Genomic DNA, 113,598 nt, shown 5'->3' with positions numbered 1-113,598 from the left:
AGGCGTAGACCTGGATCCCGTCGCGGTGCGCGGTGACCACGGTGTTGCCGGTCACGACCCAGGAGTTGCCGAGGATCACGAGCGGCGAGAGGTGGTCGGCGCCCATTCCGGAGCTGTCGACCGAGTTGTCCACGATCCAGCCGTCGAAGGTGCCGGCCTTCGCCTCGATGGCCTCGGAGGTCGTATTGGTGATCGTGTTCCCGCTGATCATGTTGCGGTTCGACGCGTCGGGGAGACACTCGCTGTAGGTGCAGCGGTTCTCCTCGGCCGTCCCGACGTAGATCCCCTCGCCGAAGAGCGGTCGGACCCGCCCCGTCCGGTCGATCACGTTCCCGGAGACGACGCTGTCGGTCGTCGTCGAGCGGAGGTGGATGCCCTCGTCGCCGATGTTCTGGATTTTAAGATGTGAGACGACGACGTGGTCGCTGCCGACCACCATCACGCCCTTGGTCGAGTTGCGGACGGTGAAGCCGACCAGCTTGACGTGACTGACCGACGAGACGAGCAGCGCGCGCGCCTCGGAAGTCGAGCCCGGGTCGAGCACCGCATCGCGGCCGCCGCAGATCCAGACGGGCGCTGCCGCCGTCCCCGACTTCGAGACGGTGAAGGAGTCCGTGTAGACGCCCGCGGCTAGTCGGATGACCGTGCCCGGCTTCGCCGCGCTCAGCGCCGCTTTCAGCTGGGCGCCGGTCGTCACCGTCACCGTCGCCGCCGGGCAGTCGGCAAGCGCCGGGCTCTCGATCACCGGCATCGCCGGCGCCGTCAGCGACGCGGTCGGTGTGCCAGGCGACTCGTTCCCGCTGGTGTCCACCGCGATCACCTTGTACTTGAAGCGCCCGCTCGGAGTGAGACCCGCGTCGTAGTAGCTGGTCCCTGTCACCAGGGCGCTCTGCACCGGCGTCCAGGTGGTGCTCGTCGTCGGCGTCCGCAGCAGGCGGTAGCCGGCGACGTCGGAGTCCCTGCTCGCGGTCCAGCTGATCCGCGCGCCGGTGCCCTCGGGGCCGACGACGAGGCCGGTGGCCGCGGCCGGCGCCGTGACGTCGGGGACGACGAACGCGTCGAGGGTGATGTTGCGGCCGATCGCCTCGTCGCTCTTCGTCCCCGTGCGCACCACCCGGATCGTATGCACGGCGTCGCGGAGGCCCGCCACCCGGTAGACGGTCTGCTGATAGAGCGTGGTCGAGGAGTAGAGGTCGACGGAGGCGACCTTCTTCCCGTCCAGGAAGACCTCGGCGATCCCCGAGGACGAGTTCTTCCGCGCGATCCACGAGACCCCGGTGCCGGTGAAGGAGAGCTCCGCGTACCCCGCGGTCGTCAGCTGCGAGTAGCTGCCCGCGCTGTCCACGGGTGACGTGGCGATGCCCCAGGTGCCGGACAGCGTCACGGCGGAGGAGTCGTTCTCGTAGGTGCCCGGGGGGACCGCGTTCTGCGGCATGGTCACCGAGGCGCTCGCGCTGCGCGCGGACGCGTTCCCCGCCCAGTCGACGGCGACGACCTGGTAGCTGTAAGCGGCGCCGGGCTGCAATCCGTCGTCGAGGTGGTCGGTCCCCGCGACGCCCGCGGTCGGGGTGAGCAGGGTCCAGGTCGACGAGCCGGAGGGGGCGCGGTAGACCCGGTACCCCGTCACGTCCTTCTCGGGGCTCGCGGTCCAGCTGATCCGGGCGCCCGTCCCCTCCACGGCAGCGGCGACGCCCGTCGGGGTCGAGGGCGCGGTGACATCGGCCACGACGAGGGAGTCGAGGGTGATGTTGCGGCCGATCGCGCTGACGTTCTTGGTGCCGGTGCGGACGATCCGCAGCGTGTGCGCGGTGTCGGCGAGTCCGTCGATCCGATAGACGGTCTGCCGGTACTGGGTGGAGGCGGAGTAGAGGTCGACGGTGTCGACGGAGCGGCCGTCGAGGAGCACCTCCGCGATGCCCGACGACGAGTTGCGCCGCGCCGTCCAGCTGATGCCGGTGCCCTCGAAGGACAGCTCGGCGTAGCCCGCGGTGGTCAGCTGGGCGTAGCTGCCGCCGCTGTCCATCGTCGAGGAGACGGTGGTCCAGGTGCCGGTCGTGGTGATCGCGGAGGATCCGTTCTCGTACAGGCCGGGCGGGACGGCACGGAGCGCCATCGTCGTGCTCGTGGTCGCGGTGCGCGCGGAGGTGTTCCCCGACGCGTCGAACGCGGTCAGCTGGTACGAGTAGGTCACTCCCGGCTGCAGATCGCTGTCGACGTGACTGGTTCCGCTGACGCCGTCCGCAGGGCTGATCCGCGCGAAGGTCGAATCCGTGGCGCGGTAGACCTCGTAGCCCGCGACGTCCGGCTCCGGGCTCGCCGTCCAGCTGATCCGCGCACCGGTGCCCTCCTGCGTCGCGGTGAGGTCCGTCGGCGGCGACGGCGCCGTGATGTCGGGCACGACGAACGCGTCGAGGGTGATGTTGCGTCCGCTCGCCGCCTCGCTCTTGGTCCCCGTGCGCACCACGCGGAGGGTGTGCGTCGTGTCGGTCAGTCCGTCGACCCGGTACGCGGTCTGCCGGTACTGCGTGGACGCCGAGTACAGGTCGACCGTCGCCACGGAGACGCCGTCGAGCAGCACCTCGGCGATGCCGGACGAGGCGTTCTTCCTGGCGACCCAGGAGACGCCCGTCCCGGTGAAGGAGAGCTCCGCGTAGCCCGCGGCGCCGAGCTGCGAGTAGGAGCCGCCGCTGTCCATCGACGAGGAGACCACGGTCCAGGGACCGGAGCGGGTGACGGCGGCGGAGTCGTTCTCCCAGGTGCCGGGGAGGACGGCGGCGATCGCGGTCGTCACCGCGGCGGAGGCGCTCCGCACCGAGGTGTTCCCCGAGCCGTCGAAGGCGACGACCTGGTAGCGGTAGCCGGTGCCCGGCTGCAGCGACTCGTCGAGGAGGCCGAGCTCGGTCGTGCCGGCGGCGGGCGTGATCTCCGTCCAGGCAGCGTCGGCGTCGACCGCTCGGTAGACGCGGTAGCCGACGGTGTCCGCGTCGGCGCTCGCGGACCAGGAGACGCGCGCTCCTGTCGATTCGGGGACCGCGGAGACGTCGGCGGGAGTCGCCGGCGCGGTGATGTCGGGGATCACGAAGGAGTCGAGGGTGATGTTCCGGCCGATGGCGCTGTCGTTCTTCGCGCCGGTGCGCACGACTCGGAGCGTGTGCACGCCGTCCGCGAGCCCGTCGACCCGGTAGACCACCTGCCGGTACGCGGTCGTCCCCGCGTAGAGGTCGACGGTGGCGACCGTCGTCCCGTCCAGGAGCACGTCCGCGGTTCCGGAGGACTGGTTCTTCCGGGCGATCCAGGAGACGCCGGTGCCGGTGAAGGAGATCTCGGCGTACCCGGCGGCACCCAGCTGCGAGTAGGAGCCGCCGCTGTCCATCGACGACGCGACGGCGCTCCACCCGCCCGAGAGAGTGACGGCGGCGGAGTCGTTCTCGTACGTCCCCGGCGCGACGGCGTTAAGTGGCAGAACTACCGAAGCGACACCGCTACGAGGCGATACGTTGCCGGCCGCGTCGACCGCAGCCACCTGATACGAATAGCCGCCCCCGGGCGCCAGTCCCTCGTCGAGCAGATCGGTTCCACTCACCCCGCCGTCGTCGGTCAATCGCGACCACTCGGTGCTGCCACTCGCCGCGCGGAACACCTGGTAGCCCGTGACGTCGCTCTCGGGGGCCGCTGTCCAACCGACCCGTGCGCCCGTTCCCTCCGCCGTCGCAGTGACGCTCGTCGGCGCGGATGGCGGAGTGATGTCCGAGACAATGAGGGAGTCGAGCGTGATGTTCCGGCCGATGGCGCTGTCGTTCTTGGTGCCGGTGCGCACGATGCTGAGGGTGTGCTCGCCGTCCGCGAGGCCGTCGACGCTGTAGACGGTCTGCCGGTACTGGGTGGTCGCCGAGTAGAGATCGACGGTGGTGACCTTCGCGCCGTCGAGGTAGACGTCCGCGAATCCGGAGGACTGGTTCTTCCGCGCGATCCAGGCGATGCCGGTCGCCGCGAAGGTGATCTCGGCCGCCCCGGCCGTCGAGAGCTGCGCATAGGTCCCGCCGCTGTCCATCGTCGAGGCGACCGTGTTCCAGGTGCCTGTCAGCGTTAAGGCGGGGGAGTCGTTCTCGTAGGTTCCCGGGGTCGCACTGGAGACCGCTGCGGAGGCAGGAGCGGCTCCGAGCGGCATCAGCCCCACCGCGAGCGTGGCGGCGAGGATTAGGGCGAGCGGTGCACTGCGTCGGGCACGTCGTAGCATGGGCCTCTGCCTTCGGCGAGGGGCGGAGCCGCGGCTCCTCCGTGATGCGGGACGGAGGATCGGGAGGGCGGCCACCCGAGGGTGATGGGATGCGCTCACCGTAGAGACGCGACTTGCCGCCCTGGCTGAAGTGAACAATGCCCCGCCGACGGGTCCCCCGAACGCGGCTCCCGAGTCGCGCTTGCGCGACGTCTGACGGGATCGGAGCGACATCGTGTCGTTCCCGAGAACGCTGAAGCGGCCGCCGTCCAAAGACGACGGCCGCTTCTCTCTGCAGCGCAGGGCGCTATGGCGTGGTGCTGACCTGCGCCGCGTACTTCGCCTCGGTCGCCGCCTTCTGCGGCCGCCACCACTCCTCGTTCTCGCGGTACCACTGCACGGTCGCCGCGAGGCCGGACTCGAAGTCGGTGTAGCGCGGCTCCCAGCCGAGCTCGGTCCGCAGGCGCTTCGAGTCGATGGCGTAGCGGAGGTCGTGGCCGGGCCGGTCGGTGACGTGGTCGAAGGCGTCGGCGCCCTGGCCGAACTCCTCGAGGATCAGGGTGACGACCTCGAGGTTGTTCTTCTCGCCGTCCGCGCCGATCAGGTAGGTCTCGCCGATCGTGCCGCGCTCGATGATCGCCCAGACGCCGCTGTTGTGGTCGTCGACGTGGATCCAGTCGCGGACGTTCTCGCCGGCGCCGTAGAGCTTGGGGCGGATGCCGTCGATGACGTTGGTGATCTGCCGGGGGATGAACTTCTCGACGTGCTGGTACGGGCCGTAGTTGTTCGAGCAGTTCGAGATCGTGGCCTTGACGCCGAAGGAGCGGACCCACGCGCGCACGAGCAGGTCGCTGCCGGCCTTGGTCGAGGAGTAGGGGCTCGAGGGGTTGTACGGGGTCTGCTCGGTGAATTTCGCCGGATCGTCCAGCTCGAGATCGCCGTACACCTCGTCGGTCGAGATGTGGTGGTAGCGGACGTCGTGCTTCCGCACGGCCTGCAGCAGCGTGAAGGTGCCGATGATGTTGGTCTCGAGGAACGGCGTCGGGTCGTTCAGCGAGTTGTCGTTGTGCGACTCCGCGGCGAAGTGCACGACCAGGTCCGCGTCCGCGACCAGCCGGTCGACCAGCTCGGCGTCGGCGATGTCGCCCTCGACGAAGGCGATCCGGTCGGCGACCGGCGCGAGAGAGGCGCGGTTGCCCGCGTAGGTCAGTTTGTCCAGCACGGTGATCTGCGCGTCGGGGCGCTCGCGGAGGGTGAGGTGGACGAAGTTGCTGCCGATGAAGCCGGCTCCGCCGGTGACGAGGATTCGCACGAGTGCTCCTGCTGTGAGTGGGAGGGACGGGGACAGGGGCTTCCAGCAGGGACGTTACCGCACCCCGGGCGGCCGCCTGGACGGCGCCGGAGCGCCCGCTCGCCGTGAGCGGGTCCCGCTCCGCGGGCGACGTCCCGCGCAGGCGGACGCCGATGCCGCGCCCGAGCGCTCTTCGCCGGCCGTCCGCTCCTACCGTGTTCTGCGGTGCGGATCCGCGCCGGCGACGGAGAGGGGCAGCAGGCACCGTGCGACCCACCGCTCACCTCCCGCTGCACGCCGCCGTCGGGCTCGCCCACGCGCTGGTCGACGACGTCGCCCGGAGAGCCCGGGTCCGTGCGCTCTTCATCAAGGGCCCGATCGCCGATGCGCATCGGATCCGCCGCCCCCATCCCTCCAGCGACGCGGACGTGCTGGTCGACCCGCGCGAGGCGGACCGGCTCCTCGCGCTGCTCGCCGAGCGCGGCTGGTCGGTCCGGCCGGGATCCGCCGCGCATCGCGCGTTCGTCACCCACTCGGTGACCCTCCTGCATCCCTCCTGGCCGTGCGACATCGATGTGCACACGAGCTGGCCCGGCTTCTTCACCGACCCGCAGCACGCCTTCGAGGTGCTCTGGCGGACCCGCTGCGAGATCGAGGTCGCCGGAGTGCCGGTCCGAGCGAGCGGAGTCGACGCGGCGGTCCTCGTCTCGGCCCTGCACAGCCTCCGCTCGCCGCACCAGCGGCGCAGCGAGGAGGAGCTGGACGAGCTCGTCGCGGCGGTCGCGGCCCAGCACCGGGAGGGGGCGGTGGCGGCACTGGCCGCCGAGCTGGGCTGCCTCGAGCCGATCGCACCCTTCCTCGCCCGGATCGGGGCGTCCGTCGCGCTGCCCGCCCGCCCGAGTCAGCAGTACGCGCTCTGGCGGCTGCGCACCCGTCGACCGAGCCGGACGGCGGACTGGCTGCTGGCGGTCGCGGAGGCGCCGACGCTCGCGGAGCGGCTCGTCCTGCTCCGGCGGGCGCTCCTCCCCACCCGTCGGGACCTCGTCGTCGATCACCCGCTGGCGCCCCGGACCGCCGTCGCTCGGCTGGGGCTCCGCGGGCGGCGGTTCGCGGCGGCGGCCGGCGCCCTCCCGGTCGCCGTCCGGGATCTCGTCGCCGTGCGTCGCGCTCGCACCGAGGTGCGCGGTGCCCCGGACCCGCGAGAGCGGACGGCCGAGCCTCGTCGATCCGATGCTCCTCCCGCCCCGGCGCCCGGCGGTCCTGCGGCCTCGAGCGTCGGCGGTGTCGACGGCGCGTCGGCGGAGACGACCGGCCACGCCGTGAGCGCGTCGTCCCGGCGTCCGCGGACCCGCGCCGGAGTGGCGACCATGGCGACGGCCGACGGCCTCTACCTCCTCCCGCTCGGAGCCCGGGGGCCGGCTCGGCCGTACCTTCTGCAGGGGGCCGCTCGGCTGCTCTGGGAGCTGTTCTCGGAGCAGGGATGCTGCACGCGTGCCGAGGCGGCCGCTGTCGTCCGCGACGCCCACGACCTCGAGGCTCTCGTCGCCGCGGACGCACAGGCCGACCTCGACCGGCTGCTCGACGACCTCGTCGAGCTCGGACTCCTGACGGGTTGATCCCAGCCGGCCCGCCGGCCGCCTCAGCGTGCGGACAGGAAGCGCCCCCGGCTGCCCGCGACGACGCCGCGGAGGATGGTGCCGGTCGTCGCGACCCGCCCCCATCGGAGGCCCCGGGCCGCGAGCGCAGCGCAGTACAGACCGCGATTGAGGGCGAACGCACGACGGCCGCGGCGTCCTGCCGTGCGGGCCAGCTCCAGGTCCAGGTACGTCCGGTTGCGGACGGCGAGGTAGAGCTCGCGCGTGTCGGAGGAGAGGAGGAGCGCGTCCGTCGCCGAGACGCGCTCCGCCGCCGATCGTCTCGAGTCGAGATCGTCGATCCGGCTCAGGGGGTGAAGGGTGATCGTGAAGCCGGCCCGCGTCAGCCGTCGCGTCCACTCCCGGTCGTCGCCCTTGAGCACGAACTCCTGACGCGGCGGTTCCACGTCCGTGAGCGCGGCCCGCGAGACGAGCAGACCGCCGTAGGGCGCGACCGGAATCACGATCGGCTCCTGCGGCCGACCTCCGCAGCGACCGCCGGCGCGTCGGTCGAGCAGCCGGCGGACGTCGTTGTCGAGGAAGCGGCCAGGGCTCGGGAACACCTCGGCGGCGGGCCGACCCGAGACGAGCTGGGACTGGTAGACGTCGGTCTCGCGCAGGCTCGCGTGGCAGGCCCTCGGATCGAGCGCCAGGGGCGAGGCCAGCAGCACGGCGAGGGCGTCCGGCCGCGGGACGGTGTCGTCCTCGAGGAGCCAGGCGTAGTCCGGCTCCTGCGTGCGGCAGTACTCGATCGCCGCCCGGAAGCCTCCGGCCGTGCCGAGGTCGTTGGGCAGGACGGTGCAGCTCACGCGCGCGTCCACGTCCGCCGGGAGCAGCTCGCGCAGCACGCGCTCCTGCCCGCCGTTCCCGCTGAAGACGACGTGCACCGATTCGGCACCCGCCTCCAGCGCCGCCTCGACGACGCGGGCGAGCATCACGCTGCGCCTGCCGGAGGTCACGGTCACGGCGATGACCCTGGGTGCGGTGCCGTTGAGGCGTCGGAGCATGGCGGTGGTCTCTTCTTCAGTCAGGGGCGGGAGCGCGGGGCGGACCGCCGTTCTCGGGACGGCCTCTCACGCAGGAGGACAGGAACGACACCGTACACGAGAACATGAGTCCGACTCGTGTATGCAGGAGAATCTCTCAGCTCCGTGTCCGTCGAGTCGCTTCTCCCGCCCGGTCCCGCCGACAGGGGGCGCCCTCCTCGGCGAGGACGACGTCGAGCACGCGCTCCGCGTACGCGCTCCAGTCCGTGATCGACGTCGCTGCGGAGCGCGCCGCCTCCGCGACCGCCCGCCGGGTCGTGCGATCGAGCAGCGGCACCCGGCCGAGCGCCTCCCTGAGCGCCTCGACGTCTCCAGCGGGCAGGACCGTGCCGGGCAGCGCACCGAGGAGAGCGGAGGCGCCGTTGGCGTCGGTCGTGATCACCGGGAGCCCGGAGGCCGCGGCTTCGGCGACGACCAGCGAGCAGGCGTCCTCCAGCGTCGGGAGGACGAACGCGTCGGCGGCCCGGAACTCCCGCGCCAGCTCGTCCGCGGACAGCGGTCCGGCGACGATCACGTTCGAGGGGGCGCCGCGCAGGATCCGCCGATCGAAGACGCCGCCGGCGAGGACGAGGTCCACCGGCAGTCCTCGGACGGCGTCGAGGAGCTGGGGGATGCCCTTCCGGCGGGAGACGTGGGCCGCGCAGACGAGCCGTGGCCGCTCGGGGTGGCGTTCGACCGCCGGCCCCTCGGGGGTGAAGCCTTCCAGGCTCACGCCGTAGGGGATCTCGACGATCTTCGCGCGATCGACGCCGTAGCGCGCCATCTGCGCCGAGACGATCGCCGACGGCGTGAGGACGACGTCGGCGAGCCGCAGCTCCTTCTCGATCCGGCGCACCAGGCGCGCGGGGTAGCGCTCGTCCCAGCTCCGACGACGGGAGAAGTGCCGGAGGAGCTCGCGGTTGTGTGCGCGCGGATGCGCGTCGACGGCATGGAAGACCCGCCGGGCGCCGGGGTGGGCGCGGAAGAGCGCGAGGCAGGCGCCGGGGAAGCCCAGCACGACCCGGGCCTCCGCGAGGTCGACGGACGCCGCCGCCCGGTCGAAGAGGATCTTGGAGAGGTAGGAGGCCCGCAGTGCGAGGCCGGGACAGGGCAGCCGGAGACCGGCCCGGAGCACCACCTCCGCCAGGTGCGACACCCGCTCGACCCGGTGGGCGGGGCGGGACGCGTAGCCGTCCCGCAGCGCGCGCATCCGCCGCCCGAACGGCGTGCCGGCCGCTGCGGACGGAAGGGGGATCGAGGCGGCGCGAGCGACCAGTCCCGTTCGAGGCAGGATCTCCGCGGCCAGGGCGCCCCGCGCCGCCGCTCCGGCGACCAGGGCTCTCGCCGCTCCCTCGGAGTACGGACTCACGACGACGAGTGCACGGCTCGACGCCGTCATCGCAGCACCGCCCGGAGCTCCTCGCCGATGCGCCGGACGAACTCGGCCTGGGAGAAGGTCACCGCGCAGTGCTCGTGCGCAGCGCGTCCGAACGATGCGACGGAGGCGCGATCCAGGGCCTCGAGGACGGCGACCCACTCGTCGACAGCACCGGGGGTGATCGTGCGCCCCGTCACTCCGTCCAGCACGATCTCCGGGAGCCCGCCCGAGCGGCTGACGAGCGCTGCGCGTCCGGCTCCGGCGGCTTCCAGGGCGATCGTCGGCAGGGGATCGGGCGCCGTGCTCGGCACGACGACCACGTGGGCCGCGTCCAGCACGCTCCGCACGTCCTCGCACTCGCCGCGCACCTCGACGGACTCGCCGTTCCGCATGCCGGCGACGATCCCGGGGACGTCCACGCCGGCTCCGCAGAGCGGCGGCCCGCCGAGGACGATCAGCCGCACGTCCCGACGCTCGAGTCGGCTCCACACCCGGAGGAAGTGCTCGTGGCCCTTCCACGTGTTCCACCGGCTCGCGAGAACGAAGACGAGGTCGTCTCCCTCGGGGAGAGGGACGGGCGGGGCGCTCTCGAAGCCGTTGTAGACGACGCTCGACCGTCTCCGGTTGGACGGGTCCAGCGTGTCCGCGACCGCCCGGCTCACGACGACGACGCGGTCCGCGCAGCGGAACAGCAGATTGAGGACTCGCCGCTCGATCCCTCGGCTGTGCTCGTGCAGATGCAGGAGCGTCGGCGCACCGAGGAGGCGCGCGACGGGCAGTGCGAGCGCGAGCGCTGCGGTGTTCACGTAGACCAGTGCCGGGTCGAGGTCGCGGAGCGCCCGACCGGTCGCCCTGATCCGCCGGAGGAACGCGGGGAGATGGCGCGGGCGGAGGTACGCGCGGCGCAGCACGGGCAGCGGCATGCGGCGCACGGTGATGCCGCGCCCCTCGAGCAGGCACGAGAGCGGGCGGGCCGGGTAGTCGAGGTCGTCCGGCAGCCAGACCTCGGCCGTCGTTCCCTCGGGGACCGCTCGCACCGCCTCGAGGAGGACGCGATCGGCGCCGTACGCCTCGTCCGAGGGATGCAGGAACAGGACCGTCGACGGGCGCGACGCCGCTGCCGGGAGACCGCCTCTCCCGTCGGCCGCCCTCCTCACCGGCTCGCCTGCGGCCGGCGCAGCGTGCGCGGACGGGTCGAGTGCGGCGCTGCGCCGTCGGCGAGCGCGGCCAGCGTCTCCTCGTAGCCGGAGCAGACGGCCTCCCAGGTGTAGTGCTCCCGGGCGCGCGCGAGGGCCGCTCGGCTCGCCGCGCACTGCCCGTCGGCGGAGAGGAGCATCCGCCGGACCGCGGCGGCGATCGACGCGGCCTCCGGTGCGACGAACACGCCGCCCTCCCCGAGCACCTCGCGGTTGTAGACGGTGTCGCGGGCCACGACCGGGGCGCCGCAGGCCATGGCCTGGACGAGCGCCGGGTTGGTGCCGCCCACGCTGTGCCCGTGGAAGTAGGCGCCGGCGTGCTGCCAGAGCGAGAACAGCCGGGCGTCGTCGCGGAGGTGGCCGAGGTAGTGGATGCGCTCGTGCGCCGCCGCGAGGCGCTCGGCCCGCACGTCCAGCACGCCGCTGCAGCCGGTCGACCCGACGATGACGACGTCGTGAGTGCGCGCGATCTCGGGAGCGGCGGCGAAGAACTCCGCGATGGTGTTCTCGGGCACGAACCGCGCGACGACGAGGGCGTAGGACCGGTGACGGAGTCCGGGCTCGACGGGCAGGGCGGGCGGGACGTCGCCGCCGTAGGGCAGGAAGACGCCGTCGCGCTGGAAGTCGGTGCTCCACCGCCGGGCGATCTCGTGCGCGTCGAAGGCGAGCTCGGTGGCGTGCGCGGCGGTCATCCGCGCCCCCGTGCGGAAGACGGACCGTGCGAGAGGCCCCCACTTCTCCCGCTCCCACTCCATGCCGTCCACGTTGACGAGGGTGGGGATGCCGGCCCGGGCGAGCAGCGGGAGGAAGAGGCCGTTCGCGGCGTTCATGACCAGGGCGACGTCGGGGGCACGTCGCACCGCGTCCCGGGTCGCGCTGAGTCCGTGGCTCAGCGTGCTCAGCGACCGGGTGTCCCAGCCCGAGGTGACGACGGTGCGGACCCGCGGGTCGCGGTCGGCGGCGTCATCGACGGTCGCTCCGGGGCGCCCGTAGACGGTGACGTCCCAGCCCGCCTCGACGAGGTGGGGGGCGAGTCGGCGGACCGCGGTCTCGAAGCCGCCGTAGTAGCTGGGGTAGCCGCGCGTTCCGAGGACGGCGAGGGATCTGGGCATGGCGGGGACGTTAGCCGCGCGCCTGCGGGCACCCGCCCGAGGGCGGGTGTTCGTCGGGTGACTGGCGCGCGGCGTCCCTTCGACCGTGTCAGACGCGCCGGAATCGACGCAGAAGGCGCAGGATGCGGGTCGTGGTCGATCGACGGCGGAGGCCCACGTAGGCGGACGGTGCCACGGCGACGAGCACCAGCGCGGCGGCGACGGCGAGGTGCCCGTCGCGGGCCGTGCGGACGATGTCGCTCGCCCGGACATCGGCCGAGACCTCCCGCTCGAGCGTCCGGCCCACGTCGTCCGTGGACGGGAGCTCGGCGACGCGGTGCAGGGCGGACAGGTGGGCGACCCGGGCCGTGTAGGCGCTCGCCGAGGGGTGCGCGGCGAGCCGCGGGAACTCCGCCTCGAGCAGGCCCACGACGTGACGGACGTTCCTCGACAGGTCGAGGAGGTCGACGCTCAGGCCGTCCGTGATGGCTCCCTGGCGGACGGAGTACACGTAGAGCTCGCGATCGATGAAGGAGACCGTGCGCGCTCGCGCGAGCAGGACGGCCATCAGCGCGGTGTCCTCGTAGGAGCGGGAGCGCGGGAAGCGCAGGCCGTCGTAGAGCTCGCGACGGACGAGCTTGTTCCAGAGGGAGGCCCAGAGCCGGAACTCGAAGAGCTCCACCACGGCGTCGCAGCCCGTCCAGAGCCGTGGCCCCGTGCGGGGCATCGTCGCGACGGCCAGGCGCTCACCCGACTCGCCGATCGCGAGCACTCCGGTGACGACGACGCCGACGTCGGCGGTCATCGCCTCGATCATGGCGGCGAGCATGTCCGGGTCGACGCGGTCGTCCGAGTCGACGAACCAGAGCACCTCTCCGCGGGCGTGCTGGAGGATCGTGTTCCGCGCCTCGGCCAGGCCGCGGTTCGTCTCGTGGACGACGACCTCGACGGCGAACGCCGGGGGAGCGTGCTCGATCGACGCCGACGCCTTGGCCATGGAGTCGTCGGGACTCCCGTCGTCGACGAGGACCACCTGCACGGCGCATCCGGCGGGGAGCCGGAGCGCCCAGAGCGAGGAGAGGCAGCGCTCGACGTAGGCCGAGACGTTGTAGACGGGGACGCCGATCGTGACCGAGCGGGGCGTGGTCGCGGGGCGGACGGTCATCGGCGGCCTTCCCCGCCCTCGTTCTCCCCGCCGCCCATCGGCTCCCGTCCCAGCAGGCGGTCCGCGGCGGCGAGCAGATCGGGCGCCACCGCGTCCGCTGTGAACGCGTCGATCCCTCGCGACGCGTTCTCGGTCAGCCGCTCCCTCAGCTCGGGCTCCTCGAGCAGACGCGCGATCGCACCGCCGAGGACGGCCGGATCGTCGCGCGGCACCATCAGCGCATCGACCCCGTCCTCGCAGAAGTCGTCGAAGCCGCTCCCCGTGGTCACCACGAGCGGGGTGCCCACGGCCTTGACCTCGAGCGCGGCGTTGCCGAAGCCCTCCCAGCGCGAGGGGCAGGTCACGATCGTGGCCGCACGGATCGCCGCGTAGACCTCTCCGCCGGCGACGTGGCCGAGGAAGGTGAAGCGGTCGTGGCGCTCCTCGGCGATCAGGGCGAGCAGCTCCTCCTCGGTCGGCTCGAGGAAGCAGAACGACCCCGCGAAGACGAAGGAGACGTCCGGGCGGGCCGCGGCCAGTTCGTCGAACGCCCGCATCGCGGTCAGGACGCCCTTCCGCCGCTCGATGCGGCTGAGGAAGAGGACCACGGGCCCCGGGCCCGCCGGCCAGCCGTCAGGGAGGCTGCTGGTCTGCGCGCTCCGCTGCACCGCCGGCACGTCGATGCAGTTGCGCACCACGACGGAGGGCGGGAGCGCGGGGATCCGGGCCGCGTACCAGTCCCGGACGGCTCGGGAGATGGGGATGAGGCCTCTGGATCGCGTCATCTGGCGCTTCTCGAGGCGCTTCTGGAGGGCGATGACGAGGCGCGTGCGGAGGGTGCGGCCCCGTGTCGAGGCGCCCGCGATCCAGTCCGCGATGTGGAACCCGGTCGCGAGGTTGGTCAGCAGCGGCGCACGCCGGGGGAGCAGCGCGCCGAGCCCCTCCCACTCGGCGAGGAACACCGCGTCGTAGCGGGAGCGGCGCACGAGCGCCCGCAGGTGCAGCGCCCGCCCGATGAGCGGCCAGACGGCGGGCCGGCGCCGCAGACGGACGTACTCGAGGATCCGGACGCCCTCCAAATCGAAGCCCTCGAGGGGAGGATCCCAGTGGTAGACCACGAGATCGACCTGCACGCCCGCTCGCACGAGTGCCGGCAGCAGGGAGGCGAAGCCGCGCCCGATCCCGCCGGTGAAGGGCGTCAGCCCCGCGTACTCGGTCGTGGCGACCAGCCAGCGACGCTTCGATTCCATGGGCACTCCTCGGGACGGCCGAGGACTCGGTGTCCAGCGGCGCGCAGGACGCTATCAAGCAGGCGGGGAGCCGGGTGCTCCGCGGCGCGGGCCTCTCCCTGGTTGGCGCGGCAGCACCGCAGCTCGTTCTCCGGTCGACGGGTTCCGGATCCTGGCGGCGAGTGGTTCCCGTCGCGGTCGAGACCCGGTCGGGGGGCGAGGAGAGGCTGGTTCTCGAGTGAGGGATCCACCGGGGAGGGAGGACGCGGCAGGTGCGAGACGCACCGGCCGGGCTCTCGCCTCGGCGAGAGTGAGCGCGATCGCGGAGGCCGGGACGATCAGCGCGGCCGGTACCGATTCGGAGAGATTGAAGGCGGAGGCGGAGACCGCCCACGCGATCAGCATCGCCGGTCCTGCGATCGCGCCCCGGGCGATCGAGCGCGTGAGCACGATCAGCAGATGACCGAGGAGAAGGACCGCGCCGATGACGCCGTAGCTCAGGATCAACTGCCAGAGACTGCTCTCGAGCACGTAGTGCCGTCCGCCGTTCTCCTGGAAGACGGTGCTCGAGAGGCCACCCCCCGACCCGAAGATCCCCGACTCCGTGGGCAGCAGCCTCAGTCCGATCCGCAGGACGAGGTCGCGGACCTCGGCGGAGAGCCTGCCCTCCTGGGTGGAGGACCGCGAGTCGAGCGCCTCCGGTCCGATGACGGCCACGGTCACGGCGAGCGCCGCGACGACGAGAGCGAGCCGGACGAAGCGGCTCCCCGTGAGCCGCAGGACCGTGAGGCCGCAGGCGATCGCCATCCCGGTGCCGATCGCCGCCACTCCACTGCGGGACCCGGTGAGGAGCACGGCGGTGCAGCAGGCCGCGAAGGCGACGAGTGCGCCCGGACGGCGCCCGGAGAGGAACAGGCCGAAGGCGAGCGAGCCGACCGACGCGAAGAACGTGCTGTTCACGAGCGGATGCCCCAGCGTCGTGAGGATGCGGTACTCGCTCCACTCCTGGGTCAGCGGGAAGGGACTCGCTTCGTAGAGCGCGGCGTAGACGTTCGACTGCGTCCCGGCCTCGACCATCCCGAGCACGGCCAGGACGACGGAGACCAGGAGGAGCGCGGCGCTGAGCGGCCGGAAGACGGAGGCGTCGCTCAGGCACAGCGGCAGCGCGATCAGAGCGAGGATCAGGACGGAGGTCGTCGCCAGGACGGTCTCGAGCTGCCCGTGCGGTCGGAGGCCCGGGAGGATCAGCGTGTACGCCGCGAAGACGATCGCGGGCAGCAGCGGGAGTCCGCGGAGCCACGGGGGCGGCGCACCGCCGGTCGCGACGGCGAGGAGTGCCGCGAGGACGATGAGCGGACTGAGCAGGTTCAGGGGCTGCGGTGCCGACAGGTGATCGAAGGGGATCGCCGCGTAGAGCACGATCACCACGATCCAGGCGGCGGCGGGGGAGAGCCGCCGTGCGACGACGAGCACGACCGAGGCGGCGGCCGCGAGCAGCGGGATCTGGCGAGAGCCCGAGACGATCCAGAAGACCGCCCCGCCGAGGAGGAGGGCGGTGAGGGCGAGGTACCAGACCGCGGTGGATCGCGGCGTCGGCGTCCCTCGGCGGGGAGGAGCCGGGGGTGCGGCCATGGGTGTCCTTCCGGGTCAGCGGGTCGAGGGGTCAGGGGGTCAGGGATCGGTGGGTCGGTGGGCTCGTGGATCCGGGCGCGGCCGGCTCACCCGTACTGCAGGAGCGCGAGGCCGTAGCCCGCTGCTCCGAGGAGTGCGCCGATCGCACTGCAGATCGCGATGCCGAGGACGAAGGCGCGGCCGAGGTCGCGCGCGACGAAGGGCAGTCGACCCGCGAGGGCGATCGCGTCCCGCACCACGGCCGAGCACGCACCGAGCAGCAGATCGTGAGCGAGGCCTGCTCCGACCCCGATTCCCAGCCCGAGGCCGATCCAGTGCCAGGGCAGGAGCACGTTCGCCCGGCCCTGGACGATCAGGAAGGAGGACACGCACCAGACGCAGGCCAGAGGAACGGACGAGGCGGAGAGGACCGGCACGATCAGCAGTGCCGGATGCCAGGCGGGGTCGAGGATCCGCCCGAGTGCGAGGACGTCGATCGCGACCATCGTCGTCTGGACGGCCAGGGCGGCGCCGATCGCCTGCGACAGGATCGAGCGCAGCACCGCCCTGCGCTCCGTCTGCGTTCCCGCCGTGGCCAGCCGCGACCGGAGCACGTTCGTGAGCCCGAGGACGACGGCGTCCGCGACGGCGCGGGCGACCTGGCTCGCGATCGAGTAGAGACCCAGCGTCGTGGCGCCCGCGAGCGCGGTGATGATGATCCGCTCGGACTGGCCCTGCAGCCAGCCGAAGAGGTTGCTCTGCGCGGTCGGCAGCACGTAATCGCGCAGGACCGGTCGTCGAGGCTGGTCGGGGACGGGCGTCGTCGTGGTCCGCAGGAGCAGGAGGAGCAGGATCCCCTCGGTGATGCAGGTCTGCAGAGAGCCGGCCGCGATGCCGATGACGGGCGCGAGGGGTACGCAGACGAGGACCGAGGCGACGCTGCCGACGGCCTGACTCCGGGAGATCGAGGCCCAGCGCCCGTCGTACTGGGCGCGGGTCAGCGCGGGGATGCTCGCGCCCTGGAGCGCCGCGACGGCGACGAACGGCACGAGGGCCGAGGCCTGGGCGGGGGGACGCGGCCGAGGTCGCCAGCAGGGTTCCGACGACGGCCGCCATGATCGCCGCCCCGCCGCAGGAGATCAGCACGGCCGAGCGCCGGACCAGGTCCGCCCCGCCGTCCATGCGCCACAGTCCGACGCCGAGCTGGCGCATCGTGTTCTCCCCGACCTCCTGCAGCAGGGAGAGCGCGAGGAACGCCATCGCGTAGACGCCCGCCTCGGCGGGGGAGACGTGGACGGCGACGACGAGGCCGACCACCGCACTCGTGCCGCGCGAGACCAGGCGCTCGAGCGCGGCGTTCGAGGAGTTGCGCACCGTCGGAGACCGCAGCAGCGCGAGGATGCGGCAGATCATCGAGCGCCGGGGTGGGGAGCTCCGGACGCCCGAGCAGGGCAGGACGTACCGTCCATCGAAGGAGCCTCCCGATCGGGATCACGACGGCAGGCGAGCCGCCGGAACACCGTAGGACGGCCGTTCCTCGTCGCCTCGCCTGGCGCGTACGGGGGCGCGGATCGCCCGCTTCCGCTCCTCGCGCCCGCTTTTCGGCGCGGTCCGACGGCGTTCGGGCCGTCTGCCGGAGCGGTGTGCGCGCCCTCCGGGCGGTCGCGACCGGCGGTCCCGTATCATTGCGGCGTTATGGCACGCATCTACGACTGCTCCGTCGACACGGACCTCCTGACCGGCACCCGTCTCGCGCGAACGGCGATCGGCCGGGGCGAGCTCGTCGTCCTCCCGACCGACACGGTGTACGGGATCGCGGCCAACGCCTTCGACGCCGCCGCGGTGCAGCGCCTGCTCGACGCGAAGGGACGGACCCGGCAGTCGCCGCCGCCCGTTCTGATCGGCGACGTCGCCGCGCTCGACGCCCTCGCCGAGAACGTCCCCGAGGCGGTCCGCGAGCTCGCGAAGGCCTTCTGGCCCGGTGGCCTGACCATCGTGCTGCACGCGCAGCCCTCCCTCGTCTGGGACCTGGGCGAGACCCGCGGCACTGTCGCCCTGCGCATGCCCGACAACCCCGTCACCCTCGAGCTCCTCGCCGAGACGGGGCCGCTCGCGGTCTCGTCCGCGAACCGCACCGGCCGTCCGTCCGCCACCACCGCGCAGGAGGCGTTCGAGCAGCTCGGCGACTCCGTCGACGTCTACCTCGACGCGGGCGCCGCGGGCCGCCGCTACACCGACCGCCCGGTCGGCGCGAGCGAGTCCTCCACCATCGTCGACGCGACGGCGCTCAGCTTCGAGGGCGGCACCCTCCGCATCCTCCGCCAGGGCGTCGTCTCGGCCGAGAGCATCCGCGAGGTCGTCGGCGCCCTGCTGCTCGACGGCGTCGCCACGGCCGAGGAGCCCGAGGTCCCCGCCACGAGCCCGTCCTACGACGCCTCGACCGAGCTCAGCGATCCGACCGTCGAGGACGACGAGCCCGTCGCCGCGGAGGAGCAGCCCGCTCCCACGGCGCGACCGGACTGGGCGTCGCGCGCCCAGGTGCAGGACGAGCCGGCGGCGAGCGGCACCGCGCGCCCCGACTCCACCCCGGGTGAGTAGCCGATGATCACCTTCGTCCTGGTCTCGCTCGCCGTCGCGGTCGTGACCTGCGGGCTGTCGTGGGTCATCTGGAAGCTGAGCCTGAGGTTCAAGCTGTACCCGGCGATCCGGGTGCGCGACATGCACACGCGGCCCACTCCGCGCCTCGGCGGGATCGCGATGTTCCTCGGCATCCTCGTCGGGTTCGGCATCGCCTCGCAGCTGCCCTACTTCCGGCTGGTGTTCGCGAATCCCGAGCCGATCCTCGCGATCCTCGGCGCCAGCCTCCTCATCGTCCTGATCGGCGTGGCCGACGACATCTGGGACCTGGACTGGACGACGAAGCTCGCCGGGCAGATGATCGCCGCAGGCCTGATCGCCTGGAAGGGCGTGCAGATCGTCTCGCTGCCGATCGGCGGCCTCACCGTCGGCTCGCCCTGGATGTCGCTGATCATCACCGTGCTGGCGATCGTGCTCGTGACCAACGCGCTGAACTTCATCGACGGCCTCGACGGCCTCGTCGCCGGCGTCGCGCTGATCGCCAACGGCGTCTTCTTCCTCTACAGCTACCTGCTGGTGCAGCAGACGTCGCCGACCGACTACTTCAACCTCGCGTCGCTGATCGCGGTCGTCCTCGTCGGGGCCTGCGCGGGCTTCCTGCCGATCAACTGGCGTCCGGCGAAGATGTTCATGGGCGACGGGGGAGCGCTGCTCGTCGGCATGCTGATGGCGACCTCGGCGATCGCGGTCACGGGCCAGATCGACCCCTCGCAGCTGGCGGCGAAGGAGCTACTGCCCGCGTTCATCCCGATCATCCTGCCGTTCGCGATCCTGGTCGTCCCGCTGATGGACTTCGGCCTCGCGGTGATCCGACGGCTGCGGGCCGGCAAGTCGCCGTTCAGCGCCGACCGCAAGCACCTGCACCACCGGCTGCTCGACATGGGGCACTCGCACCTGCACGCCGTGCTGATCTTCTACGCCTGGACGGCGGTCGTCGCCTTCAGCTGCCTGCTGATGTTCGTCGTCGACGTGCTCTGGGTGCCGCTGGCCTTCCTCGCCGTCGGGCTCCTGGTCTGCACCGTCGTCACGCTCCTCCCGCTCAGCCGCCGCAAGCGGCTCGAGGCCGCGGCGCAGTCGGCGGAGGCGTCCCCCGTCCTCGATCCCCTCGACCGCGCGTCCGAGACCGACACGCGCCGTCCGCCGATCGGGCTCCCGCTCGGTCGCGACACGACAGCGCCGCACCCGGCGCGGAAAGAAGCATCATGACCGGAGCCTCCCCGGCCACCCCCCGCCCCCAGCCCGCCTCGGTGCCCGTCCTCCGGCGCACGCTCGCGATCGGCGGTGTCTTCGTCCTCGTCCTCGCCGTCGTCGGCACGCTGATCGGCTTCCTCGCGGCCGGCGGCGAGGGCGCGATCGGCGCCCTGATCGGCGCCGTCGTCGGCGGCGTCATGGTGGCGCTCACGGCCGCCAGCATCCTCGTCGCCAACCGGATGGACATCGGCGGCTTCTTCGCCGTGGTGCTCGGCACCTGGCTGGCCAAGTTCGTCCTGTTCGTGATCGCGGCGCTCGTGCTGCGCGACCAGCCCTGGCTGAACAGCACGGCGATGTTCGTGACGATCATCGCGGCGGTCCTCGGCTCCTTGGTGATCGACGTCCTCGTCGTCTCGCGCTCGCGCATGGCGAACGTCAGCGACATCGCCCGATGAGCACCGGCCGAGCGCCGTCTGAGAGGATCACGATTCGGCTCTCAGGCCGTTCTGTTGCTACAGTAGGGTCCAATCCCCGCAGGCGACGTGTGCCCGTCCTCAGGTCGTCTCATCGTTGATGTCGACCGCCGAGTGCGAACGCCGTCCGAGCGGAATACCCCACCTTTCGTCGTCGCGAGAGCGTTGTGTCCGAACGATTCACGTCGTCCGTCTGCCACGTGCCACGCCCCGAATTCCAGGAGCTAGCGCTGTTTGCTAACGCTGTGACCCTGTTGGTCTCGTCCTCGACCGGTGAGAGTGACTTCCACACCCCGTCGATCTCCGAGTTCTTCCCGCCCGGTTTCCTCTTCGAGGGAACCCCTTTCGAGATCAACCGCGTCATGCTGGTCCGCTTCATCGCGGTCATCGCACTGATGCTGTTCTTCTACCTCGGGACGCGCAAGATGCGCATCGTCCCGGGACGCTTCCAGAGCGTCGTCGAGATGGCCTTCGACTTCGTCCGCGTGACGATCGCCAAGGACATCCTCGGCGAGAAGGACGCGCGCCGCTTCCTGCCGATCCTGGTGACGATCTTCTTCGCGATCATCGCGATGAACCTCACCGGCATCGTGCCGTTCCTGAACATCGCGGGAACGTCGGTCGTGGGCATGCCGCTCTTCCTCGGTCTGGTGGCCTACGTCACCTTCATCTACGCCGGCATCAAGGACCGGGGGATGGGCTTCTTCAAGAACGCCCTGTTCCCGCCCGGAGCCCCGTTCCTGATCTACTTCATCCTCACGCCCATCGAGCTGCTGCAGACGTTCATCATCCGTCCGCTCTCGCTCGCCCTGCGGCTCGTGATGAACATGATCGTCGGGCACCTCCTCCTGGTGCTGTGCTTCTCGGCCACGCAGTTCTTCCTCTTCAGCTCGCAGATCGACCCGGGCTTCAAGCTCTTCGGTGTCGTGACCTTCGCCTTCGGCGGCGCCTTCACGCTCTTCGAGCTGCTGGTCGCGGTGCTGCAGGCCTACATCTTCACCCTCCTCGCTGCGGTCTACATCCAGTTGGCCGTCGCCGAGGAGCACTGACCCCACTACTCACGGGCTCCCGCCCGTTCACACGATCACCCCACTGAAAGGACCCACTCGTGGACTCAGTCACCGTTCTCGCCGAACTCACCGGCAACATCGCGACGGTCGGTTACGGCCTCGCAGCGATCGGCCCCGGCATCGGTGTCGGCATCGTCGCGGGCAAGACCGTCGAGGCCATGGCGCGCCAGCCCGAGATGGCCGGCCGCCTCCAGACCACGATGTTCCTCGGCATCGCGTTCACCGAGGTGCTCGCGCTCATCGGTCTCGCCACCTACTTCATCTTCGCGGCGTAGTCGTGTTCAGCACCGCTGTGAACATCGCTGCGGAAGAAGGTGACGTCCCCGCGGTCATTCTGATCCCGGAGTTCTACGACTTCTTCTGGTCGGGGGTGATCTTCCTCATCCTGCTGTTCTTCTTCTGGAGGCTGGTCCTGCCGCGCATCCAGACGATGCTCGACGCGCGCTCCGCCGCCATCGAGGGGAACATCGCGAAGGCCGACGAGGCCCAGCGACAGGCTGAGATCGCGCTCGAGAAGTACACCGCTCAGCTGGCCGAGGCCCGCGCCGAGGCCGGAGTGATCCGCGAGAAGGCGAACGCCGACGGCAACGCGATCGTGGCGGCGAAGAAGGAGCAGGCGCAGGCCGAGGCCGAGCGCATCCTCCACAACGCGCACGCCCAGATCGAGGCGGACCGTCAGGCCGCCGTCGTCGCCCTGCGCTCCGAAGTCGGAACCCTCGCCATCGATCTCGCCTCCGGCGTCATCGGCGAGAGCCTCAACGACGACGCGAAGGCGTCCGCGATCGTGGACCGCTTCCTCGCCGACCTCGAGGCCTCGGAGAAGGCGAACAGCTGATGGGCAGTGCGTCACGACAGGCTCTGACCGCCGCGAAGGCGGAGCTGTCCGCCTTCGGCGGTCATGTCCCGCTCGAGGCGGCTCAGCAGCTCTTCGAAGCGGCCCGGGTCATCGACTCCCAGGCGCAGCTCCGCTCGGCCCTCTCGGACCCGAGCGTGGAGGCGGCGAGCAAGCGTGCCCTCGTGGCCCGCGTGTTCGCCCCCTTCGACGTGGCTGCCAAGCGCCTGCTCACCGTCATCGCCGGCCACCGCTGGTCGAGCCCGAGCGACCTGGTCGCCGGGATCGAGGAGGTGGGGGTCCGCGCGATCGCGTCCTCCGCACCCGAGGGCGTCTCGATCGAGCGCGAGCTGCAGATGTTCGGCGCGGTCGTCTCGTCCGACGCCGGCCTCGAGCTGGCGCTCGGCAGCAAGCTCGCCGCCGCCGACTCGAAGGTGTCGCTCATCCAGCGCCTCCTCGAGGGCAAGGCGTCGGCGGAGACGCTCGCCATCCTCCGGCAGCTGATCGCGCACCCGCGCGGTCGCCGCGTCCCCGAGCTCGTCCGCTTCGCAGCGGGCGTCGTCGCCGACCAGGGCGGCTTCACCATCGCCACGGTCTCGGTCGCGGCTCCGCTGCACCCCGAGCAGCTCGACCGGCTCCGCTCGGCGCTCACGCGCCAGTACGGCCGCCCGGTCTCCGTCAACGTGCTGGTCGATCCCTCCCTCCTGGGCGGCATGCGATTGAACGTCGGCGACGAGGTCATCGACGGCACCGTCTCGGCGCGGCTGTCCGACCTGAAGCTCCAGCTCGCGTCCTGACGGACGCACGTATCCTCAGGGAGCGGCTCGCGCCGCCTCCGACCTCCGCACCACCCAGGTCAGGCCCCGACGACCGCTTCGGCTCGCACGGACCCAACGAATAGGAATTCCCATGGCAGATATCACCATCAGCCCGGATGAGATCCGCGACGCGCTGAAGGACTTCGTCTCGTCGTACGAGCCGGGCAAGGCGTCCACCACCGAGGTCGGCTACGTCATCGACGCCGCCGACGGCATCGCCCACGTCGAGGGACTCCCCGGCGTCATGGCGAACGAGCTGATCCGCTTCTCCAACGGCGTCCTGGGCCTCGCCCAGAACCTCGACGAGAACGAGATCGGCGTCGTCGTCCTCGGCGAGTTCTCCGGCATCGAGGAGGGCATGGAGGTCACCCGCACCGGCGAGGTCCTCTCCGTCCCCGTCGGCGACGGCTACCTCGGCCGCGTCGTCGACCCGCTCGGCAACCCCATCGACGGTCTCGGCGACATCGCCTCCGAGGGCCGCCGCGCCCTCGAGCTCCAGGCCCCCGGCGTCATGTCGCGCAAGTCGGTCCACGAGCCGCTGCAGACCGGCATCAAGGCGATCGACGCGATGATCCCGGTCGGCCGAGGCCAGCGCCAGCTCATCATCGGCGACCGCCAGACCGGCAAGACCGCGATCGCGATCGACACGATCATCAACCAGAAGGCCAACTGGGAGTCGGGCGACACGAACAAGCAGGTCCGCTGCATCTACGTCGCGATCGGCCAGAAGGGCTCCACCATCGCCTCGGTGAAGGGCGCGCTCGAGGACGCCGGAGCGATGGAGTACACGACGATCGTCGCGTCCCCCGCGTCGGACCCCGCCGGCTTCAAGTACCTCGCCCCCTACACCGGCTCGGCCATCGGCCAGCACTGGATGTACGGCGGCAAGCACGTCCTGATCATCTTCGACGACCTGTCGAAGCAGGCCGAGGCCTACCGCGCCGTGTCGCTCCTGCTGCGCCGCCCGCCGGGACGCGAGGCCTACCCCGGCGACGTGTTCTACCTGCACTCCCGTCTGCTGGAGCGCTGCGCGAAGCTGTCCGACGAGCTCGGCGCCGGCTCGATGACGGGCCTCCCGATCATCGAGACCAAGGCCAACGATGTCTCGGCGTACATTCCGACCAACGTGATCTCGATCACCGACGGCCAGATCTTCCTCCAGTCCGACCTCTTCAACGCCAATCAGCGTCCGGCGGTCGACGTGGGCATCTCGGTCTCGCGAGTCGGCGGTGACGCCCAGGTCAAGTCGATCAAGAAGGTCTCCGGAACGCTGAAGCTCGAGCTGGCGCAGTACCGCTCGCTCGAGGCCTTCGCGATGTTCGCCTCCGACCTGGACGCCGCCTCGCGCCGCCAGCTCGCCCGCGGCGCCCGCCTGACCGAGCTGCTCAAGCAGCCGCAGTACTCGCCGTACCCCGTCGAGGAGCAGGTCGTCTCGATCTGGGCCGGAACGAACGGCAAGCTCGACGAGGTGCCCGTCCCCGACGTGCTGCGCTTCGAGCGCGAGCTGCTCGACTACCTGGGCCGCAACACGCAGGTCCTCTCCACGCTGCGCGACACCAACGTGCTCTCCGACGACACGGTCGCCGAGCTGCACCGTGCCGTCGACGGCTTCAAGCTCGAGTTCCAGACCGGTGAGGGCAAGCCGCTCGCCTCGGTCGGGCGCGAGGAGCACAAGGCGATCTCGGCGGACGAGGTCGGCCAGGAGAAGATCGTCAAGGGCCGTCGCTAACAGCGACCCCTCGACGATTCAGAGAAGGACTACAGGAGACACATGGGAGCGCAACTCCGGGTCTACCGGTCGAAGATCCGTTCGGCCCAGACGACCAAGAAGATCACCCGCGCCATGGAGCTGATCTCGGCCTCGCGCATCCAGAAGGCGCAGAACCGCGTCGCCGCCGCGGCTCCGTACTCGAACGCCATCACGCGCGCCGTGTCGGCCGTCGCGACCTACTCGAACGTCGAGCACCCGCTCACGACCGAGCGCGAGAAGCTCGACACGGCCGCGATCGTGATCTTCACCTCCGACCGCGGCCTCGCGGGCGCGTTCTCCTCGAGCGTGCTCAAGGAGGCCGAGGAGCTGGCCTCGCTGCTGCGCAGCGAGGGCAAGGAGGTCGTCTTCTACCTGGTCGGCCGCAAGGCGAACGCGTACTTCTCGTTCCGCCGGCGCCCGAGCGTCCGCATCTGGACGGGCGGCACCGACCAGCCGGTGTTCGAGACCGCGAAGGAGATCGCGGACGCGGTCGTCGACTCGTACAACCTCGACGACGAAGAGGGCGGAGTGGATGAGATCCACCTCGTCTACAACCGCTTCGTCAGCATGGTCACGCAGCAGCCGACGGTCGTCCGTCTCCTGCCGCTCGAGGTCGTCGAGGGCGCTGAGGATCAGAACACCGATCTGTACCCGCTCTACGAGTTCGAGCCCGACCCCGAGACGGTGCTCGACCGCCTCCTGCCGGTCTACGTCGAGAGCCGCATCTTCAACGCGATGCTGCAGTCGGCGGCGTCCGAGCACGCGGCGCGCCAGAAGGCGATGAAGTCGGCCAGCGACAACGCGGACACCCTCATCAAGACGTACACCCGGCTCGCCAACAACGCGCGCCAGACCGAGATCACGCAGCAGATCGCCGAGATCGTCGGCGGCGCCGACGCCCTGTCGTCCTCGAAGTAGACGGCGCACCTCCCCGACACGAAGCCTCCGCCCTCCGGGTGCGGTGAGACCACAGAAGGAAGAAGCAATGACACTGACCGCACCTGAGGCGGCGACCGGGACTCCGGGCGGGGCCGTCGGCCGTATCGCCCGCGTCACCGGCCCCGTCGTTGACATCGAGTTCCCCCACGACGCGATCCCCGAGGTCTACAACGCGCTGTACACGCACGTCGAGGTCGAGGGCGTCTCGTCCAAGCTGACCTTCGAGGTCGCGCAGCACCTGGGCGACGACCTCGTCCGCGCCATCTCGCTCAACCCGACCGACGGACTCGTCCGCGGCCAGGAGGTCCACGACACCGGCCTGCCGATCTCGGTCCCGGTCGGCGACGTGACCAAGGGCAAGGTCTTCAACGTGATCGGCGAGGTGCTCAACGCTGACGCCGACGGCACGATCAACGGCCAGGCGTTCGAGATCACCGAGCGCTGGCCCATCCACCGCAAGCCCCCGGCGTTCGACCAGCTGGAGTCGAAGACCGAGCTCTTCGAGACCGGCATCAAGGTCATCGACCTCCTCACGCCGTACGTCCAGGGCGGCAAGATCGGCCTCTTCGGCGGAGCGGGCGTCGGCAAGACCGTCCTCATCCAGGAGATGATCCAGCGCGTCGCGCAGGACCACGGTGGAGTGTCCGTGTTCGCCGGCGTCGGCGAGCGCACCCGCGAGGGCAACGACCTCATCGCCGAGATGGAGGAGGCGGGCGTCTTCGACAAGACCGCCCTCGTCTTCGGCCAGATGGACGAGCCGCCGGGAACCCGTCTCCGCGTCGCGCTCTCCGCGCTGACGATGGCGGAGTACTTCCGCGACGTGCAGAAGCAGGACGTGCTGCTCTTCATCGACAACATCTTCCGCTTCACGCAGGCCGGCTCGGAGGTGTCGACCCTGCTGGGCCGCATGCCCTCCGCGGTGGGCTACCAGCCGAACCTCGCCGACGAGATGGGTGTGCTCCAGGAGCGCATCACCTCGACGCGCGGACACTCGATCACCTCGCTGCAGGCGATCTACGTCCCCGCCGACGACTACACCGACCCGGCGCCGGCCACCACGTTCGCGCACCTCGACGCGACGACCGAGCTCTCCCGTGAGATCGCGTCGAAGGGCCTCTATCCGGCCGTCGACCCGCTGACCTCGACGTCGCGCATCCTCGACCCCCGCTACCTGGGTGCCGACCACTACCGCGTGGCCACGAACGTCAAGCAGATCCTGCAGAAGAACAAGGAGCTCCAGGAGATCATCGCCATCCTCGGTGTCGACGAGCTCTCGGAGGAGGACAAGATCACGGTGTCGCGTGCGCGCCGGATCCAGCAGTTCCTCTCGCAGAACACCTACATGGCGAAGAAGTTCACCGGTGTCGAGGGCTCGACCGTTCCGCTGAAGGACACCATCGAGTCGTTCGACGCGATCGCCCGCGGCGAGTTCGACCACGTGGCCGAGCAGGCGTTCTTCAACGTCGGCCCGATCACGGACGTCGAGGAGAAGTGGGCTCAGATCCAGAAGGAGAACGGCTGATCATGGCCGGGACCCTGAAGGTCAGCGTCGTCTCCGCCAACGCGGAGGTCTGGTCGGGCGAGGCGAAGCAGATCTCCGCTCGCACGGTCGAGGGCGAGATCGGCATCCTGGTCGGTCACGAGCCGATGCTCGCGATCCTCGCCTCGGGCGAGGTGCGCGTCACGGCCGCCGACGGCAGCCGGATCACCGCCCAGGCGGACGACGGCTTCCTGTCCGTCGAGAACGACGTCGTCACCGTCGTTGCCCGCGAGGCCGCGCTGGTCTGACGACCCGCCGCCTCGAGCGGCGACCGGAGGGGCCGGGTGATCATCGCGATCGCCCGGCCCCTCCGTCGTGCGCGGTGCAGCGGCGCCGCGCGTCACTCGCGTGCCTCCGGGCGCGCCGTCCTTCCCGAGGAGACCCGTGCACGTCCTGCTTCCCCCGTCCGAGACGAAGCGCGACGGCGGCTCCGCCGCGTTCCGGGTCGAGGAGCTGTCCTTCCCGGGCCTGATCGAGCGACGTCTCGCCCTGCGCGACGCGCTGATCTCACTCGCGGGTGATCGGGAGGCCTCCGCGCGGGCGCTGAAGCTCGGTCCGCGGCAGCTCGGCGAGATCGAGCGCAATGCCGCTCTGCCGACCGCACCGGCGATGCCCGCGGTGGATCGCTTCGACGGCGTGCTGTTCGACGCGCTCGACGCGGCCTCGCTCCCGGCCGGGTCGAGGGACGTCCTCGGCCGGGTCGTCGTGGTGCAGTCGGCGCTCTGGGGGCCGGTCCGCGGGCTCGACGGCATCCCCGCCTACCGGCTGTCGCACGACTCGCGGATCCCGGGCCTGCCGTTGAAGCGCTGGTGGGCGGCCGAGGCGGGTCGCGAGCTGTCGGCCCTCGAGGGCCTCGTCCTCGATCTGCGGAGCGAGTCGTACGCCGCGCTCGGGCCGCTGCAGCCGGGGGAGGGGCGCTTCTTCGTCCGGGTGCGGTCCCGCGACGCGTCGGGGCAGCTGCGGAACCTCAATCACTTCAACAAGCAGGGCAAGGGTCGCTTCGTCCGCGCGCTGGCGGAGGACGGCGTCGAGACCTCGTCGCTCGAGGAGCTCGCGCGCTGGGCGGCGGGCCGGGGTTTCGAGCTCGCTCCGAACGCCGGCAGCGGCGAGCTCGATCTCGTCGTGCCCTCGGTCTGAGGCTCAGGAGCGGGCGCGGAAGCAGCCCGTGAGGTGGTCGTCGACCACGCCGGAGGACTGGAGCAGGGCGTACATCGTCGTCGGACCGACGAAGCGGAAGCCGGCCTTCCGCAGGGCCTTCGAGAGCGCGAGAGAGGCCGGAGTCGACGCGGGGACGTCGCCGGGGCGGACGACGCGACCGGCGGGCACGTCCTCCTCGAACGACCAGACCAGGCGGTCCAGTGCGCCCTCACCGTCGCGCTCGCGCAGTGCGAGGGCCGCTTGCGCGTTGCCGATGGTCGCGAGGATCTTGGGGCGGCTGCGGATGATGCCGGCGTCGTCCATCAGGCGGTCGACGTCGTCCGCGCCCATCGCCGCCACGGCGTCGAGGTCGAAGCCGTGGAAGAGCTCGCGGAACCGCGGCCGCTTGCGGAGGATCGTGATCCAGGAGAGTCCTGCCTGGAAGCCCTCGAGGCAGATCTTCTCGAAGAGCGGGCGATCGCCGTGCAGAGGCACGCCCCACTCCTCGTCGTGATAGCGGCGGTACTCGACGTCGTCGCCGCTCCAGGCGCAGCGGACGGTGCCGTCGGCGCCGGTGATCAGCCCGTCGTCGGCGGTCATCGGTGGGGGATCCCCTCGTGATCGAGCAGCCAGGCCTTGGTGGCGATCCCCTCCCCGGCGCTGAAGCCCGTGATCCGGCCGTCGCCGGCGAGCACCCGGTGGCAGCCGACGAAGAGGGGGATCGGGTTCGCGCCGACCGCTCCGCCGATGGGGCGCCCGGAGCGGAGCCGGCCCGTCGCCTGCCCCAGAGCGCCGTAGGAGGTGATCTCGCCGAAGCCGATGCCCTGCAGCGCTCCCCAGATCTCGAGCTGGAACGGAGTCCCGCGCAGGAGGAGCGGGAGGTCGAAGGTGCGCCGCTCGCCGGCGAAGTAGGCGTCGAGCTGGTCGACGGCGGCGTCCAGGACGGGGAGGGAGCCGACGGGCAGGTGGTCGTGCGGGAGCGTTCCGCCGTTCTCGATCGCGAGGGAGACGATCGACTCTCCGTCGCTGCCGACCTCGATCCGGCCGAGGGGGCTGACGGTGCGGCGCACGTGCAGGGGAGTCGTTCTCATGCCACGAGAGTATCCGCGGTGCGCGAGGGCGACCGGCGGGAATCGGACATCGGTGGACGGCTGCGCAGCTCGCCGGCCTGGGGAGGACTCGTGCTGATCGAGCAGCCCGCGCAGAGGGCGTCTCGAGAGCCACCCGCCGAGCGACGCCGGGACCGGTGCGCCCCTGCAGGGGTGCTCGACCAGCGGGTGCGCAGGCGTCGGCCTCCTCCACAAGCGGCGATCCGGCGATCTGTCTTCCGACCGCTCCGGATCGCGCTCCGGAGCGCCGCCGCGGCCGCCACCGTTGCCGCATGACATCCACTGCATCGCTTCCGGTCCGCACCCTCGATCCCAGCGCCGTGCTCGCGGCGATCCCGCGCCTCGTCGGCCACCCGCCGCAGGAGAGCATGGTGCTCGTCCCGATGCGGGACGGGACGCCCACGGGAGCGCTCCGCTTCGACCTCGCCGTCGGTGATCCCGCACGAACCGCTCAGGCCTGGATCGGGGCGCTCGGGCGCTTCGGACGCGTCGAGCGCCTGGTGATCGTCCTCTACTCCCGCCGCGGACGCACTCCGTCCGCGGTCGCTCTCGTCGACGCGCTGAGCAGCCGGGCTCACGGCATCGGACTCCCCGTCGAGGTGCTCGTCCCCAGCGGTTCACTCCGACCGGTGCCGCTCAGCAGTGTCCCTCCAACCGTCGCGACCGCCCGGGACGTCACCGCCGGCCGTCTCCTGCCCGACATCGGCCGAGGGGAGGCGCTGGCGGTCGCGGCGGAGGTCGACGCCCTCCTCGACCGGCACCCGCGCGCTCGTCTCCCCGAGGCCCTCGCCGTCGATGCCGAGTCGCTCCTGCTGCGCGCGGCGTCGGGACGCCCCTGGCAACCGCGGAGCCACGCCCTCGCCGTGCTCATCGTCTGCGCGCAGCGGAGCGAATGGCGAGAGCGGGTGCTCGGCCTTCTCGCTCGTCCCGACCGCGTCGCGGAGACCTCCGTGCTCGAGCTCGTCGCCCGGGCGGCGGCCACGGCCCCGGCGACCGAGCGGAGTCCGCTGCTCGTCCTGCTCGCGACTCTGCACTGGTGGTCGGGGCTCGCTCCCTCGGCGATGATCCTGGCGCGCGAAGCGGTCCGCCTCGACCCGCACGATCACCACTCGCGGCTCCTCGTCGCAGCCCTCGACCGTGGTGAGCGATGGCCGTCGGCCGTCGAGGGGAATCGCGCCGCGTGAAGGGAGCCTGTGCGCGCCGACGGATCGATCGGCGGCGCGCGCGGGGCTCAGAGGCGGGCCCAGGCCTCGGTCAGGACCGAGCGAAGGATCTGCTCGATCTCGTCGAACTCCTTCGGTCCGATCGTGAGGGGCGGGGCGAGCTGGACGACGGGGTCGCCGCGGTCGTCCGCCCGGCAGTACAGTCCGGCGTCGAACAGCGCCTTCGAGAGGAAGCCGCGGAGCAGGCGCTCGGACTCCTCCGCATCGAAGGTCTCCTTGGTCGTCTTGTCCTTGACCAGCTCGATCCCGAAGAAGTAGCCCGCACCGCGGACGTCGCCGACGATGGGCAGGTCGAGCAGCTTCTCGAGGGTCGAGCGGAACAGCGGCGAGTTCTCGCGGACGTTCTCGTTGAGCTTCTCCTCCTCGAAGATGTCGAGGTTCTCCAGCGCGACCGCTGCCGAGACGGGGTGACCGCCGAAGGTGTAGCCGTGCGGGAAGGAGACCTCGCCGTGCCGGAAGGGCTCGTAGATGCGGTCGCTGACGATGGTCGCGCCGATGGGGGAGTACCCGCTGGTCATACCCTTCGCACAGGTGATCATGTCCGGCACGTAGCCGTACTCGTCGCAGGCGAACATGTGCCCGATCCGGCCGAAGGCGCAGATCACCTCGTCCGAGACGAGGAGCACGTCGTGCCGGTCGCAGATCTCGCGCACCCGCTGGAAGTAGCCGGGCGGCGGGGGGAAGCAGCCGCCCGAGTTCTGCACCGGCTCGAGGAAGACGGCGGCGACCGTCTCGGGACCCTCGAACTCGATCATCTCCTCGATGCGGTCCGCCGCCCAGACGCCGAAGGCCTCCAGGTCGTCGCCGTGCTGCGGCGCGCGGTAGAAGTTGGTGTTCGGCACGCGGAAGCCGCCGGGGACGAGCGGCTCGAACATCGACTTCATCGCCGGGATGCCGGTGATCGCCAGTGCGCCCTGCGGGGTGCCGTGGTAGGCCACGGAGCGCGAGATCACCTTGTGCTTGCCCGGCTTGCCCTGCAGCTTCCAGAAGTGCTTGGCCAGCTTGAAGGCCGTCTCGACGGCCTCGCCGCCGCCGGTGGAGAAGAACACGCGGTTGAGGTCGCCCGGGGCGTGATCGGCGAGGCGGTCGGCGAGCTCGATCGCCGACGGCGTGGCGTACGACCAGAGCGGGAAGAACGAGAGCTCGGACGCCTGCTTGGCGGCCGCCTCCGCGAGCCGCCGTCGGCCGTGGCCCGCGTTGACGACGAAGAGCCCGGAGAGCCCGTCGAAGTACTTCCGGCCCGTGCTGTCCCAGATGTGGTGGCCCTCGCCGCGGGTGATGATGGGCACTCCGGCGCCGGAGTCCATCACCGACTGCCGGGTGAAGTGCATCCAGAGGTGGTCCTTGGCCTTCTTCTGCAGCGCCGCGTCGTCGAATCCGGCCGGGGCGTCCTCGCCCTTCACCGGATCGCCGGACGCGAGGCCCTGGCTCGAGAATGCTGTCTCTGTGGTCATCGGTTACCGCGTTCCCCAGTTGTAGAACTGCTTGTGGAGTTTCAGATAGACGAAGGTCTCGGTGGAGAGGACCCCCGGGAGCGAGCGGATCTCCTGGTTGAGCAGGGCGATCAGGTCGTCGTCGTTCTCGCAGACGACCTCGGCGAGGATGTCGAAGGTGCCCGCCGTCAGCACGACGTAGTCGACGGCCGGGATCGCCGCGAGGCTGTCCGCGACGACCCGGGTGTCGCCCGTCACGCGGACCCCGATCATCGCCTGCCGGTAGAAGCCGAGCTGCATCGGGTCCGTCACGGCGACGATCTGCATCACGCCCGACTCGGTCAGCTTCTGCACCCGCTGCCGGACCGCCGCCTCGCTCAGCCCGACCGCCTTGCCGATCTCCGCGTACGAGCGCCGGCCGTCGGCCTGCAGCTGCTCGATGATCGCCTTGGAGACGTCGTCGAGCTGGAGCGGGCGCTGTGCAGGAGGGCGGGAGGGGCTCATGCGATGATCCTCGCAGCCCCGGCGGGCTCCGGCAAGTGAATCCGCATCCGGGAGGCCCCGGCGATGACGGAATGCGCCGTGCTGCAAGCGCTCTCCTCCGGCGGGCCAGGCGCAGCGGAGCGTCCGTGAGCGGCCATCGAGGTGGCCGCCGAGCGGGCGTCTGCGGTCCTCGCGCAGCCGATAGCATCGGAGGGATCGGCCCCGCACGCGCGGAGCCGGCGGAGGCGAGGAGACGCGATGACGCAGATCGGCCGCAGCCGAGCGTCGGTGACCGTCCCCGTCTCGGCCTGGTCCTCGGACACGCCCTCCGCAGTGGTCACGCTCGGCTGGGCGGCGCGCACCGAGGTGGGCCTCGTGCGCAGCGCCAACGAGGACAGCTACCTCGCGAAGACACCGATCTTCGCCGTCGCCGACGGGATGGGCGGTCATGCGGCCGGGGAGGTGGCCAGCGACGCCGTCGTGTCCCGGCTCTCGCTCGCCGCGACCGGTGCCACCGTCGGAGCGGAGGAGATCGACCGCGCGCTCCGCGAGGCCGTCGACGACATCGCCCGGCAGTCGCAGACCGCCGACGGCGGCACCGGCACCACCGTGACCGGCGCCGCGCTGACGGTCGTGGGCGGCGAGCCCTACTGGTCCGTCTTCAACATCGGCGACTCGCGCGTCTACCTCTGCGTCCAGGGGGCGCTGGTCCAGCTGACGGTCGACCACTCGATCGTCCAGGAGCTCGTGGACGCCGGGCTGATCACCCGGGACGAGGCGGACGTGCATCCGCACAGCAACGTGATCACCCGGGCGGTCGGCTTCCACGAGCCGCCCGTCCCGGACTACCGCCTGGTCCCCGTGATCGCCCCGTCGCGGCTGCTGGTCTGCTCCGACGGGCTGACGAAGGAGCTCACCGACGCGGGTCTCGAGCACGTGCTCTCGACCGCGGGAACCGCGCAGGAGGCGGCGGACGAGCTGGTCGAGGCGGCGCTCGGCAACGGCGGACGCGACAACGTGACGGTCATCGTCGTCGACGTGCTCGCCGTCACCGGCGACGGCGACTGAGCGAGCACCCGGGAGCCGCGGCGGGGCCCCGGGTACCATGGACGGAGGAGGGGTGGTCTCGGTGATCTGCAGCACGTGTGGCTCCACCCTCGCTCCCGGGGCGATCCTCTGCGGAGAGTGCGGCACCTCGGTGGCCTCGCACGCGACTCCCGGCGCCTCCCGCCCCGCCTCCTCCGGGGACACCACCGTCCTCGATCCCGCGCGCCGCGCCTGGCTGCCGGGCCTCGCCCCGGGCCGGCACCGTCGGCCCGCGCCCGGGGCGCCGATGGCGCCGCCGAGCCAGGGGCTCGTGCGGCTGATCTTCGCGTCCGGCCAGCACGCCATCGTCACCGGCAACGGACTCATCGGCCGCCAGCCGCTGCCGGATCCGGGCGAGACCTTCCGGCACATCCTCGCCGTACCCGACCCGTCTCGCTCGCTGTCCAAGACGCACCTCGAGTTCGGCTTCGACGAGGGCGGGCTGTGGGTCAGCGACCGCTGGTCGGCGAACGGCTCCGTGCTGGTCGCCCCCACGCAGGCTCCGCTCCCGCTCGAGGCGGGCCGCCGCTATCGCGCGAAGATCGGCAGTCGGCTGCTGCTGTCGTCCGTCGAGATGGCGGTCGAGCGGGTCGAGGGCTCCTCCACAGCGTCGAACCGTCCACCGATCACGCGCTGACCCGCCACGCGGCCCGGGCGTCCGCTTCGCTGGTCGCATGACGATCCAGCGCCCCGGAGCGAGGCTCCTGCCGCCGACGCCGCCGGCCGTGCCGCCGCGCCCGTCCTTTCCGTGGATCGCGGCGCTGGCCCCGGTGCTGACGTCGCTCGTGCTGTACGCGCTGACATCGTCGCCGTACACGCTGGCTCTCGCCGCGCTCGGGCCGGTCGTCGCGGTCGCGTCCTTCCTCGACTCGCGCCGTCTCCGCCGCCGGACCGCGCGTCGAGAGGGCGAGCGCTACGCGCGGGAGCTCACCGCCTACACGGCCGCAACGGCGCTGGCGCGTGCGGAGGAGCTCGACGCACTGCGCCGCGCGTCGCCCCGTCCGCTCGACGTCCTCGAGCACCGGGTGCCGGTGGACGCCCGCTGGCGGCGCGCCGCCGCGGGGCTGGAGATCGTGCTCGGGCAGAGACCGGCAGCGGGGGAGGACTCCACGGACGGCGGGGCTCCGCTGCCGGCGGCGCTCTCCTCGGGGATCGGCGTCGTCGGACCGCCGGTCCTCGCCCGGGCGCTGGTGCGCGGGCTCCTGGTGCAGGTGGCCGAGCTCGTGGCACCGGACTCCCTCCGGATCGAGCTGCCGAGCGGAGCCGGGTGGAACTGCCTCCGCGCCCTGCCGCACGTCCGCGCGGTCACGGCGCCGCTGGGCCTCGCCGTTCTGCAGGGGGACGGAGTGAGCGATGCCGACGCGGTCGTCGCGCTGGCCGGCAGCGCGGACGAGCTGCCGAAGCGGTGCCGCTGCATCGTGCAGGTCGGCGGCGCGGGTGCCGCGAGTGTGGTCGGCCGGGCCGGAGCCGGCGTGCTGGAGCCGCTGGTCGCCGACTACGTCTCGGTCGAGCAGGCGCGCGGCTACGCCGAGTCCCTCGCCGCGGCCCACGGCCCGGGAGCGGAGGAGCTGCCGGACACCGTCCTGCTCTCCGAGCTCGGCGAGCCGGCTCGGCTCGGCGGCGGCGGAGGCCTTCCGGTGCTGCTCGGGAAGGCCGCGGACGGCCCGGTCGAGATCGATCTGGTCCGCGACGGACCGCACGCCGTCATCGGCGGGACGACGGGGAGCGGCAAGAGCGAGCTCCTGATCGCCTGGGTGGTGGCGCTGGCGGCTCGGTACCCGCCCACCGCCGTGACGTTCCTGCTCGCGGACTTCAAGGGCGGCGCGGGGTTCGGGGCACTCCGGCGGCTTCCGCACGTCACGGGCATGATCACCGATCTCGATCCCGAGGGAGCGGTCCGCGCCTTCGCCAGCATCGGGGCCGAGCTGCGCCGGCGCGAGGTGGTGCTCGCCGAGCACGGAGTCCCCGACATCGCCCGGCTGCCGCCCGGGCTGCTCGCGCGCCTGGTGATCCTCGTCGACGAGTGCGCGGTCGTGCTCGAGCGCGCTCCGGAGCTGCACCGCACCTTCGCCGACATCGCCGCGCGCGGGCGCTCGCTCGGCCTCCACCTCGTGCTCTGCACGCAGCGGCCCGTCGGCGTCGTCCGCGACGCGGTCGCGGCGAACTGCGGCCTGAGGATCGCGCTCCGGGTGCACGATGCGGCCGACTCGCGAGCGCTGATCGGCTCGGACGCCGCCGCCCGGATCCCGCACCGAGCGGCCGGCCGGTGCGTCGTCTCGATCGGCGGTCAGGGGAGAGTCGTCCAGGCGGCTCTCGCGGGGGAGGACGACATCGCCACGGTGCTCCGCAGGGGCGGCCGGGACGCCTCCGTCCACCGGCCCTGGCTCGATCCGCTGCCGGCCCGGATCCCGCTGCCGGAGCGTGGGCGACCGGGTCGCGTCGCGCTCGGGCTCGTGGACCGCCCCGCCGAGCAGCGGCAGGACGTCGTCCACCTCGATCGCCGCTCGATCCTCGTCCTCGGCGCGGCGGGCTCGGGCAGGAGCGGCGTGCTCCGGACGCTCGCGGCGCAGCTCGAGGGAGCCCGCATCGTCGGCCCGCTCGACGCGGAGGAGGCCTGGGACGCGGTCGTCGCCGACGAAGGGCCGGGCGGTCTGCTTCTGCTCGACGACCTCGATCTCCTGCTCCGCCGCTGCGGCGACGACGAGCGCCGTCGGCTGCTCGACGCCCTGCAGACCGCGCTCCGCTCCGACGGCGCGCCGATCGTCGTCACGGCCCGCCGGGTGACCGACGGCCTGGCCGCGCTCCGAGACGCCTTCGACGACGTGCTCCTCCTGCGCGCCGCGCACCGCCAGGAGCACCAGCTGCTCGCGCTGCACGGGGAGCCGTACCGCGGCGACCTCCCGGCGGGCGGGGGGTGGTGGCGCGGCGAGCGGATCCAGGTCTTCGCGCCGCCGCCGTCGCCTCCCGCGCGTCGCCGTGCCGCCGTGCCGGTCGTGCCGACGGGAGAGCGGCCGTTCGCCGTCCTGACGAACCGTGCGAAGGCGCTGCGGGCGAGGCTCGCCGACGCTCGGATCCCGGCCGTCCTCGTCGGAGAGGCCGCGGACGTGCCGCCCCCGCCAGGTGCCGCAATCCTCGGAACGGTCGTGGAGTGGTCGGCCGCCAGGGGACTCCTCGCGCGGCTCCGCGCGGGCGCCCCCGTCGTGCTCGAGGTGCCGGCGGGCGAGGCGCGGGTCGTCCTGGGGCCGCTCCCGCCGGCACCCCTCTGCGTCGGAGAGCGGGTCCTGCTAAAGGCGGACGGCCGCCTCCGCCGCGCGCGCTGGCCGGACGCGAGCGCACGCTGAACGGGAGGAATCCGCGGTCGATACGCGTCTGGAACGCGGATTTCGTGACGATCATGTTTCCAGATGGCCGATCTCGTCGGTCCTTCATCGACAGACGTCCGAGCTCTGTGCCAGTATTTCCCCACGTTCACGCCGGTGGGCCCGAGCACCGACGCAGTCAGGAGCCGCAGCCATGACCCGTCCTCTCCCGAGGGACCCCGTACTCCGCGAGGCCATCGCCGTCGCGCGCTCCCGAGAGCGGGAACGGCGGGCGATGCTCTCGCGGCGCGCCGTCCTCGGCGGTCTCGGTCTCGGGGTCGGAGCACTGGCGCTCGCCGCCTGCGCGCCGGTCTCGCGCGCCGCACCGACCGCCGCCGTCGACGACTCCGCCGCAGACCCCCGTCTCGTCTGGGACAACTGGCCCGCCTACCTCGACGAGGACGACGACGGCGGCTACCCGACGCTGATGACGTTCGAGGAGCAGACCGGGATCTCCGTCACCTACAACGTCGCGGTCGACGACAACAACTCGTACTACGGCAAGGTGAAGGACCAGCTCGCCCTCGGCCAGTACATCGGCGCCGACACCGTCTGCCTGACGGAGTGGATGGTCTCCCGCCTGGCCCGTCGCGGCTACATCCAGGAGCTCGACCACGCGAACATCCCGAACATCGCGAATCTCACCCCGTCGCTCGCGAATCCGGACTTCGATCCGGGGCGCCACCGCTCGCTCCCGTTCCAGGCCGGCTTCGCCGGGATCTGCTGGAACAAGGAGAAGCTCCCCAACGGCCTCGCCAGCGTGGACGACCTCTGGGATCCGGCGCTGCGCGGGCGGGTCGGCGTGCTCAGCGAGATGCGCGACACGATCGGGCTGATCATGCTCGCCCAGGGCACCGACATCGCCGGGGCCTGGGGGGACGACGAGTACATGAACGCGATCGACGTCTTCCGGAAGCAGGTCGACGAGGGCCAGATCCGCAACATCAAGGGCAACGCGTACCTCAACGATCTGCAGAACGAGGACACCCTCGCCGCTATCTGCTGGTCGGGCGACATCACGCTGATCAACACCGAGGCCGGCGACAAGTGGGAGTTCGCGCTCCCCGACTCGGGCGGCACCCTGTGGAACGACACGTTCGTCGTGCCGATGGGCTCGCAGCGCAAGGCCAATGCCGAAGCGCTGATGAACTACTACTACGAGCCGGAGGTCGCCGCCGAGGTGGCCGCCTGGGTCAACTACATCACCCCCGTCGACGGAGCGAAGGACGCCATGGAGAGCATCGACCCGGAGCTGGCCGAGAACCAGCTGATCTTCCCCGACGAGGACACGCTCGCGCAGTCCCACATCTTCCGGACGCTCACCGCGGACGAGGAGAAGGACTACCAGGCCGAGTTCCAGAAAGTGCTGCTGGGCATCTGATGGCCACCGGAACCTTCGCCGAGCGCGGCGCCGACCTCGAACTGGTCGGGATCAGCAAGCAGTACCCGGGCTTCACCGCCATCGACTCGCTGGACCTCACGATCCCCGCGGGATCCTTCTTCGCTCTCCTGGGGCCCTCCGGCTGCGGGAAGACGACCACCCTGCGGCTCGTCGCCGGTCTCGAGGAGCCGAGCGCGGGCCGGATCCTGATCGGCGGGAAGGACGTCACGGCCACCAAGACGTTCCAGCGCCCGGTGAACACCGTCTTCCAGTCCTACGCGCTGTTCCCGCACATGTCGATCCTCGAGAACGTCGCCTTCGGCCTCAAGCGCCGCCGGATCGACGACCCGGTGGGCAAGGCGCACGAGGCGCTCCGGCTCGTCGAGCTCGACCACCTCGCCCAGCGCCGTCCGGCGCAGCTCTCCGGCGGGCAGCAGCAGCGGGTCGCCCTCGCCCGGGCGATCGTGAACCGGCCCGCTCTCCTGCTCCTGGACGAGCCCCTCGGTGCGCTCGACCTCAAGCTCCGCCGGCAGATGCAGCTCGAGCTGAAGTCGATCCAGGAGGAGGTCGGCCTCACCTTCCTGCACGTCACCCACGACCAGGAGGAGGCCATGACCATGGCCGACACCGTCGCGGTGATGAACAAGGGCCGGATCGAGCAGATGGGCGCTCCCGAGGCGCTCTACGAGCTCCCGCGGACGGTCTTCGTCGCCAACTTCCTCGGCCAGTCGAACCTCTTCACCGGCGAGGTCGTCGCCTCGACCGGCACCGCGCTGACCGTCGCCGCCGGCGACGCCCGGATCGTCGTGCCCACCGCCCGTGCGGCCCGCGAGTCCGGCGAGATGACGATCGGCGTCCGCCCCGAGAAGCTCCTGCTGCTCACCGAGGCGCCCGCCGACTCCCCGGACCGCAACGTGCTCGGGCCGGGGCGCGTCGTCGACGTCTCCTTCAGCGGCGTCAGCACGCAGTACACGATCGAGATCCCCACGCTCGGCTCGATCGTCGTCTTCGCCCAGAACATGGTCTTCGGGCCGGTCGTCGGCGAGGGTGCGCAGGTCTGGGTGAGCTGGAGCATCGAGCACGGCTTCGGGCTGGCCGACGAACCGGGCACCGTGCCGCGCTTCGCCGCCGACGACTCCACCCGCTCGATCGCCCTGCAGAAGCGCGGGCTGCTCGCCGGCCGCTCCGGAGGAGCGTAGGCATGGCCTTCGCTGCGTTCGCGTCCGGCTCGACCGACACGCTCGATCCGCCGGTCCGCCGGCGGTCGACGATCGCCCTGGTGCTCCTGCTGCCGGGCATCGTCTACATGCTGCTGTTCTTCCTCACGCCGCTGATCTCCCTCGTGCTGACCTCGTTCCAGGTCGAGGTGCCGGACGGCGACATCGGCGAGTACGCGCCGGGCTTCGCCTGGCAGAACTACCTCGTCGTGATGGCCGACTACTGGCCGCACGCGATCCGCTCCTTCGGCTACGCCCTGATCGCCACGGTGCTCGCGCTCGTGATCAGCTATCCGCTCGCCTACTTCATCGGAGTGAAGGCGCGGCCCTGGCCGCTGCTGCAGAACCTGCTGCTGACGCTGGTGATCGCGCCCTTCTTCATCAGCTTCCTGCTGCGCACGCTGGCCTGGAAGCAGATCCTCGCGGACGAGAGCCCGCTCGTGCAGGCCCTCAAGACCGTCGCGATCCTGCCCTCCGACGGGCACCTCACGGGCACCCCGATCGCCGTCGTCTTCGGCATCACCTACAACTTCATCCCCTTCATGACGCTGCCGCTCTACACGACTCTGGAGCGGCTCGACACCCGGCTCCTCGAGGCCGGCTCCGACCTCTACGCGCACCCCGCCTCGGTGTTCTGGAAGGTGACCGTGCCGCTCTCGATGCCCGGCATCGTCTCGGGCACGCTGCTCACCTTCATCCCGGCGGCGGGCGACTACATCAACGCGAGCCGCGACTTCCTCGGCTCGTCGCGGACCTCGATGGTCGGCAACGCGATCGAGGCGAACTTCCTCACCCTCGAGAACTACCCGGCCGCGGCCGCGCTCTCGATCGTGCTGATGGCCGTGATCCTGGTCATCGTCGGCTTCTACGTGAAGCGCAGTGGAACGGAGGACCTCCTGTGACCGCCACCGCCGACCGTCCCGTCGCGAGCGCCCAGGAGGCTCTGGGAGCACCGCCGCCCGCGCCCGTTCGGGGTCCGCGCCGCTTCCAGGGCCTCGGGCTGGGGATCTACACCGCCCTCGCGCTGATCTTCCTGCTGATCCCGATCGGCTACACCTTCGTCTACTCGTTCAACGACTCGGGCAAGAGCAATCTCGCCTGGCGCGGCTTCACCTTCGACAAGTGGGTCTCGGCGTGGACGAGCGAGGAGGTGATGACGGCCTTCGGCAACAGCCTCCTGGTCGGTGTGGTCGCGACCGTCCTGGCGACCGCGCTCGGCACGATGATCGCCATCGCGCTCGTCCGGTTCCGCTTCCGGTTCCGCTCCGCGATCAGCCTGCTGCTGTTCCTGCCGATGGCCACCCCGGAGGTGGTGCTCGGCGCCGGTCTGGCCGCCCAGTTCCTCGCGGTCGGCACCGAGAAGGGCCTGGTGACGATCATCCTGGCGCACACGATGTTCTGCATCAGCTTCGTCGTGGTGACGGTCAAGGCCCGCGTCGCGAGTCTGGACCCGCGGCTCGAGGAGGCGGGGCGCGACCTCTACGCCTCGCCGAGCCAGGTCTTCTGGCGGATCACCTTCCCGCTGCTGCTGCCCGGCATCCTCGCCGCCGCGCTGCTCTCCTTCGCGCTGAGCTTCGACGACTTCATCATCACGAACTTCAACTCCGGCTCGGTCACCACGTTCCCGAAGTACATCTACATCGCGGCGGCGCGCGGCATCCCTGCGGAGGCCAACGTCATCGCGTCGGCGGTGTTCGTGCTGGCGATCCTCATCGTCGTCGTCACGCAGGTGTCCTCGGCGGCGCGGGCGAAGCGGCTGGCGAGGACGCAGTAGCCGGCGAGGACGTCGTCACCGGCGAGGACGCAGGAGCGGCGGTGCCGCGCCTCAGACGTAGGAGGCGCGGATCGCGCCGACGGGCTGCCCGCCGCCGGTGACCACCGGGTTGAGGCGCACGAGCACCTCGTTCGCCGCGGTGCGGTCGACGCTGCCCGCCTCGACCAGCAGCTTCAGCGCCACGACGGTCGCGGCGCGCAGGCTCCCGTCCAGGATCTTCAGCGCGACGGTCGTGCCGTCCGGCGACGCCATCACGAGCACGCCCTCCGCGCCGAGCTTCGCGACCAGGCCGAGCCGCTCGATCACGACGGTGTTGTCGCGACCCGGTCCGTCCAGGGCCCAGGCGTTCTCGAGGATCGCCTCGGTGAGGACGCCGGCCTGACGGTAGAGCCCGAAGGGCGAGGCGGGGGAGGAGGAGACGATCCGCGAGATCCCCTTGGCCAGAGCGGTGAGCGGCAGCGCGTGCACCGGAGCGCCGCAGCCGTCGATGCCCGAGGCGACGATCCGCTCTCCGGTGAGCCGCTCGATGGTGTCGACGATGTGCTGCTGCAGCGGGTGCGAGCGCTCGAGGTAGTCGTCGGTGCTCCAGCCGTTCTGCACGCAGGCGAGCAGCATCGCGGCGTGCTTCCCCGAGCAGTTCATGTAGAGCGGATCCGCGCTCGCGCCGGCGCGCAGCAGCTTGGCGCGCGAGGCCGAGTCTGTCGGCCAGTCGGCCGGGCACTGCAGTGCCGAGTGGTCGAGCCCCGCGCGGAAGAGCAGGTTCTGCACCAGGGCGACGTGCTGCGGGATGCCGGCGTGGCTCGCGGTCGCGATGACCGCCTCCGCTCCGCTCAGCTCGACGCCGGCGGTCATCACGGCGAGGGCCTGGAAGGGCTTGAGGCAGGAGCGGGGGAAGACCGGCGCCGTCGGCGTGCCCAGGGTGCGGGCGACGCGGCCGTCGGAGTCGAGGAGCACGGCCGATCCGGCGTGGCGCGACTCGATGAAGCCGGAGCGCTCGACCACCGCCAGTTCGACGGACTCGGCGAGGGTGAAGGTACCTGCGGACATCCCCCCATCTTGCCCGACGGCCCGGCGCCTCCTGAGCGGAGGGGCCGGGCCGTCGTCGGGGGAGCCGGGCTCAGAGGGTCGCGAACGCCTCGCTGAGGACGGCGACGGCCTCGTCCAGCAGCTCGTCCGTGAGGGCGAGGCTCGGGAGGAAGCGCACCACGTTGCCGTAGGTGCCGGCGCTGAGCACGAGCACGCCGTGCTTCGCGGCGTAGTCGATGATCGCGGCGACGGCGGCCGTGTTGGGCTGCTTGGTCGTCTGCGCGGTGCCCGGCTCGACCAGCTCGATCGCCATCATCGCGCCGATGCCGCGGACGTCGCCGATGATCTCGTAGCGCTCCTGGAGCGCGCGGAGCGCGGCGCCCAGGCGGGCCCCGATCCGGTCGGCCTCGGCGAGGAGGCCGTCCTGCTCGATCCGCTCGAAGACCGCGACGGCAGCGGCGGCCGCGACGGGGTTGCCGCCGAAGGTGCCGCCGAGGCCGCCGGCCTGAGCGGAGTCCATGATCTCCGCGCGGCCCGTGACGCCCGCGAGCGGCAGGCCGCCCGCGATGCCCTTGGCCGAGAGCACCATGTCCGGGACGAGCCCGAAGTGCTCACTGGCGAACCAGGCGCCGGTGCGGGCCATGCCCGACTGGATCTCGTCGGCGACGAAGACGATGCCGTTCGCGGTGCACCACTCCTGCAGCGCGGGCAGGAAGCCCTGCGCCGGGACCATGAAGCCGCCCTCGCCCTGTACGGGCTCGACGACGAGGCAGGCCAGGGCCGAGGCGCCGACCGTCTTCTCCAGGTAGGAGATGGTGCGCTCGGCCGCCTCGGCGCCCGAGAGGCCGTCGTGATACGGGTACGAGCTCGGCGCGCGGTGCACGTCGCTCGCGAAGGGACCGAAGCCGAGGCCGTAGGGGAGCGCCTTGAAGTTCATCGCCATCGTGAGGTTCGTGCGACCGTGGTAGGCGTGGTCGAGCACCGCGACTCCGGGGCGGCCGGTGTGCTTGCGGGCGATCTTGACCGCGTTCTCCACGGCCTCGGCGCCGGAGTTGACCAGCACGGTCTTCTTCGCGTGGTCGCCGGGGGTGTGCTCGCCGAGCAGCTCCGCGACGCGGATGTACGGCTCGTAGGGCGTGACGGTGAAGAGCGTGTGGGTGAGGCGGCCGAGCTGCGCGGTGGCGGCCGCGACGACCGCGTCGTCGGTGTGGCCGATCGTCGTCACGCCGATGCCGGCGCCCAGATCGATGAACCGGTTGCCGTCGACGTCGACCAGGATCGCGCCGTGCGCGCGGTCGATGTAGACGGGCAGCGCGGTGCCGACGCCGGTGGGCACGACGGCGAGGCGGCGCTCGTGCAGGGCCCTCGATCGCGGCCCCGGGATCTCGGTCGCGACGCGACGCTCCTGGGGGACGGCCGACGTGGGAACCTGGGGGGCGAGCGTGTCTGTCATGGTCCCCCGAGTCTACCTTCGGGCGTCGGAGGACCAGGGGTCCAGACCGTCGAGACCGGCCTGAACCACGGCCGAGAAGGAGGGATCCGATGAAATCGGAGCACGATTACGCTCTTTCCGTCGTCTGGGAGGGCAATCGCGGCACCGGCACCAGCGGCTACCGGGACTACGGGCGCCAGAACGTCCTCGTCGCCGAAGGCCCGCCGCCGATCCTCGGCTCGGCCGACAAGCCCTTCCGCGGCGACCCGGACCGCTGGAACCCCGAGCAGCTGCTGCTCGCCTCCCTCGCGCAGTGCCACCTGCTCTCGTTCCTGCACGTCGCCGTCAAGAACGGGGTCGTCGTGACCGAGTACGTCGACGACGCCGTCGGGCGCATGGTGCAGGAGGGCGAGGGCGGTCGCTTCGTCTCGGTCACCCTCCGACCGCGGGTGCGGGTCGCGCACGAGTCGATGGTCGAGCTCGCGCAGTCGCTGCACGGCGAGGCGTCCCGGCTGTGCTTCATCGCGAACTCGGTGAGCTTCCCGGTCAGGCACGAGCCGCAGACCTCGGCGGCCGACGCGCGCTGACCCGCGCGGACCCGGTGGGTGCGGCGGCAGGAGCGGTCAGCGCCGCTCGTGCGGCAGCGCGCGCTTGATCCTCTCGACCGTGGTGACCGGCGGCGACTCGTTGTAGACACCCGCCGCCTCCTGGCCCGACAGCGCGTGGATGGCGGCCATCACCTCGTCCGTCGCGTGCCGGCGCGCGCGGCCCGAGTCGGCGGAGCCGTGCCGGGAGAGATCGAGCGGATCGCCGAAGCGCACCGTGATCCGGTGCAGCCGCGGGATCTTCGAGCCCACGGGCTGCAGCTCCTGCGTGCCGACGAGCCCGACCGGGACGACCGGCGCGCCGGTGGTGAGTGCGAGCCACGCCACTCCGGTGCGGCCGCGGTAGAGGCGGCCGTCGCGCGAGCGCGTCCCCTCCGGGTACACGGCGAACGCCTCGTCGCGCTCGAGGATCGCGCGCCCGAGATCGAGCGCCTCCTGCGCGGCCTGGCCGGCGCCGCGCTCGACCGCGACCGCTCCGACCGCCGTGAAGAAGGAGCGCGACAGGGCGCCGCGCGCGCCGGTGCCGGTGAAGTAGTCCGACTTCGCGAGGAACTGCACGGGCCGGGGCGCCAGCAGCGTCAGCACGGGCGAGTCGATGAACGACAGATGGTTGCTGGCGAGGATGACGCGGCCGGTGCGCGGCACGTTGTCGCGGCCCTCGACGATCGGCCGGTAGATCATCCGGCCGAGCCGGCTCATCGTGAAGCGGGCCACGCGAGCGGAGACGCCGATCCCCGGCGGCGTCGGCGGCGTCGGCGGTGTCGGAGCGTCGTCGGTCGGCATTCGCCCGACGCTACCGGCGGCTGCATGCCGCTCGGGTCATGCCCTGCCGGGCGCTCCGCCGACCACGCCGCCGGGTGCCGCGGCGGACGACCGCGGGCCGCCCCTCGTCGAGAGGAGCGGCCCGCGAGGGAGAGCGGAGGGAGCGACCGCTCAGCCGAAGGTGGCGAGCGCCTCCTCGATGACACCCGCGGCGTCGTCGATCAGCTCCTCGCTGATGACCACGCTCGGCATGATGCGCAGGACGCTGTCCCAGCTGCCGGCGTCGAGGGCGATGACGCCGTTCGTCGTGACGTGCTTCAGCACGGCGGAGAGCGCCTCCGGGTTCTGCTTCTTGGTGCCGGGGTGGACGAGCTCGACGCCGAACATCGCGCCCTTGCCGCGGACCTCGCCGACCACGGCGAAGCGCTCGGCCCAGTCGCCGATGCGGGCCTGCAGGGCGCGCTCGACGCGCTGGGCCTCGGCGAGCAGGCCCTCGGACTCGATCGCCTCGAAGGTGGCGAGCGCGGCGGCGGTGGAGACGGGGTTGCCGCCGAAAGTGCCGCCGATACCGCCGGGCTGCACCGCGTCCATGATCTCCGCGCGGCCGGTGACCGCGGCGAGCGGGAAGCCGCCGGCGATGCCCTTGGCCGTGGTGATGAGGTCGGGGACGACGCCGAAGTGCTCGATCGAGTACCAGGCACCGGTGCGGGCGATGCCGGCCTGGATCTCGTCCGCGACGAAGACGATGCCGTTCTCGGTGCAGAACTCGGAGAGGCGCTCGAAGTAGCCCGCCGCGGGGATGATGATGCCGCCGTCGCCCTGGATGGGCTCGACGAACAGCGCCGCGAGCTCCTCGGCGCCGATGTGGGTGCGGATGTAGTCGATGGAGCGCTCGGCGGCCTCCTCGCCCGTCATGCCCTCGGGGTCGCGGAACGGGTAGCTCATCGGGAGGCTGTAGATCTCGCCGGGGAACGGGCCCATGCCGGCGCGCTCGGGCCAGGGGCGGTAGGTCATCGCCATCGTGAGGTTGGTGCGGCCGTGGAAGGCGTGGTCGAGCGAGGCGATGGCGCGGCGTCCGGTGTGCTTGCGCGCGATCTTGACCGCGTTCTCGACCGCCTCGGCGCCCGAGTTGACGAGGATCGAGTGCTTCTCGAAGTCGCCGGGGGTGATCTCGCCGAGCTTCTCGGCGACCCGCACGTAGTTCTCGTAGGGGGTCACGGTGAAGAGGGTGTGGGTCAGCTTCTCCGCCTGGGCGGCGGCCGCGGCCGCGACCGCGGGGTGGGCGTGGCCGATGGTGGTGACGCCGATGCCGCAGCCGAGGTCGATCAGGCGGTTGCCGTCGACGTCGACGAGGACGGCGCCCGAGGCGTGGTCCATGTAGATGTTCGCGAGGGTTCCGGCGCCGCGGGAGACGCTGGCGACGCGGCGCTCCTGCAGCGCGATCGAGCGAGGGCCGGGGAGCTCGGTGACGAGCGCGCGGGACTGGGGGACCGAGAATTCACGCATTCCTCCATGCTAGGCGCGGCTCCCGGGAGCGAGCCGGAGACGCTCCGTGCCCGCTCGTCCGCGGACCGGTGCAGGGGGATCGTTCAGCCGGGGCGGAGGCACAGCCCTCAGGATGGAAGGATCCCCCCGACGTCGTCCCGCTCCCTGCCGGGCAGGAAAGGTGCACCCGTGCGCAGAACCCTCGCGATCCTCGCCGTTCTCGGCGCCTCCCTCGGCCTCGCGGCCTGCACGCCCGGCACCCCCGAGGCGTCGCCGAGTGCGACCCCGACTCCGCTCTCCTGCATCTCCTCCGGGGAGGCGTCCGACGCCGTGGACGCCGCCGGCGACTTCGCGACGAAGCCGGTCACCGTCTTCCCGACCCCGATGAGCGTCGAGGCGACCGAGGGCACCACCGTCATCGAGGGCACCGGCGAGGCGGTCGCCGAGGGCGACACCGTGCTGGTGGACTACACCCTCTACAACGGCACGAGCGGCGCCGAGTTCTCCGCGAGCAGCTACGCCTCCGGTGGGCGCGCCGCCTTCGAGGTGGACACCGATCAGTACCTCGCGGGCCTCGTCAAGGCGGTCAACTGCGCGACGGTCGGCTCGCGCGTCGTCGCTGTCGTCCCTCCCGCCGACGCGTTCGGCGACGCCGGCAGCACCGATCTCGGGATCGCCGCGGACGACTCCATCGTCATGGTGATCGACGTCGAGGGCATCGTCCCCTCGGCCGCGACCGGTGAGCCGCAGGCGCCGGTCGACGGGCTGCCGACGGTGGCGCTCGCCGAGGACGGCGCCCCGACGGTGACCATCCCCGCGACCGACCCGCCGGCCGAGCTGCAGCTCGAGGTGCTGAAGAAGGGCGACGGGCAGACCGTCGCCGACGGCGACTCGCTGATCGTGCAGTACCAGGGCGTCGTCTGGGGCACCGGCGAGGTCTTCGACCAGAGCTGGGGGAACGGCACACCCGCGTCCTTCGGGACCGGCGACGTGATCGAGGGCTTCAAGGAGGCGGTGGTCGGCCAGACCGTCGGCTCGCAGGTGCTCGTGGTCATCCCGCCGGACAAGGGCTACGGCGAGGCCGGCAACACCAACGCGGGCATCAGCGGCACCGACACCCTGGTGTTCGTCGTCGACATCCTCGCGGTGAGCTGACCCGCTCCGCTCCGCACCCCGGGAGGGCCGAGGGCCGCCGTGCCAGGATGGGCGGATGCGCAGGGTCATCATCCTCGGCTCGACCGGGTCCATCGGCACGCAGGCCCTCGACGTCATCGGCGCGAACCGCGACCGCTTCGAGGTCGTCGGCCTCGGGGCCGGCTCCAACCGCGAGGTCGTCGCCCAGCAGGCGCGCGAGTTCGGCGTCGAGCACACCGCCTTCGGCGCGGCGGAGGCCGAGCAGCTGATCCGCTCCGTCGACGCCGACGTCGTCCTCAACGGCATCACCGGCTCCGTCGGGCTCGGCCCGACGCTCGCCGCGCTCGAGGAGGGCCGCACCCTCGCCCTCGCGAACAAGGAGTCGCTGATCGTCGGCGGCGAGCTGGTCACCTCGCTCGCCGCTCCCGGGCAGATCGTCCCCGTCGACTCCGAGCACTCGGCGATCGCGCAGGCGCTGCTCGCGGGGGAGCACCGCGAGGTCCGCCGACTGGTGCTGACCGCGTCGGGCGGCCCGTTCCGCGGGCGCGACCGTTCCTCCCTCCGCGACGTCACGCCGGCCGAGGCCCTCGCGCACCCGACCTGGGACATGGGGCTGGTCGTCACCACGAACTCGTCCACGCTGGTCAACAAGGGTCTCGAGGTGATCGAGGCGCACCTGCTCTTCGACGTGCCCTACGACCGGATCGACGTGACCGTGCACCCGCAGTCGATCGTCCACTCGATGGTCGAGTTCGTCGACGGCTCGACGATCGCCCAGGCCTCGCCGCCCGACATGCGCCTGCCGATCTCGCTCGGTCTCGACTGGCCGCACCGCGTCGCCGGCGTCGGCGTGCCGCTGGACTGGACCCGCGCGCAGTCCTGGACGTTCGAGCCGCTCGACGAGGAGGCGTTCCCGTCCGTCCGGCTCGCCAAGAAGGTCGGCGCCGCCGGGGCGTCCTACCCGGCCGTCTTCAACGCGGCGAACGAGCAGGCCGTGCAGGCGTTCCACGCCGGGCGGATCGGCTACCTGGACATCCTCGCGACGGTCGAGGCCGTCGTCGACGCGCACACCGTCGAGGGCGCGCTGACCCGCGAGTCGCTGGCCGAGGCCGAGACCTGGGCGCGCCGCACGGCGGATGCACGGATCGCCGCCGCCTGACCGGCCCCCAGGAGCGCCGACGCGCTGATCGGACGCTCTTCGCGTTCCTCCAGCGCCTCTCCAGCCGAGGGGTACCCCCGCGGCCTACAGTGACCGAGTGGAATCCGTGCTGCTCTTCGTCCTCGGCGTCGTCATCATCGCCGTGGGCGTCGCCCTGTCGATCGCGCTGCACGAGGTCGGGCACCTCGTGCCGGCGAAGCTCTTCGGGGTCAAGGTCACGCAGTACATGATCGGCTTCGGCCGCACGATCTTCTCCGTCCGCCGCGGCGAGACCGAGTACGGCGTGAAGGCTCTGCCCCTCGGCGGCTACATCGCCATGATCGGGATGTACCCGCCCAAGCACCCGGGCGACCGCGTCGGCGAGTCGAGCACGGGCTTCTTCAACGGATTGAACGGCAACGAGTCGGCGCCCGACCCCGAACCCCGCCGCGGCGGCTACGCGACGATGATCGACGAGGCGCGCGCCGCCAGCGCCGAGACCATCGGCGAGGGCGAGGACCACCGCGCCTTCTACCGGCTCGCGGTCTGGAAGCGCGTCGTCGTGATGTTCGGCGGCCCGTTCATGAACCTCGTGATCGCGACCGTCCTCTTCACCGTCCTGCTCTGCGGCATCGGGGTCGCCCAGAACACCTCGACGATCTCGACCGTCTCGCAGTGCGTGGTCCCGGCGAGCGACACGACCGCCGAGAGCTGCTCCGCCGACGACCCGCTCGCGCCCGGCGCCGCGGCCGGCATCCTGCCCGGAGACACCATCACCGCGATCGACGGCACGCCCGTGTCCTCCTGGAACGACCTCACCCCGATCATCCGCGCCTCGGCCGGCGTCCCCCTCAGCGTCGCCGTCGACCGCGACGGCCAGAGCCTCACCCTCACGATCACCCCCGCCGAGAACGAGGTGGCCGTCACCGACGCCGCCGGCGACGCGGTGCTCGACGCGTCCGGCGCCGTCGAGACGCAGACCGTCGGCTTCATCGGCATCTCGCCCACTCAGGCGCTCGTCCAGCAGCCGATCACCGCCGTCCCCGGGACGGTCGGGGAGAACGTCGCCAGCGTCGCCCACGTCATCCTCAACCTGCCGCAGCGCCTCATCGACGTGGCCCAAGCGGCCTTCGGCACCGAGGCGCGCGACGCGAACGGCCCGATCAGCGTCGTCGGCGTCGGCCGCATCGCCGGCGAGATCGCCGCCTCCGACCAGCTGCCCGTCGTCTCCAAGGTGCAGACCATGGTCGGCGTCCTCGCCTCCCTCAACGTCGCGCTCTTCGTCTTCAACCTCGTCCCCCTCCTGCCGATGGACGGCGGCCACATCGCCGGCGCGCTCTGGGAGGGCCTGCGCCGCCGCATCGCCAAGCTCTTCGGCCGCCGCGACCCGGGCCCCGTCGACATCGCCAAGCTGCTGCCGCTCACGTACGCGGTCGTCCTGCTCCTCGGCGGGATGAGCGCCCTGCTGATCTACGCCGACATCGTGAAGCCGATCCAGCTGTTCTGAGCTGTCTTGCACGCCGGTCCCTGCCCGGCGTGCCGCGGTCGGCTTCGCGACGGGTCGGGCTGGGAGGAGCGGGTTGCGGTCGGCTGGCGCGAATCGCTGGCACGCGATTCGCGCTTTCGTCTTCGAGGTGGTGCCGGTCCCTGCCCGGCGTGCCGCGGTCGGCTACGCGACGGGTCGGGCTGGGAGGAGCGTGTTGCGGTCGGCTGGCGCGAATCGCTGGCACGCGATTCGCGCTTTCGCCTTCGAGGTGGTGCCGGTCCCTGCCCGGCGTGCCGCGGTCGGCTACGCGACGGGTCGGGCTGGGAGGAGCGGGTTGCGGTCGGCTGGCGCGAATCGCTGGCACGCGATTCTCGCTTTCGTCTTCGAGGTGGTGCCGACTCCGGTCCGGTCGGCTGAGCTCGGTTCGGTGTGCAGGAGATGTGCCGGAGGCTGCTCGCGGGGACGGAGGTGTGCACGCGATCTGCCGGAGATCGCCTGCAGATCGGACGTCGGCGGTTCCGGAATCCGGTCGAGGAAGGCGTGGCACGGAACGTGGAGATCGGCGGGACCTGGGAACAGGGGGAGCGGCGGCGTCCGGCCGGGCGGCGCGCGTACGATGGGGCTCGTGCCTGCTGTGAATCTGGGTTTGCCCAAGGTCCCCGTGACCCTCGCCCCCCGCCGGAAGACCCGTCAGATCAAGGTGGGGAAGGTGCTCGTCGGCGGTGACGCTCAGGTCAGCGTCCAGTCGATGTGCACCACGCCGACCACGAACATCAACGCGACGCTCCAGCAGATCGCCGAGCTGACCGCCTCCGGCTGCGACATCGTGCGCGTCGCCGTGCCGAGCCGCGACGACGCGGAGGCGCTGCCGATCATCGCGAAGAAGAGCCAGATCCCGGTCATCGCGGACATCCACTTCCAGCCGAACTACGTCTACGCCGCGATCGACGCGGGCTGCGCGGCCGTCCGGGTGAACCCGGGCAACATCCGCAAGTTCGACGACCAGGTCGGCAAGATCGCCGCCGCGGCGAAGGCCGCCGGCGTCTCGATCCGCATCGGCGTCAACGCGGGCTCGCTCGAGCCCAGCCTCCTGCAGAAGTACGGCAAGGCCACCCCCGAGGCGCTCGTCGAGAGCGCCGTCTGGGAGGCCAGCCTCTTCGAGGAGCACGACTTCCACGACTTCAAGATCTCGGTCAAGCACAACGACCCGGTGATCATGGTGCAGGCCTACCGCCAGCTCGCCGAGCGCGGCGACTGGCCGCTGCACCTCGGCGTGACCGAGGCCGGCCCCGAGTTCCAGGGCACGATCAAGTCGGCGACGGCGTTCGGCATCCTGCTCGGCGAGGGCATCGGCGACACCATCCGCGTGTCGCTCTCGGCGCCGCCCGCGCAGGAGGTCAAGGTCGGCCTGCAGATCCTGCAGTCGCTCAACCTCCGCGAGCGCAAGCTCGAGATCGTCTCCTGCCCGAGCTGCGGCCGCGCTCAGGTCGACGTCTACACGCTCGCCAACGACGTCACCGCGGGTCTCGAGGGCATGAGCGTGCCGCTGCGCGTCGCCGTCATGGGCTGTGTCGTCAACGGACCGGGCGAGGCCCGCGAGGCCGACCTCGGCGTCGCCTCCGGCAACGGCAAGGGCCAGATCTTCGTCAAGGGCGAGGTCATCAAGACCGTCCCCGAGTCCGAGATCGTCAAGACGCTGATCGAGGAGGCCAACCGCCTGGCCGCCGAGATGCCCGCCGACGACACCTCGACCGGCTCCCCGGTCGTCGTCGTCTCCAACTGACGCGGGCGGCGGACGGGGACACCACCCGTCCGCCGCCTCACCGGCGGCCGCGGGACACCCCGCCGTGGACTCCGGATAGGATCGTCCCTCGTGGTTACCCGTCTCTCGCACCTGTTCGTCCGCACCCTCCGAGAGGATCCGGCCGACGCCGAGGTCGCGAGCCACCGCCTCCTCGTCCGGGCCGGCTACATCCGCCGCCAGGCGCCCGGCGTCTTCGCCTGGCTGCCCCTGGGGCTGAAGGTGAAGCGGCGCATCGAGGCGATCATCCACGCCGAGATGGCGGCCGCCGGCGCGCAGGAGGTCCACTTCCCCGGGCTGCTGCCCCGCGAACCCTACGAGCTCTCCGGCCGCTGGACCGAGTACGGCGACGGCGTCTTCCGCCTGAAGGACCGCAAGGACGCGGACTACATGCTGGCGCCGACCCACGAGGAGTTCTTCACCCTCCTGGTCAAGGACCTCTACTCGTCCTACAAGGACCTGCCGCTCTCGCTCTACCAGATCCAGGACAAGTACCGCGACGAGGCGCGCCCCCGCGCCGGCCTCCTGCGCGGCCGCGAGTTCACGATGAAGGACGCCTACTCCTTCGACTACACCGACGCCGGCCTCGACGCGAGCTACCAGCTGCAGCGCGACGCCTACGAGCGGATCTTCCAGCGCTTCGGCCTCGAGTACGTGATCGTGCAGGCCGACGCCGGTGCGATGGGCGGCTCGCGCAGCGAGGAGTTCCTGCACCCGACCCCGGTCGGCGAGGACACCTTCGTGCGCTCGGCCGGCGGCTACGCCGCCAACGTCGAGGCGTACCGCACGCCCGTGCCCGAGGCGCTGCCGCTCGAGGGGCTCTCCGCGGCGCGCGTCTTCGACTCGCCCGGCACCCCGACCATCCAGACGCTCGTCGACCTCGCCAACAACCAGGAGCCGCGCGCCGACGGCCGCGCCTGGACCGCCGGCGACACGCTGAAGAACGTCGTCCTCGCGCTCACGGCGCTCGACGGCACCCGCGAGCTCGTCGTCGTCGGCCTGCCCGGCGACCGCGACGTCGACCTCAAGCGCGCCGAGGTCGCCTTCGCCCGCGCCGAGGTCGAGGCCGCGACCGAGGAGGACTTCGCGAAGCACCCCGCGCTGGTCAAGGGCTACATCGGCCCGTGGTCCGTCGAGGGCGCCGTGCTGGGGGAGGAGTCGGCGAGCGGGATCCGCTTCCTGCTCGATCCCCGCGTCGTCGAGGGCACCTCCTGGATCACCGGCGCCAACGTCGCCGGGAAGCACGTGCTCGACCTCGTCGCCGGTCGCGACTTCTCCGGCGACGGCGTCGTCGAGGTGGCCGATGTCCGCTCGGGCGACCCCGCCCCGGACGGCTCCGGCCCGATCGAGACCGCGCGCGGCATGGAGATCGGCCACGTCTTCCAGCTCGGCCGCAAGTACGCGGACGTGCTCGGCCTCAAGGTCCTCGACGAGAACGGCAAGCTCGTCACCGTCACCATGGGCTCCTACGGCATCGGCGTCACCCGCATCCTCGCGATCATCGCGGAGAGCAACCACGACGACCGCGGGCTGATCTGGCCCGAGAACGTCGCTCCGTTCGATGTGCACGTGATCGCGACCGGCAAGGACCCGGCGGCGCTCGCGCTCGCGGAGTCCGTCGGCGCCTCGCTCGAGGCGGCGGGCAGCGACGTGCTGATCGACGACCGGCCGAAGGTGTCGCCGGGCGTGAAGTTCGGCGACGCCGAGCTGATCGGGGTGCCGGTGATCGTCATCGCCGGCCGCAGCGCCGCCGACGGCGTCGTCGAGCTCTGGGACCGCCGCACCGGCGAGCGCGAGCAGCTGCCCGCCGCCGAGGCGCTGGCCCGACTCGGCGCCTGACCGGCGCCGCCCTCCGTCCGCGTCCGGCGCGGTCGGCTATGCTCAATGGTCCCGACGCGCGGGCCCGGCTCCGTGCCGTGGCGCCGCCGGCGTCGGGCCGGACTTCGACGTGGTCGCGCTGCGCCGCCACGCCACCCAAGTGAATAGAGAGAAAGGCCCGCCCGTGGACATCGACCTGAGCGTTCTGCGCCTGCTGGAGCGCGAGCGCGAGATCCCCTTCGAGGAACTCGTGCAGATCATCGAGCAGGCGATCCTCACCGCCTACCTCAAGCACATCGGACAGGCGGACGACGCCGACACGGCGACCGCCGTCGACGCCCGCGTGCACCTCGACCGCAAGACCGGGCACGTCAGCGTGTTCGTGCCCGAGATCGACGAGGAGGGCGCCGTCGTCGGCGAGTCCGAGGACTCGCCGCGCGACTTCGGCCGCATCGCGGCCTTCGCCGCCAAGCAGGTCATCAACCAGCGGCTGCGCGACATCGGCGACGAGAAGATCCTCGGCGAGTTCAAGGGCCGCGAGGGCGACATCGTCGCCGGCGTCATCCAGCAGGGCCCGAACCCCAAGATGATCCACGTGGACCTCGGCTCCATCGAGGCGATCCTCTCGCCCGAGGAGCAGGTGCCGGGCGAGGACTACAGCCACGGCCGCCGGATCCGCGTCTACGTCACGAGCGTCAGCCGCGGCACGAAGGGCCCGTCGGTCCAGGTCTCGCGGACGCACCCGTCGCTGGTCCGCAAGCTCTTCGCCCTCGAGGTCCCGGAGATCGCCTCCGGCGTCGTCGAGATCGTCTCGCTCGCCCGCGAGGCCGGCCACCGCACCAAGATCGCCGTGCGCGCGACCGAGCCGGGCGTCAACGCCAAGGGCGCCTGCATCGGCGAGCTCGGCCAGCGCGTGCGCGCGGTGACCGCGGAGCTGAACAACGAGAAGATCGACATCGTCGACTACTCCTCCGACCTGCCGACCTTCGTCGCCAGCGCGCTCTCGCCCGCCAAGGTGACCAGCGCCTTCGTGATCGACCAGAGCCTCAAGGCCGTCCGCGCACTCGTCCCGGACTACCAGCTCTCGCTCGCCATCGGCAAGGAGGGCCAGAACGCCCGACTCGCCGCCAAGCTCACCGGCGCCAAGATCGACATCCAGCCCGATTCGGTGATGGACGGGGAGTGATCCCCGCCGTCGGCGGTGCGGGGAGGCGCTCCCGGGAACGAGGGAGTACAGTGGAACCCGTCAGAACGTGCGTCGGCTGCCGTCTGCGCGCCCCAAGGGCCTCACTTCTGAGGCTCGTCCTCCCCTCGAACGTCCTCGTGGTAGATCCGCGGGGTGTCCGTGCTGGGCGGGGAGCGTGGCTGCACGACGCGTACGACTGCTACGAGCTCGCGGTGAAGCGCCGCGCGTTCAGCAGGGCGTTCCGGACGCGCGAGAGCGTGGACGCGAGCGCCGTGGAGCAGTACGTCACCCGTGACCTGACCGGCTCGGCTCCTCACCCTGAGGAACCGGCCAGGCGAACGATCACACCGCAGAGAGAACAGGCAGAACGGCCCGTGAACTGATCATGAGCAACGACTGATGAGCGGCTCGAAATGAGATCCGTCCGTTTGTGATGGCCTGCCCCGTCTTGGGCGCAGGTCCGAGACAGGAGAGAAGTGGCTAAACCACGCGTGCACGAGATCGCCGCCGAACTCGGCGTCGACAGCAAGGTCGCACTTGCGAAGTTGAAAGAACTGGGCGAGTTCGTCAAGGGACCGTCGTCCAGCATCGAACCCCCCGTCGCCCGCAAGCTCCGCCAGGCCCTTCAGGGCAGCGCGAGCACGGGCGCCTCCACGACCCCGTCGGCGCCCGCCGCCGGCACCGCCCGTCCCGGGGCCCCGCGCCCCTCGGGCGCCCGCCCCTCCGCGCCGATGCCCGGCCCGGCCAAGCCGCCCGCTCCGGCGCCGGCTCCGCCGATGTCGGTCGCCGAGCGTCAGGCTGCCGCTCAGGCCGCCCAGGAGGCCGCGGCCGCGGCTCGCGCCCAGGCCGCCGCCGACGCCCCCGCCGCTCCGGCTCCGACCGAGGCCGCCGCTCCGGCGCCCGCGCCCGAGAAGCCCGCTGCAGCGACCCCCGCCGCCTCGCCCGCCACCCCCGGCGGACCGAAGCCGGCGACCCCCCGTCCGGCCCCGGCGGCAGCCCCGCCGAAGTCCGGCGGCACCTCCGGCCCCGGCGGCTCCAGCCGTCCCGGTGGCGCACCGCGTCCGGGCAACAACCCCTTCGCGAGCAACCAGGGCATGGGCCAGCGTCCCGCGACGCCCCCGCGTCCGGGCAACAACCCGTTCGCCAGCTCGCAGGGCATGGGCTCGCGCCCGACTCCCAGCAACATCCCCCGTCCCGCGGCTCCCCGCCCCGGTGCGCCCCGACCCGGTGGACCCGGCATGGGCCAGCGCCCCGCCGGCTTCGGCCAGCGTCCCGGCGGTCCCGGTGGCGGAGCCGGTCGTCCCGGCGGCCCCGGCCGTCCGGCCGGCGGCGGCTTCCAGCGTCCCGGCGGCGCCCCCGGAGCGGGTGGCGGCTTCGCCCCTCGTCCCGGTGGCGGCGGCGGACGCGGTCGCGGCCCCGGCGGTGGCACCGCTGGTGCCTTCGGTCGCGGTGGCGGCAAGAGCAAGGCCCGCAAGTCGAAGCGCACGAAGCGTCAGGAGTTCGAGCTCAGGGAGGCCCCGTCGCTCGGCGGCGTCAGCGTCCCCCGCGGCGACGGCAAGACGGTCATCCGTCTGCGCCGCGGCGCGTCTATCTCGGACTTCGCCGACAAGATCGAGGCCATGACCGGCGTGCCGGTGCCCCCCGGCAACCTGGTCACCGTCCTCTTCGCCCTCGGCGAGATGGCGACGGCGACCGAGTCGCTCGACGAGGCCACCTTCGAGGTGCTCGGCGGTGAGCTCGGCTTCAAGATCCAGGTCGTCTCGCCCGAGGACGAGGACAAGGAGCTCCTCGAGGGCTTCGGCCTCGACCTCGAGCAGGAGCTCGAGGACGAGACGGACGAGGACCTCCAGATCCGTCCCCCCGTCGTCACCGTCATGGGTCACGTCGACCACGGAAAGACGCGCCTGCTCGACGCGATCCGCAACGCCAACGTCGTCGCCGGCGAGGCGGGCGGCATCACGCAGCACATCGGTGCGTACCAGGTCGTCGCGGAGCACGAGGGCATCGAGCGCCCGATCACCTTCATCGACACCCCGGGTCACGAGGCGTTCACCGCCATGCGAGCCCGTGGTGCCCAGGTCACGGACATCGCGATCCTCGTGGTCGCGGCGGACGACGGCATCATGCCGCAGACCATCGAGGCGCTGAACCACGCCCAGGCGGCCAACGTGCCGATCGTGGTCGCGGTCAACAAGGTGGACAAGCCCGACGCCAACCCGGCCAAGGTGCGCCAGCAGCTGACCGAGTTCGGCCTCGTCGCCGAGGAGTACGGCGGAGACGTCATGTTCGTCGACGTGTCGGCCCGCGCGAACACCGGCATCCAGGACCTCCTGGACGCCGTGCTGCTCACCGCGGACGCCGGTCTCGACCTGCGCGCCAACCCCGACAAGGAGGCCCGCGGAGTCGCGATCGAGGCCAAGCTCGACAAGGGACGCGGTGCCGTCGCGACGGTCCTCATCCAGTCGGGAACGCTGCGCGTCGGCGATGCGATCGTCGCGGGAACGGCCTACGGCCGCGTCCGTGCGATGGCCGACGAGAACGGCGTCGCCGTGCTCGAGGCCGTGCCGTCGCGACCGGTGCAGGTGCAGGGACTCTCGTCCGTGCCCCGCGCCGGCGACACCTTCCTCGTCACCGAGGAGGACCGCACCGCCCGCCAGATCGCGGAGAAGCGCGAAGCCGCTCAGCGCAACGCCCTGCTGGCCAAGGCCCGCAAGCGCATCTCGCTCGAGGACTTCACCCGTGCTCTCGAGGAGGGCAAGGTAGAGTCGCTCAACCTCATCATCAAGGGCGACGTGTCCGGTGCCGTCGAGGCGCTGGAGGAGTCGCTCGTCAAGATCGAGGTCGACGACTCGGTGCAGCTGCGCATCATCCACCGCGGTGTCGGTGCGATCACGGAGTCGGACGTCAACCTCGCGACGATCGACAACGCGATCATCGTGGGCTTCAACGTCCGCCCCGACCCGAAGGCCCGCGAGCGCGCTGCTCGAGAGGGAGTGGACATCCGCTTCTACTCGGTCATCTACAACGCGATCGAAGAGGTGGAGAACTCGCTCACGGGCATGCTCAAGCCCGAGTACGAGGAGGTCCAGTCCGGTATCGCCGAGATCCGCGAGGTGTTCCGCTCCTCGAAGGTCGGCAACATCGCGGGTGTCATCGTCCGCTCCGGCACGATCACCCGCAACTCGAAGGCGCGCGTCATCCGCGACGGCGTCGTCGTCGGGGACAACCTCGCCATCGAGTCGCTGCGTCGCTTCAAGGACGACGTCACGGAGGTCCGTACGGACTACGAGGCCGGTATCGGTCTCGGCAAGTACAACGACATCCAGATCGGCGACGAGATCGAGACGATCGAGATGAAGGAGAAGCCGCGAGGCTGACCCTGAATTCTCACTGGAAGGCCCGGGTCCGCCCGGGCCTTCCGGCGTTCCTGGGGGTTCTGGTTTCAGGCTCGAATCGGACGTCCGGTGAGGGATCGGGAGCTCACTCCCGCCCTCGCGCGACTTCCCGCGGGCCTGCGGCCCGCCCGCCAGACCCGAGCCAGTCGCGCGAGGACGGGAGTGAGCTCCCTCCCTTCGGGAGGTTCGACTCGCCAGAAGTCGCGGGAGTGGTCCGGTACTCCGGGGCATGTCGCGTCGGGTACCTGCAGCAGCACGTGGGGGTGGGGCGCCTGCGCGGGAGGGGGACCGGGAGCATGGACTTCTGCCTGTACAGACGGGAGGTGCGGGTGGGGTGTCTCGTCGCGGCTCCTGGCTCGGGTCTGGCGGGCGCGGCGCAGCCGGGCGGGAAGGAGCCGCGGCGAGGCACCCCACCCGCGCCGGCAGCGCCGCGCACCACTGCAGCGAAGACGACGACCCGGGTGTGCTCGGGAGAGCAAGCCCCCAGCAAGACGACCGGCGGGACTGCCGGGGAGTGGTTAGATGGCGAGCTGAACGGTTCGTCGAGAGAGATGAGGACCAGCCATGGCAGATCCGGCACGGGCGAGGAAGCTCGCCGAACGGATTCAGGTGATCGTCGCCAAGCGGCTCGAGCGCGGACTCCGCGACCCCCGACTCGGCTTCGTCACCATCACCGATGTGCAGGTGACCGGTGACCTGCAGCACGCCTCCGTGTTCTACACGGTCTACGGCACCGACGAGGAGCGCGCCGACTCGGCGCTGGCTCTGAAGGCGGCGACCGGCATGCTCCGCACGGAGGTCGGCAAGAACATCACGGCGCGGCTGACGCCGTCGCTCGAGTTCATCCTCGACGCGATCCCGGAGAACGCGAAGCACATCGAGGACCTCCTCGCGACGGCGCGCAACCAGGACACCCAGGTGCAGTCGCTCGCCGCGAAGGCGGATTACGCCGGCGACGCGGACCCGTACGTGAAGCCGCGCGAGGACGAGGACGAGGACTAGGCAGCAGGCCTGAACACCGCGGAGCCCGTGGCGACGTCGACCGATTCGAGGACGACGACGACACGGGCTCCCGGCGTCTGCGGGGTCGGCACGTCGACCGTGATCTCGGGGTCGAGCAGCTGGACCTGCGAGCGGGTCCTGGCGGAGGTGACGACGACGCCCTCGAAGGAGGAGCCCTCACGGCCGCGGAGGATCGCGGCCTCGACGACGGCGGTCGCGGCGCGGGAGGCGGCTCCGGAGCGGCGGTCGCTCGCGGTCATCAGGGCCGGGATCTCGGGCAGGGCCGCGCGGAGCCAGGGCTCGAGCTCTTCGCCGGTGGAGATCGCGAGGCAGGTCGCCAGGGCGAAGCGGTCGACCAGGCGGCGGAGCGGCGCGGTGACGTGCGCGTACGGGGCGGCCAGGGCGGACTGCTCGGGCTGCTCGGGGGCGGCGCCGTCGAAGGCGGTGTAGCCGGCGCCGCGGAAGAGCGTCGCAGCGGCCGACATGATCGCGAGCTGGGCGGGGTCCGCCGTGTCGAGGCGGCGGAGGTAGGCGCCGTAGGGCTCGTCGGCGGCCCAGGGGACGCCGAGGGCGTTCGCGCGGGCGCGGAAGGCGGCGACGGTGTCGTCGTCGGCGGCGGGCATCGTGCGGAGGATGCCGACGCCGGCGCCGAGCATCATCGTCGCCGCGGCCATGCCGGTGAGGAGCGAGACCTGGGCGTTCCAGCCCTCCGAGGCGAGGGGTGCCCGGCGCTCGATCCGGTAGCCGCCGTCGACGGCGACGATCTCCTCGTCGGGGAGGGCGAGGCTCGCTCCGCCGCGCTCGGCCTCCCGGGCCTGGCGCTCCGTGCCGAACCAGGGGAGCAGCGCGATCGACGGGTGCGGGACGCCGGCGTCGACGCTGTGCTGGACACCGGCGTAGTCGAGGCGGGCCGTGCTGCGGACGAGAGCACGCTCGAGGCGGACCGCTCGGGGCTCGGCGGCGTCGTCGAGCTCGAGGGTCCAGACGAGGGCGCGGCGCTCGAGGTCGGGGAGGAGGGAGGCGGTGCCCTCGGAGAGGACCGGCGGGTGCAGCGGGACGCGGCCGTCGGGGAGGTAGTAGGTCTGGCCGCGGCGGCGGGTCTCGGCGTCGAGGGCACCGCCGGGTCGGACGACGGCGGGCACGTCGGCGATGGCGTAGCGGAGCACGACTCCTGAGCCGCGCCGCTCGAGGTGCACGGCCTGGTCGAGGTCGAGGGAGCCTGGCGGGTCGATCGTGACGAAGGGGATGCCCGTGAGGTCGATCCGCCCCGCGTCGTCGGCGGCACGGTCGGCCTGCTCCGCCTCGGCGAGGGCCTCGGGCGGGAACGCGCCCGGGAGGTCGTTCGCGGTGCGGACGGCGGCGAGCGCGCTGTCGAGCTCGGCGTCGGGGCGGGGGAGTCGGAGGCGGCGACCGGTCACGGCGCCACGCTACCGGGCCTGTCCGACACCGGGCGCACGGTCAGGAGTGGGGGAGCAGGTAGCCGTCCTCCGGGGTGCCGGTGGCGAGACCGTCGGCGAGGAGGCCGGCGAGGGCGCGGTCGCGCTGCTCGGCGTCCGGCCAGAGCGAGGCGATCTCGGCGGCGGTCACCGGGCCGTGCGCGGCGCGCAGCTCGGCGAGGACGAGGCCGCGGACCTGACGGTCGGAGCCCTCGTACTTCTTCTGCCGCGCCTTGACCGGGCCGTCGTAGGCCGGGTAGCCGGCGGCCCGCCAGGCGCAGGCGTCCCGGATCGGGCAGGCGTCGCAGCGGGGAGCGCGCGCGGAGCAGACGATCGCGCCGAGCTCCATCGCGCCCGCGTTGAAGGCGGCGGCGTCGGCGAGATCGTCGGGGAGGAGCGCCTCCATCGCGGCGAGGTCGGCCTTGGCCCGCGGCGGGCCGGGCTCGGCCGCGCCGTCGATCGCGCGGGCGATCACGCGCCGGACGTTGGTGTCGACGACGGGGTGGCGGTGGCCGAAGGAGAAGACGGCGATCGCGCGCGCGGTGTAGTCGCCGATGCCGGGGAGGGCGAGGAGCGTCTCGACGTCGTGCGGGACGACGCCGCCGTGCTGCTCGGTGATCGCGACGGCGCAGGCGTGCAGGCGCAGCGCCCGGCGCGGGTAGCCCAGCGACTGCCAGGCGCGCACCGCCTCGCCCGGAGGGACGGCCGCCAGATCGGCCGGGGTCGGCCAGCGCTCGAGCCACTCGGCGAGCCGCGGGATCACGCGGACGACCGGGGTCTGCTGGAGCATGAACTCGCTGACCAGCGTGCCCCACGCGGGGAAGCCCTCGCGGCGCCAGGGCAGATCGCGGGCGTTGTCGCGGAACCAGTCGACGATCGCGGCGGAGAGTGCGGGCATCGGTGCGGTCGGCATCAGGTCACCCTAGGCCGTCCCGCGTATCGTGGGCGAATGACCAAGTGGGCTCCGCAGAAGGCCGATGTGCTCGACGCTCTCGCGGCGGAGGTGCTGCACAACTACGGGCACGGCCGGGTGGCGGTCGGGATCGACGGCGACGACCCGGAGGTGTCCGGCGCGTTCGCGCTCGCGCTGGCCGAGGCGGTGCGCCGGGCGGGCCGCGACGCGGTGGTCGCGCACCTGGCCGACTTCCGGAAGCCCCGAGCCGAGCGGGAGGATCCCTCGATCCCCGAGGCGCAGCGCGCCTACCTCGCGGGCTACGACTACGAGCTGCTGCGGCGGGTGCTGCTCGACCCGTTCAAGCTGGGCGGGAGCACCGGCTTCGTCCTCGCCGGCTACGACGGGGTGCGCGACGAGGCGCGGCAGGCGCGCTGGCGCACCGCCGGCCGCGACGCTCTGCTCCTCGTCGACGGGCCCTTCGCCCTGCGGCCCGAGCTGCGCGGCGCGTGGAGCACGTCGATCCGGCTCGACACGCAGGAGCCGCCGGTCGACGCGTCCTACCGGGCGAGCACGGATCCGAAGCGGATCGCGGGGATCCTGGTCGACGTCCGCGACCCGGAGCACCCGCGGCGGCTCTTCGCCGACTCCTGCTGAATCGTCCAGGGCTCCTCCGCTAGACGGAGGACGCCCGCCGGATGACGTCGTCCGCCGGCAGGAACGCCCCCGAGCGCTCGACCTCGTGCACGAGCTCGACGAGCAGCTGGTTGACCGGTGCCTCGCGGCCGAGGCGGTGGGCGGTGCGGACGACGGCGCCGGCCAGGTGGTCGATCTCGCTCGGGACCCCGCGCCGCACGCTCTGCAGCGTGGAGCCCGGGTTCGGCACGTCGCCCATCCGGGTCGCCATCCGCCGCGGCAGCAGCTCGACCACGGGCAGCGGCGCCGCCGCCAGGGCGCGGATCCTGGCGTCGGAGAGACCCTGCAGCGCGCCGAAGCGGACGCCGGAGGCCAGGCCGGTCCGCGCCGCCTCCCGCATCGCCCGCGCGAGCAGCTGGCGCAGACCCGGGTGCGCGATCGTCTCCTGCACCGAGAGGCCGGTGATCGCGGGCAGCGCGTTGACCTCGTTGATCAGCAGCTTCGTCCACTGCGCCCCGAGGAAGTCGTCGGTGGTGGCCGTGGGCACCGCCTCGCCGAGGATCGCTGCGGCGCGGCGGACGTCGTCGTCGGCCGGGCGGCCGGGGACGCCGAGAGTCGTCGTCGCCGGCGCGGTGACGGTGACGCGGCCGGGCTCGAGATGGCTGGCAGCGAAGAGCGCGAGGGCGCCGACCAGGCGCGCGTCGCGGACCTGGCGGGCGGCGGCCTGCAGTCCGTCGAGCCCGTTCTGCACCACGACGAGGAGCGTTCCGTCGACGGTGCGTCGGTTCGCGCGGAGCGCGTCCTCGGCGTCCTGCGCCTTCGTGCAGAGCACAGCGAGATCGGGGACGAGGTCGAGCGTCTCGCCGCAGCGGACCCAGGCGGTGTGCTCGCCCCAGGCGCCGTCGAGACGGAGCCCCTGCCGCCGGATCGCCGTGAGGTTCTCGCCCCGGGCGGTCACCTCGACGTCGTGTCCTGCGCGGTCCAGGAGGGCGGCGACGGTGCCGCCGACGGCGCCCGCTCCGAGTACGGCGATCCTCATCCGGACAGCCTAGAACCGCGGCGAGCGGCGGCCGTGCCGGGCGCGGGCTCCGGGGGCCGACTCCCGAACTGCGCGTGTATCCTCGCACCCGTGCACGAGACTCCCAGCCCTTCTGCGGCGGCTCCGAACGGGATCCTCCTGCTGGACAAGCCGGGCGGGATCACCAGCCACGACCTCGTCTCGCGGACCCGCCGCCGCGCCGGAACGCGCAAGGTCGGCCACGCCGGGACGCTCGATCCGATGGCGACCGGGCTGATGATCCTCGGGCTCGGCCCCTCGACCCGGCTCCTCACCTACCTGGTCGGCCTCGACAAGGAGTACGAGGCGACGATCCGCCTCGGCGCCGCGACGAGCACCGACGACCGCGAGGGCGAGACGCTCACCACCGCCGAGCCCGGCGCCGCAGCGGCACTCGGTCCCGAGGCGGTCGACGCCGTGGTCGCGACCCTCACCGGAGCGATCGAGCAGATCCCGAGCGCCGTGAGCGCCATCAAGGTGGACGGCCGGCGCGCCTACGCCCGGGTGCGCGACGGCGAGGAGGTCGTGCTGGCCGCACGACCGGTCACCGTGAGCGCCTTCGACGTGCTCGCGCGCCGCGAGATCGACGGCTTCCTCGACCTCGACGTCCGGGTCACCTGCTCCTCCGGCACCTACATCCGGGCGCTCGCCCGCGACCTGGGCGCCGCGCTCGGCGTCGGCGGCCACCTCACCGCGCTCCGGCGCACGGCGGTCGGCCCGTTCCGGGTCGCCGCGGCCGGCGTCATCGACGAGCTGGACGTCCCGGCGGCGCTCCTCTCGCCCACCGCCGTCGCGGGCGAGCTGTTCCCGCTCCTGCATCTCGACGCCCGCGAGGCGGTCGACCTCGCCAACGGCAAGCGGATCCCCGTGCCCGAGGCGTTCGCGGGCGCCAAGGGACTCCTCGCCGCCGTCGGCCCGGGGGAGCGCCTGGTGGGGCTCGCCGAGCGCCGGGGCGCCGCCCTGAAGAGCGTGGTCAACTTCCCCACCGAGGAGCTCCGGGTGGGCGCGCCGTGATCGACTGGTTCACGACGCTCCAGGTCGGCGTCGCCGTCGCGGCCGGCCTGCTCTGCCTCGTGCTCGGGATGGTCGGCCGGCGCCCCTCCGACGTCACGGTCGGGGCCACCGCGATCGTCGAGCTGCTGCTGATCGTCCAGCTCGCCGTCGCGATCGTCTCGCCGCTCGTCGGCAACCGGCCCTCGGGCAGCCTGCCCGAGTTCTACATCTACCTGGTCTCGGCGCTGATCCTGCCGCTCGCCGCCGGCTTCTGGGCGCTGATCGAGCGCAGCCGCTGGAGCACGGTGATCCTCGGCGTCGTCTGCCTCGCGATCGCCGTGATGGTCTACCGGATGCACCAGATCTGGTTCGTCCAAGGCGTCTGAGCCCCGCGATCCGCGGTCGCAGCGGAGTGGGCGCGGCGAACGCCTACCATTGACCCTGCGATGTCGAACCAACCCAGCGATGCGCCCGGACGGGCGGCCCAGGACCCAGCTCTGCCGAACCCCGATCAGCGACCCGCCCGCTCGGCGCGGTCCCGCGGGATCGGCAGCCTCCTCGTGGTCGTCTACGGCATCCTCGCGCTCGCCGCGACGGGCCGCTCGGTGTTCCAGATCATCGACCGCTTCGATGAGGCGCCGCTCGCGTTCTCGCTCTCGGCGCTCTCCGCCGTCGTCTACATCCTCGCGACCATCGCCCTCGTGGCTCCCGGCCACGTCTGGCAGCGCATCGCCTTCGTGACGATCACCTTCGAGCTGGTCGGCGTGCTCGTCGTCGGCGCGATCAGCGTGCTCGCGCCGCAGCTGCTCGGCCTCGCCAGCGCGGATCCGTTCGGCCGGCAGTCGACGGTCTGGGCGGCCTTCGGCGCCGGCTACCTGCTGATCCCGCTGGTGCTGCCGGTGCTCGGCCTGTGGTGGCTGCGGGTCCAGGGGCGCCGGGCGGCGGCGGGAGCGGCGGCCTGATGCGCGTCGAGCAGCGCGCGGCCGATCTCACCGGCATCGGCCCGTCCGCCGTCACCATCGGCAAGTTCGACGGGGTGCACACCGGCCACCGCGCCGTGATCGACACGCTCCACGCCCGGGCCCGCGAGCGCGGGCTCGCCGCGGTCGTCGTCACCTTCGACCGCAACCCGCTCAGCGTCATCGCGCCGGAGAAGTGCCCGCCGGCCCTCGTCGGCAACGAGCAGAAGCTCGAGCTGCTGGCGGGGACCGGGATCGACGCGACGCTGCTCCTGGCCTTCGACGCGCAGTTCCGCTCGCTCACGGCCGAGGAGTTCGTGCGGCAGGTGCTCATCGACGCCCTGGAGGCGCGCGTGGTGCTGGTCGGCTCCGACTTCCGCTTCGGTGCGCACGGCGCCGGCGACGTCGCGATGCTGCGGGCGCTCGGCGAGACCCACGGCTTCGAGGTCGAGCTGATCGACGACGTGCGTCCCGAGCACGGGCGCCGCGTCTCCTCGACCTGGATCCGCGAGCTGCTCGCCGAGGGCGACGTCGAGCACGCGACCTGGCTGCTCGGCCACGAGCCGGTGGTGCGCGGCGTCGTCGTGCACGGCGCCAAGCGCGGCCGCGAGCTCGGCTTCCCCACCGCGAACCTCTCGCCCGAGTCGCAGGGGCTGATCCCGGCCGACGGCGTCTACGCCGGCCGCTTCGTCACCGAGGGCCGCAGCTACCCGGCCGCGATCTCCGTCGGCAGCAACCCGACCTTCGTCGGCGTGCCGCCCAAGCAGGTCGAGGCCTACCTGCTGGACGAGACGATCGACCTCTACGACCGCGTGGTCGACGTCGCCTTCGTCTCGCGCATCCGCGGCCAGGTCGCCTACGAGGGCGTCGAGCCGCTGATCCGGCAGATGAACGACGACGTGGAGAAGGTCCGCGCGATCCTCGGCGCGGAGCCACCGGCCGGCTGAGTCTGCGCGCCGGGGTCCTTCCGGGCCTGCGACGGCGCCCTAGCAGCGGCCGTGCCCGCGCACCAGCGGGAGAGCGCTCAGGGGCGGCGGCGTACCGTGGCCGCATGAGCGAATCCTCACCCGCCCCGTCGCGCCCGCTGGCGCTCGTCACGGGGGCGACCGGCTACATCGGCGGCCGCCTCACCCCGCGCCTGCTCGAGGCCGGCTACCGCGTCCGCGTGCTGGTCCGCGACCCGCGCAAGCTCGCCGAGGTCCCGTGGGCCGGCGACGTGGAGGTCGCCCAGGGCGATCTGAGCGATCCGGAGTCGCTGGCCGCTGCGTTCGAGGGCGTCGGCGTCCTCTACTACCTCGTGCACTCGATGGGCTCGGGCGCCGATCACGCGCGCTTCGAGCAGGTCGAGAGCCGGGCCGCGACGAACGTGGCCGAGGCCGCACTCGCCGCGGGCGTCGAGCGGATCGTCTACCTGGGCGGTCTGCACCCGGATGTGGAGACGCTGTCGCCGCACTTGCGCTCGCGGGCCGAGGTCGGCCGCATCCTGATGGCCTCCGGCGTGCCGACGATCGCGCTGCAGGCCGGCGTCATCATCGGCTCCGGCTCCACCTCGTTCGAGATGGTGCGCCACCTCACCGACGTCCTGCCCTACATGCCGGCCCCGCAGTGGGTGCGCAACTTCATCCAGCCGATCGCCGTCCGCGACGTGCTGCACTACCTGCTCGGCGCCGCCGCCCTCGAGGACGCGACGCTGAACCGCACCTTCGACATCGGCGGGCCGGACGTCCTCCGCTACGGCCAGATGATGAACGGCTACGCGGTCGAGGCGGGGCTCGCGCAGCGGCCGATCGCCTCGCTGCCCGTCTTCACCCCGTGGCTCGCGTCGCAGTGGGTCAACCTGGTGACGCCGATCCCGCGCTCGCTCGCGGTGCCGATCATCGCCTCGCTGCAGTACGACTGCGTGGTGCGCGAGGACGACATCCGCGCGCTGATCCCGGACCCCGAGGGCGGACTGACGCCCTACCGCCGCTCGGTGCGCCTTGCGCTCGGCAAGATGCAGGCCGGTGAGATCGAGACCAGCTGGCAGAACGCCGAGGTCGTCGGCGCCCCCAGCGACCCGCTGCCGAGCGACCCGGAGTGGGCCGGCCACACGGTCTACGTCGACCTCAAGGTGCGCCGGACCGACGCCGATCCGGCCAAGCTCTGGCGGGTCATCGAGGGCATCGGCGGCACCAACGGCTGGTACTCGTTCCCGCTGGCCTGGGCGATCCGCGGCTGGATGGACAAGCTCGTCGGGGGAGTGGGCCTGCAGCGCGGGCGCCGCGACTCCGAGCGGCTGCACGCCGGTGACGCGCTGGACTTCTGGCGCGTCGAGGCGATCGAGCGTCCGACACTGCTGCGCCTGCGCGCCGAGATGAAGGTGCCCGGCGGCGCCTGGCTCGAGATGCGCGCGGAGCCCGGCGAGGACGGCGGATCCGTCTACACCCAGCGCGCCGTGTTCTTCCCGCAGGGGCTCGGCGGCCGGCTCTACTGGTTCGCCGTCCTGCCCTTCCACGGCGTGATCTTCAACGGGATGGCGAACCGCATCACGGCCACCGCGACCGACCTCGCCGACGCCGGCGAGGAGCGCTCCCCTGGTGGGCGCAGGGCGCAGCGGTGACAATGGAGGGGTCCGCGGGCGGCGACACCGCCTCGGACACGAACGAGAGGAGCACGATGAGCGAACGATCGGACACGGACGCGGGGCGCGATCTCCAGCTGGGAAAGGTCGCCTTCATCGGCGACAGCATCATCCAGGGCGGGTCCTGGGACGAGTGGTTGACCGCGTCGACGGTCGTCGACGAGGGGATCGGCGGAGCGACGAGCGACGACGTCGTCGAGCGGCTGCCCGAGCTCGTCGAGGCGGCGCCCGACACGGTGGTCCTGCTGGTCGGCACGAACGACCTGGCCTACCACCGGACGACCGAGCACATCGTGCGCAACATCGAGACGATCGTTGCGACCTTCCGCCGGGACCTGCCCGACGTGCGGATCCTGGTGACGTCGATCCTGCCGCGAGCGCGCGAGTTCGGCACGCAGATCCGCGAGGTCAACCGGCACCTCTGGCAGTTCGCGCCGACCGCGCACGCGGGCTACCTCGACCTCTGGCCGGTGCTCGCCGGCGAGGACGGCGCCCTGCTGGAGCAGTACTCGCCCGACGGCCTGCACCTCAACGAGGCCGGCTACGCCGCCTGGCGCGAGGCCCTCGGCCCGGCCCTCGACTCCGTGCTGCGGATGCCGCCGCGCACCCGGCCGATCACGCTGCCGTACGACGAGTTCGCGCGGCCCAAGACGGCCTAGCGCCGTCTGCGCGGCGACGCGCCGCGAGCCGAGGGGAGCCGAGACCGAGAGGTCCGGCTCCCTTCGTCGTTCCCGGGTGCGCGGGACGATGCGCGGCGCGGAACTGCACAGCTCTTCGGGGATCGATCAGCGGCTCTTGCCGGGGGTATAGGCGGTGGCGGCACTCTCGATCGTGCACCCGGCCGGGTGCGAAGGAGAGCCGGAGGCGCAGCATGAGCAGCACGATCGAGAATCAGGGAGCGGTGGCGGCGGAGTGGCCGCCGCCGACGGCGGGGACCGCGGCGCCGAGTGCGGCGGAGCCGGCGCAGTCGCGTCAGCCACTGTGGCGACAGCGACGCGTCCGCTGGATCGCGCTCGCCGTCCTCGCCGGTCTGCTGCTGCTGGGCGGCGGCTTCGGGATCGGCTACGCCGTCGGGAACTCGGTCGGCTCCTCCGCCGTCGGCGGGTTCGTCCCGTCACAGCGGGGCGGGATGCCGGACGGCGGCTTTCCCGGTGGCGGACCCGGGTCGTCCGGCGGCCAGGGGAGCGGCACCGGGACGGACTCGGGGACGGACTCCGGCACCGGAGCCGACTCGGGCACCGGAGCCGCGACCGGGACGGCGAGCTAGCCGAGCGCCTCGCGGAAGGCGGCGAGGGCGTCGTCCGAGAAGAGGACGAAGCGGACCTCGTCGAGGGCGCCCGGGCCGTCCTCGGCGGCGGCGAGCCGGACGGAGTCGACGGCGATGAGGGCCGCGCTGGCCATCGGCCAGCCGTAGACGCCGGCCGAGACGGCCGGGAAGGCGACGGTGCGGGCGCCGAGGGAGCGGGCGACGCGGATCGACTCGGTGTAGGCGGAGGCCAGAACGGCGGAGCGGTCGTCGCTCCGCGAGTACACGGGGCCGACGGTGTGCACGACCCAGCGGGCGGGCAGGCGGCCGGCGGTGGTCGCGACCGCGGAGCCGGCGGGGAGTCCGTCGCGCAGCTCACCGGCGCGGAGGGTCCGGCACTCCTCGAGGATCTCGGGGCCGCCCGCGCGGTGGATCGCGCCGTCGACCCCGCCGCCGCCGAGCAGCGACGAGTTGGCGGCGTTGACGATCACGTCGACCTGCTCGCGGGTGATGTCGCCGCGGACGGCGGTGACCGCGGTCACGAGCGGTTGTTGGAGAGCTCGAAGATCTTCACGAGCTCGGCGATCGCGGCCTCGCGCGCGTCGCCGCCCTCGTCGAACATCGCGGTGACGTGAGTGCGCAGGTGGTTCTCGACGATCAGCTTGTTCAGCGAGCCGAGCGACTTCTGGATGGCGAGCGACTGCGTGACGATGTCGACGCAGTAGTCCTCGTTCTCGATGGCCTTCTCGAGGCCGCGCATCTGGCCTGCCAGGATGCGGGCGCGGTGCAGGGAGCGCTTCTTCAGATCCTCGATCACCCGCCCAGTTTACGCCGGAGCGCCGATACCCGGCGGGGGTATCGGCCGGCGAGACGACGCGAACTATGACCCGTGAACGCGTCGGCGCCCGTTTCGAGTCGTCTCGATCGGGGTGCGGCGCGCGAGTGGACGCGTGCTGGGGTGTGCCGGCCTGTCCGGCCCCGATTCGCGTCCGTTCGCTCACGAGCAGGGCCGCGGGCCATCGAGTCGACGCTCGATGGGCTCTACGGGCGCACAAGCGCCCCGTCCGGGTCGATTCGCTCGGGGCGAGGAGGCCGAACGGACAGCTGCTGGGGTCTGCGGGTGGGTCAGGACCCGATCCGGGTCCGTTCGTGACGGCGCGGGGGCGTGGCTCTGCGAGTGGACGTGTTCTGGTGCCTGTGCGCGGGCGTGCGCCCGGATCGGGTCGGTTCGCGCGAGGGGCGGGAGCCGAACGGACCCGCGCGGGGTTCGGAGCGGAGCGGGCGGGACCGCCCCGTACGATCGACGGGTGAACGCGAAGAAGTCCGGCCCCCCGCGCGGCGGCACGACCGCCCGCTACCCGTCCCGCTCGAGCGCGCGGATGGCGCTGGCGCCGGGGATCCTCGCGGCGATCATCCTGCTCGCGGGGCTCGCACTCGTCGGCGGCGACGCCTACGACTTCGTGCGCTACCCGGTGGCGATCCTCGCGGCGGTCATCGGCTGGTTCGCGATCCAGGCGAAGGCCTACTACTGGCTGATCGGGCTCGCGCCGATCGTCGTGCTCTGGAACCCGGTCTTCCCGTTCTCCTTCCCGGACGCCGTCTGGTCCTCGCTCCACCTCGCCGCGGTCGGCGTCGTGGTCGCGGCCGGCCTGATCATCCGGGTGCGCGTCGCGGAGTGATCCCGTGGGCGCCGGACGCGCCCGCAGGCGCCGGGTGCCGCTGATCCGGCGCTGAGGAGTAGACTCGACGCGCACCCGCACGCCGGGGATGCTGCGACCGGGTCTCAGACCCGTTGCTCGGAGCTCCCGACGGCCACCGGGTGCATCGGTGCCCGTCTCGTCCCCGACGCGACGCGGCCAGTGCAAGGCAGTGCAACACCAGCACGGTGACGAACCAGCACAGTGCAATGCGACGGCAGAGCGCGGGAACCCCTCCTCCGCCCCCGTCCACGTCGAGGAGGAGCATGGCTCGCAGCGGCCAGCGTCAGTCCGGTCAGTCGCGTCGTTCGACGAGCGCGAGCCCGGGGACCCGCCCGCGCTCGCGTCCGCGCGGCGTCGACAACTCCGGGATCATCCCGATCCTCGCCCGCCGCGTGCGCGAGGTCGAGGCCAAGGCCCAGACCGGCAAGGTCGGGCCCACCAACCGCACGAAGTTCCTGGTGATCGCCCTGCTGATGCGCGAGGAGCGCAAGCGGGTGAAGACCGACACCGAGCTCAGCGACTCGCAGCGCGCGGAGGAGATGAAGCGCCTCGACGGCATCGCGACGATCCTCGCGAAGACCGCGGCGCGCGACACCAGCCTGATCGCCCTGCTCGAGTCCGAGGCCGGCATCACCGCGGCCGCGCAGAAGCTGCGCCGCGACTGGCTGCTGGAGGCCGGCGCCGAGCTGAGCCCCGACGAGCTGCTGATCGTGACCGAGCCGGAGCCCAAGCCGGAGGTGCCGGTCAACCAGGTCGTGCCGCCATCGGTGCGTGCGCGCCAGCTCGCCAACCCCTTCCTCCCGCCGGACTTCTCGATCGCGAGCGCGCCGACCCCCGCCCGCCGTCGCCTCGACGACTGGGAGCTGCTCGGACCGCTGTTCAAGGCGTTCGAGTACGGCGCGGGCGGCCGCGCCGCCAGCATGGAGCTGCCCGAGCCGCCGAAGATCGACCGGGTCACCCCCCGCGGTCGCGACCTGATGCCGCACCAGGCCCGCTTCATCGAGGGCGCGCGCGAGGGTCACCGCAGCTTCCTGCTCGCCGACGAGCCGGGTCTCGGCAAGACGGCGCAGAGCCTGCTCGCCGCCTCCGTCACCGGCTCGTACCCGCTGCTCGCCGTCGTGCCCAACGTCGTGAAGATGAACTGGGCGCGCGAGGTCGAGCGCTGGACCCCCCAGCGCCGCGCGACCGTCATCCACGGCGACGGCGGCACGCTCGACGCGTTCGCCGACGTCGTGATCGTCAACTACGACATCCTCGACCGGCACATCGGCTGGCTCGGCAGCCTCGGCTTCCGCGGCATGGTCGTCGACGAGGCGCACTTCATCAAGAACCTGCGCTCGCAGCGCTCGCAGAGCGTGCTGGCGCTGGCCGCGAAGATCCGCGAGACGACGCCGGGCCACGACCCGCTGATGATCGCCCTCACCGGAACGCCGCTGATCAACGACGTGGACGACTTCCGCGCGATCTGGCGCTTCCTCGGCTGGATCGACGAGACCAAGCCCGGGCCCGAGCTGATGAGCCTGCTCGAGGACACCGGGCTCACCCCCGCGGACACCGGCTTCTACCCGGAGGCGCGCGAGGCGGTCATCGACCTCGGCATCGTCCGGCGCAAGAAGATCGACGTCGCCGCCGACCTGCCCTCGAAGCGGATCGTCGACCTGCCGGTCGAGCTGGACGACGACCTCGGCCGCTCCATCCAGAAGGCGGAGCGCGAGCTCGGCGCCCGGATGCTGCAGCGCTACAAGGCCGTGACCGCCTCGATCACGCACGAGCTCGACGACGACGAGCGCGAGCGGTTCGTCCGCATCGTGGCGCAGAGCGAGCTCGAGGAGTCGAAGTCGGCCAAGACCGGCGAGAACGTCTTCACGATGGTGCGCCGGATCGGCCAGGCCAAGGCGGCCCTCGCCGCGGACTACGCCTCGCAGCTGGCCCGCTCGGTCGGCAAGGTGGTCTTCTTCGCCAAGCACATCGACGTGATGGACCAGGCCGAGGACACCTTCGAGAAGCGCGAGCTCACCTCCGTCTCGATCCGCGGCGACCAGAGCGCGACGTTCCGCCAGGCGCAGATCGACGCGTTCAACGAGGACCCCGACGTCTCGGTCGCGGTCTGCTCGCTCACCGCGGCCGGCGTCGGCGTCAACCTGCAGGCGTCGTCCAACGTCGTCCTGGCCGAGCTGTCCTGGACCTCGGCCGAGCAGACGCAGGCGATCGACCGCGTGCACCGCATCGGCCAGGAGGAGCCGGTCACGGCCTGGCGCATCATCGCGGCGCACACGATCGACGCCAAGATCGCCGAGCTGATCGACGCGAAGGCCGGCCTCGCCGCCCGCGCGCTCGACGGCGCGGACGCCGAGGTCGCCTCGGTCGACACGGTTCAGCTGGACGCGCTCATGCACGTCCTCCGCGAGGCGATCGGCTGAGCGGAGCCGCGAAGAAGTCGCGCTCGAAGAGACTCGAGCGCAGGAACGCGTCGCCCATGGCGGCGCGTTCCGCGTTCGTGCCGCGGGCGGCGGCCTCCTCGGTGATCGCGAGCGCCCGCTCGGTCGCGACAGCGAAGGCAGGATCCGCGTAGGTGACGAGCCAGTCCGCGTAGGGATGGCCGGGCCGGTTCGCCGCGGCGAGGCGCTCGCCGATGTCCGCGTAGAGCCAGAAGCACGGCAGCAGCGCGGCGACGATCTCGCCGTAGCCGCCGCGCGCGCCGACGGCGAGCAGGTGGTCGACGTAGCCGCGGGTGGTGGCGGAGGCCGTCGCCGTGCGCTCGCCGAGGCGGTCGCGGTGCAGCTGCGCCTCCGCCGCGAGGGCCGAGGCCGACGACTCCGCCCAGAAGACCTGCTCGGCGGTGCTCGGTGCGCGCTGCGCCGCGATCGCGAGGACCCGGGCGTACTGGGTGAGGTAGAGCGCGTCCTGCTCCAGGTACCACTCGAAGTCGTCGCGGGCGAGGGAGCCGTCGCCCAGGGCCGTCACGAACGGCAGCGCGTCGATCTCGGCGCGCAGCTGCTCCGTCTCGGTCCACATCCGCTCGCAGAACGCGGGGGCGCGCAGGCGGTGGAAGTGGTCGATCGGGCCGTTGCCCTCGCCGACCCGGAGCGCATCGGCGCCGCGGAGGGCTCCAGTCAGCCAGTCCTTCGCCTCGGTCAGCGCCTGGGCGAGGGTGTCCGGAGTCGTCTCGCCGCCGGCGAGGAGCGTCGCCATCGCGGAGGACAGCGAGCAGCCGGTGCCGTGGGTGTTCCGGGTGGCGACCCGCTCGCCCGGCACCTCGCGCACACCGCCGTCCACGGTGACGATCGCGTCCGGCGTCGCCGGGCCGTCGAGGTGCCCGCCCTTCACCAGGACGGCGGTGCCGAGATCCCGGGCCAGGGAGCGGGCCTGCTCGAGCGCGGCGGACCAGTCGGCGGCCGGCTCCGCTCCGGCGAGCACGGCCAGCTCGGAGAGGTTGGGCGTGACCAGATCGGCGCGGCGGACGAGCGCGCGGACCGCCTCCTCCGCCTCGTGGTCGAGGAGGCGGTGGCCGCTGGTCGCGACCATCACCGGATCCACGACGACGAGCGGCGGGCGGACGTCGTCCAGCCAGGCGGCGATGATCCCGCCCAGCTCGGCGTTCGCGATCATGCCGATCTTCACCGCGTCGATCTCGACGTCGTCGCTGACCGCGTCGAGCTGCTCGCGGAGGAACGCAGCGGGCGGCAGGTGGATCGAGCGCACGCCGCGGGTGTTCTGAGCGACGAGTGCGGTGACGACCGCCATCCCGTAGCCGCCGAGCGCCCCGATCGACTTGAGGTCGGCCTGGATCCCGGCCCCGCCGGTCGGGTCGGTGCCGGCGATGCTGAGCACCCGGGGGACCGGACGGGGCTGCGGGAGCGCGGCGCTCATCGGTCCCACTCCGCCCGGAAGGCGCGAGCCGCGGACTCCGGATCGTCTGCGGCGCAGATCGCGGAGACGATCGCGAGGCCGGCTGCTCCGGCTCGGCGCAGCGCTGCGGCGTCGTCGGCGGTGACGCCGCCGATGGCGACGCAGGGGAGCGGCGTCGCGGCGGCGAGGGCGGCGAAGCCGTCGATGCCGAGCGGGACCGGGTGGTCGGGCTTGGTCGCGGTGCTGCGGATCACGCCGACGCCGAGGTAGTCGACGGTGCCGACGGGCAGGGCGTGCGCGGCGGCGAGGTGGGACGGGGTGTTCGCGGTGAGACCGATCACCGCGTCGGCGCCGAGGATGCTCCGCGCGGCGAGAACAGGGAGGTCGGACTGGCCGACGTGCACGCCGTCGACACGGGCGCCGGCCAGGCGGGCGGCGAGGACGACGTCGACGCGGTCGTCGACCAGCAGGGTCGTGCGCTCGTCGAGGACGGCGGCGACGGCGCAGGTGAGGGGGACGAGCTCGGCGGCGGTCGCCTCGTGGTCGCGGACCTGGACGATCCGGACGCCGCCGGCGACGGCCGCGGCGACGACGGCAGGGACGCCGCGCGGGCCGCAGAGACGGGTATCGGTGACGAGCTGGAGCGAGAGGTCGATCATGCGATCCGCGCTCCGCTCTCGACGTCGGCCGCGGCGAGGGCGGCGAGGGCGTCGAGCAGGCCGACCGCGAACGAGCCGGGGCCGGCGGCGGTCTCGGCGGCGCGCTCGGCGGCGAGCCCCCAGACGACGGACGCGGCGACCGCGGCCCCGAGCGCGTCGGAGCCCGGCACGCCGAGGAAGGCGGCCATGACGGCGCCGAGCGCGCAGCCGCCGCCGGTGACGCGGGTGAGCAGCGGATGCCCGCCCGTGACGCGCACGACGCGCTCGCCGTCGGTGATCACGTCGACCGCGCCCGAGACGGCGACGACGGCGCCCGACCGGTGGGCGAGAGCCACGGCGGCCTCCAGCGCCTCCTCCGGCCCGTCGACGGCGTCGACCCCGCGACCGCCGGTGCCGAGGCCGGCGAGGGCGAGGATCTCGGAGGCGTTGCCGCGGATGATCGCGGGTCGCGCCTCGAGCAGCTCCGCCGCGAGGGCGGTGCGCACGGGCAGCGGGCCGACGGCGACCGGGTCGAGCACCCACGGGGTGCCGGCCGCGTTCGCCGCCGCGACGGCCTCGCGGGCGCCGTCGCGCTGCTCCGCGTGCGGGGTGCCGAGGTTCACCAGCGTCGCGGAGGCGATGCCCGCGAAGACGCCGGCCTCACCGGGCAGGTCGCACATCGCGGGGCTGGCGCCGAGCGCCAGCAGGCTGTTGGCGGTGAAGCCGGTGACCACCGCGTTGGTGATGCACTGCACGAGCGGCGCGGCGGAGCGCAGCCCGTCGAGGTCTCGGGCGACGGCTGCGCCGTCGAGGAGGGTCGGGTGGGCAGGCGTGCGAATGCTCATTCGCGACATCCCTTCGCTAGTACGAACTAGATCAGGTTCGACGGGTCTCATCTCAGCCCTGGCGGGCACCCCGTGTCACTGCCGACGACCCTAGCGGGTCGTGCCGTCACGCCGTGAGGATCCTGCTGTCGCCGCGATCGCTGACGACGACCTTCAGCCCGGTCGGCAGCCGCTCGCGCATCGCGTCGACGTGGCTGATCAGGCCGATGGTCCGCCCGCCGGAGCGCAGCGCGTCGAGCGTGCCGAGCGCCGTCTCGAGCGTCTCCGCGTCGAGCGAGCCGAAGCCCTCGTCGATGAACATCGTCTCGAGCGAGACGCCGCCCGACTGCATCGTGACCACGTCCGCCAGGCCGAGGGCGAGGGCGAGCGAGGCGAGGAAGGTCTCGCCGCCGGAGAGCGACGCGGGCTGCCGGCGGGCGCCGGTGAAGGCGTCGAGCACGTCGATCCCGAGCCCGGAGGCCGCGCCGCGATACGCGAGCGAGTCGTCGTGCACGAGGGCGTAGCGGCCGCTGGTCATCGCGTTCAGCCGCAGGTTCGCGGCGGCGACGATCTCCTCGAGCCGGCCCGCCAGGGCGAAGGCCTCGAGGTCCATCCGGCGGGTGTTCTGCCCGCGGCCGTCGATCGTCTCGGCGAGGGCGCGCAGCTCCTCGTGCCGGCGCAGGCGCTCGGCGAGGCTGCCCAGGCGCTCCTCGGCGCGGCCGGCCAGCTCGGCGAGCCGGGCGGCGCGGTGCTCGAGCACCGAGTGCCGCGAGCGGGCCTCGTCGCGGCGGGCGGAGGCGGCGCGCGCCTCCTCCTCCGCCGCGGCGAGATCGACGGGGGCCGTCGGCAGGCCGGCGAGCTCGGGGTCGGCCAGCACCGAGTCGACGGCGCTGCGGCGGCGCTCGTGCTCGGCGACGACGGCCTCGGCGCGGGCGCGCTCGCCCGAGGTGAGAGCGGCGGACTCGGCGTCGACGGTGCTCGCGAAGCCGCGGTCGGCGATCACCTCAGCGAGCTGGACTTCGGCCGCCTCGGCCGCCTCGCGGCGGGTGGTCGCCGCGTCCTCGGCCTCGACGAGCACATCGGCCAGGCGGCGCTGCGCGGTGATCGCGGCGACACGCTCGGCGATGCTCGCGGCGCCGTCGCGGTGAGCGTCGATCCGCTCGCGCAGGAGGCGCAGCGCCTCGGCGGCGAGGGCCTCGTCGGAGCTGAGGCGCTGGTGCTCGGTGCGGGCGGTCTCGAGGGCGGCCGTCAGCTCGTCGCTCCGGACGCGGAGGGTGGACCGTTCGCGCCGCAGCTCCTCGAGCCGGGTCGCGGCGCTCCGAGACTCTGCGAGGTGCTGCTCGGCCTCGACGCGGACGGCCTGGAGCTCCTCGGCGGTCGTGGCGCCGGCCCGCTCCTCGAGGGCGGCCAGGGCGAGCGCTCCGGCGCTCTCGGCCTCGCGCGCCGCGTCCATCGCGGCGAGGGCGCGGTCGACGGCGGTGCGCGCCTTCTCGATCTCGCCGGTGCCGACGGGCGGCAGCTCGCCGTGCTCGGCGGGGCGCGGGTGCTCGCAGGATCCGCAGACGGGGCACGGGTCGCCGGGAGCGAGGGCGCCGGCCAGCTCGCCGGCGAAGCCCGCGAAGCGGCGGGCGACAAGCTCGGCGTGCTGGGCGGCGCGAACGCCGTGCGCCCGGGCTGCGTCGGCGTGGGCCGAGCGGAGGCGCTCCAGCGCGGTCGCGGCCGTCGCGCGCTCGGCGGCGGCGCGGATCCGGCGGTCGAGCGCGGCCAGCTCCTCGGAGCGGGCCGGCAGCGCCGACGCGTCCGGAGCGAGGGCGTCCTCCTCTGCGGAGAGCGCGTCGAGCAGGGCGGGCAGCGCCCGGAGCTCGCCGTCGAGGACGTCGAGCGCGGCCGCGGACCGCTCGCGCGCCCTCGCGGTGCGCTCTGCGGAGCGGACCGCCTCCGGCAGGGTGCGCTCGTCGGCCAGCGCCTCGGTCAGCGCGCCGAGAACGGCGGCCAGGCGCTCGCCGGCACGGGCGGCGGCGGCCCGATCGGCGGGCTCGTCGAAGGCCGCGGTGAAGGCCTCCGCGGCGCCGTCGCGGGCACGGCCGGCAGCGGCGGCCTTCTCGGCGGCGGAGCGGGCGGTCTTCAGCAGCGGCAGCACGCCCTCGGCCCGGCGCGCCCGCTCGATCCGCTCGCGCTCCCGGACGACGAGCGACTCGGCGACCGCCAGCTCCTCGGCCTCGATCAGCGCGCTCCGGCGGCGGTCCTGCGCCCGCTTCACCAGCCGCGTCTCGTCCCGGGCGGTCTCGGCCGCTCGGCTCGCGGCGTCGGCCTCCGCCACGTCGTCGCGGGCGAGCGCGAGGGGAGCGTCGAGCCGGGTCACCAGGGAGCGGAACCAGGCCGTGTCGGGCGCCGCCGGTGCGGGCTCCTCGTCGCCTGCGAGGCGCACGGCCTCGTCGGCCAGCGCCGTCACGGCCGCGCGCTCCTCCTCGAGCGCCGCGCCGCTCTCCTGCCGCTGCTCGACGAGCCGCCGGCGCAGCAGGTCGTAGCGCTCCGTCGCGAAGAGGGTGCGGAGCAGCCGCTGCCGATCGTCGTTCTTCGCGAGCAGGAACTCGTGGAAACGGTTCTGCGCCAGCAGGATGACCTGGAGGAACTGGTCCTTGGTCAGGCCGACGATCCGGCCGATGTCGGCACCCGTCTCCCGCGCGCTGGAGGACAGTCCCCGCCACTCGCCGTCGACGTGCTCGAGCAGCGCGACCTTCGCCGCCTGCCGGGTGGTGCCGCCGCCGCGCTTGGCCGGCCGCTCGTACTCGGGGGAGCGGCGGACCCGGTAGAGCCGCCCGGCCGCCTCGAAGTCGAGCTCGGCGAACGTCTCGTCCTCGGGGGCGCTGTGGTCGCTGCGCAGCCGCGAGGCCGTGCCGTCGAAGCGCGGCACGGAGCCGTAGAGCGCGAAGCTGATGGCGTCGAGGATCGTCGACTTGCCGGCGCCGGTGCGCCCGGCGATCAGATAGATCCCCACATCCTCCAGCCGGTCGAAGTCGATCTCCTGCTCCGCGCGGAAGGGGCCGAGACCGGCGAAGGAGAGGCGGCGGATCCTCACCGCAGCGCCTCGGCGTCGACCTGCGCCAGCGCGTCGAGGGCCAGCGCGCGCTCCGTCTCGCTCGCGCCGTGGCCGCCGCGCACGTGGGCGAGGAAGTCGTCGATCACCTCGACGTCGCTCCGGCCGCGGATCCGCTCGGCGTAGCGGCGCTCGTCGACCGCCGCGTGCGGGGGCCGGTGCTCGAGGGTCGCGCAGCCGGGGAAGCGGGACTGCAGCCGGGCCATCGCGTCGAGCGGGCGGACCTCGTCGGTCAGCACGGCCGAGACCCAGTCCGGCTCGTACTCCGCCAGGGACGGGTCGCTCAGCAGCTCGTCCAGCCGCCCTTCGACCACGCTGAGCCGGCGCGGCACGGGCAGCGCCGACCAGGTCACCTCGCCGAGCCCGTCGGCGCCGAGCTCGACCAGCCAGCCGCCGCGCGGCTTCGCAGCCTCGCCGAACGAGTAGTGCAGGGGCGCGCCGGAGTACCGCACGTTCGGCAGCAGCTCCGCCCGCCCGTGGATGTGCCCCAGCGCCGCGTAGTCCGCCGCCGCGAAGTGGTCGACCGAGACGTAGTCGAGCCCGCCGGCCGTGATGTCGCGCTCGACCGTGGCGGCGGGAGCGCCGACGGCGAAGCAGTGCGCCAGCACCACCCAGCGCCGCCCGGCCGCCTCGGCGTGCGCACGGATGCGCCGCATCGCGAAGGCGAGCACGTCCTCGTGCCGGCGCAGCGACTCCTCCGGGTGCCGGTGCCGGTAGAGCGCGGGCTCGAGGAACGGGATGCCGTAGACGCCGACCTCTCCGTGCGCGTCGCGGAGGACGACCGGCTCGGCGTACGCCTCGGGATCGGTGAGCACGTGCACGCCGGAGCCGCGCAGCAGCCCGGCCTGGAAGCCCAGGCGGGCCGGGGAGTCGTGGTTGCCGCTGGTCAGCACGACCTCGGCTCCGGCCGCGCGGATCGCCTCCAGGGTGCGGGTCAGCAGCGTGTAGTGCTCGGCCGCCGGCACCGCGGAGTCGAAGACGTCGCCCGCGACGAGGACGACGTCGACCGCCTCCGTCCGCACCGTCTCGACCAGCGCGTCGAGCACGACGCCGAGCGCGGCGACGCTCGAGTGGCCGTGGAAGGTGCGGCCGATGTGCCAGTCGGAGGTGTGCAGGAGCTTCACGACCGTCCTTTCGCGGGGTCTGCGGGTGTGCGGTGGCGCTCCCTGTCGTGCCCCTCCAGGCTACTGAGCGCCTCCGACACCGGACGCCGGCCGGGCCGCCGCCGCCGGACACCTGCCGTTCACCCGGGGGTGCAGAATGGGTCGTCGGTCGATCAGAGGAGGCCCCGCGTGAAGCTGCCCCGAGTCCCCTCGACCCTCCTCGGTCTCGGCTCGCGCACGCGCGCCGCCGCGGAGGACACCAGCCCGATCGAGCGGATCCGCCCCGCCGAGGAGCCCGCCCGCCGGAGCACCGTGGACAACGCGATCTACCAGGACGGCCGGCGCGTCGTCTCGCCCGGCAGCATCCCGGAGGCGCTCGCCGCGCTGCAGAAGCTCCCGGACGCGATGGCCTGGATCGGCCTCTACCGCCCCACCGAGGCCGAGCTGGCCGCCCTCGAGGACGAGTTCTCGATGCATCCGCTGGCCCTCGAGGACGCGATCAGCGCGCACCAGCGCCCGAAGCTCGAGCGCTACGGCAGCGACATGTTCGTGGTGCTGCGCGCCGCGAGCTACGCGGACCAGCGCGAGGAGGTCGACTTCGGCGAGCTGCACCTCTTCGTCGGCCCGAACTTCGTCGTCACGGTCCGCCACTCCGAGAAGCCCGACCTCTCGCTGGTCCGGCGCCGGATGGAGGCCGACCCCGAGCTGCTGCGCAAGGGCCCGGTGGCGGTCCTCTACGCGATCCTCGACGCGGTCGTCGACCAGTACGCCCCGGTCGTCGCCGGCCTCGAGAACGACATCGACGAGATCGAGGCCCAGGTCTTCGAGGGGGATCCCGCGGTGTCCCGTCGCATCTACGAGCTGTCCCAGGAGGTCCTCGACTTCCAGCGCGCGACCCGCCCGCTGACGGGGATGCTCGGCCGGCTCGTCACCGACTTCGAGGTCTTCCGCGAGGACGTCGAGCTGCGCCGCTACCTCCGCGACGTCGCCGACCACGTCGCCGTGGTCGACGAGCGCGTCGAGGGCTTCCGGACCACGCTGCGCGAGATCCTCGCGGTGAACGCGACGCTCGTCGCCCAGCGCCAGAACGAGGACATGAAGAAGCTCGCGGAGGCGGGCAACCAGCAGAACGACGAGGTCAAGCGGATCTCGGCCTGGGCCGCCATCTTCTTCGCGCCGACCATGATCTCCAGCGTCTACGGCATGAACTTCGACGCGATGCCCGAGCTGCACCTGGCCTGGGGCTACCCGGCGGCGCTGGCGGCGATGGTCGCCTCGAGCGTGGTCCTGCACCGGCTGTTCAAGCGCTGGGGCTGGCTCTGAGCCGCCGTCGGCGGCCCGGCGCCCTGTCAACACCCTGACGCGCCCGGTCCCCGCGCGTAGCGTCGGTCCGAGCCGCCGTCCGCGGCCCGAGCTTAGGGAGACCCGATGAAGCGAACCGACGTGCCGGCGACCGAGGCGACCTCGCTCTGGCGGCAGGACGCCGCGCCGATTGCGGGCGACGAGTTCGTCCCGGGTGCGCACTACGACGACGTGATCGTCGGCGCCGGCCTCTCGGGACTCGTCACGGCGCTCCTGCTCCAGCGCAGCGGCCGTCGCGTCCTCGTCCTCGAGGCCCGCGAGGTCGGCGCGGTCGCGACCGGCAGCAGCACCGCCAAGCTCAGCCTGCTGCAGGGCGCGCACCTGTCGAAGATCGCCGCGCGCAACACCCCCGCGGTCACGCAGGCCTACGTCGCCGCGAACCTCGCGGGCTTCACCTGGCTCGTCGACTACCTCCGCGAGGCCGGCGTGCCCGTGCAGCGCCGCACCGCCTACAGCTACGCGCAGACCCCCGACGGCGTCCCCGCGGTGCTGCGCGAGCACGAGACGGCCCGCCGCTTCGGCCTCGCGACCCGCCTCATCGGGGAGCTGGACACGCCCTTCCCGAGCACCGCCGCCGTCGCGCTCGACGACCAGGCGGAGTTCGATCCGATGGCGGTGCTGACGGCGCTCGCCGCCGACTTCCGCGCCGCGGGCGGCGTCCTCGTGCAGGGCGTCCGCGTGCTCGGGATGCGGGCCTCCTCGCCCGTCCGGGTGCGGACCAGCGCCGGCGAGGTGACCGGCGAGCGGGCCTACCTGCTCACCGGCACGCCGATCCTGGACCGCGGACTCTACTTCGCCAAGCAGGTCGCGCTGCGCTCCTACGCCGTCGCCTTCCGCGGGGCCGAGTCGATCCCGGACGGCATGTACCTCTCCGTCGACGGGCCCTCGCGCTCGATCCGCGACGTGGAGCGGGACGGGGAGCGGCTGCTGCTGATCGGCGGCAACGGCCACGGGGTCGGCCGGCGCGCGCGGACGCAGGAGAGCGTCGACGACCTGATCGCCTGGACCCGCCGCTCCTTCCCCGGCGCCGAGCCGATCGCGCAGTGGAGCGCCCAGGACTACGAGGCGTTCCACCGCGTGCCGTTCGTCGGCTGGCTGCCGCGCGGTCGGGGCCGGATCTTCTTCGCCTCCGGCTACGACAAGTGGGGGATGACCAACGCGGTGCAGGCGGCGCTGACGCTGGTCGGCGACTCCCGGGGAGAGACGCCGCCGTGGGCGAAGGTCCTGCACCGCCGGCCCACCCTGCCCCGGGTGATGGCGGAGGGCGCCGGAGCGCTCGCCGCGGTCGGCGCCTGGTACGCCCGCGGCTACTGGTCGGCCCTGCGCGCGCCGCGGTCGGTGGACGTGGTGCCGGCGGAGGGCGAGGGCCTGCTCGCGCGCGACGGCCTCCAGCCGGTCGCCGTCTCGACCGTCGGGGGCCGCCGCTGCGCGATGTCGGCGGTCTGCCCGCACCTGGGCGGCGTCGTCACCTGGAACGACGCCGAGCGCAGCTGGGACTGCCCCCTGCACGGCTCGCGCTTCGCCGCCGACGGGACGGTGCTGGAGGGACCCGCGGTCACGCCGCTCGCGCCGGTGCGCTGACGCCGTTCGGCCCCCTGCGCCGGTCGCCCGGTAGGGTCGGCGCATGGGGGATCACACGCACATTCGACGTCCGTTCACGCCTCGACTTTGCGTGACCGCGCTCGGCCTCGCCGCCGCAGCCGCCGCGCTGACGGGCTGCACGCGCGGGGGAGGCGCCGAGGCGCAGACCCCGGCGCCGACCGTCACGGTGACGGTCGAGCCGACGGCGCGCGGCACCGTCCCGGGCGAGCAGGACACCAGCGCGTCCTACGCCTGCGGCCGGTACAGCTCGCTGCTCAGCCTCGGCTGGACGATGCAGTGGTACCACGACCGCGGCGACGTCTCCGACGAGGCGTACCAGGTGTTCCTCGAGCGGCAGGCCTTCCAGCTCCAGACGGTGCGGATGCAGAACCCGGAGCCGGACGAGACCGGCGTCTCCGCCGCGTCCTCCGGCATCCGGACCTACCTGCAGGACGCCCAGGCGGCCGCCGGCCGATGGACCTACGACCCGTCGTCACCGGAGTGGAGCACCCTGCAGTCCGACCTCGGGGTCGGCTGCGCCGCCGCCGGCTCGACCCTCGCCTCCTACGCCGAGCCCGAGATGGGCGGCTGAGCCGCCCTCGCAGCTCACCTGCTGGTCGAGCAGCCCGCGATGCGGGCCGCCCAAGCTGATCGAGTAGCTCGCGGAGCGGGCGTATCGCGATCCGCCATCGCCGGGAGTCCGGGTGATGGTCGGTCCCGATACGCCCCTGCGGGGCTACTCGACCAGCATGCCTTCCGGGCTACTCGTCCTCGGAGGGCTCGGCGACCTCGCGGCCGTCGGCGCCCGAGGCGTCGCCGGCCACGTGCAGGTCGGTGTCGCCGGGGATGCTGAAGTCGCTCAGCGGGTCGAGCGGCCCGTCCTCGCGGGTGTCGGAGTCGGGGGTGTCGCTGGTCTCGTCGCGTGCGGTCATACCTGCACCCTACGAGCGTCCGACGAGGCGCTGCACCGCGGTCACCGGGATCGACAGCCACTCGGGGCGGTTGCGCGCCTCGTAGATGGCCTCGTAGATCGCCTTGTCGAGCTCGAAGGCGTCCAGGACGGCGCGGTGCGCGGTGACCGCGTCGCCCGCCTCCTCGGTGTAGCCCTCGAGGAAGGCGCGGCGGCTCGCCAGCGCCCACGCGGCCCGGGAGCTGCCCGGAGACGCCTGCTCGTGCGCTCCGGCCGCGTAGTCGAAGGAGCGGAGCATCCCCGCCACGTCGCGCAGCGCGATGTCCGGCAGCAGGCGCTCGTGCATCGGCCGCAGCGGCTCGCCCTCGAAGTCGAGGAGCACCCAGCCGCGGCCGGGCACGGACAGCACCTGGCCGAGGTGGTAGTCGCCGTGGATCCGCTGCAGCCGCGGCCACGGGGCCTGCTCGGCCGCCTGGAAGACCGCGTCGATCGCGTCGGCGTCCTCGGCGATGACGGGCACCTCGGAGGAGGCGATCCGCAGCCGGCGCCGCATGGTCGCGATCATCCGCTGCACGACCTCGGGGGTCGCGTCCTCCGTCGGCATCACCTCGGCGAGGGTGGAGTGCACCTGCGCGGTCGCCAGGCCCAGTGCGCGGGCCGGACCGGTGAAGTCGCTGTCGCCGGCGACGGCCTCGAGCGCCACGCGCCAGGCGTCCTCGACGCCCGGCAGGAACTCCTGTGCGAAGGCGAGGTGGCCGAAGGCGCGCCCCGACGGCTCGCCGCGGTCGTCCCACTCGCCGGTGACGTTGCCGATCACGGGCGGCACGAGCGTGCTGCCCGCGGCGTTCAGTGCCGACTGCACGGTGACGTCCGGGTTCTCGCCGTGGTGCAGCGCACGGAAGACCTTGACGATCACGGGGGTGCCGGCCGAGCCGTCCTCCGCGGTGGTCTGCACGATGATCGAGGTGTTCGACTGCTCGCCGCTGAGGATCCGCGACGAGGCGAACGCGCCGATGACGGCGCCGGGCTGGCGGTGGCCCTCGGCGCGGGCGCCGCCCAGGGCGCCCTCCGCGTCGGAGGAGCCGCCGTCGGCGATCAGCTCGAAGAGCGCCCGCGCGAAGAGCGGGTCGCGGGGACCGTCGTAGACGAAGCGGGAGCCGTCGCTCTCGATCAGCGCATCCTCGAGGCCCGCGACGGGCGCCGAGCGCACCGTCACCGGCACCTGGTAGAGCACCGGGCTCGAGCCCGCGCGGTCGATGACGAGGTGCACGACGACATCGCCGTCACCGCGCTCCAGGCGCCACTCGCCCCGGATCTCCAGCTCGGGGCGGCGCCCCTTGCTCGCGTACCACCGCTGATCGGCGACCCAGGCCGCGGCCCGGTCGATCGACAGTCCTGCGCTCATCTCTGCACTTCCCCTCGGTCGGCACCCCGAACCTTACGCGGCGCGATCGACGCCCCGGTGGGGCTTGCGGCGCGCCCGCCCGATCCGGAGCGGGCGCTCACTCGCCGCGCGTCTGCTCCGTGTCCACCGCCAGCCCCAGCACGTCGAGGATCCAGGCGTACTCGAACGCCACCTCGCGCCAGCGCTCGTAGCGCCCGCTGACGCCGCCGTGCCCGGCCGTCATCTCGATCTTGAGCAGCGCCGGCGCCCCGACCTCGCGCAGCCGCGCCACCCACTTCGCGGGCTCGACGTAGAGCACGCGGGTGTCGTTGAGGCTCGTCGTCGCGAGGATCCGCGGGTACCGGACGTCCTCGCGGACGTTCTCGTAGGGCGAGTACGACTTCATGTAGGCGTAGACCTCGGGGTCGTGCAGCGGGTCGCCCCACTCGTCCCACTCGATCACGGTGAGCGGCAGCGACGGGTCGAGGATCGAGGTCAGCGCGTCGACGAACGGCACCTGCGCCAGGATCCCGGCGAAGGCCTCCGGCGCCAGGTTCGCGACCGCGCCCATCAGCAGGCCGCCGGCCGAGCCGCCCTGCGCGACGAGGCGCTCCGGCGTGGTGAAGCCCGCCTCGACGAGGTGGCGGGCGGAGTCGACGAAGTCGGTGAAGGTGGTGCGCTTGGCGAGGGTCTTGCCCTCCTCGTACCAGGAGCGGCCCATCTCGCCGCCCCCGCGCACGTGCGCGATGGCGAAGACGACCCCGCGGTCGAGCAGCGAGAGCCGTGCGATCGAGAAGCCGGGGTCGATGCTCGCCTCGTACGAGCCGTAGCCGTAGAGCAGCAGCGGCGCGGGCGCCTCGTCGGGTGCCGCCGCGTCGCGTCGCCAGACCAGCGACAGCGGGATGCGCGTGCCGTCCTGGGCGGTCGCCCACTCGCGGCGCTGCTCGTAGCGCTCGGGGTCGTAGTCGCCGAGGACCGGCTGCTGCTTGAGCACCGTCCGCTCACCGGTCGCGACGTCGAGGGTGAGCACCGTGGAGGGGGTGACGAACGAGGTGTAGGCGAGGCGCAGCGCGGGCTGCTCCCACTCCGGGTTGCCGGCGAGCCCCGCGTCGTAGAGCGGCTCGTCGAAGGCGATCTCCTCCAGGCGCGCATCGCCGTCGCCGTCGATCAGGAGGCCGAGGCGGGTCGCCCCCGCCTCGCGGTAGGAGACGACGACGTGCTTCGCGAAGGCGTCGACGCCCTCGATCCGGCGGCCGGGCGTGTGCGGGACGAGCACGCGGCGCTCGGCCGCCCGCTCCTCGGGGCTGAGCGAGAGGTCGGCCGGCTCCTCGACGATCTCGAAGTCGAGGGCGCCGTCGTTGTGCACGATCAGCAGGCGGTCGCGGCCGTCGACGACGGCGTGGTCGACCTCGTACTCGACGCCCTCGCGGCGCGGCCAGACCGAGCGGAACTCGCCGGTCGGCTCCTCCGCGTCGAGCAGCAGGCACTCGCTGGTGATCTTGCTGCCGATCTCGATGACGAGGAAGCGGCGGCTGCGGGTGAGCCCGACGCCGATCCAGTAGCGCTCGTCCGGCTCGGAGAAGACGACCTCGTCGGCCGTGGAGTCGGTGCCGACGGTGTGCCGCCAGATCGTGTCCGGCCGCCAGGACTCGTCGACCGTGGGGTAGAAGACGAAGCGGGCGTCGGCGCCGAAGGTGGCGCCGCCGCCGGTGCCCTCGACGACGTCGGGCAGGTCCTCGCCCGTGCTCAGGTCGCGGACGCGCAGGGTGTAGCGCTCGTCGCCCTCGACGTCGGTGCCGAAGAGCAGGAAGCGCCCGTCGCTGGACACGTCGAAGCTGCCGAGCGAGAAGAAGTCGTGTCCCTCGGCCTCGACGTTGCCGTCGAGGACGACCTGCTCGCCCTCGAGAGGCCCGCCCTCGGCGATGGAGGGCGGGGTCCAGTCGTCCGGACCCGCGATCGGCGCGCGGCAGTGCACGCCGTACTGGCGGCCCTCGTAGGAGCGGGAGAAGTACCACCAGGCGCCCTCGCGGACGGGCACCGACAGGTCGGTCTCCTTCGTCCGCGAGCGGATCTCCTCGAAGAGGCGCTCGCGGAGCGGGGCGAGGGGAGCGAGGAGGGCGTCGGTGTAGGCGTTCTCGGCGTCGAGGTGCGCGATCACCTCGGGCTCCTCCTTCTGCCGCAGCCACTCGTACTGATCGACCACGAGATCGCCGTGGTGACGGCGTTCGAGCGGGACACGGCGGGCGACGGGAGGGACGGGCGCGGTCATCCGCCCAGCCTAGGCCGACCGCGCGCCCCGCCGAGGGAGTGCCCCCGCGAGCGCCGCCCGCGTGCGCACAATGGAGCATGGCTGAGCGTGCGGACAGGACGAAGGCGGGCGCGCAGCGCCGAGTGCAGACCGAGGTGGAGCGCAAGTACGACGTCGGCGCCGACACCGCCCTGCCGGATCTGATCGGCGCGGGAGCCGTCGCCTCCGCGCGCGCCGAGGAGCCCGTCCGCCTCTGGGCCCAGTACTTCGACACCGCCGACCGGGCGCTGTCCCGCGGCCGGATCACGCTCCGCCGCCGCGAGGGCGGCGAGGACGAGGGCTGGCACGTCAAGCTGCCCGGCTCCTCGGGCCGCACCGAGATCCATGCGCCGCTCACCGCCTCGCGCACCGTGCCTGCCGAGGTCCGGGAGCCCGTGCTCGGCCACGTCGGCCGCTCGCGGCTCGAGCCGCTCGCCACCCTCGAGACCGTCCGAGCGATCACCCGCGTCGCGGACTCCGCCGGCCGTCGCCTCGCCGAGATCGCCGACGACCTCGTCATCGCGCACGACCAGCGCTCGGGCGTCGAGCGGCGCTGGCGGGAGTGGGAGGTCGAGCTCGTCGACGTCCACGGCCCCGAGGGCGAGGCGGTGCTCGACGCGATCGAGGAGCGGCTGCTGGCCGCGGGCGCCCGCCCCGCCGAGAGCGCGTCGAAGCTCGCCCGGGCCACCGGCGGTCCGATCGAGGACGGGCACTCCGCAGCCGAGGACGGCGGGGAGGCGGCGCTCGCCGCGATCCGCGAGCTCCTGGCCGGCCTGCGCGCCGTCGATCCGCGGGTGCGGCTGGAGGCCGACGACGCGCTGCACCGGATGCGCCTGCACACCCGCCGCCTCCGCAGCGTCCTGGCCGCCTCCCGGTCCGTGCTCGACCGCGAGGCCCTCGACCCGCTGCGCGACGAGCTGCGCTGGCTCGGCGGCGTGCTCGGCGCCGCCCGCGACGAGGAGGTGCTCGCCGCCCGGCTCCGCACCGCCGTCCAGGAGGCGGGGGAGGGACTGCCCGCGAAGGCCGTCGCCGGGACCACCCTCTTCGACGCGATCGAGCGCCGGCAGGCCGTGGCGCTGCAGCGGGTCGCGAAGACTCTGCGCGGCGCCCGCTACCTCGCCCTGCTCGACTCCCTCGACGCCCTGCTGGCGGATCCGCCGCGGACGGCGAAGGCCGCCGCGAGCGCGAAGAAGCTCGTCCGCCGCTCCCTCGCGAAGGAGCTCTCGCGGGTCGACGAGGCGCGGAGCGGCGAGGACGATCTCGAGGCCCGCCACGAGGTGCGCAAGGCCGCCAAGCGCCTGCGCTACGTCGTCGAGGCGTGGAGCGCCGTGGTCCCGGCCGCGGTCGGCTCGAAGCGGCGCAGGCTCGCGAAGGCGGCGGAGGCCGTCGCCGACGCGCTGGGAGAGGAGCGCGACGCCCTCGCCGCCCGCGACGTGCTCCGCGGCCACGCGCTCGTGGCGGCCCGCCGCAGCGAGCCGGCGTTCGCCCTCGGCGCCGCTTCCGCCCGCGAGGAGACGCGCGCTCGGGAGGCCGCGAAGGCCGGGGACGCGGCTCTGGAGCGGCTGCACTCCCTGTCAAGCTGAGCAGGACGGTCATCCGCACGAAACAGGCGGCGGATAATGTGAATCATGCCTTCTGTCCGTCCTCTGCCGTCTGCCCTCCTGCGTCCGCGCCATTTCGACCGTGACGACGTCGTCGTCCATGCCGGACTGTTCTCGCTGGTCAACTCGAGTACGACCCCGCAGGCGGCCTGGACCGAGGACCTGATCGCCCTCGGCGAGGTGCTCGACGAGGCCGAGTTCCCCTACCGCCTCATCCGCGGCACGAAGGGCGCTCCCTTCCTCGCGATCGACCGCTCGCTCGGCGCCGAGCTGGCGACGCTCCTGGCCCGCGCCTTCGCCACCGAGCCCTTCTACGTGAAGACGCTCGACAAGCGCGGCACCCCGCCCCTGCTCCTGGCCGAGGGCGCGATCGCCCCGTACCCGCGCGCCGCCGTCTTCTCGCTCTTCCGGCCCCGCGTCTCCTCGAGCGGCTCGCTCCGCTACGGCGCCCGCAGCGGTGTCCGCCTGGAGTTCTGGAAGGTCGGCGAGGAGGAGATCACCACTCCCGCCGAGAACGCGCTGATGCGCAGCAGCCTCCCCGTCGCCGAGGCGATCGACGCGCACGTCGAGGCCTACGGCCGCACCTGGCCGACCTTCGAGGGCATGTTCGAGCCGCTGGTCAGCGACATCCGCTTCGACGTGGACATCGTCTTCTCCTGGGTCGACGGGACGGACCTGGAGTTCCAGCGCGCCCGCGCCGCCCGGATGGCCAGCTACGTCGTGGGCGAGGGCGACGACGCCCCCGCGCGCTTCCGCCAGATCGACGAGCTGAAGTACGCGCTGCGCAGCGTCTACATGTACGCGCCGTGGGTCCGGCACATCTACATCGTCACCGACTCGCCGCGCCCGCGCTGGCTCGACGAGCACCCCGACGTCACCCTGGTCCGCAGCGAGGACCACTTCCGCGACCTCTCGGTGCTGCCCACGCACAACTCGCACGCGGTCGAGAGCCAGCTGCACCGCATCCCCGGCCTGGCCGAGCACTTCCTCTACTCGAACGACGACATGTTCTTCGGCCGCCCCGTCGACCCGTCGATCTTCTTCTCGCCCGGAGGCATCACCAAGTTCATCGAGGCGACCACCCGCATCGGGATGGGCGACTCCAACGCCTCCCGCAGCGGGTTCGAGAACGCGGCGCGTGTCAACCGCCGGCTGCTCCGCGAGCGCTTCGGCGCGATGACGACCCGCCACCTCGAGCACGCCGCCACGCCGCTCCGCAAGAGCGTGATGGCCGAGCTCGAGTCCGAGTTCGAGCCGGAGTTCACCGCGACGGCCGCGAGCCGCTTCCGCTCGGCGAGCGACGTCTCCGTCACCAACTCGCTCTACCACTACTACGCGCTGATGACCGGCCGCGCGGTGGTGCAGGAGAACGCCTCCGTGAAGTACGTCGACACGACGATGCACCAGGGCCTGAAGGACATGAAGAAGCTGCTGAAGAACCGCGCCGTCGACTTCTTCTGCCTGAACGACGGCAGCTTCCCCGAGATCTCCGCCGAGGTGCGCACCCGCGCGGTGATCGACTTCCTCGAGGAGTACTACCCGATCCCGGCGCCGTGGGAGACGGTCGACTGATCATGGGCTGGGCGATCGGCGGAGGAGTCCTCGGGCTGCTGCTCGGACTCGCCAGCGCGCTCGTCTTCCCCGGCATCGGGGTCGGCGCGGGTTTCGGCGTCGGGATCGCCCTCGGCGCGGCCCTCGCCTTCGCCGGCCGTCTGTTCGCCCTCGACCGCAACCGTTCCAAGCGCTGACGTCCGCTCTGCAGCACCTGCCGGTTCTGCAGGCTCCCGTCTGTTCTGCAGGCGATCCGCGGCTCCGGAGACTCGGATCCGCGGACGGGATCGTCTGTCGGCGCGGATCGCCTGCAGATCGAACGCGGGCCGCTAGGCGCTGACGCCGACCGGCTCCGCGACGGGCGGGTAGAGCGCCTCGACCTGCTCGAGCGGAGCGGCCGTGGCCGGGGCGATCTCGACGCCGTGCGAGGCGAGGATCCGCTCGGTCTCGTTCGCCGAGACGTAGGACACCTCGGTCGAGGCGCCGATCGGCACCACCGAGTGCAGCACCGTGCCGTCGTAGACGTGGATGAGGTTGAAGGCCTGCGCCGAATTGCGGGCGCGGGTGCCGCCGACCGGCACGTTGAGGTCCTGCGTGTAGCAGGTGGCCGACGCGACCGAGACGGGGATGCCCGCGAACGTCGCCGTCGAGGAGTAGTGCAGGTGGCCGGCGATGATGCTGCGGACGTCCGAGCCCTCGAGGACCTCCGCGAGCGCCGGCTGATCGCGGAGCTCGACGAGCACCGACAGGTCGAGCACGCTCGGCACCGGCGGGTGGTGCAGCGCCAGGATCGTGCCGTGCGGCGCCGGGCTGGAGAGCTCCTCGGCGAGCCAGTCGAGCTGGGCGTCCGAGATCTCGCCGTAGTGGGCACCGGGGACGGTCGAGTCCAGCGCGATGATGCGCAGTCCGTTCACGTCGTGCACGCGGTCGATCGGCTGCGTGGTCGGCAGCTGGTCGAGCAGGCCGGAGCGGAACGCTCCGCGGTCGTCGTGATTGCCCATCACCCAGATCACCTCCGCACCCAGGCGGGCGGCGGCCGGCTCGACGACGGCGCGCAGCTTGGCGTACGCCTGCGGCTCGCCCTTGTCGGCCAGATCGCCGGTGATCACGACCGCCTCCGGGCGACCGCCCGAGGCCTCCAGCTCGTCGAACAGGCGGCGGAGCTGCGCCTCGCTGTCGACGTCGGAGCCGTACAGCCCGCCGTCTCCGGCGATGAAGTGGGTGTCGCTGAGGTGAAGGATGAAGTGGTTCGGCCGGGGGTACTCGGCCTGGCGGACAGTCATGATCCTCGGGTTCCACGATCGGTGGGGCCGGCTCGATCGAGTCGGCGTCGGTACGGGATGTCGCATGGTGCTGTACTGCGGTCCGCGGGCTGGGAACTGCTCCCGCGAGGCTCAGTCCATCATCGCGGGGTGAACGGACGGCCAACGAGGACCGGCGCGTCATCGAACGGTTTTCCCAGATTCGGCGCTGCCCGGCGCCTCGGTCCTCAGGAACGGCACACCCTGCGCGCACTCCCCGCACACCGAGCGCCCACGCCGCGCATCGGCACTGCAGAGGGATTCGTCAGAGCTCGAGCAGGAGCCGCGCGTAGAAGGCGATGGCGCGCTCGAACTGGTCGACCTCGATCGACTCGTCGGCGCCGTGGATGCCGAGCTGCTGCTGCGGGCTGATCTCGAAGGGGATGAAGCGGTAGACCCCGTCGCTGATCGCGTGGAAGTGCCGGGCGTCGCTGCCACCGGTCTGCACGTAGGGCGCGACGATCGCCTCGGGGAAGACCTCCTGCACGACGCCGCGGAGCACGTCGTAGGGGCCGCCGTCGCCCGGCTCGCCGGTGGGGGAGACGGGGGAGGGCTCGTGCGCGACGCGCACCTCGATCTCGACCTCGGGGTCGTCGATCACCGCGCGGATCCGCTCGACCACGCCGGCGACGGTGCCGCCCGGGTTGATCCGCACGTTCGCGATCGCGCTGGCGGAGGACGCGAGGACGTTGGCCCCGGTGCTGCCGCGCAGCTGCGTGATCGCCACGGTGGTCCGCAGCATCGCCGCGGCGCGGTTGGAGTGCGAGGCGAGAGCGCCGATGACCGCGTCGGGGTGCTCGTGCGGGCTGGCGTACCAGACGGCGTGCGCGGCGTCGGCGCGGGGTGCGGCGGTGCGCACCAGCTCGGCGATCGGCTCCGGCAGCGTCGAGGGGAACGGGTTCTCGGTCAGGCGGTGGATCGCCCGCGCGAGGCGCTGGGTGGCGAGCATGCCCGGCAGGGGCGGCGGGGCGGAGGCGTGCCCGCCCGCGTCGCGGCAGGTCAGCTCGAGGTTCATGATGCCGCGCTCGGTGACGCCGATGACGGCGATCGGCGTGCTCACTCCGGGCACGATGCCGCGGCGGACGTTGCCGCCCTCGTCCAGCACGAAGCGGGGGCGCACCCCGCGCGCGCCGAGCAGGGCGACGATCGACGGCGCACCGTCGCCGGCCGTCTCCTCGTTGTGCGTCGAGACGAGGTAGACGTCCCTGCGGGGACGCTCGCCGCGCAGGACGGCCGCCTCGACGGCCTCGAGGAGCGCGACGAGGGAGCCCTTGTCGTCGAGCGCGCCGCGCCCCACGATCGCCGTGCGGCCGTCGGGGCGGAGGACGGTGTCGGCCGCGAACGGCGCGATCGACCAGTCGTCGGGGGTGACGCTGACCACGTCGTAGTGCGCCATCAGGACCGAGGGCTCGCCGTCCTCGGTGCCGCGCCAGCGCCAGACCAGGGAGTGACCGGCCACGGTCTCGCGCTCGAGGGCACTGTGCAGCGCGGGGTAGAACTGCTCGAGCAGCTCCTGGAAGACGCGGAAGCGGCTCCAGTCGGTGTCGGACTCGTCGGAGTGCGACACCGTGTCGACCCGCAGCAGGGCCTGGAAGCGCTCGAGCGCGGTCGTCGTCACCGGGCTAGCCTACGACGGCGGTCCCGACCCCCCGGACCCGGCGAGCGGAGGTGCGGCATGGGTGCGCAGCCCCCGATCCGCCCGCTGCCCGAGGTCTGCGTCGTCTACGTCCTCCGCGACTCGCCCCGCGGCGTCGAGGTGCTGCTGGGGCGGAAGCTCCGCGGCCTCGGCGAGGGCCGGATCGTGGCGCCCGGCGGCAAGCTCGAGCCGGGGGAGTCGCCCGCCGAGGCCGCCGTCCGCGAGCTCGCGGAGGAGGTCGGCCTGCGCACGGAGCCGACGGACCTCGAGCCCCGCGGCTCCCTCGACTACCTCTTCCCGCACCGGCCCGCCTGGAGTCAGCGCTCGCACGTCTTCGTCTGCCGCCGCTGGTCGGGCGACGTGGTCGCGTCGGGCGAGCTCGCCGCCGCCTTCGTCCCGCTCGACGAGGTCCCGCTCGACCGGATGTGGGACGACGCACGCTTCTGGCTGCCCGCGGTGCTGCGCTCCGGCGCCGAGGCATCGGGCACCTTCGAGTTCGGCGCCGACCTCGAGCACGTCGTCGCTCGGTCCTGATCCCGCCGTCCGGTCGCATCACCGCCGGATCCTCGACGCCTCCTCGGTCGGACGTCCTCGAGCTCACCGGCACGGCGCGACCTCGATCAGGCCGAGATCCTCGACTCCCGCATCCTCTGACGAGCGCGCACTCCGTGCGGCTAGACGTCGAGCACGTCGCCGGGCTCGAGGGCGTGGTACTCGCCGCCGCCCTCGCGGGTCGCCCAGCCGAGGCGGTCGTGGCCGAGCTTCTGACCGGCCTCCGAGAGCACCCGCTCGTGCGTCGCGAAGGCGTGCCGCGGTGCGAGCTCGAGGATGTAGTCGATCGACTCCGCGATCTTCATCCACGGGGCTCCCGAGGGGGCCGCCAGCACTTCGACGTCGGCACCGGTGGGCACGGTGAAGGAGTCGCCCGCGTAGTAGAAGCGGCCGTTCACCAGCACTCCGACGTTGTCGATCACGGGGATGGAGGAGTGGATCACCGCGTGCCGGGAGCCGAAGAAGCGCAGCTCGAACGGCCCGACCTCGACGACGTCGCCCTCGGCGACCGTCTCGACGTCGAAGCCCTCGGCCGCCGCGGCGACGCCGGCCGGGCCGAGGATGCGCAGTCCCGGGTTCGCGGCGCGCAGGCGCTCCAGCTGCTCGGGGGTCCAGTGATCGGCGTGCTCGTGGGTGATCACGACCGCGACCGTGTCGGCCGTGCCCTCGACGGGCCGGGTGAAGGATCCGGGGTCGAGGACGAGCCGCGAGCCCGCCTCCTCGACGAGGACGGTGGCGTGCTCGAGCTTGGTCAGTCGCATGATCCGAGCCTCTCGCGGGGGCCGCCGCCGTGCAAGGCGGTCCCGGCAGCCGCGCCGTCCACCCGCTCGATTTGCACCGGTGCGGATCCGTGTGCAACACTCTTCGAGTTGCAAAAACGCGGCCCCATCGTTTAGCGGCCTAGGACGTCGCCCTCTCACGGCGGTAACGCGGGTTCAAATCCCGCTGGGGTCACCACGGCAACACGAGCAGAACCCCCGGTCATGGCCGGGGGTTCTTCTCGTTTAACGGCCCGCTCCCCGGGGAGGGACCGTCGGAACACACTCACCCGGAAGGTCGTCCCATGCAAGAGCTGCCCGTCTGGTTCGTGACCGGCTCGTTCGTCGTCCTGAGCCTCATCCTGGCCGCGGACCTGCTGCTGGTCTACAAGCGCCCGCACGTGCCGAGCCTGAAGGAGTCGGGCCTCTGGGTCGGCTTCTACGTCACGCTCGCGCTGATCTTCGCGCTGGTGATGCTGCTGCTGGGCGGGGGAGAGGTCGCCGGTCAGTTCGTCGCGGGCTGGCTGACCGAGTACAGCCTGTCGATCGACAATCTGTTCGTCTTCGTGATCATCATGGGCCGCTTCGCGGTGCCGCCGAAGTACCAGCAGGAAGTGCTGATGGTGGGCATCATCATCGCGCTGATCTTCCGCGGGGTGTTCATCCTCCTCGGCGCGCAGCTGATCGAGAGCTTCAGCTGGATCTTCTACCTCTTCGGCGCCTTCCTCGTCTACACCGCCTGGAACCAGGCGTTCGGCAAGGAGGACGAGAACGAGGGCACCGACAACCTCCTCATCCGCCTGCTGCGCAAGCGCGTGAAGATCTCGGACGAGTTCGACGGCTCGAAGATCCGCACGGTGAAGGACGGGAAGAAGTACTTCACGCCGATGCTGATCGTGTTCCTCGCGATCGGCTCGACGGACCTGCTGTTCGCGCTCGACTCGATCCCGGCGATCTTCGGCATCACGGAGAGCCCGTTCATCGTCTTCACCGCCAACATCTTCGCCCTGATGGGTCTGCGCCAGCTCTACTTCCTGCTCGGCGGACTGATCGACAAGCTCGAGTACCTCAAGTACGGCATCGCGTTCATCCTCGCCTTCATCGGTGTGAAGCTCGTGCTGCACGCCCTGCACGAGAACGACCTGCCCTTCCTCAACGGCGGCGAGCCGCTGCCGGTCTGGGACATCGACACGATCACCTCGCTGGCCGTCATCGTCGTCAGCATGACCGTCGCCACGGTCGCGAGCCTGATCAAGATGCGCCGCGAGCACTCCCACATCGAGCTGCACGACGGCCACCCGGAGGTCGTCGCCGACGCCGACGGGCAGGACCGCGCCGAGAAGAAGTGAGCCCGGTCCCGTGACTGCGACGACGACCACCACCAGCATCGATCTGCCGCAGGGCACCCTCCTCCTGACGGTGTCGAGCAGCACCGACGTGGGCGCCGTCCGGCGGGTGAACGAGGACGCGCTGCTCGTCGCGCCGACCCTGGTGGCCGTCGCCGACGGCATGGGCGGGCACGCCCGCGGCGACCTGGCGAGCACGACGGCCGTCGAGAGCCTGAGGGCGGGCACCGCCGAGGCGATCGGGCCCGTCTCGGACGTCTTCGCCGCCGTCGAGACCGCCAACGCCGCCGTCCGCGATCTCGACGTCGGCGGTGCGCTCTGCGGGACGACGCTCACCGGACTGACCCTCGTCCGTCCCGACGGCGACGGGCCCGCGTCCTGGGCCCTCTTCAACGTCGGCGACTCCCGCGTCTACCGCTGGGACGGCGCCGGGATCCAGCAGCTCACCGTCGACCACTCGGCGGTGCAGGAGCTGGTCTCGGCCGGCCTGCTCACCCGCGAGGCGGCGGAGTCGCACCCCGACCGGAACATCGTCACCCGCGCGCTCGGCGCCGACGACGAGGTCGAGACCGACGTCTGGACCCTCCCGATCGTGCCGCGGGCGAGCTACCTGCTCTGCTCCGACGGCCTCACCAAGGAGCTCTCCGACGCCCGCATCGCCGAGCTCCTCGCCCGCCGCGACGCGGGTGCGCTGCACGGCGTCGACCTCGCCGAGGCGCTCGTGCAGGCTGCGGTCGACGCGGGCGGACGCGACAACGTGACGGTCGTCGTCGTGGACGCCGTGCTCGTCCCCCGAGCCTGAGCCGCGACCGTTCCGCGGGTGCCGTGACCCTCGAACGTGTCACAGTGGCGTCGACAACCGACTGCAGAGCCCGGCTGTCGATTGGCATACTGGAGGGATGGACACCGTCGAGGCTCTCGATCGCGCGAAGACGCGCTTCGCAGAGGGGGACGTCCGAGGAGCCGTGTCGCTCCTCGAGCGCTGTGTCGATGCCGACCCCACGTGGCTCGATCCCCGGGTCCTCCTGTCCGAGCTCTACCGGCGCTCCGGTGACCTCATCGAGGCGGGTCGCTGGGGCTACCTGATCGAGAACTGCGCCGCCCCCGAGGAGCGGCGGGCGTTCGAGCGCGCCCTGGTGCGCGCCGACGAGGATCCGTTCGAGTTCGCGGAGCGCGCCCTGGTGCGCCCGCTCGAGCTCGCCGCCGAGTCGTCGCACGCCGCGATGATGCTCGCCGAGCTGCCGGCCCGGATCGACGAGGCCGAGCGCTTCGAGCAGGAGTCGCCCGACCCGCTCGACGGCGATTGGTTCGAGCACGAGGCGCTGCCGGTCAAGCGGCGCTCCGGCTTCGTCGGGATGGTCGGCGCCGCGGTCGCCGCGGTCTTCGTGGTCGGCGGCGTGGTGGTCGGCGCGGCGGCGCTGCTGGTGGTCCCCGCGGTGCTGATCGCCATGCTCGTCGCGCCCTGATCGCGTGTCCGGATCGCTCCGATCCGCTCGGGCCGCGCCTCCCGGCCGGGCGTCGACGCGGTGCTATCCTCGGTCAATGCTGTTCGGCCGGCTCCTCCTTCTCCGCCGCGACGAGACCTCGATCTGACAGGCCTCTCTCGTCGCGGTGTCTCTCGTGGGCTGACCACCATTCCTGAGGAAGAGAATCCCGCCATGAACGACAGTTCCCCCGATACCGCTGTGCGCCCGGCCGCGGAGCGCCCGCGCACCCTGGCCGAGAAGGTCTGGGACGACCACCTCGTCGCCAAGGGCGAGGACGGCACCCCCGACCTGATCTACATCGACCTGCACCTCGTGCACGAGGTGACCAGCCCGCAGGCCTTCGACGGCCTCCGCCAGGCCGGCCGCCCGGTCCGCCGCCCCGATCTCACGATCGCGACCGAGGACCACAACACGCCGACGGTCGGCATCGACAAGCCGATCGCCGACCTCACCAGCCGCACCCAGATCGAGACCCTGCGGCGCAACGCCGCCGAGTTCGGCGTCCGCCTGCACTCGCTCGGCGACATCGAGCAGGGCATCGTGCACGTCGTCGGCCCGCAGCTCGGACTGACCATGCCCGGCATCACCGTGGTCTGCGGCGACTCGCACACCTCGACGCACGGCGCCTTCGGCGCGATGGCGTTCGGCATCGGCACCAGCGAGGTCGAGCATGTGATGGCGACCCAGACCCTGCCGCTCAAGCCCTTCAAGACCATGGCGATCACGGTCGAGGGCGAGCTGCGCGAGGGCGTCACCGCGAAGGACATCATCCTCGCCGTCATCGCGAAGATCGGCACCGGCGGCGGTCAGGGCTACGTGCTCGAGTACCGCGGCTCGGCGATCCGCGCGCTCTCGATGGAGGGCCGGATGACGATCTGCAACATGTCGATCGAGGCCGGGGCCCGCGCCGGCATGGTCGCCCCGGACGAGACGACCTTCGCCTACCTCGAGGGCCGTCCGCACGCCCCCGAGGGCCGGGACTGGGACGACGCGGTCGCCTACTGGCGGACGCTCCCGAGCGACGAGGGCGCCGTCTTCGACGCCGAGGTCGTCCTCGACGCCGACGCGCTCGAGCCCTTCGTCACCTGGGGCACCAACCCCGGCCAGGGCGTCTCGCTCTCGCAGGCCGTGCCCGACCCCGACGCCATCGAGGACCCGAACGAGCGCTCGAACGCCCGCCGCGCCCTGGAGTACATGGACCTCGAGGCCGGCACGCCGATGAAGGAGATCCCGGTCGACGCGGTCTTCATGGGCTCCTGCACCAACTCGCGCATCGAGGATCTCCGCGCCTTCGCGTCGATCATCGCGGGCCGCACCAAGGCGCCCGGCGTCCGGGTGATGGTCGTCCCCGGCTCCGCCCGCGTGCGCATCGAGGCCGAGGCCGAGGGCCTGGACAAGGTGATCACCGCGTTCGGCGCCGAATGGCGCTTCGCCGGCTGCTCGATGTGCCTCGGCATGAACCCGGACCAGCTCGCCCCGGGGGAGCGCTGCGCCTCCACCTCGAACCGCAACTTCGAGGGCCGGCAGGGCAAGGGCGGCCGCACGCACCTCGTCTCGCCGCTCGTCGCCGCTGCGACCGCCGTGCGCGGCACCCTCTCCAGTCCGTCGGACCTGGAGCCCGTCCGCGAGCTGGTGGAGGCCTGATCATGGAGAAGTTCGAGACCGTCACCGGCATCGCGGCGCCGCTGAAGCGCAGCAACGTCGACACCGACCAGATCATCCCGGCCGTCTTCCTCAAGCGGGTCACCAAGACCGGCTTCGAGGACGCTCTCTTCCACGGCTGGCGCCAGGACCCGGAGTTCGTGCTGAACCGGCCGGCCTTCCAGGGCGCGCAGATCCTCGTCGCGGGCCCCGACTTCGGCACCGGCTCCAGCCGCGAGCACGCCGTCTGGGCGCTGCGCGACTTCGGCTTCCGCGTCGTGCTCTCCTCGCGCTTCGGCGACATCTTCCGCGGCAACTCCGGCAAGCAGGGCCTGCTCGCCGCGGCCCTGGCCGAGAGCGACATCACGAGGCTGTGGGAGCTGATCGATGCGACGCCGGGAATAGAAGCGACCGTCGATCTGGTTGGTCGTACGGTCACCGCCGGTGGCGAGACCTTCCCCTTCGAGGTCGACGACTACACTCGTTGGCGCCTGATCGAAGGGCTGGACGACATCGGCCTGACCCTGCGCGACGAAGCGCTCATTTCCGAATTCGAGACCCGTCGCGCGAGCTGGCGGCCCAAGACATTGCCGGTGAAATAGCGTGAACACACTTCTTCAGGATGCCAAGGCGGCGGGAGCGCACGTGGGGATGACGACCGAGAGGCTCACGATCCACGGCGGTCGTCCGCTGAAGGGCCGGATCGAGCTCAAGGGGGCGAAGAACCTCGTCACCAAGGCGATGGTCGCCGCACTCCTCGGCGAGACCGCCTCGACGCTGCGCGACGTGCCCGACATCAGCGACGTCCGCGTCGTGAAGGGCCTGCTCGAGGTGCACGGCGTCAAGGTGAAGCAGGGCCCGGAGGTCGGCGAGCTGATCCTCGACCCGTCCGCCGTCGAGTCGGCGCACTTCGCCGACATCGACGCGCACGCCGGCTCCAGCCGCATCCCGATCCTCTTCTGCGGCCCGCTGCTGCACCGCCTCGGCGAGGCCTTCATCCCCGACCTCGGCGGCTGCCGCATCGGCGACCGCCCGATCGACTACCACCTCGAGGTGCTCCGCAACTTCGGCGCCATCGTCGAGAAGCTGCCCTCCGGCATCCGGATGTCGGCGCCCGAGGGCCTGCACGGCGCCAAGGTGTCGCTGCCCTACCCGAGCGTCGGCGCGACCGAGCAGGTGCTGCTCACCGCGGTCCGCGCCTCGGGCATCACCGAGCTGTCGGGCGCGGCGATCGAGCCGGAGATCATGGATCTCATCAACATCCTGCAGAAGATGGGCGCGATCATCTCGGTCGACACCGACCGCGTGATCCGCATCGAGGGCGTCGACCGCCTCGAGGGCTACACCCACCGCGCGCTCTTCGACCGCAACGAGGCCGCCTCGTGGGCCGCCGCGGCGCTCGCGACCGACGGCGACATCTTCGTCGGCGGCGCCCGCCAGCAGGAGATGACGACCTTCCTCAACGTCTTCCGCAAGGTCGGCGGCGCCTTCGAGATCGCCGAGGACGGCATCCGCTTCTACCACCCCGGTGGCGAGCTGAAGCCCGTCATCATCGAGACCGACGTGCACCCCGGCTTCATGACCGACTGGCAGCAGCCGCTCGTCGTGGCGCTGACCAAGGCCAAGGGCGTCTCGATCGTGCACGAGACCGTCTACGAGCAGCGCTTCGGCTTCGTCGACGCGCTGGTCGAGATGGGCGCGACCATCCAGATCCACCGCGAGTGCCTCGGCGGCCAGGCGTGCCGCTTCGGTCAGCGCAACTTCATGCACTCCGCGGTCATCTCCGGCCCGTCGAAGCTGCACGGCGCCGACATCGTCGTGCCGGACCTGCGCGGCGGGTTCTCGCACCTGATCGCGGCGCTCTCGGCCGAGGGCACCTCCCACGTCTCCAACGTCGGCATCATCAGCCGCGGCTACGAGAACTTCCTCACCAAGCTCGAGCTGCTCGGCGCGGACTTCTCGCTCGACGCCTAGTCCCGGAGCACCTCCGGCACGCGACAACGGCTCCGGCTCGCAGAGTCCCCCCGATCCTGCGAGCCGGAGCCGTTTCCGCGTGCCGGGACTCCGTTGGGCGGTCCCGGTGGCGCCGCGGCGTCCCGCTGACCGCACCGCGGCGCCTCGCGGGCGCGGGCCACGCGGGATGCGAGGATGGGCGGGTGTCTGAACGAAGCCGTCCGTCCATCTTCTGGCTCCTCGCGGCGGCGGTGATCCCGACGCTGACCGCCTCCGTGGACCTCCGGGTCCGCGACATCGACAAGATCCCGAGCAAGGGCGCGTTCGTCTTCGCGCCGAACCACTACAGCGAGATCGACCCGTTCATCACGGGCTGGGTGCTGTGGCGGGCCGGTCGCGCGCCGCGCTTCCTCGCGAAGGCGTCGCTGTTCAAGATCCCCGTCGCCGGAGCGATCCTCCGCGCCTCCGGGCAGATCCCGGTCGAGCGGGCGGGCTCCGTGCGCGGCAGCGAGCCGCTCAAGGCGGCGAAGGAGCTGGTCGACCGGGGCGGCTCCGTCCTGATCTACCCGGAGGGCACGCTCACCCGCGACCCCGAGCTCTGGCCGATGCGCGGCAAGACCGGAGCGGTCCGGATGGCGCTGCAGTACGGGCTGCCCGTCGTGCCCGTCGCGCACTGGGGCACCCAGCAGCTGATGGGCCGCTACTCCAGGAAGATCACCCTCTTCCGCCGCAAGCGCGTCGACGTCCTCGTCGGCGATCCGGTCGACCTGTCGGCGTTCCGCGGGCGCAGCCTCGACTCCGCCACGCTCAACGAGGCGTCGACCGTCGTGATGGCCGCGATCACCCGCCTGCTCGAGGAGCTGCGCGGCGAGACCGCGCCCGAGAAGCGCTGGAACCCCGCCGAGCACAACCAGAAGGGCACGGGACGCTTTGAGCAGGAGCAGTAGGGCCGAGAAGGCGCCGATCCCCGTGCCGCGCCGCGTGGCCGTCCTCGGCGCGGGCAGCTGGGGGACGACGTTCGCCAAGATCCTGGCCGACGGCGGCTCGGAGGTCGTGATGTGGGCCCGGCGGGCCGAGCTCGCGCGGGAGATCACCGAGGCCAAGCGCAACAGCGACTACCTCCCCGGCATCAACCTGCCGCGCAACATCCGGGCGACACCGCGGATCGAGGAGGCGCTCGAGGGTGCCGACCACGTCTACCTCTCCATCCCGTCGCAGACCCTGCGCGGGAACCTCGAGGCGATCACGCCGTTCCTCACGGAGCGGACCGTCCTGGTCAGCCTGATGAAGGGCGTCGAGAAGGGCACCGGCCAGCGGATGAGCGAGGTGATCTCGCAGGTGCTGCCGATCGATCCGAGCCGCATCGCGGTCGCCTCCGGACCGAACCTCGCACTCGAGATCGCCAAGGAGCAGCCGACCGCGGCGGTCATCGCCTCGGAGAGCCTCGTCACCGCGCAGGAGGTCGCGCTCGCCGCGACCAACCGCTACTTCCGCTCCTACGTCAACACCGACGTGATCGGGACCGAGTTCGGCGGCGTGCTGAAGAACCTGATCGCCGTCGCGATCGGCATCGTCGACGGGGTCGGCTACGGCGAGAACACCAAGGCCTCGATCATCACCCGCGGCCTCGCCGAGATGACCGACTTCGCCGTCGCGTACGGCGGCCGCCCCGAGACGATGTCCGGGCTGGCCGGCCTCGGCGACCTGATCGCCACGTCCAGCTCGTCGCTCTCGCGCAACAACACGGCCGGGCGCCTGCTCGGCCAGGGCTACAGCTTCGGCGACGTCGTGAAGTCGATGCAGCAGACGGCGGAGGGGCTCTCCTCGGTCGCGCCGATCCTCGAGCTCGCCCGCGCCCGCAGCGTCGACATGCCCATCGTCGAGCAGGTGTCGCAGGTGCTCGCCGGTACGCTCGATCCGAAGGACATCGCGCCGCACCTGACCACGGATTCGGACGAGCCCCAGGGGGAGAGGAACCTCGATGACCAGCAAGCTCGCAGTGGCCGTACTGTTCGGGGGGCGTTCAAGCGAGCACTCGATCAGCTGCGCAACGGCGGCGGGGGTGCTGCGGGCGATCGATCGTGACCGCTTCGACGTGATCCCGGTCGGGATCACCGCGGACGGCGCGTTCGTGCTCGAGGAGGACCGGCCGGAGAAGTTCGCGCTCGACGCGAGCGCCCTGCCGCGGGTCGAGGACAACGGCTCCCGGGTGCGCTGGCCGGAGTCGGCGCTCTCGCGCGAGCTGACCGTCACCGCGGCCGACGGCTCCATCCGCTCGCTGGGCGACGTCGACGTGGTGCTGCCGATCCTGCACGGCCCGTGGGGCGAGGACGGCACGGTGCAGGGGATGCTCGAGCTGGTCGGGCTGCCCTACGTCGGCTCCGGCGTGCTCGCCTCCGCGCTCGGGATGGACAAGCACTTCACCAAGACCGTCTTCCGCGCCGCGGGCATCGCGGTCGCCCCCTGGTACACGGTGACCGAGGCGGAGTGGCGCGAGGACCCGAGCGACGCCGCGTCGGCGCTCGACGAGCTCGGCCTGCCCGCCTTCGTCAAGCCGGCCCGTGCCGGATCGAGCGTCGGCGTGAGCCGGGTCGACGAGCGCTCGCAGCTGGACGCCGCGCTCGAGGAGGCGTTCTCGCACGACTCCCGGGTGCTGATCGAGTCCGCGATCGTCGGCCGCGAGGTCGAGATCGGCGTGCTCGGCGGGCGCCGGGGCGGGTCTCCGCGGGCGTCCGTGGCCGGCGAGGTCGTCGTCAGCGGCGGCGGCTTCTACGACTTCGAGGCGAAGTACCTCGGGATGAAGGGCGTCGAGCTCGTCTGCCCGGCCGACCTCACCGAGGACGAGCTCGCCGAGATGCGCGCCCTCGCGGTCAGCGCGTTCACCGCCATCGGCGCCGAGGGCCTCGCCCGCGTCGACTTCTTCCTGACGGACGAGGGCTTCGTCATCAACGAGATCAACACGATGCCCGGCTTCACGCCGATCTCGATGTTCCCGCGGATGTGGGGCGCGAGCGGCGTCGACTACCCCGACCTGATCAGCGAGCTGCTGGACCTGGCGCTCGAGCGCGTCCCGGCCGCGGTCCGATGACCGAGGCGGGCCTCGGGCTCCGGCTCGAGCCGGGCCCGCGGGCGCCGTTCGAGCAGATCCGGCAGGGGATCACCGCGCAGGTCGCCGCGGGGCTGCTCCTGGTCGGCACCCGGCTGCCCGCGGTGCGCGCGCTCGCCGAGGAGCTCGGCGTCGCTCCGGGGACCGTCGCGCGCGCCTACAAGGAGCTCGAGGCGGCGGGGATCGTCGAGACGCGCGGCAGGGCCGGCACCGTCGTGTCCGGCGGGGTCGACGCGGTCGAGCACGAGCTGCAGCTCGCGGCGGGCGTGTACGCCGCGCGGGTGCGAGCCCTCGGAGCGACGCCGGAGCGGGCGCTCCGGGTGGCGTCCGCGGCGCTCGGCACCGACGGCTGACGCGGGGTCAGCCCGTCGGCGTGCCCGCGGGGTCGAGGGTGTCCGTGTCGGACACGTTCGTGCAGGCGCGCTCCTGAGGGAGGTAGGAGACGGCGTTCGCGAGGTCGACGACCGCCGAGGTGCCGGAGGCGCGGTTCTGGTCCACGGTGATCTCGACGGCCGGGTCGCGGCCGTAGGTGGTCAGCGTGTAGACGTCGTCGGCAGCCTGCGACTCGTCGATGATCCAGTCGACGCCGCTGACCGAGACGCAGAGGTCGGTCGTGGGGCCGGGCGGCGTGACGCCGCAGTGCAGGATGACCGCGGCCGGGCTGCCCCAGGCGGCCGTGCCCTGCGCGTTCGTCTCGCGCTCGGGCAGCTCGGCGACGACGTCGGGCAGGCGCACCGAGACCTCGGCGCAGCCGGTGCTCGTCGCGTCCGCCGCGGGTTCGAGCGCCACGGCGGCCGAGCAGCCGCTCAGGAGCAGGACGGCGGAGGCCGCGGCCAGGGGAGCGCGGAGCAGGCGGGAGGACATCGACGGCAACGCTAGCGTGTGAACCATGGCACCGGATCCGAGCCCCACCCTGGCCGAGCTCAGCGAGGGCGAGGTCCTCGCGCGGATCCTGCCGAGGTTCGGCGGCGGCGCCGAGACGCTCGTCGGGCCGGGGGACGACTCCGCGGTGCTCCGGGCACCGGACGGCCGCTTCGTCGTCACGACGGACATGATGGTGCACGGCCCCGACTTCCGGCTCGCCTGGTCCTCGCCGTTCGATCTCGGCTGGAAGGCCGCCGCGTCCAACCTCTCGGACGTCGCCGCGATGGGGGCGCGCCCGACCGCGCTGGTGGTCGCCCTCGCCGCGCCGCAGCACCTCGGCGTCGACGTGCTCGAGGGGATCGCCGACGGCCTCGCCGCGGGCTGCGCGGCGATGGCGCCCGGCTGCGGCGTCGTCGGCGGCGACCTGTCCGCCTCCGGGACGCTGACCCTGGCGATCACGGCGTTCGGCTCGCTCGACGGCCGGCCGCCGGTGCTCCGGAGCGGCGCGCGCCCGGGCGACGTCCTCGCGACCGCCGGGCCCCTCGGCGTCTCCGGCCTGGGCCTGCGGCTGCTCTTCGAGCGCGCGCGGACGGCCGGCGAGCCCGACGCGGCACTCGCCCGAGCGCTCCGGGCCGAGCACTCCGAGGTGCTCGACGCCCAGCTGCGGCCGACGCCGCCGATCGCGGCCGGCATCGCGGCGGGCGGCGTCGCGACGGCGATGATGGACGTCTCGGACGGCGTCGTCCTCGACGCGCGGAGGATGGCCCGGGCGAGTGGCGTCGTCCTCGATCTCGACGCGGACGCCGTCGACGCGCACGCCGCCCCGCTGACGGCCGTGGACGGCATCGATGCGGCGCTCGCCCGCGCGCTGGTGCTCGGCGGCGGGGAGGACCACGCGATGCTCGCCTGCTTCCCTCCCGGCGCGGCGCTGCCTCCGGGCTTCACCGCCCTGGGGACGGTGCGCGAGGGCGCGCCGGAGGTGCGGCTCGGCGGAGTCGCGCTGGCGGAGCGCGGCGGCTGGGACCCCTACCTGGGCTGGGACGGCGCCGCGGGCTGATCCGCGGCGGCGGGTGAGGGCGCTACTCGGCCGGGGCCGCCGCGGGCGACGCCCACCAGATCGTCGTCTCCCCGTAGTCCTTCCGCCGGTCGCGCTCGAGCGCCGCGGGCCAGCCCGGCTCCGGGCTCCGTGAGCTCCGCTCGACGACGACGACGGAGTGCTCGGCGAGCAGCGGCAGGACGCCGGCGAGATCGGCCGCCAGCTCGTCCTCGGGGAGGTCGTAGGGCGGATCGAGGAAGACCGTGTCCGCGTTGACGGCGGGGGAGCCGTCGAGGAACGAGCGCACGGAGGCGATCACGACCTCGATCCGCGGCTTCGGGCGCTTGTTCGCGGCGGCGGCGGCCGTGATCGCGCGAGCGTTCTCCCCGGCCGTCTTCGCGGCCTTCGCGTCGCGCTCCACCAGCAGCACGGAGGCGGCGCCGCGGCTGGCCGACTCGAGTCCGAGCGCACCGGAGCCCGCGTAGAGGTCGATGACCGTCGCGCCGTCGAGCGCGTCGCGCGCCTCGAGCGCCGAGAAGACCGCCTCGCGGACCCGGTCGCTCGTGGGCCGGGTGCCGGCGCGGGGGACCCGCAGGGTGAGCGATCCGGCGAAGCCGGCGATGATCCTGGTCACCGTTCCGAGCATAGGACTCGCGCCGAGGGCTGGGAGCCCCCCGGAAGCCTGAGCTGTTTTCCGGTTCGCACTGCGAGAATCACCAGTTATGACGTCCCTCGATGAGACCCGCTCCGCAGTCGGCACGGCATCGGACCGCGGTGCGGCTCCCGGGTCGGCGATGACCCGTGAGGAGTTCAGCGCCCACTGCGCGGCGATCCTGAAGAACCTGTGCAGCGTGATCGACGGCAAGGACGCCGAGGTCTCGATGGCGCTGACGGTGTTCCTCGCCGGTGGCCACCTGCTGATGGAGGACGTCCCCGGCACGGGCAAGACCGTGCTCGCGAAGTCGCTGGCGGCGTCCGTCGGCGGCACCGTCTCGCGGATCCAGTTCACCCCGGACCTCCTGCCCTCCGACGTCACCGGCGTCTCGGTCTTCAACCAGGCCACCCGCGACTTCGAGTTCAAGCCCGGTCCGGTGTTCGCGAACGTCGTGATCGGCGACGAGATCAACCGCGCCTCGCCCAAGACGCAGTCCGCGCTGCTGGAGTGCATGGAGGAGCGCCAGGTCTCGGTCGACGGCGTCACCCACATCCTGCCGCGGCCGTTCGCGGTCGTCGCGACGCAGAACCCCGTCGAGATGGAGGGCACCTACAGCCTCCCCGAGGCGCAGCGCGACCGCTTCATGGCGCGGCTCTCGCTCGGCTACCCCGACGAGCGCGCCGAGCTCGAGATGATCCGCACCCGCGACGCCGCGAGCCCGCTGGAGGAGCTGCGCCAGGTCGTCGGCCACGACCAGCTGGAGCGGATGATGGACTACGTCCAGTCGATCTACGTCGCCCCGCCGGTGCAGGAGTACGTGGTGGCGATCATGCAGGCGACCCGCATCGATCCCGAGCTGCGCCTGGGCGGCAGCCCGCGCGCGACTCTGCAGCTGATCGCCGCGGCCAAGGCGCTCGCCGCGATCAACGACCGCGACTTCGTCGTCCCGGACGACATCGACGTCCTCGCGGTGCCGGTGCTCGGCCACCGGCTCCTCCCCGCGACGCGGCTCCCCGGCCGCTCCGGCAGCGGCGCCTCGCACTCGGTGACCGAGATCGTCCAGCGCATCGTCGCCGCCACCCCCGTCCCGTTCAGCGGCCGTGCCGACTGACCCGCGCGATCCGAAGCGCGCGCCGGGGCGCCTCGGCGCGTTCCCGGCCGTCCGCGGTGTCGCCCTCACCGTGCGCGGCTGGGCGCTGGTCGTCCTCGGCGCGGTCGCGATCGTGGTCGCCCCGATCATCGCCTTCCGCGAGCTCCTCTTCGTCGGGATCGTCCTGCTCGGCCTGCCCGTCGCCGCCGTCCTCGCGCTGCTCGTCGTGACGCCCGTGCTGCAGGTGCAGCGCCGCTTCGCCCCGCAGGTCGTCGCGGTCGGCGACGTGGTCGATGTCGACGTCGTCCTCGACAACCGCGGCTCGGCGCTGCGGGCCGGCGCCCGGGCGGAGGACCGGCTCGACCGGGTCGAGCGCGGTCTCGTCACCGGACGCACCGTCGCGCGGGGCGCGTTCACCCTGCCCTCGATCGCGCTGCCGGGGAGCGGTGCGAGCCGTGTCCGCGCCCGCTACCGGCTGCCCGCCGGGCGGCGCGGCATCCACCGCATCGGGCCGCTGCGGCTCACCCGCGGCGACGCCTTCGGGCTGGCCGTCCGCGAGACCGTCGCCGGCGCGGCCCAGCCCTTCGTGGTGACCCCGCGGGCCGTCCCGCTGCAGAGCGACGTGCTCGACGCGCACGGCGCCGGCGGCTCGAGCCCGGTCGCGCATGCGACGGCCGGGGCGGGCACCGACGACGTCATCCCGCGCGACTACCGCCCCGGCGACGCGATGCGCCGCGTGCACTGGCGCGCCAGCGCCCGCTCGGGCGAGCTCAAGGTGCGCCAGGACGAGCAGAACACCGACCCGCACGCCTGGATCCTGCTGGAGACGCGCGCCGCGCGGATCCTCGACGAGCGCGGCGGCGACGACCGCCTGGAGTGGGCGGTCTCGATGACCGCCTCGCTCGCGGTGCACCTGCTCGAGCGCGGCCTCGAGACGCACCTGATCGAGACCGGCGCGCCCGACCAGCCCGCCCGCTCCGAGGACGAGCGCGAGGCCGCGCACGACGTGCTGCTGCGCCTGGCCGAGCTCGCCCCCGCCGACGAGTCGGTGGAGGCGGTCGGCCGGATCGCCGCCGAGATGCGCGACGCGGGCGGCAGCCGCCCGGTCTTCGCCGTCCTCTCCCGCCTGCACGAGGAGGACCTGGCCGCGCTGGCCTCCCTCGCCGCGCACGCGCGCCCGGCCGTCGCGTTCCTCGTCGGAGGCACCCCCGAGGAGGAGGCCGCGCTGTCCTCCCTCGGCTGGTACCCCGTGCCGGTGTCGCCGCGCACCGCCGTCGAGGAGGCGTGGGCCCAGGCCCTCGCGCTCCGGGTGGTCGCGTGAGCCGCCGCGGGCGCGACGCCCGCTCGGGCTCGGTCCTGCTCTCGGTCCTGCTCTGGCTCTCGCTCGTCACGGCCTCCTCGGGGATCGGCCGCCTGCTCGAGGGGATCGGCTGGCTCGTCCAGCTGGCCCTCGCGGTCGGAGTCGTCCTCGCCGTCCCGGCCGCGGCGCGCGCCCTCCGCGCGCACCCGGTGATCCCGCCGGTCCTCGGCACGCTCGCGGTCGTCGGCGTGCTCACCGCGATGTTCGTCCCCGGACGCGCGCTGCTCTTCCTCGTCCCGACCCCGGGCGCCGTCGCCGACGCGCAGACTCTCGCCCAGGCGGGCTTCACCTCCATCGCGGAGCAGGGCCTCCCCGCGGTCGCCGACAGCGGGATCGCCTTCCTCCTCGTCGGCGGCGTCGTCGTGCTCGCCTGGGCCGCCGATCTCTTCGCGTTCTCGGTGCGCCTGCCCGCGCTCGCCGGTCTCTTCCCCGCCACCCTCCTGGCGGTGCCCGCGATCATCGATCCGGCCGAGGTCTCCTGGCCGAGTCTGCTGCTCACGGCGCTCGTCTACCTCGGGATCCTCGCCGTGAGCGCGCGACCCGAGCGCCGCGGCCCGCGCAGCGCCTCGCTCGGCGCCACCGTGCCGTCGATCGCGATCGCGGGCGCCGTCGTGATCGTCGCCGGTCTCGTCGCCGGGTCCGCGGGCGGATTCGCGCGCGTCGCCACGCCGTCCGGCGTCTCCGGCACGCTCTTCAACGGCTCGATCGACCCGGTCGTCGCCCTCGGCGCCGACCTGCGCCGCCCGAATCCGGTGACCGTGCTGCGCTACTCGACCGATTCCGATCTGCCGGTCTACCTCCGCGTGCTCACCGTCTCGGACTTCGAGGGCGAGGACTGGGCGCCGAGCGACACCGAGGAGACCGCTGACATCGCAGCTCCGATCGCGCCCGCCGGCCTCGGCGAGGCCGTCCCGCGGGAGACGGAGGAGGTCGACGTCTCGGTCGAGACCCTGCGCAGCCGCTGGCTCCCGGTGCCGTACCCCGTCTCCGAGCTGAGCGGTGTCGGCGACGGCTGGCTGCAGGACGTGCAGGACGGCTCCATCCGCGGCGACGCGACCACCCGGGCGGGCGACGAGTACGAGGTGCAGGCGCTGCGGCTCGAGCCCGACCCGCAGCAGCTGCTCGACGCCCCGGTGCCCAGCGGCTTCGACCGCTACCTCTCGCTCCCGGAGGACGTGCCCGAGATCGTGCGCACGACGGCGAGCGACGTGACGGCGGACGCGGTCACCGCGTACGACCGGGCCCGCGCGCTGCAGAGGTTCTTCCGCTCGTCGGAGTTCCGCTACTCCGAGGACACCCCCGCCGAGGAGGGCTACGACGGCGACGGCGTCGGCGTGCTCGCCTCCTTCCTCGAGGTCCGCGAGGGCTACTGCGTGCACTTCGCCTCGGCGATGGCCGTGATGGCCCGCGAGCTCGGCATCCCCTCCCGGCTCGCGATCGGCTACCAGCCCGGCTCGGTCGTGCCGTCCCCGGGCACCGAGCTGACGAGCTACCGGGTGCAGTCGTCCGACCTGCACGCCTGGCCCGAGCTCTACTTCGAGGGCGTCGGCTGGCTGCCGTTCGAGCCGACCCCGAGCCGCGGGGCTCCGGCCTCGTACACGCTGCCGAGCGCGACGACCTCCGCCCCCTCGACGACCCCCGGTGCCGCCGCGAGCGCGGCGCCCGGCGCGGAGCCCGGCCGGACCGCGTCGCCGACGCCCAGCGCATCGACCGCGACCGCGACGCCCGGCGCCCTCGGCGGCGGCACCGCGACCAGCGCGCCGGTCGTGACGCTGTGGTCGCTGCTGGTCCTGCTACTGCTCGTGCCGTGGCTCCTGCGCGTCGTCCAGCGCGCCGTGCGCCGGCGCCGCGCGGCCGACGGCTCCCTCGAGCCCGCCTGGGCTGAGCTGCTGGCGAGCGCGCGCGACCTCGGGGTCCCGGTCGAGGACGGCGAGTCGCCGCGAGCGCAGGAGGCGCTGATCGCCGGCGCCCTCGGCGACGACGAGGGCGCCCGCTCGGTGCTGCGCGGGCTCCGGGAGGGGGTGGAGCGCGTGCGCTACGCGCCGGTGCCCGCGGAGCAGGACGCCGGCTGGCGCGCCGCATCGACGGTGGTCGCGGGACTGCGCGCCTCCCTCGGAACCGGCGCACGGCTGACCGCCGCCGTCGCGCCGCGATCGGTCCTCCCGGGCCTCGCGCGGACCCGGCGTCCGAGGTCCGACCTATGATCGTCGGGTGATCCCGGACCCCCTCGACGCCTCGCTCGCGCCGCTGATCGGCCCGCGGACCGCCAAGCCTATCGAGAAGGCGTTCGGCTACCGCACGGTCGGCGAGCTCCTCGGCCACTACCCGCGCCGCTACGCCAAGCGCGGCGAGCTGACCGACGTGTCGCGGCTGCCGGTGGGCGAGAACGTGACGATCGTCGCCGAGGTCCGCGAGGTGCGCTCGCGCGAGATGAAGAACCGCCGCGGCGGACTGCTCGAGGTGATCATCTCGGACGGCACGGGCACCCTCTCGCTGACGTTCTTCGGCCAGCCCTGGCGCGCCACGCAGCTGCGCCGGGGCGTGCGCGGCATCTTCGCCGGGACCGTGTCGATGTTCCGCGAGACGAAGCAGCTCACCCACCCCGACTACCGGCTCTTCGACGACGAGGAGGTCACGGCGCACGGCCCGATCGCGAGATCAGCACTCACGAAGGACTGGACCGAGCGGCCGATCCCGATCTACCCCGCGACCAGCACGATCGCGAGCTGGCAGCTGCAGGCCGCGATCGAGGTGGTGCTCGACGACCTGAAGTACGTGCAGGACCCGATCCCCGCCGAGGTGCGCGCGAACCGGAAGCTGCTCGACCTCGGCGCCGCGCTCGAGCTGATCCACCGGCCGCAGCGCGAGGGCGAGGAGATCCCGGCGCGCGACACCCTGCGCTTCCACGAGGCGTTCCTGCTGCAGCTGGCCCTGCTCGAGCGGCGGGCGGCGGCCCGCTCGACGCCGGGGACCGCGCGGGTCGCCGCACCGGGCGGGCTGCTCGAGCGCTTCGACGCCGCGCTCCCGTTCACGCTGACCGACGATCAGAAGACGGTCGGCCGCGAGATCACCGCGGATCTCGCGGACGAGTCGCCGATGTCGCGGCTCGTGCAGGGCGAGGTCGGGTCGGGCAAGACCCTGGTCGCGCTCCGGGCCATGCTCGCGACGGCCGAGAGCGGCGGGCAGGCGGCGCTGCTCGCGCCGACCGAGGTGCTCGCCGGCCAGCACCTCCGCTCGATCGTCCGCACCCTCGGGCCCGAGCTGTCGGCGGAGCTCGTGCCGACCCTCCTCACCGGCGGTCTCGGCGCGGCCGCGCGGCGCGCGGCGCTGCTGCGGATCGTCTCCGGGACCGCGAAGATCGTCGTCGGCACCCACGCACTGCTCGGCGACAAGGTCTCGTTCTACGACCTCGGGCTCGTGGTGATCGACGAGCAGCACCGCTTCGGCGTCGACCAGCGCGACGCCCTGCGGCGGAAGGGCGCCCAGCCGCCGCACGTGCTCGTGCTCACCGCGACGCCCATCCCGCGCACCGTCGCGATGACGGTCTTCG

At 72.6% G+C, this 113,598-nt stretch carries 99 protein-coding genes, 1 tRNA gene and 1 riboswitch (2 of these 101 running past the window's edge); of the genes, 64 read left to right on the top strand and 36 right to left on the bottom strand.

Annotated features, from left to right (window positions below; all coding sequences use genetic code 11):
* On the bottom strand, nt 1-4,168 hold the 5' portion of the coding sequence (locus HRK28_RS02615) for a fibronectin type III domain-containing protein (RefSeq protein WP_217274380.1). Its footprint begins 164 nt before the window's first position; only the first 4,168 of its 4,332 coding nucleotides appear in the window; it begins with the start codon at nt 4,166-4,168; the stop codon falls past the left edge of the window.
* Nucleotides 4,169-4,523: 355 nt separating this feature from the next.
* Nucleotides 4,524-5,528, bottom strand: coding sequence for a dTDP-glucose 4,6-dehydratase (gene rfbB / locus HRK28_RS02610; protein WP_173250331.1), 1,005 nt, complete (start codon nt 5,526-5,528; stop codon nt 4,524-4,526).
* Nucleotides 5,529-5,773: 245 nt separating this feature from the next.
* Between rfbB and HRK28_RS02605 the strand changes: the two genes are divergently transcribed.
* The gene (locus HRK28_RS02605) at nt 5,774-7,123 is read left to right on the top strand and encodes a nucleotidyltransferase family protein (RefSeq protein ID WP_173250330.1); all 1,350 of its coding nucleotides are present in this window, start codon (nt 5,774-5,776) and stop codon (nt 7,121-7,123) included.
* Between the two features lie 23 nt (nt 7,124-7,146).
* Here the strand turns inward: HRK28_RS02605 and HRK28_RS02600 are convergent, their stop codons facing one another.
* From HRK28_RS02600 to HRK28_RS02565, 8 genes are all read right to left on the bottom strand, one after another.
* A complete protein-coding gene (locus HRK28_RS02600) occupies nt 7,147-8,148 on the bottom strand; it encodes a glycosyltransferase (protein WP_173250329.1) in 1,002 nt (333 codons plus the stop codon).
* A 136-nt stretch (nt 8,149-8,284) separates the two neighbouring features.
* Nucleotides 8,285-9,535: a glycosyltransferase family 4 protein gene (locus HRK28_RS20700; RefSeq protein ID WP_173250328.1), complete on the bottom strand. Its 1,251-nt coding sequence runs from the start codon at nt 9,533-9,535 to the stop codon at nt 8,285-8,287.
* 26 nt (nt 9,536-9,561) lie between these two features.
* Complete coding sequence (locus tag HRK28_RS02590) at nt 9,562-10,701, bottom strand: glycosyltransferase family 4 protein (RefSeq protein ID WP_173250327.1); 1,140 nt, start codon at nt 10,699-10,701, stop codon at nt 9,562-9,564.
* Nucleotides 10,698-11,852: a glycosyltransferase gene (locus HRK28_RS02585; protein WP_173250326.1), complete on the bottom strand. Its 1,155-nt coding sequence runs from the start codon at nt 11,850-11,852 to the stop codon at nt 10,698-10,700. Before HRK28_RS02585 ends, HRK28_RS02590 begins: the two co-directional genes overlap by 4 nt.
* An 88-nt stretch (nt 11,853-11,940) precedes the next feature.
* Entirely contained in the window at nt 11,941-12,996 is a 1,056-nt protein-coding gene (locus HRK28_RS02580; protein ID WP_173250325.1) for a glycosyltransferase family 2 protein, read from the bottom strand.
* Entirely contained in the window at nt 12,993-14,225 is a 1,233-nt protein-coding gene (locus HRK28_RS02575; RefSeq protein ID WP_173250324.1) for a glycosyltransferase family 4 protein, read from the bottom strand. Before HRK28_RS02575 ends, HRK28_RS02580 begins: the two co-directional genes overlap by 4 nt.
* A gap of 54 nt (nt 14,226-14,279) precedes the next feature.
* Nucleotides 14,280-15,836 (bottom strand): hypothetical protein, encoded by a 1,557-nt coding sequence (locus tag HRK28_RS02570; protein WP_173250323.1) that lies wholly within the window; start codon nt 15,834-15,836, stop codon nt 14,280-14,282.
* A gap of 86 nt (nt 15,837-15,922) precedes the next feature.
* Entirely contained in the window at nt 15,923-16,864 is a 942-nt protein-coding gene (locus HRK28_RS02565) for an oligosaccharide flippase family protein (RefSeq protein ID WP_173250322.1), read from the bottom strand.
* A 646-nt stretch (nt 16,865-17,510) separates the two neighbouring features.
* On the opposite strand from HRK28_RS02565, the gene HRK28_RS02560 reads away from it, so the two are divergent.
* The 12 genes from HRK28_RS02560 to HRK28_RS02505 all read left to right on the top strand — a co-directional run bounded on the left by HRK28_RS02560 (nt 17,511) and on the right by HRK28_RS02505 (nt 28,202).
* On the top strand, nt 17,511-18,413 hold the full coding sequence (locus HRK28_RS02560; RefSeq protein ID WP_173250321.1) for an L-threonylcarbamoyladenylate synthase: 903 nt from the start codon (nt 17,511-17,513) through the stop codon (nt 18,411-18,413).
* 3 nt (nt 18,414-18,416) lie between these two features.
* Nucleotides 18,417-19,658 carry an MraY family glycosyltransferase gene (locus tag HRK28_RS02555; protein ID WP_160088405.1) on the top strand — a complete coding sequence of 414 codons (1,242 nt, stop codon included), beginning with the start codon at nt 18,417-18,419 and terminating at the stop codon, nt 19,656-19,658.
* Entirely contained in the window at nt 19,655-20,098 is a 444-nt protein-coding gene (locus HRK28_RS02550; protein ID WP_160088407.1) for a hypothetical protein, read from the top strand. Before HRK28_RS02555 ends, HRK28_RS02550 begins: the two co-directional genes overlap by 4 nt.
* A 263-nt stretch (nt 20,099-20,361) precedes the next feature.
* Nucleotides 20,362-21,165, top strand: a complete 804-nt coding sequence (gene atpB / locus HRK28_RS02545; RefSeq protein WP_123445503.1) for a F0F1 ATP synthase subunit A — start codon at nt 20,362-20,364, stop codon at nt 21,163-21,165.
* Nucleotides 21,166-21,224: 59 nt separating this feature from the next.
* Nucleotides 21,225-21,461, top strand: coding sequence for an ATP synthase F0 subunit C (locus tag HRK28_RS02540; protein ID WP_055794702.1), 237 nt, complete (start codon nt 21,225-21,227; stop codon nt 21,459-21,461).
* A 2-nt stretch (nt 21,462-21,463) separates the two neighbouring features.
* Nucleotides 21,464-22,021: a F0F1 ATP synthase subunit B gene (locus HRK28_RS02535; protein ID WP_244231813.1), complete on the top strand. Its 558-nt coding sequence runs from the start codon at nt 21,464-21,466 to the stop codon at nt 22,019-22,021.
* Nucleotides 22,021-22,815 carry a F0F1 ATP synthase subunit delta gene (locus HRK28_RS02530; RefSeq protein WP_160088409.1) on the top strand — a complete coding sequence of 265 codons (795 nt, stop codon included), beginning with the start codon at nt 22,021-22,023 and terminating at the stop codon, nt 22,813-22,815. Before HRK28_RS02535 ends, HRK28_RS02530 begins: the two co-directional genes overlap by 1 nt.
* A gap of 112 nt (nt 22,816-22,927) precedes the next feature.
* Nucleotides 22,928-24,565: a F0F1 ATP synthase subunit alpha gene (gene atpA / locus HRK28_RS02525; RefSeq protein ID WP_123702905.1), complete on the top strand. Its 1,638-nt coding sequence runs from the start codon at nt 22,928-22,930 to the stop codon at nt 24,563-24,565.
* Nucleotides 24,566-24,607: 42 nt separating this feature from the next.
* A complete protein-coding gene (locus tag HRK28_RS02520) occupies nt 24,608-25,504 on the top strand; it encodes a F0F1 ATP synthase subunit gamma (RefSeq protein ID WP_123445506.1) in 897 nt (298 codons plus the stop codon).
* 67 nt (nt 25,505-25,571) lie between these two features.
* Nucleotides 25,572-27,047, top strand: coding sequence for a F0F1 ATP synthase subunit beta (gene atpD / locus HRK28_RS02515; RefSeq protein WP_160088411.1), 1,476 nt, complete (start codon nt 25,572-25,574; stop codon nt 27,045-27,047).
* A 2-nt stretch (nt 27,048-27,049) separates the two neighbouring features.
* The gene (locus HRK28_RS02510; RefSeq protein WP_160088413.1) at nt 27,050-27,313 is read left to right on the top strand and encodes a F0F1 ATP synthase subunit epsilon; all 264 of its coding nucleotides are present in this window, start codon (nt 27,050-27,052) and stop codon (nt 27,311-27,313) included.
* 136 nt (nt 27,314-27,449) lie between these two features.
* Nucleotides 27,450-28,202, top strand: a complete 753-nt coding sequence (locus HRK28_RS02505) for a YaaA family protein (RefSeq protein ID WP_160088415.1) — start codon at nt 27,450-27,452, stop codon at nt 28,200-28,202.
* Between the two features lie 3 nt (nt 28,203-28,205).
* On the opposite strand, the gene HRK28_RS02500 is transcribed toward HRK28_RS02505, so the two are convergent.
* Nucleotides 28,206-28,802, bottom strand: coding sequence for a DNA-3-methyladenine glycosylase I (locus HRK28_RS02500; RefSeq protein WP_160088417.1), 597 nt, complete (start codon nt 28,800-28,802; stop codon nt 28,206-28,208).
* A complete protein-coding gene (locus tag HRK28_RS02495; protein WP_160088419.1) occupies nt 28,799-29,293 on the bottom strand; it encodes a methylated-DNA--[protein]-cysteine S-methyltransferase in 495 nt (164 codons plus the stop codon). The genes HRK28_RS02500 and HRK28_RS02495 overlap by 4 nt, the downstream gene beginning before the upstream one ends.
* A 290-nt stretch (nt 29,294-29,583) precedes the next feature.
* Here HRK28_RS02495 and HRK28_RS02490 point away from each other — a divergent pair, with 290 nt between their 5' ends.
* Nucleotides 29,584-30,495: a DUF4192 family protein gene (locus HRK28_RS02490; protein WP_173250320.1), complete on the top strand. Its 912-nt coding sequence runs from the start codon at nt 29,584-29,586 to the stop codon at nt 30,493-30,495.
* A 47-nt stretch (nt 30,496-30,542) separates the two neighbouring features.
* Here HRK28_RS02490 and HRK28_RS02485 read toward each other — a convergent pair whose 3' ends face one another.
* Together HRK28_RS02485 and HRK28_RS02480 are read right to left on the bottom strand one after the other, a co-directional pair.
* A complete protein-coding gene (locus HRK28_RS02485) occupies nt 30,543-31,988 on the bottom strand; it encodes an aspartate aminotransferase family protein (RefSeq protein ID WP_173250319.1) in 1,446 nt (481 codons plus the stop codon).
* Nucleotides 31,989-31,991: 3 nt separating this feature from the next.
* Complete coding sequence (locus HRK28_RS02480; protein WP_160088425.1) at nt 31,992-32,471, bottom strand: Lrp/AsnC family transcriptional regulator; 480 nt, start codon at nt 32,469-32,471, stop codon at nt 31,992-31,994.
* Nucleotides 32,472-32,708: 237 nt separating this feature from the next.
* Here HRK28_RS02480 and HRK28_RS02475 point away from each other — a divergent pair, with 237 nt between their 5' ends.
* The 7 genes from HRK28_RS02475 (at nt 32,709) to HRK28_RS02445 (ending at nt 41,267) form a co-directional block, all read left to right on the top strand.
* Nucleotides 32,709-33,518, top strand: a complete 810-nt coding sequence (locus HRK28_RS02475) for a PP2C family serine/threonine-protein phosphatase (RefSeq protein ID WP_160088427.1) — start codon at nt 32,709-32,711, stop codon at nt 33,516-33,518.
* A gap of 130 nt (nt 33,519-33,648) precedes the next feature.
* Nucleotides 33,649-34,173, top strand: a complete 525-nt coding sequence (locus HRK28_RS02470; RefSeq protein WP_160088429.1) for a hypothetical protein — start codon at nt 33,649-33,651, stop codon at nt 34,171-34,173.
* 37 nt (nt 34,174-34,210) lie between these two features.
* Nucleotides 34,211-36,877, top strand: coding sequence for an FtsK/SpoIIIE domain-containing protein (locus tag HRK28_RS02465; protein ID WP_173250317.1), 2,667 nt, complete (start codon nt 34,211-34,213; stop codon nt 36,875-36,877).
* Nucleotides 36,878-37,049: 172 nt separating this feature from the next.
* Nucleotides 37,050-38,276 carry a PotD/PotF family extracellular solute-binding protein gene (locus HRK28_RS02460; protein WP_173250316.1) on the top strand — a complete coding sequence of 409 codons (1,227 nt, stop codon included), beginning with the start codon at nt 37,050-37,052 and terminating at the stop codon, nt 38,274-38,276.
* A complete protein-coding gene (locus HRK28_RS02455) occupies nt 38,276-39,475 on the top strand; it encodes an ABC transporter ATP-binding protein (RefSeq protein ID WP_173250315.1) in 1,200 nt (399 codons plus the stop codon). The genes HRK28_RS02460 and HRK28_RS02455 overlap by 1 nt, the downstream gene beginning before the upstream one ends.
* A gap of 2 nt (nt 39,476-39,477) precedes the next feature.
* Complete coding sequence (locus tag HRK28_RS02450; RefSeq protein ID WP_160088437.1) at nt 39,478-40,395, top strand: ABC transporter permease; 918 nt, start codon at nt 39,478-39,480, stop codon at nt 40,393-40,395.
* 98 nt (nt 40,396-40,493) lie between these two features.
* Nucleotides 40,494-41,267, top strand: a complete 774-nt coding sequence (locus tag HRK28_RS02445) for an ABC transporter permease (protein ID WP_244231913.1) — start codon at nt 40,494-40,496, stop codon at nt 41,265-41,267.
* A gap of 51 nt (nt 41,268-41,318) precedes the next feature.
* Here the strand turns inward: HRK28_RS02445 and HRK28_RS02440 are convergent, their stop codons facing one another.
* Together HRK28_RS02440 and gabT are read right to left on the bottom strand one after the other, a co-directional pair.
* Nucleotides 41,319-42,314 carry an asparaginase gene (locus HRK28_RS02440; RefSeq protein WP_160088439.1) on the bottom strand — a complete coding sequence of 332 codons (996 nt, stop codon included), beginning with the start codon at nt 42,312-42,314 and terminating at the stop codon, nt 41,319-41,321.
* Nucleotides 42,315-42,384: 70 nt separating this feature from the next.
* Entirely contained in the window at nt 42,385-43,746 is a 1,362-nt protein-coding gene (gene gabT / locus HRK28_RS02435) for a 4-aminobutyrate--2-oxoglutarate transaminase (protein ID WP_173250314.1), read from the bottom strand.
* A gap of 89 nt (nt 43,747-43,835) precedes the next feature.
* Between gabT and HRK28_RS02430 the strand changes: the two genes are divergently transcribed.
* A complete protein-coding gene (locus HRK28_RS02430) occupies nt 43,836-44,312 on the top strand; it encodes an OsmC family protein (protein ID WP_173250313.1) in 477 nt (158 codons plus the stop codon).
* A gap of 36 nt (nt 44,313-44,348) precedes the next feature.
* Here HRK28_RS02430 and HRK28_RS02425 read toward each other — a convergent pair whose 3' ends face one another.
* Complete coding sequence (locus HRK28_RS02425) at nt 44,349-45,029, bottom strand: 1-acyl-sn-glycerol-3-phosphate acyltransferase (protein ID WP_254304555.1); 681 nt, start codon at nt 45,027-45,029, stop codon at nt 44,349-44,351.
* Between the two features lie 234 nt (nt 45,030-45,263).
* On the bottom strand, nt 45,264-46,598 hold the full coding sequence (locus HRK28_RS02420; RefSeq protein ID WP_160088447.1) for an aminotransferase class III-fold pyridoxal phosphate-dependent enzyme: 1,335 nt from the start codon (nt 46,596-46,598) through the stop codon (nt 45,264-45,266).
* A 168-nt stretch (nt 46,599-46,766) separates the two neighbouring features.
* On the opposite strand from HRK28_RS02420, the gene HRK28_RS02415 reads away from it, so the two are divergent.
* From HRK28_RS02415 to rbfA, 9 genes are all read left to right on the top strand, one after another.
* Nucleotides 46,767-47,732, top strand: a complete 966-nt coding sequence (locus HRK28_RS02415; protein ID WP_367948325.1) for an FKBP-type peptidyl-prolyl cis-trans isomerase — start codon at nt 46,767-46,769, stop codon at nt 47,730-47,732.
* A gap of 55 nt (nt 47,733-47,787) precedes the next feature.
* Entirely contained in the window at nt 47,788-48,870 is a 1,083-nt protein-coding gene (dxr, locus tag HRK28_RS02410; protein WP_173250310.1) for a 1-deoxy-D-xylulose-5-phosphate reductoisomerase, read from the top strand.
* Nucleotides 48,871-48,967: 97 nt separating this feature from the next.
* Nucleotides 48,968-50,356 (top strand): RIP metalloprotease, encoded by a 1,389-nt coding sequence (locus tag HRK28_RS02405; RefSeq protein WP_208543750.1) that lies wholly within the window; start codon nt 48,968-48,970, stop codon nt 50,354-50,356.
* Between the two features lie 604 nt (nt 50,357-50,960).
* Nucleotides 50,961-52,118 carry a flavodoxin-dependent (E)-4-hydroxy-3-methylbut-2-enyl-diphosphate synthase gene (ispG, locus tag HRK28_RS02400; protein WP_160088453.1) on the top strand — a complete coding sequence of 386 codons (1,158 nt, stop codon included), beginning with the start codon at nt 50,961-50,963 and terminating at the stop codon, nt 52,116-52,118.
* Nucleotides 52,119-52,208: 90 nt separating this feature from the next.
* Nucleotides 52,209-53,975, top strand: a complete 1,767-nt coding sequence (locus HRK28_RS02395; RefSeq protein ID WP_173250309.1) for a proline--tRNA ligase — start codon at nt 52,209-52,211, stop codon at nt 53,973-53,975.
* A gap of 163 nt (nt 53,976-54,138) precedes the next feature.
* Nucleotides 54,139-55,140, top strand: coding sequence for a transcription termination factor NusA (gene nusA, locus HRK28_RS02390; protein WP_160088457.1), 1,002 nt, complete (start codon nt 54,139-54,141; stop codon nt 55,138-55,140).
* Nucleotides 55,137-55,523, top strand: a complete 387-nt coding sequence (locus HRK28_RS02385; RefSeq protein WP_308197497.1) for a YlxR family protein — start codon at nt 55,137-55,139, stop codon at nt 55,521-55,523. Before nusA ends, HRK28_RS02385 begins: the two co-directional genes overlap by 4 nt.
* A 93-nt stretch (nt 55,524-55,616) precedes the next feature.
* On the top strand, nt 55,617-58,517 hold the full coding sequence (gene infB, locus HRK28_RS02380; RefSeq protein ID WP_173250308.1) for a translation initiation factor IF-2: 2,901 nt from the start codon (nt 55,617-55,619) through the stop codon (nt 58,515-58,517).
* Between the two features lie 582 nt (nt 58,518-59,099).
* Nucleotides 59,100-59,537, top strand: coding sequence for a 30S ribosome-binding factor RbfA (rbfA, locus tag HRK28_RS02375; RefSeq protein WP_123445535.1), 438 nt, complete (start codon nt 59,100-59,102; stop codon nt 59,535-59,537).
* On the opposite strand, the gene HRK28_RS20695 is transcribed toward rbfA, so the two are convergent.
* Nucleotides 59,534-60,955, bottom strand: a complete 1,422-nt coding sequence (locus tag HRK28_RS20695; protein WP_173250307.1) for an RNB domain-containing ribonuclease — start codon at nt 60,953-60,955, stop codon at nt 59,534-59,536. The genes rbfA and HRK28_RS20695 overlap by 4 nt on opposite strands.
* Before the next feature lie 40 nt (nt 60,956-60,995).
* Nucleotides 60,996-61,871: an A/G-specific adenine glycosylase gene (locus HRK28_RS02365; protein ID WP_173250965.1), complete on the bottom strand. Its 876-nt coding sequence runs from the start codon at nt 61,869-61,871 to the stop codon at nt 60,996-60,998.
* Between the two features lie 51 nt (nt 61,872-61,922).
* On the opposite strand from HRK28_RS02365, the gene HRK28_RS02360 reads away from it, so the two are divergent.
* Nucleotides 61,923-62,522, top strand: a complete 600-nt coding sequence (locus HRK28_RS02360) for a hypothetical protein (RefSeq protein ID WP_173250306.1) — start codon at nt 61,923-61,925, stop codon at nt 62,520-62,522.
* A gap of 19 nt (nt 62,523-62,541) precedes the next feature.
* On the opposite strand, the gene HRK28_RS02355 is transcribed toward HRK28_RS02360, so the two are convergent.
* A complete protein-coding gene (locus HRK28_RS02355; RefSeq protein ID WP_173250305.1) occupies nt 62,542-63,540 on the bottom strand; it encodes a ketopantoate reductase family protein in 999 nt (332 codons plus the stop codon).
* A 90-nt stretch (nt 63,541-63,630) separates the two neighbouring features.
* Here HRK28_RS02355 and truB point away from each other — a divergent pair, with 90 nt between their 5' ends.
* From truB to HRK28_RS02320, 7 genes are all read left to right on the top strand, one after another.
* Entirely contained in the window at nt 63,631-64,572 is a 942-nt protein-coding gene (truB, locus tag HRK28_RS02350) for a tRNA pseudouridine(55) synthase TruB (RefSeq protein WP_160088465.1), read from the top strand.
* Entirely contained in the window at nt 64,569-64,937 is a 369-nt protein-coding gene (locus tag HRK28_RS02345; protein ID WP_173250304.1) for a hypothetical protein, read from the top strand. The genes truB and HRK28_RS02345 overlap by 4 nt, the downstream gene beginning before the upstream one ends.
* Nucleotides 64,938-64,997: 60 nt before the next feature.
* On the top strand, nt 64,998-65,513 hold the full coding sequence (locus tag HRK28_RS02340) for a hypothetical protein (RefSeq protein ID WP_254304490.1): 516 nt from the start codon (nt 64,998-65,000) through the stop codon (nt 65,511-65,513).
* Nucleotides 65,513-66,457, top strand: coding sequence for a bifunctional riboflavin kinase/FAD synthetase (locus HRK28_RS02335; RefSeq protein ID WP_173250303.1), 945 nt, complete (start codon nt 65,513-65,515; stop codon nt 66,455-66,457). Before HRK28_RS02340 ends, HRK28_RS02335 begins: the two co-directional genes overlap by 1 nt.
* A 104-nt stretch (nt 66,458-66,561) precedes the next feature.
* Nucleotides 66,562-68,109, top strand: a complete 1,548-nt coding sequence (locus HRK28_RS02330; protein ID WP_173250302.1) for an SDR family oxidoreductase — start codon at nt 66,562-66,564, stop codon at nt 68,107-68,109.
* Nucleotides 68,110-68,165: 56 nt separating this feature from the next.
* Entirely contained in the window at nt 68,166-68,789 is a 624-nt protein-coding gene (locus tag HRK28_RS02325) for a GDSL-type esterase/lipase family protein (protein WP_160088473.1), read from the top strand.
* A gap of 212 nt (nt 68,790-69,001) precedes the next feature.
* Nucleotides 69,002-69,397, top strand: a complete 396-nt coding sequence (locus HRK28_RS02320) for a hypothetical protein (protein WP_173250301.1) — start codon at nt 69,002-69,004, stop codon at nt 69,395-69,397.
* Here the strand turns inward: HRK28_RS02320 and HRK28_RS02315 are convergent.
* Nucleotides 69,394-69,918: an O-acetyl-ADP-ribose deacetylase gene (locus HRK28_RS02315; RefSeq protein WP_173250300.1), complete on the bottom strand. Its 525-nt coding sequence runs from the start codon at nt 69,916-69,918 to the stop codon at nt 69,394-69,396. The two genes, HRK28_RS02320 and HRK28_RS02315, sit on opposite strands and share 4 nt — an antisense overlap.
* Nucleotides 69,915-70,193, bottom strand: coding sequence for a metal-sensitive transcriptional regulator (locus HRK28_RS02310; RefSeq protein WP_123445545.1), 279 nt, complete (start codon nt 70,191-70,193; stop codon nt 69,915-69,917). Before HRK28_RS02310 ends, HRK28_RS02315 begins: the two co-directional genes overlap by 4 nt.
* Nucleotides 70,194-70,683: 490 nt before the next feature.
* Between HRK28_RS02310 and HRK28_RS02305 the strand changes: the two genes are divergently transcribed.
* Both HRK28_RS02305 and HRK28_RS02300 read left to right on the top strand, forming a co-directional pair.
* Entirely contained in the window at nt 70,684-71,055 is a 372-nt protein-coding gene (locus HRK28_RS02305) for a DUF6804 family protein (protein ID WP_243839899.1), read from the top strand.
* 284 nt (nt 71,056-71,339) lie between these two features.
* Nucleotides 71,340-73,496, top strand: coding sequence for a DEAD/DEAH box helicase (locus HRK28_RS02300; RefSeq protein ID WP_173250299.1), 2,157 nt, complete (start codon nt 71,340-71,342; stop codon nt 73,494-73,496).
* On the opposite strand, the gene thiD is transcribed toward HRK28_RS02300, so the two are convergent.
* The 5 genes from thiD to HRK28_RS02275 all read right to left on the bottom strand — a co-directional run bounded on the left by thiD (nt 73,465) and on the right by HRK28_RS02275 (nt 80,608).
* A complete protein-coding gene (thiD, locus tag HRK28_RS02295; RefSeq protein WP_173250298.1) occupies nt 73,465-74,946 on the bottom strand; it encodes a bifunctional hydroxymethylpyrimidine kinase/phosphomethylpyrimidine kinase in 1,482 nt (493 codons plus the stop codon). The two genes, HRK28_RS02300 and thiD, sit on opposite strands and share 32 nt — an antisense overlap.
* A complete protein-coding gene (gene thiE / locus HRK28_RS02290) occupies nt 74,943-75,584 on the bottom strand; it encodes a thiamine phosphate synthase (protein WP_173250297.1) in 642 nt (213 codons plus the stop codon). Before thiE ends, thiD begins: the two co-directional genes overlap by 4 nt.
* Nucleotides 75,581-76,408 (bottom strand): hydroxyethylthiazole kinase, encoded by an 828-nt coding sequence (gene thiM / locus HRK28_RS02285; protein ID WP_173250296.1) that lies wholly within the window; start codon nt 76,406-76,408, stop codon nt 75,581-75,583. Before thiM ends, thiE begins: the two co-directional genes overlap by 4 nt.
* Nucleotides 76,400-76,491, bottom strand: a riboswitch (TPP riboswitch). (Overlaps the previous gene by 9 nt.)
* 23 nt (nt 76,492-76,514) lie before the next feature.
* Nucleotides 76,515-79,466 carry an AAA family ATPase gene (locus HRK28_RS20690; RefSeq protein WP_173250295.1) on the bottom strand — a complete coding sequence of 984 codons (2,952 nt, stop codon included), beginning with the start codon at nt 79,464-79,466 and terminating at the stop codon, nt 76,515-76,517.
* A complete protein-coding gene (locus HRK28_RS02275; RefSeq protein WP_160088489.1) occupies nt 79,463-80,608 on the bottom strand; it encodes an exonuclease SbcCD subunit D in 1,146 nt (381 codons plus the stop codon). The genes HRK28_RS20690 and HRK28_RS02275 overlap by 4 nt, the downstream gene beginning before the upstream one ends.
* A gap of 246 nt (nt 80,609-80,854) precedes the next feature.
* Here HRK28_RS02275 and HRK28_RS02270 point away from each other — a divergent pair, with 246 nt between their 5' ends.
* The 3 genes from HRK28_RS02270 to HRK28_RS02260 all read left to right on the top strand — a co-directional run bounded on the left by HRK28_RS02270 (nt 80,855) and on the right by HRK28_RS02260 (nt 84,122).
* Nucleotides 80,855-81,910 (top strand): magnesium and cobalt transport protein CorA, encoded by a 1,056-nt coding sequence (locus HRK28_RS02270; RefSeq protein ID WP_244231837.1) that lies wholly within the window; start codon nt 80,855-80,857, stop codon nt 81,908-81,910.
* Nucleotides 81,911-82,015: 105 nt separating this feature from the next.
* Nucleotides 82,016-83,530, top strand: a complete 1,515-nt coding sequence (locus HRK28_RS02265) for an FAD-dependent oxidoreductase (RefSeq protein WP_173250294.1) — start codon at nt 82,016-82,018, stop codon at nt 83,528-83,530.
* A gap of 91 nt (nt 83,531-83,621) precedes the next feature.
* Nucleotides 83,622-84,122, top strand: a complete 501-nt coding sequence (locus tag HRK28_RS02260) for a hypothetical protein (protein WP_173250293.1) — start codon at nt 83,622-83,624, stop codon at nt 84,120-84,122.
* Between the two features lie 169 nt (nt 84,123-84,291).
* On the opposite strand, the gene HRK28_RS02255 is transcribed toward HRK28_RS02260, so the two are convergent.
* The 3 genes from HRK28_RS02255 to HRK28_RS02245 form a co-directional block, all read right to left on the bottom strand.
* Nucleotides 84,292-84,462 (bottom strand): hypothetical protein, encoded by a 171-nt coding sequence (locus HRK28_RS02255; RefSeq protein WP_160088495.1) that lies wholly within the window; start codon nt 84,460-84,462, stop codon nt 84,292-84,294.
* Nucleotides 84,463-84,471: 9 nt separating this feature from the next.
* Complete coding sequence (locus tag HRK28_RS02250; RefSeq protein ID WP_160088497.1) at nt 84,472-85,845, bottom strand: phosphotransferase; 1,374 nt, start codon at nt 85,843-85,845, stop codon at nt 84,472-84,474.
* A gap of 97 nt (nt 85,846-85,942) precedes the next feature.
* Nucleotides 85,943-88,093, bottom strand: a complete 2,151-nt coding sequence (locus tag HRK28_RS02245) for a S9 family peptidase (RefSeq protein ID WP_173250292.1) — start codon at nt 88,091-88,093, stop codon at nt 85,943-85,945.
* A 77-nt stretch (nt 88,094-88,170) separates the two neighbouring features.
* Here HRK28_RS02245 and HRK28_RS02240 point away from each other — a divergent pair, with 77 nt between their 5' ends.
* From HRK28_RS02240 to HRK28_RS02230, 3 genes are read left to right on the top strand one after another with little or no spacing between them, the layout of a single operon-like run.
* A complete protein-coding gene (locus HRK28_RS02240; protein ID WP_173250291.1) occupies nt 88,171-89,694 on the top strand; it encodes a CYTH and CHAD domain-containing protein in 1,524 nt (507 codons plus the stop codon).
* Nucleotides 89,695-89,739: 45 nt separating this feature from the next.
* Nucleotides 89,740-91,284 carry a stealth family protein gene (locus HRK28_RS02235; protein ID WP_160088503.1) on the top strand — a complete coding sequence of 515 codons (1,545 nt, stop codon included), beginning with the start codon at nt 89,740-89,742 and terminating at the stop codon, nt 91,282-91,284.
* On the top strand, nt 91,266-91,460 hold the full coding sequence (locus HRK28_RS02230; protein ID WP_173250290.1) for a hypothetical protein: 195 nt from the start codon (nt 91,266-91,268) through the stop codon (nt 91,458-91,460). The genes HRK28_RS02235 and HRK28_RS02230 overlap by 19 nt, the downstream gene beginning before the upstream one ends.
* Before the next feature lie 132 nt (nt 91,461-91,592).
* On the opposite strand, the gene HRK28_RS02225 is transcribed toward HRK28_RS02230, so the two are convergent.
* Complete coding sequence (locus tag HRK28_RS02225; protein ID WP_160088507.1) at nt 91,593-92,546, bottom strand: phosphodiesterase; 954 nt, start codon at nt 92,544-92,546, stop codon at nt 91,593-91,595.
* Nucleotides 92,547-92,829: 283 nt separating this feature from the next.
* Nucleotides 92,830-94,182: a M20/M25/M40 family metallo-hydrolase gene (locus HRK28_RS02220; RefSeq protein WP_173250289.1), complete on the bottom strand. Its 1,353-nt coding sequence runs from the start codon at nt 94,180-94,182 to the stop codon at nt 92,830-92,832.
* A 57-nt stretch (nt 94,183-94,239) separates the two neighbouring features.
* On the opposite strand from HRK28_RS02220, the gene HRK28_RS02215 reads away from it, so the two are divergent.
* A complete protein-coding gene (locus HRK28_RS02215) occupies nt 94,240-94,734 on the top strand; it encodes an 8-oxo-dGTP diphosphatase (protein ID WP_173250288.1) in 495 nt (164 codons plus the stop codon).
* 140 nt (nt 94,735-94,874) lie between these two features.
* Here HRK28_RS02215 and HRK28_RS02210 read toward each other — a convergent pair whose 3' ends face one another.
* Nucleotides 94,875-95,513 (bottom strand): MBL fold metallo-hydrolase, encoded by a 639-nt coding sequence (locus tag HRK28_RS02210; protein ID WP_173250287.1) that lies wholly within the window; start codon nt 95,511-95,513, stop codon nt 94,875-94,877.
* A gap of 120 nt (nt 95,514-95,633) precedes the next feature.
* Between HRK28_RS02210 and HRK28_RS02205 the strand changes: the two genes are divergently transcribed.
* The 11 genes from HRK28_RS02205 (at nt 95,634) to HRK28_RS02155 (ending at nt 105,396) form a co-directional block, all read left to right on the top strand.
* Nucleotides 95,634-95,709, top strand: a tRNA-Glu gene (locus HRK28_RS02205).
* 106 nt (nt 95,710-95,815) lie between these two features.
* Complete coding sequence (locus HRK28_RS02200) at nt 95,816-96,859, top strand: TerC family protein (protein ID WP_123445561.1); 1,044 nt, start codon at nt 95,816-95,818, stop codon at nt 96,857-96,859.
* A 10-nt stretch (nt 96,860-96,869) separates the two neighbouring features.
* On the top strand, nt 96,870-97,658 hold the full coding sequence (locus HRK28_RS02195) for a protein phosphatase 2C domain-containing protein (protein WP_173250286.1): 789 nt from the start codon (nt 96,870-96,872) through the stop codon (nt 97,656-97,658).
* A 97-nt stretch (nt 97,659-97,755) separates the two neighbouring features.
* Nucleotides 97,756-98,322, top strand: a complete 567-nt coding sequence (locus HRK28_RS02190) for a DUF6584 family protein (protein ID WP_173250285.1) — start codon at nt 97,756-97,758, stop codon at nt 98,320-98,322.
* Nucleotides 98,323-98,514: 192 nt separating this feature from the next.
* The gene (leuC, locus tag HRK28_RS02185; protein WP_173250284.1) at nt 98,515-99,987 is read left to right on the top strand and encodes a 3-isopropylmalate dehydratase large subunit; all 1,473 of its coding nucleotides are present in this window, start codon (nt 98,515-98,517) and stop codon (nt 99,985-99,987) included.
* Nucleotides 99,988-99,989: 2 nt separating this feature from the next.
* Nucleotides 99,990-100,586, top strand: a complete 597-nt coding sequence (leuD, locus tag HRK28_RS02180) for a 3-isopropylmalate dehydratase small subunit (protein ID WP_160088521.1) — start codon at nt 99,990-99,992, stop codon at nt 100,584-100,586.
* 49 nt (nt 100,587-100,635) lie between these two features.
* The gene (gene murA, locus HRK28_RS02175; RefSeq protein WP_160088523.1) at nt 100,636-101,958 is read left to right on the top strand and encodes a UDP-N-acetylglucosamine 1-carboxyvinyltransferase; all 1,323 of its coding nucleotides are present in this window, start codon (nt 100,636-100,638) and stop codon (nt 101,956-101,958) included.
* A 182-nt stretch (nt 101,959-102,140) separates the two neighbouring features.
* Nucleotides 102,141-102,884, top strand: a complete 744-nt coding sequence (locus HRK28_RS02170) for a 1-acyl-sn-glycerol-3-phosphate acyltransferase (protein ID WP_244231818.1) — start codon at nt 102,141-102,143, stop codon at nt 102,882-102,884.
* A complete protein-coding gene (locus HRK28_RS02165; RefSeq protein ID WP_217274378.1) occupies nt 102,868-104,022 on the top strand; it encodes an NAD(P)H-dependent glycerol-3-phosphate dehydrogenase in 1,155 nt (384 codons plus the stop codon). The genes HRK28_RS02170 and HRK28_RS02165 overlap by 17 nt, the downstream gene beginning before the upstream one ends.
* The gene (locus tag HRK28_RS02160; protein WP_173250283.1) at nt 103,919-105,025 is read left to right on the top strand and encodes a D-alanine--D-alanine ligase family protein; all 1,107 of its coding nucleotides are present in this window, start codon (nt 103,919-103,921) and stop codon (nt 105,023-105,025) included. Before HRK28_RS02165 ends, HRK28_RS02160 begins: the two co-directional genes overlap by 104 nt.
* Entirely contained in the window at nt 105,022-105,396 is a 375-nt protein-coding gene (locus HRK28_RS02155; protein ID WP_160088529.1) for a GntR family transcriptional regulator, read from the top strand. Before HRK28_RS02160 ends, HRK28_RS02155 begins: the two co-directional genes overlap by 4 nt.
* Nucleotides 105,397-105,403: 7 nt before the next feature.
* On the opposite strand, the gene HRK28_RS02150 is transcribed toward HRK28_RS02155, so the two are convergent.
* Nucleotides 105,404-105,907, bottom strand: a complete 504-nt coding sequence (locus HRK28_RS02150) for a DUF3515 domain-containing protein (RefSeq protein ID WP_160088531.1) — start codon at nt 105,905-105,907, stop codon at nt 105,404-105,406.
* Nucleotides 105,908-105,932: 25 nt separating this feature from the next.
* On the opposite strand from HRK28_RS02150, the gene thiL reads away from it, so the two are divergent.
* Nucleotides 105,933-106,964, top strand: a complete 1,032-nt coding sequence (gene thiL / locus HRK28_RS02145; protein WP_173250282.1) for a thiamine-phosphate kinase — start codon at nt 105,933-105,935, stop codon at nt 106,962-106,964.
* 22 nt (nt 106,965-106,986) lie between these two features.
* Here thiL and HRK28_RS02140 read toward each other — a convergent pair whose 3' ends face one another.
* Entirely contained in the window at nt 106,987-107,577 is a 591-nt protein-coding gene (locus HRK28_RS02140; protein ID WP_173250281.1) for an RsmD family RNA methyltransferase, read from the bottom strand.
* A 160-nt stretch (nt 107,578-107,737) separates the two neighbouring features.
* On the opposite strand from HRK28_RS02140, the gene HRK28_RS02135 reads away from it, so the two are divergent.
* The 4 genes in view from HRK28_RS02135 to HRK28_RS02120 are tightly spaced (at most 7 nt apart) and all read left to right on the top strand, a layout consistent with a single transcriptional unit that may run on beyond the window.
* A complete protein-coding gene (locus HRK28_RS02135) occupies nt 107,738-108,709 on the top strand; it encodes a MoxR family ATPase (RefSeq protein ID WP_217274474.1) in 972 nt (323 codons plus the stop codon).
* Nucleotides 108,699-110,009 (top strand): DUF58 domain-containing protein, encoded by a 1,311-nt coding sequence (locus HRK28_RS20685; protein ID WP_173250279.1) that lies wholly within the window; start codon nt 108,699-108,701, stop codon nt 110,007-110,009. The genes HRK28_RS02135 and HRK28_RS20685 overlap by 11 nt, the downstream gene beginning before the upstream one ends.
* Complete coding sequence (locus tag HRK28_RS02125; protein ID WP_173250278.1) at nt 110,006-112,252, top strand: DUF3488 and transglutaminase-like domain-containing protein; 2,247 nt, start codon at nt 110,006-110,008, stop codon at nt 112,250-112,252. The genes HRK28_RS20685 and HRK28_RS02125 overlap by 4 nt, the downstream gene beginning before the upstream one ends.
* Nucleotides 112,253-112,259: 7 nt before the next feature.
* Nucleotides 112,260-113,598, top strand: the 5' portion of a protein-coding gene (locus HRK28_RS02120; RefSeq protein WP_367948324.1) for an ATP-dependent DNA helicase RecG. Its footprint extends 839 nt past the window's final position; 1,339 of the gene's 2,178 nt are visible here — the first part of the coding sequence; it begins with the start codon at nt 112,260-112,262; the stop codon falls past the right edge of the window.

Source organism: Rathayibacter sp. VKM Ac-2835 (genome assembly GCF_013266705.1).
Lineage (GTDB): Bacteria > Actinomycetota > Actinomycetes > Actinomycetales > Microbacteriaceae > Rathayibacter.
Note: the sequence above shows the minus strand (reverse complement) of the source record. Positions and strands in the feature narration are given on the sequence as shown.

What these genes read in the sequence shown, in the direction of transcription:
- thiD (WP_173250298.1), bottom strand. Translation starts at nt 74,946, where the DNA reads ATGAGCGCCGCGCTCCCGCAGCCCCGTCCGGTCCCCCGGGTGCTCAGC.
- HRK28_RS02355 (WP_173250305.1), bottom strand. Translation starts at nt 63,540, where the DNA reads ATGAGGATCGCCGTACTCGGAGCGGGCGCCGTCGGCGGCACCGTCGCC.
- HRK28_RS02365 (WP_173250965.1), bottom strand. Translation starts at nt 61,871, where the DNA reads ATGCCCGCACTCTCCGCCGCGATCGTCGACTGGTTCCGCGACAACGCC.
- HRK28_RS02530 (WP_160088409.1), top strand. Translation starts at nt 22,021, where the DNA reads ATGGGCAGTGCGTCACGACAGGCTCTGACCGCCGCGAAGGCGGAGCTG.
- leuC (WP_173250284.1), top strand. Translation starts at nt 98,515, where the DNA reads ATGAACGACAGTTCCCCCGATACCGCTGTGCGCCCGGCCGCGGAGCGC.
- HRK28_RS02575 (WP_173250324.1), bottom strand. Translation starts at nt 14,225, where the DNA reads ATGGAATCGAAGCGTCGCTGGCTGGTCGCCACGACCGAGTACGCGGGG.
- atpA (WP_123702905.1), top strand. Translation starts at nt 22,928, where the DNA reads ATGGCAGATATCACCATCAGCCCGGATGAGATCCGCGACGCGCTGAAG.
- HRK28_RS02585 (WP_173250326.1), bottom strand. Translation starts at nt 11,852, where the DNA reads ATGCCCAGATCCCTCGCCGTCCTCGGAACGCGCGGCTACCCCAGCTAC.
- HRK28_RS02135 (WP_217274474.1), top strand. Translation starts at nt 107,738, where the DNA reads ATGACCCGTGAGGAGTTCAGCGCCCACTGCGCGGCGATCCTGAAGAAC.
- murA (WP_160088523.1), top strand. Translation starts at nt 100,636, where the DNA reads ATGACGACCGAGAGGCTCACGATCCACGGCGGTCGTCCGCTGAAGGGC.
- HRK28_RS02420 (WP_160088447.1), bottom strand. Translation starts at nt 46,598, where the DNA reads ATGCGTGAATTCTCGGTCCCCCAGTCCCGCGCGCTCGTCACCGAGCTC.
- HRK28_RS02150 (WP_160088531.1), bottom strand. Translation starts at nt 105,907, where the DNA reads ATGTCCTCCCGCCTGCTCCGCGCTCCCCTGGCCGCGGCCTCCGCCGTC.
- HRK28_RS02265 (WP_173250294.1), top strand. Translation starts at nt 82,016, where the DNA reads ATGAAGCGAACCGACGTGCCGGCGACCGAGGCGACCTCGCTCTGGCGG.
- dxr (WP_173250310.1), top strand. Translation starts at nt 47,788, where the DNA reads ATGCGCAGGGTCATCATCCTCGGCTCGACCGGGTCCATCGGCACGCAG.
- HRK28_RS02160 (WP_173250283.1), top strand. Translation starts at nt 103,919, where the DNA reads ATGACCAGCAAGCTCGCAGTGGCCGTACTGTTCGGGGGGCGTTCAAGC.
- HRK28_RS02340 (WP_254304490.1), top strand. Translation starts at nt 64,998, where the DNA reads ATGTCGAACCAACCCAGCGATGCGCCCGGACGGGCGGCCCAGGACCCA.
- HRK28_RS02570 (WP_173250323.1), bottom strand. Translation starts at nt 15,836, where the DNA reads ATGGCCGCACCCCCGGCTCCTCCCCGCCGAGGGACGCCGACGCCGCGA.
- HRK28_RS02330 (WP_173250302.1), top strand. Translation starts at nt 66,562, where the DNA reads ATGAGCGAATCCTCACCCGCCCCGTCGCGCCCGCTGGCGCTCGTCACG.
- HRK28_RS02580 (WP_173250325.1), bottom strand. Translation starts at nt 12,996, where the DNA reads ATGACCGTCCGCCCCGCGACCACGCCCCGCTCGGTCACGATCGGCGTC.
- HRK28_RS02495 (WP_160088419.1), bottom strand. Translation starts at nt 29,293, where the DNA reads ATGAGAACGACTCCCCTGCACGTGCGCCGCACCGTCAGCCCCCTCGGC.
- gabT (WP_173250314.1), bottom strand. Translation starts at nt 43,746, where the DNA reads ATGACAGACACGCTCGCCCCCCAGGTTCCCACGTCGGCCGTCCCCCAG.
- HRK28_RS02510 (WP_160088413.1), top strand. Translation starts at nt 27,050, where the DNA reads ATGGCCGGGACCCTGAAGGTCAGCGTCGTCTCCGCCAACGCGGAGGTC.
- thiE (WP_173250297.1), bottom strand. Translation starts at nt 75,584, where the DNA reads ATGATCGACCTCTCGCTCCAGCTCGTCACCGATACCCGTCTCTGCGGC.
- HRK28_RS02245 (WP_173250292.1), bottom strand. Translation starts at nt 88,093, where the DNA reads ATGACCGCGCCCGTCCCTCCCGTCGCCCGCCGTGTCCCGCTCGAACGC.
- atpD (WP_160088411.1), top strand. Translation starts at nt 25,572, where the DNA reads ATGACACTGACCGCACCTGAGGCGGCGACCGGGACTCCGGGCGGGGCC.
- HRK28_RS02235 (WP_160088503.1), top strand. Translation starts at nt 89,740, where the DNA reads ATGCCTTCTGTCCGTCCTCTGCCGTCTGCCCTCCTGCGTCCGCGCCAT.
- rbfA (WP_123445535.1), top strand. Translation starts at nt 59,100, where the DNA reads ATGGCAGATCCGGCACGGGCGAGGAAGCTCGCCGAACGGATTCAGGTG.
- HRK28_RS02555 (WP_160088405.1), top strand. Translation starts at nt 18,417, where the DNA reads ATGATCACCTTCGTCCTGGTCTCGCTCGCCGTCGCGGTCGTGACCTGC.
- HRK28_RS02485 (WP_173250319.1), bottom strand. Translation starts at nt 31,988, where the DNA reads ATGACCACAGAGACAGCATTCTCGAGCCAGGGCCTCGCGTCCGGCGAT.
- HRK28_RS02300 (WP_173250299.1), top strand. Translation starts at nt 71,340, where the DNA reads ATGGCTCGCAGCGGCCAGCGTCAGTCCGGTCAGTCGCGTCGTTCGACG.
- HRK28_RS02360 (WP_173250306.1), top strand. Translation starts at nt 61,923, where the DNA reads ATGACCAAGTGGGCTCCGCAGAAGGCCGATGTGCTCGACGCTCTCGCG.
- HRK28_RS02200 (WP_123445561.1), top strand. Translation starts at nt 95,816, where the DNA reads ATGCAAGAGCTGCCCGTCTGGTTCGTGACCGGCTCGTTCGTCGTCCTG.
- HRK28_RS02335 (WP_173250303.1), top strand. Translation starts at nt 65,513, where the DNA reads ATGCGCGTCGAGCAGCGCGCGGCCGATCTCACCGGCATCGGCCCGTCC.
- HRK28_RS02255 (WP_160088495.1), bottom strand. Translation starts at nt 84,462, where the DNA reads ATGACCGCACGCGACGAGACCAGCGACACCCCCGACTCCGACACCCGC.
- HRK28_RS02215 (WP_173250288.1), top strand. Translation starts at nt 94,240, where the DNA reads ATGGGTGCGCAGCCCCCGATCCGCCCGCTGCCCGAGGTCTGCGTCGTC.
- thiM (WP_173250296.1), bottom strand. Translation starts at nt 76,408, where the DNA reads ATGAGCATTCGCACGCCTGCCCACCCGACCCTCCTCGACGGCGCAGCC.
- leuD (WP_160088521.1), top strand. Translation starts at nt 99,990, where the DNA reads ATGGAGAAGTTCGAGACCGTCACCGGCATCGCGGCGCCGCTGAAGCGC.
- HRK28_RS02320 (WP_173250301.1), top strand. Translation starts at nt 69,002, where the DNA reads ATGAGCAGCACGATCGAGAATCAGGGAGCGGTGGCGGCGGAGTGGCCG.
- HRK28_RS02460 (WP_173250316.1), top strand. Translation starts at nt 37,050, where the DNA reads ATGACCCGTCCTCTCCCGAGGGACCCCGTACTCCGCGAGGCCATCGCC.
- HRK28_RS02490 (WP_173250320.1), top strand. Translation starts at nt 29,584, where the DNA reads ATGACATCCACTGCATCGCTTCCGGTCCGCACCCTCGATCCCAGCGCC.
- HRK28_RS02560 (WP_173250321.1), top strand. Translation starts at nt 17,511, where the DNA reads ATGGCACGCATCTACGACTGCTCCGTCGACACGGACCTCCTGACCGGC.
- HRK28_RS02240 (WP_173250291.1), top strand. Translation starts at nt 88,171, where the DNA reads ATGGCTGAGCGTGCGGACAGGACGAAGGCGGGCGCGCAGCGCCGAGTG.
- HRK28_RS02600 (WP_173250329.1), bottom strand. Translation starts at nt 8,148, where the DNA reads ATGCTCCGACGCCTCAACGGCACCGCACCCAGGGTCATCGCCGTGACC.
- HRK28_RS02190 (WP_173250285.1), top strand. Translation starts at nt 97,756, where the DNA reads ATGGACACCGTCGAGGCTCTCGATCGCGCGAAGACGCGCTTCGCAGAG.
- HRK28_RS02430 (WP_173250313.1), top strand. Translation starts at nt 43,836, where the DNA reads ATGAAATCGGAGCACGATTACGCTCTTTCCGTCGTCTGGGAGGGCAAT.
- HRK28_RS02465 (WP_173250317.1), top strand. Translation starts at nt 34,211, where the DNA reads ATGACGATCCAGCGCCCCGGAGCGAGGCTCCTGCCGCCGACGCCGCCG.
- HRK28_RS02480 (WP_160088425.1), bottom strand. Translation starts at nt 32,471, where the DNA reads ATGAGCCCCTCCCGCCCTCCTGCACAGCGCCCGCTCCAGCTCGACGAC.
- HRK28_RS02210 (WP_173250287.1), bottom strand. Translation starts at nt 95,513, where the DNA reads ATGCGACTGACCAAGCTCGAGCACGCCACCGTCCTCGTCGAGGAGGCG.
- HRK28_RS02155 (WP_160088529.1), top strand. Translation starts at nt 105,022, where the DNA reads ATGACCGAGGCGGGCCTCGGGCTCCGGCTCGAGCCGGGCCCGCGGGCG.
- HRK28_RS02455 (WP_173250315.1), top strand. Translation starts at nt 38,276, where the DNA reads ATGGCCACCGGAACCTTCGCCGAGCGCGGCGCCGACCTCGAACTGGTC.
- HRK28_RS02440 (WP_160088439.1), bottom strand. Translation starts at nt 42,314, where the DNA reads ATGTCCGCAGGTACCTTCACCCTCGCCGAGTCCGTCGAACTGGCGGTG.
- HRK28_RS02250 (WP_160088497.1), bottom strand. Translation starts at nt 85,845, where the DNA reads ATGAGCGCAGGACTGTCGATCGACCGGGCCGCGGCCTGGGTCGCCGAT.
- thiL (WP_173250282.1), top strand. Translation starts at nt 105,933, where the DNA reads ATGGCACCGGATCCGAGCCCCACCCTGGCCGAGCTCAGCGAGGGCGAG.
- HRK28_RS02475 (WP_160088427.1), top strand. Translation starts at nt 32,709, where the DNA reads ATGACGCAGATCGGCCGCAGCCGAGCGTCGGTGACCGTCCCCGTCTCG.
- HRK28_RS02520 (WP_123445506.1), top strand. Translation starts at nt 24,608, where the DNA reads ATGGGAGCGCAACTCCGGGTCTACCGGTCGAAGATCCGTTCGGCCCAG.
- HRK28_RS02325 (WP_160088473.1), top strand. Translation starts at nt 68,166, where the DNA reads ATGAGCGAACGATCGGACACGGACGCGGGGCGCGATCTCCAGCTGGGA.
- HRK28_RS02425 (WP_254304555.1), bottom strand. Translation starts at nt 45,029, where the DNA reads ATGAGCCGGCTCGGCCGGATGATCTACCGGCCGATCGTCGAGGGCCGC.
- HRK28_RS02500 (WP_160088417.1), bottom strand. Translation starts at nt 28,802, where the DNA reads ATGACCGCCGACGACGGGCTGATCACCGGCGCCGACGGCACCGTCCGC.
- HRK28_RS02450 (WP_160088437.1), top strand. Translation starts at nt 39,478, where the DNA reads ATGGCCTTCGCTGCGTTCGCGTCCGGCTCGACCGACACGCTCGATCCG.
- HRK28_RS02225 (WP_160088507.1), bottom strand. Translation starts at nt 92,546, where the DNA reads ATGACTGTCCGCCAGGCCGAGTACCCCCGGCCGAACCACTTCATCCTT.
- HRK28_RS02550 (WP_160088407.1), top strand. Translation starts at nt 19,655, where the DNA reads ATGACCGGAGCCTCCCCGGCCACCCCCCGCCCCCAGCCCGCCTCGGTG.